The following is a 113,448-nucleotide window of genomic DNA, read 5'->3' as shown; positions in this document are numbered from 1 at the left end:
CTGTCACTAATTTAGCGCAGGGCTGTAAAACATTTTTTACGTCTGGTGAAATTCGTGCGCATACTTTGTTCATAAGAGCTTTACGCCCCGCCCGCGGTGGAAAAAACGTTTACCGCTGGTGAAGATAGCCGGAAAGGCTAAATGCCCTAACCACGCTAAGGAGTTTTTTTATGGCCGTTTGGCTCAATGCTCAGGTACAACAGGTAACCAACTGGACGGACAGCCTGTTCAGCCTGACCGTTACCGCACCGATTGACCCCTTCACCGCCGGCCAGTACGCCAAGCTGGCGCTGATGATCGACGGTGAACGGGTGGTACGTGCCTACTCCTATGTTAACGCGCCGCACAACCCGAACCTGGAGTTCTACCTGGTGACCGTGCCGGAAGGCAAGCTCAGCCCGCGGCTGCACGCCCTGCAACCGGGCGACGAAGTGTTGATCACCAGCGATGCCCAGGGCTTTTTTGTGATTGATGAAGTGCCCGAATGCGACACACTGTGGATGCTGGCCACCGGTACGGCGCTCGGCCCCTATCTCTCCATTCTTGAGGAGGGTAAAGGGCTGGAGCGCTTTAAAAACATCGTGCTGGTGCACGCGGCCCGCCACGCGCAGGATTTAAGCTACCTGCCGCAGATGCAACAGCTGCAGCAGCGCTTTAATGGCCAGCTGCAGATCCAGACCATCGTCAGCCGCGAAGAGAGCAGCGGTTCACTGACCGGCCGCATCCCGGCGCTGATCGCCGACGGCCAGCTGGAGGCGGCGGTCGGGCTGACCATTGATGCCGAACACAGCCACGTAATGCTGTGTGGTAACCCGCAGATGGTGCGCGACACCCAGCAGGTGCTGAAAGAGACCCGCGAGATGCGCAAACACCTGAAACGTAAACCCGGGCACATCACCAGCGAGCATTACTGGTAATCAGGCCGCACGGCGGGGCAGGAACACCACGTACTGCGCCATTTTACCAAAGCGGTTATCCCCCGCCGTGCCGCTAAAACCACCGAGTTCGACCAGCATACTGACCATAATCAAGGCCGGGATAAAATGGCCAACCACCCACTGCGCCTCGCCCGGCAGCATCGCCCAGTTCCCCGCCATCAGCATCCACGCCAGGATCAGCAGCAGCGCCCACTGGCCGCCCTTATTGCGATCGTGCAGACGTTTCACCAGCACCGCGCTGGTGGGCCACAGCAGTGCCACCACGCAGAAGGCCGCGGTCTGGTTGTCCAGCCAGCCATTGGAGGCAAGGGTAAACAGCAGGGTCAGCAGCAGCAGCCAGACGGTTTGCCAGATCCAGAAATCGCGCCGCCGCAGTCGGCCACGAAAAGAGAAACACCAGTGCTGTAAGGTCATTATTTTTTATTCCACACTCCGGGAGCCCTTTGACTTTTCAGGTCGATGTCCGTTTTAATCTTGAGCTGAGTTTACTGGTTAGGGCCGATAACATGAACAACGCGAGACGGGCAGGGATTGCCCTGCTGACCGCACTGACCTTTGCGACAGCGTATGCCGACACCGTTCCGCAGGATCGGGCAGCCCCTCTGCCGTCGGCACCCTATCTGCAGGCCGGCGCGCCGGTCTTTGATATGACTATCGGCCAGTTCCGCGAAAAGTATAATGCTGCCAACGTAACGTTACCGTTAGGTGAATATCGCGCCATTGACACGAATGATGATAAGAGCAATCTGACCCGCGCGGCCAGCAAGATTAATGAAAATCTTTATGCCTCCACCGCGCTGGAGCACGGCACCGGTAAAATCAAAACGTTGCAGATTACCTGGCTGCCGATCCCGGGGCCGGACCAGAAGGCAGCATATGATAAAGCGCTGGCCTATATGGCGGCGTTTGTGCGTTTCTTTGAACCGATGCTCAGCGCCGAACAGAGCCAGAAACGGGTAAGCACGCTGCTGAGCAAAGGAAAAGGCGTTCGCTACTACCAGCAGAGTGAAGGAGCGCTGCGCTACATTGTCGCCGATAACGGCGAAAAAGGGCTGACCTTCGCCGTCGAGCCGCTGAAACTGGCGCTGGCAACCCCTTGAATCGTTTCAGTCAAAGCATGACGAAAAGCAAAGCCTTTCGACTGTTTGATCTCTATACTGTCGGCAGACAACGCTGCCAGCCGGCAGCTTTCATACTCTCTAAGCGTGGAGGATACAATGCGACATCCATTAGTGATGGGTAACTGGAAATTAAACGGCAATAAAAACCTGGTCAACGAGCTGATCGCCGGCCTGCGTACCGAGCTGAGCGGCGTTGACGGTTGTGGCGTGGCGATTGCCCCGCCGACGATCTATCTGGATCAGGCGAAACATGCCATCTCCGGTAGCCATATCGCACTGGGCGCGCAGAACGTTGATGTGAACCTGTCAGGTGCCTTCACCGGTGAAGTCTCCGCTGACATGCTGAAAGACGTTGGCGCACAGTACATCATCATCGGCCACTCTGAGCGCCGCACCTACCACGCTGAGAGCGACGAGTTTATCGCGAAGAAATTCGCCGTGCTGAAAGCGGCGGGTCTGATCCCGGTGCTGTGCATCGGTGAAACCGAAGCGGAAAACGAAGCGGGTAAAACCGAAGAAGTCTGCGCACGTCAGATCGACGCGGTGCTGACCACCCAGGGTGCAGACGCCTTCAACGGCGTGGTGATCGCCTACGAACCTGTCTGGGCGATCGGTACCGGCAAGTCAGCAACCCCGGCCCAGGCCCAGGCGGTGCACAAGTTTATCCGTGACCACATCGCTAAGCAGGATGCAGCCGTGGCCGCTCAGGTGATCATTCAGTACGGCGGTTCTGTTAACGACAAGAACGCCGCCGAGCTGTTTGCTCAGCCGGACATCGACGGCGCGCTGGTTGGCGGCGCCTCGCTGAAGGCCGACGCCTTTGCCGCGATCGTCAAAGCAGCCGCCGCAGCGAAAAACGCCTAAGACTGCTCAGCCCTGCCCCTCCCGGGGCGGGGTGATTTAACCAAACCGCTCCACCAGCTGCTTCAGCCGCAGCGCACTCTCTGCATAGCCCACACGTGGCAGCGTCGTCACGCTGAGCACCAGCCCACTGCGCGGTGCCGGATTTTCCTGATACCACATCGACAGCGGCGACGGTGCCATGCCACAGCTCAGCGCTTCACGGGCAATCAGCGTATCACGGGTGCCCACTGGCAGATCGACCACCACGCTCAGCGCGGCCTGTGACAGCTGTGAAAAATGCGGTGCCAGCGCCTCCAGCATCAGCGCCAGCCGTTCGGCATACAGCCGTTTCATCCGCCGCAGGTGGCGCATAAAATGCCCCTCATGCAGAAATTCCGCCACGGCGCGATGCAGCACCGCTGACGACGCCGGCATCAACAGCGCGGCCACCTCGCCAAAGGTCGCCGCCAGCGCTTCCGGCACCACCAGATAACCCAGCCGCAGCGTCGGGCTGAGGTTCTTGCTGAAGGTGCCGACGTGCAGCACCCGTTCACTATCCAGCGCCGCCAGCGCGGGGGCGGCACGCCCCTGCAGCTGCAGTTCGCCCAGATAATCGTCCTCGATAATCCAGCCCTGCTGCCGGTGCGCCCAGTCCAGCAGCGCGCGGCGGCGGGCGGATGACAGCGTCATGCCCAGCGGCGCGTGCTGGCCTGGCGTCACCAGCGCCACACGAGCCTCGGGTGCCAGCCGCTCCCCTTCCCCGACGCAAATCCCCTGCTCATCGACCGGTACGGGCACCCCCTGCACGCCAGCCAGCGCCAGCGCCCGCCGTGCCAGCAGATAACCCGGATTCTCCAGCCACACCTGCTGCCCGGCCAGCCGCAGCCCCAGCACGATCAGCCCCAGCGCGCCGGCGTAGCCGTTGGTGATAACGATCTGCGCGGGCTGGCAGTGCATGCCGCGGGCGATCGCCAGATAGCTCGCCAGCTGCTGGCGCAGCGCCGGGCTGCCGCGCGGATCGGCGTAGCCCATCGGCTGGCTGGCCATCTGGCGGGCATGGCGGCTGATGATGCGTGACCAGACTTTGGCCGGAAAGGCGTCGCTGGCGGGTGCCCCCATCTGGAAGGTCAGCGGCGGTACGTCGAAGGCATGGACCATCTCCGCCAGCGGGGCGATCGCCTCGGCTGCCGGGGCCACCCGCGCAGGCAGCGACGGCACGCCGCTAACCCAGGTGCCAGCGGCCCCTCTGCTTACCAGCAGCTGGCCGTCCACCAGCCGGTCGTAGGCGGCACGCACCGTGCCACGCGCCACGCCGAGCTGCACCGCCAGGTCGCGGCAGGAGGGCAGCCGTGCGCCAGCCGCCAGTCGGCCGTCGGCAATCGCCTGCTGCATTTCGTTATGGATCTGTTCGGCCAGCGTCAGCCTGCCGCCACGCCGCAGCGTAATCCCCAGCGGCACGGCGTTCGATGGACCACTGTGGTTGTTATTTCCTGGCACTGTTATGGCTCCCCGTACCCGGTGAAAATAGCGCCCATGTCGGAAACGCTTTCCGACAGCCATCCCCTTTTACCGGAGCGAATTATGAGTGAACGCATTGATTTTTATACCTCGTCACCTGCAGGGATGAAAGCGCTGGCCGGCGTACACGACTACGTCAGCAGATGCAACCTGGATCCGAGCCTGGTGGAACTGGTTTATCTGCGCGTGTCTCAGATCAACGGCTGCGCGTACTGTATTGATATGCATACCAAAGCGTTACACAAAGGCGGCATGCCGTGGGACAAAATTGTGCTGACCCAGGTGTGGGCCGAAGCGGGCAACTGGTTCTCCACCGCCGAGCGGGCCGCGCTGGCCTGGGCGGAGTCGCTGACGCTGATTGCACAAACCAACGCGCCGGACGTCATCTTTACGCAAATGCAGGCCGAATTCAGTAACAAAGCGATCACAGACCTGACCGTCGCGATTGGTTTGATGAATGCCTATAACCGCCTGGCGATCAGCCACCGCAAGCTGCCGGACAGTGCACCGCGCGATTAAATTTCGACCACTCAACGACTTACCCATTTTTTACTGTGCCTTTGCCCTAACCCCTGCGGGTCATAACTGTGACCCGTATCAATGTTACTAATTTTCACCCCGCCATCATTCTCATTTTTCATCCTTAAACACTTTTTTAAATACCCTATAACAATGGTATATTTCTAACACCTTTGAACATTGATTAAACAAACAGCACAGCTGTGCGTAGATCTGTGAGCAACCCTGAAAGAACGAAGCAGTGCAACTGGTTCCCCAGAAACCGGATCTGTTTCAACCGCTTAATATGTTGAATTTATTCAGCATTTGGAGATGTCGATTCATGCGCAAGAAGGAAGTACTGGGGGCCGAACGTCAGAACGGTCCTGGCTTTTCCAAAAAAGCCTCAGCGGTCGATGAGAAAAGCGTCGACGTGTTACTGATCGGCGGTGGCGCGATGAGCGCGACCCTCGGAGCCTACCTGCAGGAGCTGGAGCCCAACTGGCGCATCAGCATGGTAGAGCGCCTGGATCGGGTGGCTGAAGAGAGTTCGAACGGCTGGAACAACGCCGGCACCGGGCACTCTGCGCTGATGGAACTGAACTACACGCCGGAGAAGACCGACGGCGCAATCGACATCACCAAAGCGGTAGAAATCAACGAAGCGTTCCAGATTTCACGTCAGTTCTGGGCGCACCAGGTGCAGCGCGGCGTGCTGCGTAACCCGCGCAGCTTTATCACCAGCGTGCCGCACGTCAGCTTTGTCTGGGGTGAGGAGAACGTGGCGTTTCTGAAAAAACGCTACGCCGCCCTGCAAAACAACAGCCTGTTCCGTGGGATGGACTACTCGGAAGATGCCGCAGAGATCCGCGAATGGATCCCGGTGGTGATGGAAGGCCGCGACCAGGGTCAGCGCGTTGCCGCCACCCGCATTCCGATCGGTACCGACGTTAACTTCGGTGAAATCACCCGCCAGCTGATCGCCTCGCTGCAGAAGAGCCCGAACTTTGAGCTGCAGAGCCGCCACGAAGTGCGGGCGATTAAACGCAACGCCGACGGCAGCTGGAACGTCACGCTGGCCGACCTGAACAACGGCAACCGTGAGTCGGTGACCCGCGCGAACAAGGTGTTTATCGGTGCGGGCGGCGCGGCGCTGACCCTGCTACAGCACTCCGGCATTCCGGAAGCGAAAAAATTTGCCGGTTTCCCGGTGGGCGGCGAGTTCCTCGTCACCGACAACCCGGAGGTGGTGAAGCGCCACCAGGCCAAGGTGTACGGTAAAGCCTCGGTTGGCGCGCCGCCGATGTCGGTGCCGCACCTCGACACCCGCACGCTGGACGGCAAACAGGTGCTGCTGTTCGGGCCGTTCGCCACCTTCTCTACCAAGTTCCTGAAGCAGGGGTCGCTGTGGGACATGTTTGGCTCGGTAACCCCGTCTAACGTGCTGCCAATGATACGCGTGGGGCTGGACAACTTTGACCTGGTGAAATACCTGGTCGGCCAGGTGATGCTCAGCGAAGACGACCGCCACAAGGCGCTGTGCGAATACTTCCCGGAAGCGAAGAAAGAGGACTGGCGTCTGGTAAAAGCCGGGCAGCGCGTGCAGATCATTCAGCAGGATCCGCACAAAGGCGGCGTGCTGAAGCTGGGCACCGAAGTGGTGACCTCAGAAGACGGCAGCATGTCTGCCCTGCTGGGTGCGTCACCAGGGGCCTCCACCGCAGCACCGATTATGCTGGAGCTGATGGGTCGGGTATTTAAAGAAGAGATGGCCAGCCCGGCCTGGCAGAGCGCGCTGAAAACCATTATCCCGTCCTGGGGCCAGAAGCTGAACGGCAACGTGGCGGCAACGGAGAAAGTGCTGGCCGATACCAGCCAGATCCTGCAGCTGGACTACGCGCCGCTGAGCGCGGCGAACGACGAGAACTCAGCAGCGGCGGCGGTTGTAGGTAAATAATCTCCGGGCGCAGCGCAAAGACACAAAATGCGTCGTCTGTTGTAACACTGTGCACGGCTCAGGGAGCCTGTACCCTCTGCAAGGGTGAAAAAGGCGTCGTCTGTTGTAACACTGTGCTCGGCTCAGGGAGCCTGTACACTCCGCAAAGACGCAAAAAGCGTCATCCCTGACAGCTCAGCGCGGGCCATCCGTGGCCCGCGATGCTTTGCTCCGTGTACAGGCTCCCATCGCTTCATATTGCTGAGTTGCCTGAAGGAAGAGCAGCCTGTCCGCGTTCCGGATATACCCGATACGCCGGGCACGCGAACCGGCAGCGACCCGCACGTAAAGCGATTACAGCCGTCAGGCCAGCCTTAGCGCATCCACCAGCATCCACAGAGTGGTCGCCAGCAGCGAGAACGCCATCAGGCCGTTAAACAGCTGCAGCTTCCACGCCACCTGCAGGTGCCTGCCCAGCCGATCGCCCAGCGCGGCCCAGATCAGAATGCAGGGCAGGTTGAGCAGCATAAAGCTGAGCATCACCGTCAGAATGGTGCTGTTGACGGTGTACATCAGCGCGACGTTGGTCGCCATCAGCCACGCCTTAGGATTCACCGCCTGAAACAGCGCCCCGCCGATCGCCGTCATCGGCCGCGCCTTCTCGCGCAGTTCCGGCGCGCCGGAGCGGAAGATTTTCCACGTCAGCCACAGCAGATAGCCGCAGCCCAGCAGGGTCAGCGGCAGGCGAATCGCCCCCATCCAGCTCAGCAGCACTTCTAACAGCAGGCCGGCAAATACCGTCTGCAACGCGCAGCCGATCAGAATACCACTGACCATCGGCAGCGTGCGCTTCAGCCCGAAATTCACCCCGGAGGTGGCGAGCAGCAAATTGTTGGGGCCTGGCGTGATCGACATCACGGTGACATAGCTGAAAAAAGAGGGGTCAAGCATGGGTGCGCTCCTGCGGTCTGAGAATGGACTTAGTGTAATCAGCGCCGACAGATGGTAACAGATGCAGAAAATGAGTATTGTTATGGGTACAAACAGGCCTGTCAGAACATTGTACCCATCATTCGTGGAGAGCACTGTGTCCATCAACGATCCCCAGACCACCCGCTACCACCAGCTGGCAGAAACGCTGGCCGCCGCGATTCACCAGGGCACCTTTACGCCCGGCAGCCGCCTGCCCGCCATTCGTCGCTGCGCCGCCAGCCATCAGGTCAGCGTCAACACCGTGCTGACCGCCTACGGCATGCTGGAAGATCGCGGGCTGATCGAAGCCCGCCCGCAGTCCGGCTACTACGTGCGCGACGCGCTGCCCTCGCTGACCCGCCAGGCGCAGCCGCGCAGCCACGTGCGCTCGCCGAGCAGTGAAAAGCTGGATCTGATCGACACGGTGTTTGCCGCGCAAAACCATGCGGAGTTCACCAATATCTCGCTGGCCTGTCCGCAGAACAGTGACTTCTTCCCGACGGCAAAGCTCAGCGGCATCATGCGCACCCTGCTGAAGCACGAGCCGGACCTGATCGCCCGCTACGCCCTGCCCCCCGGCAGCCTGCGGCTGCGGCGGGAGATCGCCCGCCGCTCGCTGGACCTCGGCATCCACGTCAGCAGCGAGGAGGTCACCCTGACCCATGGCTGCATGGAGGCGCTGCAGCTGGCGCTGCGGGCGGTCACCCGCCCCGGCGACTGCGTCGGGGTCGAGACGCCGACCTATTTCTATCTGTTCCCGCTGCTGGCCAGCCTTGGCCTGAAGGTGCTGGAGATCCCGACCGACCCGCAGTACGGGCTGTCGCTGGACGCGCTGGAGCTGGTCCTGCAGGAGCAGCGCATTCAGGCGCTGATTGCCATGCCCAACGTGCAGAACCCGCTGGGCAGCAGCATGACGCTGGAAGCGAAGAAACGGCTGGCGCGACTGGTCAATCACTATCAGGTGCCGCTGCTGGAAGATGGCCTGTACGCCGAGCTGCAGTTCTGCTGGCCGCTGTCGCCGGCGGTAAAGGCGTTTGACGAGCATGGCTGGGTGCTGTACTGCGCCAGCTTTACCAAAACCGTGGCGCCGGATTATCGCGTCGGCTGGATCGCCGCCGGCCGCTTCAGCGACGCGCTGGCGCGGCTGAAGGCGGTGTCGTCGATGTCGGAATCGCGGCTGCTGTCAGAAACCCTCGGCCACTTCCTGGAGTCCGGCGGCTATGACCACCACCTGCGCTCGCTGCGCCGCCGCTACGCCGCGCAGCTGGAGGAGGCACGCGGCATTATCGCCCGCCACTTCCCGCAGGGCACCCGCGCTACCCGGCCGAGCGGCGGCTTCGTGTTCTGGGTGGAGCTGCCCGGCGGGGTGGACTGCGTGGCGCTGTTCCACCGCCTGCTGCAGGAAAAAATTTGCCTGACCCCCGGTGCGCTGTATACCCTCGGTGAGCGCTGCAATAACGCGCTGCGGCTCTCCTGCTGCTACCCGTTTGACCAGCGTTACACCTGGGCGCTGCAGCGCACCGGTGCGCTGGCGTGCGAAATGAGCGGCATCGCCGCCGGCGTAGGCTGACGCCTTTCTCTGAGATCAAGGAGCTGTACCGATGAATTCTGCCTGGCTGCGCGCCACCCCCACCCACGGTGACAACGCCATTCCACTGTTCTGCATTCCCCACGCCGGCGGTAACGCCTCGCTCTATCATCCGTGGCGGGCGCTGCTGCCCGCCGGCATTCGCCTGGTGCAGGTCTGCCTGCCCGGCAGGCTGGAGCGCTTTCGCCACCCGATGCCGGACAGCTTCGACGCGCTGACGCAGCAGCTGGCCGACGCCATGCTGCCGGCGATCGGCGCGCGCTGGGCGATTTTTGGCCACAGCATGGGGGCTACGCTGGCGCATGAGGTGGTACTGGAGCTGTGCCGGCGCGGCGCCAGCGAACCGCAGCTGCTGGCCGTTTCCGGCCGCGGAGCAGCGCAGTTTCACCGGCCGGGGCAGGTGCATCTGCAGGACGATGACGCGCTGTGCGCCGAGCTGATCAGGCTGGACAGCAATAACGCCCAGGTGCTGGCGCAGGCCGAGCTGCGCGAGGTGATCCTGCCCGCCATCCGCGCCGACTACCGGCTGATCGAAACCTACCCGGCACGGCCACAGGGCGTGCTGCACTGCCCGCTGGCCACCTTCAACGGCGACAGCGACCCGGAAGTGGACGACGCGTCGATCGCCGGCTGGCGGCAGTGGAGCCACGGCCCGTTCCACCGCTACGCCTGGCCGGGCGGGCACTTCTATCTGCATCAGCAGCGGGCGGCGATCGTTGAGGCGATCGGTAGCCTGCTACTGCACGATTAAGGCGTGCCGTTGCGGCCCCACAGCGGGCACTTCTGCCAGCATCAGCACCGCGCGGCGATCGCAGAGCCCCCTGGCAGCCCGCGACTCATCGCCTGACGGAACCGGCTCTAAGGTGTGCCGTTGCGGCCCCACAGGGTGTAACCGGGGCGAGCCGTCAGCCGCTCATAATAGGCGCGCACCGCCGGTAGCTCCGCGTGCTCCATCGGCGTTTCGTACCAGCGGTTTACCGACAGGCCGATCGGGATATCGGCCAGTGAGAAGGCGTCGCCGGCGACAAACGCGTTGGTTTTCTCCAGCTGCTGGTTAAGGATACCCATGGTCCAGGTCCAGCCCTTACAGGCGGCCGCCAGCAGCTGCGCATCCTGATGCGCGGGAGAGTTGCGCACCAGCGACATAAAGGCGTAGCGCCAGGCGGTGTTCAGCTCGGTGGCCTGCCAGTCGATCCACTGGTCAACGCGCGCCCGCGCCTGCGGGCTGGCCGGGTAGAGCCATTCGCCGCCGCAGGCATTGGCCAGATAACGGATAATGGTGTTCGACTCCCACAGGGTGAAATCGCCGTCCTGCACCACCGGGATCTGCGCGTTCGGGTTCAGCGCCAGGAATGCGGGCTCCTTCGGCGAGCGGAAGCCATCGCCCCACTCTTCCCGTTCAAAACCGATCTGCAGCTCTTCACACAGCCACAGCACTTTTCGTACATTGATCGATGACGCTCTTCCCAGTATTTTCAGCATTAAATCATCACCTTTCATCAGATATGCATTATTAATAGTCATTATCTCCGGCACTGACAACCGTTGTTTACTTCGCCTGTACAGTCGGGCGTGGCACACTGAAGCAAACTCCTCACTCACAGGACCCGTTATGACGCAGTTACGCCCTTTTAAACAGGTTGACGTCTTTACCTCCACCCCCTGCAATGGCAATCCGCTGGCGGTGGTTATTGATGCCGTCGGCCTGAGCGATGCGCAAATGCAGGCGTTCGCCCGCTGGACTAACCTGTCGGAAACCACCTTTGTGCTGCCCGCCAGCGATGCGGCCGCCGACTACCGGGTGCGCATTTTTACTCCGGATATGGAGCTGCCGTTTGCCGGACACCCGACGCTGGGAACCGCCCACGCCCTGCTGGAGAACGGCGTTACGCCGCATACCCCCGGCCAGATCGTGCAGCAGTGTGAGATTGGCCTGGTGACGGTAAAAATTGCCGACGACGGTGCGCTGGCCTTTGCCGCCCCGGACGCGATTCTGACGCCGTTCAGCGACGCACCGATCGGCAGCGCGCTGAACAGCGACGCGCTGGAAGAGCAGCTGCCGGTAATGGTGGCGGATATGGGCATCCGCTGGCTGCTGGTGCCGATGGCGTCCAGTGATGCGGTGCTGTCGATTAAACCGGATGCGGTGGAGTTTGCCCGGCTGGTGAAAAAAGCGCGGGTGAATGGCGTGATGCCCTTTGCACCGCTGAAAGGCGAGAGCAACTGCTGGGAGGTGCGGGCGCTGCTGATTGAGCAGGGCTCGCTGACGGAAGACCCGGTCACCGGCAGCGCCAACGCCTGCCTGGCGCGCTACTTCCAGGCACGCGGCGTGGAGCTGGATTACCAGGTCCATCAGGGAACGGCGATGCAGCGAGCCGGGCGTCTGAACGTCAGCTACCGCGCTGATGGCATCTGGATCGGCGGCCAGACGGTCACGCTGATCGACGGCAGCGCGCGCCTCTGACACCGCTGCCCGGCGTTTTTGCCCGTCCCCGGATGGGCAGTATTCTGCTGTGCCCCGCTGCCCGGCGGCACTTACAGGAACATGCCGCCGGAAGCCTCGATGCGCTGACCGTTGACCCAGCGGCACTGCTCGCTGAACAGCGCGACCACCGCATGGCCGATATCATCCGGCTGCCCGGCCCGCCCCAGCGCGGTCTGGGCGGCGACAAAGGCGTTCAGCGCCGCATCATCACGCACCCGGCCCCCGCCGAAATCGGTCTCGATCGCCCCCGGTGCCAGCACGTTAACGGTAATGCCGCGCGCGCCCAGCTCCTTCGCCTGATAGCGGGTCAGCACCTCAATCGCCCCTTTTACCGCCGCATAGGCCCCCGCTCCCGGCAGGGTAAAACGCGCCAGCCCGCTGGAAACGTTAACGATGCGTCCGCCGTCCGCCAGCAGCGGCAGCAGCTTCTGGGTCAGGAAGAACGGCCCCTTAAAATGCACCGCCACCAGCTGGTCAAACTGCGCTTCACTGGTTTCCATAAACGGCTGATGCAGGCCGGTGCCGGCGTTGTTTAATAAATAGTCGAAACTGTCGCGTTGCCAAATCAGCGCCAGCTGTTCTTTCACCGCCGCCGCAAAATCATCAAAGCGGCTGCTGTCGGCAACATCCAGCTGCAGCGCCAGCCCGCGCGCTCCCAGCGCCTCAATCTGCCGTACCGCCGCCTGCGCCTGCTGCTGCTGGCTGTGATAGGTCAGGATGACGTCGATGCCTTTTTCAGCCAGTTTTAACGCTGCATTCAGGCCTAAACCGCGGCTGCCGCCGGTAATCAGGGCAATTTTTTCAGACATTTTCTCTCTCCGGGCGTGGGTTGTGGACAAAAAGAAGGTTATTACGTGTCAGACGATCTATAAATAAGGGTAAATACGATTCACTGTTTCATTTGCAACAACAAAAGGCGCAGGCGATGGATAAAATTCAGGCAATGCGGCTGTTCGTGCGGGTGGCTGAAATGCAGAGTTTCACCCGCGCCGCCGAGAGCTGCGGCCTGCCGAAAGGCAGCCTCTCGCGGCAGATCCAGGCGCTGGAGAACCATCTCGGCTCGCGCCTGCTGCACCGCACCACCCGCCGCGTGCAGCTGACCCAGGATGGCATGGTTTACTTTGAGCGCTGCCGCGACGTGCTGGCCACGCTGGAGGAGATGGACTCGCTGTTTCAGCACGACCCGGCCACGCTCAGCGGCCGGATTCGGGTAGATATGCCGGTCAGCCTCGCCAGCCAGTACCTGATGCCGCTGCTGCCGGACTTTATGCGCAACTATCCCGGCATTGAACTGGATCTGAGCAGCAGCGACCGGCGGGTGGACGTGGTGCGCGAAGGGTTTGACTGCGTGGTGCGTGTCGGCATGCTGGAGGACTCCGGGCTGATCGCCCGCCCGCTGGGTACGCTGACCCAGATTAACTGCGCCAGCCCGGACTATCTGGCGCGTTTTGGCACGCCGACCACGCTGGAGTCGCTGTCGCTGCACGCGATGGTGCACTACAGCCAGCAGCCCGGCCTGCAGCCGGAAGGTTTTGAGTACTACGACGGCAAGTTTACCCAGCTGATTAAAACCGGCGGGGTGATCACCGTGAACAGCACCGAAACCTATCGCGCCGCCTGCATCGCCGGGCTGGGGATTATTCAGGTGCCGAAGGTCGGGGTACAGAGCGCGCTGCAGGAGAAGAAGCTGGTGGAGGTACTGCCGCTGTTCCGGGCGCGGCCGATGCCGGTTTCCCTGCTCTGGCCGCACCGCCGCAATCTGGCGAAACGTGTCCACGTGTTTATCGAGTGGTTAAGCCTCGCTCTGAAACGTTACGTCACCTGACCGACAGACTATAATTTCATGTTATCGGTAAATTTCAAGGATATGACCCATGACGGACAGTCAACAACGCGCGCCTCAGCGTCCGGCCAAAGCGGAAAAACCGCTGATCAACATTAAAACCGGCAATCGCACGGTGGATAAGTCCATCACCCGGGTTTCCCGGCTGGTCAGCTGGTTTCAGGCTATTCCGGCGGTGGCCCACTTTCTCCGCGCCGGCGAGCGCTTTAATGACCGCCTCGGCAGCCAGTTTGGTGCTGCCATCACCTACTTTTCGTTCCTGTCGCTGATTCCGATCCTGATGGTGTCTTTTGCCGCCGTCGGCTTTGTGCTGGCCTCCAACCCCGATCTGCTGACCGGGCTGATCGCGAAGATGGTCGGCAGCATCAGCGACCCGGCGCTGGCCGCCACCCTGAAAAGTACGGTGAATACCGCGGTGCAGCAGCGCACCACGGTCGGCCTGACCGGGCTGCTGGTGGCGCTCTACTCGGGGATCAGCTGGATGGGCAACCTGCGTGAAGCCATTCGCGCGCAGTCGCGCGACGTCTGGGAGCGCACGCCACAGGATCAGGAGAAAATCTGGTTTAAATACAGCCGCGATTTTATCTCGCTGACCGGGCTGGTGCTGGCGCTGATTATCACCCTGTCGCTGACCTCGGTCGCCGGCGCGGCGCAGGCGGCGATTGTGCGGGCGCTCGGGCTGGAGGGAATTGAATGGCTGCGCCCGGCGATGACCGTTATCGCGCTGTCGATTTCGATCTTCGCCAACTACCTGCTGTTCCTGTGGATCTTCTGGATCCTGCCCCGTCACAAGCCGCGCAAAAAAGCGCTGCTGCGCGGCACCCTGCTGGCGGCGATCGGCTTCGAGGTGATTAAGTTTATTATGACCCTGACGCTGCCCAAGCTGGCCTCGTCGCCTTCCGGTGCCGCCTTCGGCTCGGTGCTCGGTCTGATGGCGTTTTTCTACTTCTTTGCGCGCCTGACCCTGTTCTGCGCCGCCTGGATCGCCACCGCGCGCTACAAAGACGATCCGCTACCGGAGGAAAAAGCGGCACGTTAAGCGCCGGGCAGCGCGCGATCGTTCAACGCGCTGCCTGCGGTTCAGATACCAGAGGTTCAGATGTCAGGGGTTCAGGTGCCAGGGCTTCAGGTGCCAGGGCTTCAGGTGCCAGGGCTTCAGATGCCAGAGGTTCAGATGCCAGGGCTTCAGACGCCTGATGTTCAGCAGCAGGAAGGATCGATGCCTGAGGCTCGGACGTCCGGGGGTTGGGCAGCGGAACGTTCGATGTATGAGGGTTAACCCGGCTCAACAGCGCACAGCTGTGATCCTGCAGCTCCTCGGCATGGCCGCGGTTGAGCAGCAGCCAGTTGCGTTTCAGCACCATCAGCACGCGTTTGCCGCCGCCCAGCGAAGCGACGGCAATACCGTAGCTGCCCATATCCTCACGCGCGCCGGGCAGCTCGCGGGCCAGTATAATAAACGGGCTGGTGCGTTTGAACTCGTCGCGGGTGAGGATCCGCAACTGGTAGTCGTGCCCGACCAGCTGGTGAGTTTGCCACTGATTGCTGAGCTGGCCGCTCAGGCTGTCGAGCCGCTGGCGGACGTCCGCCCGCAGGCAGGAGATATGAATATGCAGCTGATTCTGGCTGCGTCCCCAGCGCGAGTTGATCGCGAGCGCATAGACGCTCTCGTCAATCGGCGCGCCGCGGCGCTCCTCCATAAAATGCCGCGCGCGCCAGGCTTCGGCAAAGTAGTTGGCGGTGGCAGGATTGAGCAGTTTCTGGCTCTCAATGCCGCTGACTTTTGCCACCGGCAGCAGCAGGAACTGCAGCGGGCCGTTGCGGTCCTTCAGCACCACGTAGTCATCCGGCAAATTAACCAGCCGACAGGGCGCGGGCTGGTTGTTCAGCCGCTGGCCGGGCACGCACTGCTGGCTGACAATCTGCCACAGCGCAACCGCATTGCGTTGAAAATTAAACGCAACAATGCCGCTCGCGGCGGCGATCGCCACCACCACAGCCGCCACGCCCGCCGCCACCCACTTCGTTCCCTGCATCAGCCTCTGCCCCAGTCCGCACGATGCCTGTAATGTAGTTCAGGCCTGCCCGAAGATCATGCGAAATCATCACGCAGGTGAACATTTTTCGGCACTTTTCGTCACCTGCAATGACTTAACGCAAATTAACCGGTGGCGGCATAAAAAAAGGCTGACGGGGTCACCGTCAGCCTTTTTTATCGCCTGCGCAAACTTAGCGCTTCATCACCTGATCGTAGGTGCCGCCTTCGGCGAAGTGGGTTTTCTGTGCGGCGGTCCAGCCGCCAAATTTGCCGTCGATGGTGAACAGGTTCACCGGCGCGAAGGTGCTGGCGAACTGCTTCGCTACCGCCGGATCGCGAGGACGATAGAAGTTCTTCGCCGCGATCTCCTGGCCTTCCGGCGAGTAGAGATACTTCAGGTAGGCATCGGCCACCTGACGGGTATCGCGCTCGTCCACCACTTTATCCACCACCGAGACGGTCGGTTCAGCCAGGATCGACTCGCTCGGCGTGACGATTTCAAACTTATCGGCACCCAGCTTGTTTACCGCCAGGTAGGCTTCGTTTTCCCACGCCAGCAGCACGTCACCGATACCGCGCTCAACGAAGGTATTAGTCGCGCCGCGCGCGCCGGAGTCCTGTACTTCGACGTTCTTAAACAGCGCCTTCACGTACTCCTGCGCCTTCGCCTGGTCGCCTTTGTTCTGATCCAGCGCCCAGCCCCAGGCCGCCAGATAGTTCCAGCGCGCGCCGCCGGAAGTTTTCGGGTTTGGCGTAATCACCGACACGCCCGGCTTGATCAGATCCGGCCAGTCGTGGATCTGTTTCGGGTTGCCTTTGCGTACCAGGAACACGATGGTCGAGGTATAAGGCGCGGAGTTATCCGGCAGGCGTTTAATCCAGTTTTTATCAATGCGGCCGCGCTCGGCAATCGCGTCCACGTCAGAGGCCAGCGCCAGGGTTACCACATCGGCCTTAATGCCGTTGATCACCGAGGTGGCCTGTTTGCCGGATCCGCCGTGTGACTGGCGAATCACCACGTTATCGCCGGTTTCCTGTTTGTAGTGTGCGCTGAACGCTTTGTTATACTGCTCATACAGCTCACGCGTCGGATCGTAAGAGACGTTCAGCAGCTGAACATCCTTCGCCAGCACGCTGGTTGAGGCCAGTAACAGGGTAAATCCCACACTCCACTTATTCATCGCACACACTCCCCAAGGTTTTGTTGAGTGAAGCGTGACATAAAGTAACCAACGATTTAAAGAATTAAAAAACAGCTTTAATAACCATATGGAATATAGCTTTGCATAAAAAAGGCGCTGACCCGCAGCGCCTTGATTTTGCTTAGTAAAGACGTTTCGCCGTTTCCAGCCAGTCGCCCTTAAATGGACGCTTCATATTTTCAATCGCGTCAATGATGTCGTGATGCACCATTTTTTCATTCTGGATACCGACGCAGCGGCCGCCGTAGCCCTGCAGCAGCAGTTCGATCGAGTAGGCACCCATGCGTGAAGCCAGGATACGGTCGTAAGCCACCGGCGCACCGCCGCGCTGAATATGGCCCAGCACCGTGGCGCGCGTTTCACGTTTGGTTTCAGATTCGATATATTTCGCCAGCTCGTCGACGTCGCAGATGTGCTCGGTAATCGCCACAATCGCGTGCTTTTTGCCTTTGGCGATGCCGGCTTTGATCTCATCCACCAGCTCTTCACGGGTGTAAGGCGCTTCCGGCAGGACGATAAACTCGCAGCCGCCGGCGATCGCCGCCGCCAGCGTCAGGTCGCCGCAGTAACGCCCCATCACTTCGACAATCGAAATACGCTGATGTGAAGAGGAGGTGTCGCGCAGGCGGTCAATGGCTTCCACCACCGTTTCCAGTGCGGTGAAATAGCCGATGGTGTAGTCGGTACCGGCTACGTCATTATCGATGGTACCCGGCAGACCGATGCACGGGAAGCCCATCTCGGTCAGGCGCTTGGCACCCATGTAGGAACCATCACCGCCGATCACCACCAGCGCATCAATGCCGCGTTTTTTCATGTTCTCAATCGCAACCGTACGCACCTCATCCTCGCGGAACGCCGGGAAACGGGCAGAGCCGAGGAAGGTGCCGCCGCGGTTGATCATGTCTGAAACGCTGTAGCGGTCGAGGTTGATCATGCGATCTTCGTACAGGCCCAGATAGCCATCATAAATACCACAGACTTCCAGTCCTTCACTCAATGCGGCGCGCACAACGCCACGGATCGCAGCGTTCATACCTGGGGCGTCACCGCCACTTGTCAGTACACCGATTTTTTTGATCATGACAACCTCTGAACTTGTTGATACCAATGATGAATTCTGAACGCCGGAGCGGAACAACCCACGCGACCGAGTAAGCAGAGTCTGATAAGTGCAATAGTATATCAAACACTGTGAGCTGAATTGATTCAGGTCACAGCCTAAATGGCTATTTTTTTTGCGGTAAGTCACGTTTCTTACAGCATCCGGACAGATAAACCACGTTTACTCGCCACAACCGGAAAAATTTCCCTGACGGCCTTCCGGCACCACCGAGCAGGGATCGAGATGAATAATCACGTCCGACCCCGGAAAACGCCGGAGCAGCGCCTGTTCCAGCTGGTCGGCAATATGGTGCGCCTGCAGCAGGGGCAGGTGGTCATCCATTTCCAGATGCAGCTGAATAAAACGTGTCGGCCCGGACTGGCGGGTACGCAGATCGTGCGCGCCCCGCACCCCCGGCCAGCCGGCGACGATCGCCAGCATCGCCTGATGCTCGGTTTCCGGCAACGCGCGATCCAGCAGCGCCTGCACCGCTTCATAGCCCATCCGCAGTGCACTGTAGAGGATCCAGACGCCAATCCCCAGCGCAAACAGCGCATCTGCGCGGTGGAAGCCGTACCAGCTCAGCGCCAGAGAGAGCAAAATGGCCCCGTTCATCACCACGTCGGACTGATAGTGCAGCATGTCGGCACGGATCGCCTGACTGTGGGTATGACGCACCACCCAGCGCTGGAAGGTCACCAGTAATAGCGTAGAAAACAGCGCGATCAGGGTCACGATGATGCCCACCTGCGGCGAGGTCATCGGTTCCGGGGTCACCAGGTGCTGGAAGCCGGTCAGGAACAGGAACAGCGCCGATCCGGAAATAAACATGCTCTGCGCCAGCGCCGCAAGGGACTCGGCCTTACCATGGCCAAAGGTGTGCTCGGCATCGGCGGGCTGCAGCGAATAGCGCACCACCAGCAGGTTGGTCAGCGAGGCGGCAATGTCGACCAGCGAGTCCACCAGCGCCGCCAGCACGCTGACCGACCCGGTATGCCACCAGGCAAAGATTTTGATAATCAGCAACAGTGAAGCCAGTACCGTCGCCGCAAGGGCCGCCGCGTTTACCAGCCGGGCATAGCGTTGATTCATGGCGCACGCTCTCAGAGAATGTGCACTCAGTATATCGGGTTTTGCGCAAAAAAAGCCCGGTTGTGGTGGCCGGTTGGCGATCAAAATGCGGTCGATGGGCCGCTACGGCCGGGAGACAGGGACAAATTTTTGCCAAAAAAAACCCCCTCATCATGAGGGGGAAGACAGGGATGTGTCTATGGCAAGGAAAACAGGGATACTCTGGTACAGGGACTACGTTACTGATGACTCGCTACTGATAACTTACGGGTTACTCCCGGTACTGCTTGCCGCCTGCAGCGGTGAGGAGACCTGCATATTCGTCAGCCGGCGCAATTCTTCAAGGCGCTGCTGGTGTCGTTTCTCTAAAACAGCCTGCTGCTGGGGCGTTAACAGGTGGTACATCTGGTTGCGTATGCGAGCCATCTCGACCTGCCGCGACACTTCCGCCTGCGCTATTTTTTCCGCCTGAGCCTGGTAGGCTGCCTGATCAAATTTTTCTGCAATAATCAATTCATGCATCTGTTCTAAATCGTTAATACTTATGGGAGAACGATCGTGACGTACCTGCTGCATCAGATCGCGCAACTGTTGCCGCTGTTGTTCAGTCAGGTTGATGCCATCAAACATATGGCTTTGCGGAACCTGCTGCAGCGTGCGGTTTGCGCCATCGTTCTGATGCATCTCGTCAGTCGTCGTCACGGCTGCTGCAAAGGCGTTGGAGAGTGTTAATATCAACGCCGGCACCGCAACGACGGCAGTAACATTGCGCATCGTGTACTCCCAGTTTTGTTGCGTATTTCGATTCAACGAGAGCCAGTTTAAAGTGCCCGCTGCAAACATGCGTCAGGGGGTGTAAAACTACGTAAAGTCAGTGATTAGGCGCGTTCGTTCACGGTATTTTGCCTGCGGAGGGCAATAAAAAATGAATAAAATCCTGTTGGTTGACGATGACCGCGAATTGACTTCGCTACTGAAAGAATTGCTGGAAATGGAAGGCTTCGACGTGCTGGTTGCCGGCGACGGCGAACAGGCACTGGCGATACTGGACAGCACGGTTGACCTGTTACTTCTGGACGTAATGATGCCGAAGAAAAACGGCATTGATACCCTGAAAGAGTTGCGTCAGCAGCATCAGACCCCGGTGATTATGCTCACCGCCCGCGGCAGCGAACTGGACCGCGTACTCGGCCTCGAGCTGGGTGCCGACGACTATCTGCCAAAACCCTTTAACGACCGTGAACTGGTGGCGCGCATCCGCGCGATCCTGCGCCGGTCAAACTGGAGCGAGCAGCAGCAACAGCAGCACGACAACAGTTCGCCAACGCTGGAAGTGGATCAGCTGCGCCTCAATCCCGGACGCCAGGAAGCCAGCTTTGAGAGTATCTCACTGGATTTAACCGGCACCGAGTTCACCCTGCTCTACCTGCTGGCGCAGCACCTCGGCCAGGTGGTGTCACGTGAGCACCTCAGCCAGGAAGTGCTGGGCAAACGGCTGACGCCGTTTGACCGCGCCATCGATATGCACATCTCCAACCTGCGGCGGAAACTGCCGGAGCGCAAAGACGGGCATCCGTGGTTTAAAACCCTGCGTGGTCGTGGCTACCTGATGGTGTCTGCCGCATGATCTCCAGCCTGACGACCCGCATCTTTGCCATTTTCTGGCTGACGCTGGCGCTGGTGCTGATGCTGGTGCTGATGCTGCCGAAGCTGGACTCACGCCAGATGACCCCGCTGCTGGACAGTGAACAGCGGCAGGGGTTGATGATCGAGCAGCACGTCGAGGCAGAACTGAGCCAGGATCCGCCTAATGACCTGATGTGGTGGCGCAGGCTGTTCCGCGCCATCGACAAATGGGCACCGCCCGGCCAGCGCCTGTTGCTGGTCACCAGCGAAGGGCGGGTGATTGGCGCCCAGCACAGCGAGATGCAGGTCATCAGGAATTTTATCGGCCAGGCCGATAACGCCGATCAGCCGCAGAAGAAAAAATATGGCCGCGTTGAACTGGTCGGACCGTTTTCGATTCGCGACGGGGAAGATAACTACCAGCTGTATCTGATTCGCCCGGCGGGCAGTTCGCAGCTGGACTTTATCAACCTGCTGTTTGACCGCCCGCTGCTGTTGCTGATGGTCACCATGCTGATCAGCTCGCCGCTGCTGCTGTGGCTGGCGTGGAGCCTGGCAAAACCGGCGCGACGGCTGAAACATGCCGCCGACGACGTCGCCGCCGGCAACCTGCGCCAGCGGCCGGAGCTGGAGTCCGGGCCGCAGGAGTTCCTGGCGGCCGGTGCCAGCTTTAACCAGATGATCAGCGCGCTGGCGCGGATGATGACCACCCAGCAGCGCCTGCTGTCGGATATCTCGCACGAGCTGCGCACCCCGCTGACCCGCCTGCAGCTGGCGACGGCGCTGATGCGCCGCCGTCACGGTGAAGGCAAGGAGCTGGGGCGCATTGAGATGGAGGCGCAGCGGCTGGACGGCATGATTAACGATCTGCTGGTGCTGTCGCGGGCGCAGCACACCAATGCGCTGGTCAGCGAAACCCTGAAGGCCAGCCATTTGTGGTCTGACGTGCTGGAGGATGCGCGCTTTGAAGCCGAGCAGATGGGGAAATCACTGGAAGTCCCTTATCCGCCAGGCCCGTGGCCGCTGTACGGAAACCCGAACGCGCTGGACAGCGCGCTGGAGAACATCGTACGTAACGCCCTGCGCTACTCGCACAGCAAAATTTCGGTCAGCTTTGCGGTGGATAAAAAGGGCATCACCATCCACGTTGATGATGACGGTCCGGGGGTCAGCCCGGAAGATCGTGAACAGATTTTCCGGCCGTTCTACCGCACCGACGAGGCACGCGACCGCGAATCGGGCGGCACCGGGCTGGGGCTGGCGATCGTCGAGAACGCCATTCAGCAGCACCGGGGCTGGGTGAAAGCCGACGACAGCCCGCTGGGTGGCCTGCGCCTGACGCTCTGGCTTCCGTTATATACCACCCAGAGCGAATAATTTGTTATCCTGCGGCCCTCGTTTTTGAGGGCCGTCTTAATGCTTAACATCGTCTTGTTTGAACCTGAAATCCCGCCGAACACCGGCAATATCATCCGCCTGTGCGCCAACACCGGCTTCCGGCTGCACCTGATTAAACCACTGGGGTTTGCCTGGGACGATAAACGGCTGCGCCGCGCCGGGCTGGATTACCACGAATTCACCGCGGTTAAGCATCACGACAGTTATGACGCCTTCCTCGCCAGCGAAGCGCCACAGCGGCTTTTCGCCCTCACCACTAAAGGCACCCCGGCCCACAGCGCCGTCAGCTACCAGCCCGGCGACTTCCTGCTGTTCGGCCCGGAAACCCGCGGCCTGCCAGCCAGTATCCTTGATGCCCTGCCTGCACAGCAGAAGATCCGCATCCCGATGATGGCGGACAGCCGCAGCATGAACCTGTCGAACGCGGTTTCGGTGGTGGTCTACGAAGCGTGGCGCCAGCTGGATTATGCCGGCGCGCTGATTAAGAAGTGAACGTCAGCATGGAGCCCTGGTGCCCCTTGTCAGCGATTACAGGGGCCGTCGGTGTCGCAGCCACTCTGGATTCGGCCAGCGCGGAGAACCCGGAGCGTACTGAAGTACGTGAGGAGTTCGAGCACTGCCCGAATTCAAAATGGCAAGTAAACCAGGCCGATCTCAGATCCCGTCGCCGAATTCGAAGCCGGGTACCGTGCCGTTAAAATGCTGATCCATATCCATCGACGGCTTGTCGCTGTTCGGCTTGCCGACGATGCGTGCCGGCACGCCGGCGGCGGTGGTATGCGGCGGCACCGGCTGCAGCACCACCGAACCGGCACCGATTTTCGCACCGTGGCCGACTTCGATATTGCCGAGGATCTTGGCACCGGCACCAATCATCACCCCTTCACGGATCTTCGGATGGCGATCGCCGGTCGTTTTGCCGGTACCGCCCAGCGTGACGTTCTGCAGGATCGAAACGTCATCTTCAATCACCGCCGTCTCCCCCACCACAATACCGGTAGCGTGGTCGAGCATGATGCCGCGGCCAATTTTTGCCGCCGGATGGATATCGACGGCGAACGAAACCGAGATTTCGTTTTGCAGGTAGATCGCCAGCGCGCGGCGGCCTTCATTCCACAGCCAGTGGCCGATACGGTAAGCCTGCAGCGCATGGAAGCCTTTCAGGTAGAGCAGCGGAGTGGAGTATTTGTCGACCGCCGGGTCGCGCTGGCGCACCGCCTGAATATCACAGGCGGCCGAGACGATCATCGACGGATCCTGACGATAGGCGTCGAGGATCACCTCGCGGATCGCAATCGCCGGCATGATCGGGTTAGACAGCTTGTTGGCCAGCATATAGCTCAGCGCCAGGCCGAGGTCATCATGCTTTAACAGGGTGGCGTGGTAGAAACTGGCCAGCATTGGCTCACAGTCCGCCAGCGCGCGCGCTTCCGTTTTGATGTTATCCCAGATCAGTTCAGGTTCTACGCACGGCATGATTCTCTCCCCATTAAAAATAGCGCCCGGCGGGCGCTAACGACGTTCACGCGACCACTCCGGCTCAGCGACTGCTGTTCTCATCCTTCCTTGTGCGCCCCAGCAGGCTCAGGGCCGCCTCACGCGCATCTTTACCGCTGTACAGCACCTGGAAGATCTGCTCGGTAATCGGCATCTCAACGCCGTAACGTGCCGCCAGGGCCTTCACCTCTTTGGTATTACGGTAGCCTTCCACCACCTGACCAATCGCCTGCTGGGCCCCTTCCACATCGGCACCCTGCCCGAGCATCATACCAAAGCGACGGTTGCGAGACTGGTTATCGGTGCAGGTCAGCACCAGGTCGCCCAGCCCGGCCATGCCCATAAAGGTGGTCGGATCGGCACCTAATGCCGCCCCAAGCCGGCTCATTTCAGCCAGCCCGCGGGTGATCAGCGCGGTGCGGGCATTGGCACCAAAGCCAATACCGTCGGACATGCCGGCACCGATGGCAATGACGTTCTTCACGGCACCGCCGAGCTGAACGCCAATAAAATCGGGGTTGTTATACACGCGGAAGCTTTTGCCACAGTGCAGCAGCTGCTGCAGCTCGTCGGCAAAACGGCTATCGGTTGCCGCCAGCGCGATCGCCGTTGGCAGGCCCGCCGCCAGCTCTTTGGCAAACGTCGGGCCGGAAATCACCGCCAGCGGGATCGACTCGCCAAGGATTTCGCGTGCCACGTCCTGTAACAGACGCCCGGTCTCCTTCTCCAGCCCTTTGGTCGCCCATACCAGGCGCGAGTCCGCCCGCAGGTGCGGCTTAATCTGCTGCAGCACGTCGCCAAACACGTGGCTCGGCACCACCACCAGCAGATCGCGGCTGGSGGCCACGGCGTTTGCCAGGTCGGTTTCCAGCTGCAGGGTATCCGGGAAGGGCACATCGGGAAGGAAAGCGCTGTTGCAGCGGTCGGCCTGCAGCTGCGCCTGGCGCTGCGGGTTATGGCCCCACAGCACCACGTTGTGGCCGTTACGGGCCAGCGTAATCGCCAAAGCGGTGCCGTACGAGCCGGCACCGATGACGCTCATGGAAGCATGAGGGCTACGCATCAGGCATCCTGCTGCGGTGCTTCACCTTCGTTTGACTGCTGCAGGTAGTTCATAAACAGCGCGTCAAAGTTAACCGGTGCCAGGTTCAGCTGCGGGAAGGTGCCACGGGAGACCAGGCTGGTGATGCACTCACGGGCATACGGGAACAGAATGTTCGGGCAGTATGCGCCCAGGCAATGTGCCATCTGGGTGCCTTCGATACCACCGATAGAGAAGATGCCCGCCTGCTGCACTTCGCACAGGAATGCTGCTTCTTCACCCACGGTCGCGGTCACGGTGACGCGCAGCACGACTTCATACACGTCGTCAGCCAGCTGGGTAGAGGCGGTGTCCAGATCCAGTTTAACTTCCGGCTCCCACTCTTTCTGGAAGACCTGTGGCGCGTTAGGCGCTTCGAAGGAGATATCCTTGGTGTAGATACGCTGGATCTGGAAAGACATTTCGGTGTTGTTTTGTTCTGACATGGTACGTAATCCTATGGGTTAATAATCCGTTATTGTGCCGAAGCGCGGGTCAGCAATGGGCGCGTTACATGCGCGCCCGCTGCTAGTTCAGCAGCGGGTCAAGGCCCTGCTGCGCGTCAAGCGCGAACAGGTCATCACAGCCACCGATGTGCCGATCGTCGATAAAAATTTGCGGTACCGTGGTGCGACCGCTGCGGGCGATCATCTTCTCGCGCAGCGGCGCGTCGCCATCGATGGCAATCTCTTTAAACGCCACGCCTTTCTGGCTGAGCAGCGCCTTAGCACGATGGCAGAAAGGGCAGGTTGCTTTGGTATAAATCTCAACGTTAGCCATAGCGGCTCTCCTTCACTGTGTCAGACGGACTGCTATTTACCGCGCACCAGCGGCAGGTTCTCGCTGCTCCAGCCGGATACGCCCTCTTTCAGGACGAACACCTGCGGAAAGCCTGCTGCGATCAGCTGTGCCGCAGAGTCAGACGCAGAGGTGCCGGTGGCACAAACCACGATCAGCGGCTGCGCTTTGTGTTTTTCCAGTTCGCTAAAGCTGCCTTTCTTGATATCCGCAGCCAGCACGTTAATCGCATTAGAGATATGGCCTTTACGGAAGTCATCACGCCCACGCACGTCCACTACCACGGCATCTTCTTTGTTAATTAAACGGGTAGCTTCACCACGGCTAATCACTTTTACTTTGGAGAACATGCCCTTAACGGTGGTCACGATCACCAAAACCAGCAAAACAACCCACGAAAGAGCTAAGATGGTGTGATTGCCTGCGAACTGCATAATATCTTGCATGAGGGGTAACAACTCCCGAAAGGGTTAATAAGCGAAAACAAGGGTTCTGAGTATACCTTTCGGGGCTGTCATGTACAGCCGCGAAGGCCGTCTGAATTGCGTTTTCTGCGGCATAATCCAAAAAAAAGTTGCCTTTAATGAAAAAGGCTATCCTGTGATCGAGGCGTGTCGCAACGGGTGGTGAATTGTTGCGCAGCTGCGCACTTCGCAGGCGATGCGCCACCTGACATTTGGCTTAACGTCATGCCCGCAACCTGCGGTTTAGCGGCTAAAAGGTCACGACTGGTAATAGAAAACCGCGCAGTGGTCGCTGGTAAGCCGCTGTTCATCGTGGAATAATCCGCGGCTATGAGGGAAAAAGCGACAGTGATCATTTCAAGGATTCCGCGTCATACCCCGCCGCGCCGGCGACTGCGCGGCGGCGTGTCCGCCCTGACCATCGGTGCATTGTGCAGCGCGATGCTGCTGTGCCCGCTCACCGCCGCAGCGGCTGACGATAATAAGTCGCAGCTGCAGAGCCTGCAGCAGGATATCGCGGCAAAAGAGAAAAGCGTGCAGCTGCAGAAGCAGCAGCGCAGCCAGCTGCTCAACCAGCTACAGAGCCAGGAAAAGGTGATTGCCCAGGCCAGCCGCCAGCTGCGCGATACCCGGTCGGTCCTTGGCGCGCTCGGCAAAGAGATTACCACCCTGACCGCCTCGATCGCCCGGCTGCAGCAGCAGCAGCAGCAGCAGGAAGCACTGCTGGCCGATCAGCTGGATGCGGCCTTCCGTCAGGGCCAGCATAGCGGCCTGCAGCTGGTGCTGAGCGGCGAAGAGAGCCAGCGCAGCGAGCGGATGCTGGCCTACTTCGGTTATCTCAATGATGCACGACAGAAGTCAATTGCGGAGCTGCAACAGACCCGCACTGACCTCTCGGCGCAGAAAACCAGCCTGGTGGATAAACAGGCGCAGCAAAAAAGCCTGTTAAGCCAGCAGCAGAGCCAGCAGCAGACGCTGGAAGGGGCGCGCCAGGCGCGGCAAAAAACCCTGACCACGCTGGAATCCTCGCTGGAGAAAGACCAGGCGCAGCTGGTTGAGCTGCGGCAGAACGAAAGCCGCCTGCGCGATAAGATCGCCAAAGCCGAGCGGGAGGCCAAAGCCCGCGCGGAGCGCGAAGCGCGTGAGGCGCAACAGGTGCGCGAGCGTGAGGCGCAGGCCAAACGCAAAGGCACCACCTACAAACCGACCGAGAACGAACGCGCGCTGGTCTCACGTACCGGCGGCCTGGGCCGGCCGGCCGGTCAGGCGATCTGGCCGGTACGCGGCCGCGTTGAACACCGCTTTGGCGAACAGCTGCAGGGTGAGCTACGCTGGAAAGGGCTGGTGATTGCGGCGCCGGAAGGCACTGAAGTTAAAGCGATTGCCGATGGCCGGGTGCTGATGGCCGACTGGCTGCAGGGCTACGGCCTGGTGGTGGTGGTTGAGCACGGTAAAGGTGATATGAGCCTGTACGGCTATAATCAGAGCGCGCTGGTCGGCGTCGGCACCCAGGTGAAAGCCGGGCAGCCGATCGCCCTGGTCGGCAACAGCGGCGGCCGCGGCACGCCGTCACTCTATTTTGAAATTCGTCGTCAGGGACAAGCCGTTAACCCGGTTCCGTGGCTAGGGAGATAACTGTGCAACGTCGAAAACTCAGCGCGCTGCTGGCAGCCGTGCTGATGGCCGGGCCGGCTTACGCCGGTAAGCTTTCGATCGTCATCGATGACTTCGGCTACCGGCCCGCGCAGGAGAACCAGGTATTACAGATGCCGGCGGCCATCTCGGTCGCGGTGCTGCCGAATGCCCCGCACGCCCGCGACATGGCGACCAAAGCCCACCAGCGCGGCCACGAGGTATTGATCCATCTGCCGATGGCCCCGCTCAGCAAACAGCCGCTGGAAAAAGATACCCTGCGCCCGGAGATGTCCGCCGACGAAATCGCACGTATCGTGCGTGAGGCCAGCGAAAAGGTGCCGTTTGCGGTGGGGCTGAACAACCATATGGGCAGCGCGATGACCTCCAGCCTGGCCGGGATGCAGAAGGTGATGCAGGTACTCTCGCACTACAACTTCTACTTCCTCGACAGCATGACCATCGGCAGCAGTAAGTCGGTGCAGGCCGCTGCGGGCACCAGCGTGAAGGTGATTAAACGCCGGGTGTTCCTCGACGATACGCAAAATGAAGCGGACATCCGCCGGCAGTTTATGCGGGCGGTGCGGCTGGCGCAGCGTGACGGTTCGGCGATCGCCATCGGCCATCCGCATCCGACTACCGTCCGCGTGCTGCAGCAGATGCTGCCGACCCTGCCCGCCGATATCACCCTGGTGCGCCCGAGCCAGCTGCTGAATGAGCCGCAGCGGGTGAATAACGCGCCGCTGCCGCCGGACAGCAAACCTCAGGCGGTGAAGCCGCGTAATCCGTTCCGCCCGGGCAAGGTCTGCCCGGTAAAAGTCGCCCCGGTGCCGGCCACGCGCGCGCTAAGCATCATCGCCGAAAGTCTGGCGAATGGCCCGCTGATCAAACAGGTGATGGCACAGATCGTCGGTTCGCCGACGACAAACGAACCAGCGACAGACAGGCCAGCAGCAGCCGGGCACTAGCGGCGGCCGGTGCGCTCCGGCCGCAGAACAGCAGGCCGGGCGGGTCGTTCCCCCGGATGTCCGGCGTCATCAGGCGTCGCGCTCCGACGCCCGCCTTCTGCAGCTGCCCGCTCAGTCCCAGTCGAGGATCACCTTACCCGCCTGCCCGGCGCGCATCACATCAAAGCCCTGCTGAAACTCATCGATGTGCAGCCGGTGGGTGATCACCGGGCTGATATCCAGCCCGGACTGCAGCAGCGCCACCATTTTGTACCAGGTTTCAAACATCTCGCGGCCGTAGATACCTTTGATAAACAGCCCCTTGAAGATCACCTGATTCCAGTCAATCGCCATTTCGGCGGAGGGGATGCCCAGCATAGCGATGCGCCCGCCGTGGTTCATCACGCTGAGCATGCCGCGAAACGCCGCCGCGACCCCGGACATCTCCAGCCCGACGTCAAACCCCTCGGTCATACCCAGCTCGCTCATGGTTTGCGTCAGGTTCTGCTGACCCACGTTAACCGCCCGGGTGACGCCGACCTTCTGCGCCAGCGCCAGCCGGTAGTCGTTCACGTCGGTGATCACCACGTGGCGTGCACCCACGTGGCGGCAAATGGCCGCCGCCATAATGCCGATCGGCCCCGCGCCGGCGATCAGCACGTCCTCGCCCACCAGGTCGAACGAGAGCGCGGTGTGCACCGCGTTGCCGAACGGATCGAAGATCGCCGCCAGTTCATCGGAAATATTATCGGGAATTTTGAAGGCGTTAGCCGCCGGGATCGTCAGGTACTCGGCGAAGCTGCCCTGGCGGTTGACGCCGACGCCGATGGCGTTACGGCACAGGTGGGTGCGACCGCCGCGGCAGTTACGACAGTGGCCGCAGGTGATATGCCCCTCGCCAGAGACCCGGTCGCCGGGGGCGAATCCAGCCACCTCCTGGCCAACCGCCACCACCTCGCCGACGTACTCGTGGCCGGTGATCATCGGTACCGGAATGGTGCGCTGCGACCAGCTGTCCCAGTTGTAGATATGCACGTCGGTGCCGCAGATGGCGCTTTTGCGGATTTTAATCAGTACGTCGTTATGGCCCGGCTCCGGCACCGGCGCATCGTCAGTCATCCAGATGCCGGGGCGCGAGTGCAGTTTAGCGAGTGCTTTCATGGTGGGGCTCCTGTCAGGCGATCACGCCAAGCTGGCGGCCGATGTGGCTGAAGGCCGCCACCGCCCTTTCCAGCTGCGGCTGGCCGTGTGCGGCGGAGATCTGGGTGCGGATGCGCGCCTGCCCTTTCGGCACCACCGGATAACAGAAACCGGTGACGTAGATGCCCTCCTGCTGCAGGCGGCTGGCGAAGGTCTGCGCCAGCCGCGCATCGCCGAGCATTACCGGGATAATGGCGTGATCGGCCCCGGCCAGCGTAAAGCCCGCCGCGCTCATCGCGCCGCGGAAGTAGCGCACGTTCTCCCACAGCCGCTGCCGCAGCCCATGACCTTCGCTCAGCAGCTGCAGCGCCTGCTGTGAGGCCGCCACCACCACCGGGGCCAGCGAGTTGGAGAACAGATAAGGACGCGAGCGCTGGCGCAGCCACTCCACCACCTCGCGCTTTGCGGCGGTATAGCCGCCGGAGGCGCCGCCCAGCGCTTTGCCCAGCGTGCCGGTGATAATGTCCACCCGCCCCATCACCTCACAGTATTCATGGCTGCCGCGCCCGCCGGCACCGACAAAGCCGACCGCATGGGAGTCGTCGACCATCACCAGCGCCTGCCAGCGATCGGCAAGGTCACAGATGCCGCGCAGGTTGGCAATCACCCCGTCCATCGAGAACACCCCGTCGGTGGCGATCAGAATATGGCGGGCACCCGCTTCGCGCGCCTGGCGCAGGCAGCTTTCCAGCTCCGCCATATCGTTGTTGGCGTAGCGGTAACGCTGCGCCTTGCACAGACGAATACCGTCAATAATCGAGGCGTGGTTCAGCGCGTCTGAGATCACCGCATCTTCCGGACCAAGCAGCGTCTCAAACAGGCCGCCGTTGGCGTCAAAGCAGGAGGAGTAGAGGATGGCATCGTCCATGCCGAGGAAGCCGGCCAGCTGCTTTTCCAGCGCACGATGGCGATCCTGGGTACCGCAGATAAAACGCACCGAGGCCATGCCAAAACCCTGGCCGTCGAGGCCGGCTTTCGCCGCGGCGATCAGCGACGGGTGGTTGGCCAGCCCGAGGTAGTTATTGGCGCACAGGTTCAGCACCTCGCTGCCGTCCGCCAGTTCAATCGTCGCCTGCTGTGGGCCGACGATCTGCCGTTCCGTTTTGAACAACCCCTCATCTTCCGTTTCGCGCAGCTGCTGCTTAAGCTGTTGATAGAAATCCTGCTTCATGATTATCCTCCGGCTGGTGCATTTGATAATACGGACACCTGAGAATAAAGCAGTTAACCGGATAACCGATCAACGCGATCTGTTTTTTGCCGCACATCTCACGGAAAATAACCGGACGGGTAACGGCACCGGTGACAACTTCAGTTACAGACTCCTCTGGCTGCCTGCACAGCGCTGAAGTGTTATGATAGAAGCATTAGCGCGTCAGCATCCTGCGACGCCCCCACTTAAGGCCAATGCTCATGATTATCGTCACCGGTGGTGCCGGATTTATTGGAAGCAACATCGTCAAGGCACTGAACGCCAAAGGTCACACCGATATTCTGGTGGTCGACAACCTGAAAGACGGCACCAAGTTCGCTAACCTGGTCGACCTGGATATCGCCGACTACATGGACAAGGAAGACTTTCTGATCGCTATCCTCGCCGATGAAGACTTTGGCGATGTGGAAGCGGTGTTCCATGAAGGTGCCTGTTCCTCTACCACCGAGTGGGACGGCAAGTACATGATGGAAAACAACTATCAGTACTCGAAAGAGCTGCTGCACTACTGCCTTGAGCACCAGATCCCGTTCCTTTACGCCTCCTCCGCCGCCACCTACGGCGGTCGCAACGCCGACTTTATCGAAGAGCGCCAGTTTGAAGAGCCGCTGAACGTTTATGGCTACTCCAAGATGCTGTTTGACCACTACGTCCGCAGCATCCTGCCGGAAGCCGAATCGCCGGTGTGTGGCTTCCGCTACTTCAACGTTTACGGCCCGCGCGAAGGCCACAAAGGCAGCATGGCCAGCGTGGCGTTCCACCTCAATACCCAGCTGAACAACGGCGAGAACCCGAAACTGTTTGAAGGCAGCGACGGCTTTAAGCGCGACTTCGTCTACGTGGAAGACGTGGCGGCGGTCAACCTGTGGTTCTGGGAAAACGGCGTTTCCGGCATCTTCAACTGCGGCTCCGGCCGCGCCGAGTCCTTCCAGCAGGTGGCCGATGCCGCGCTGAACTACCACCAGAAAGGGGCGATCGAATACATCCCGTTCCCGGAAAAACTCAAAGGCCGCTACCAGGCCTACACGCTGGCCGACCAGACCAAACTGCGCGCAGCGGGCTACGACAAGCCGTTTAAAACCGTGGCGGAAGGCGTGGCGGAGTATATGGCCTGGCTGAACCGCAACGCGTAACGGGACGATCCGGGTCATGAAAATTCTGGTTATCGGCCCGTCATGGGTCGGCGATATGATGATGTCGCAGAGCCTGTATCGCACGCTGAAAGTGCAGCACCCTGACGCGACGATCGACGTGATGGCGCCAGCCTGGTGCCGTCCGCTGCTGTCGCGCATGCCGGAAGTGAGCAACGCGCTGGCGATGCCGCTGGGGCACGGTGCGCTGGCGATCGGCGAACGTCGCCGGCTTGGGCAGCAGCTGCGCGGTGCCGGCTATGACCGCGCGTACGTGCTGCCGAACTCGTTTAAGTCGGCGCTGGTGCCGTTCTTTGCCGCGATCCCCCGGCGTACAGGCTGGCGCGGAGAGATGCGCTACGGCCTGCTCAACGACCTGCGGGTGCTGGATAAAGCGGCCTTCCCGCTGATGGTGCAGCGCTACGTGGCGCTGGGCTACCCGAAAGGAAACATCACCCGCGCCAGCGATCTGCCGCAGCCGCTGCTGTGGCCAAAGCTGCAGGTGCAGGAGGCGGAGAAGCAGGCCACCGTGGCCGCCTTCAGTCTGAACAGCGGGCGACCGCTGATCGGCTTCTGTCCGGGGGCAGAGTTTGGCCCGGCCAAGCGCTGGCCGCACTACCACTATGCCAGCCTGGCGCAGCAGCTGATCGACCAGGGACACCAGATCGTGCTGTTCGGCTCGGCCAAAGACCATGAAACCGGGCAACAGATTCTGGCCACGCTGAGCGAAGAACGCCGCCAGCACTGCCGCAATCTGGCCGGGGAGACCCAGCTGGAGCAGGCGGTGATCCTGCTGGCGGCCTGCCAGGCGGTGGTCAGCAATGACTCCGGCCTGATGCATATCGCCGCTGCGCTGGAGCGTCCGCTGGTGGCGCTGTACGGGCCAAGCAGCCCGGACTTCACGCCGCCGCTGTCCGAACACGCCCGGGTGATCAGGCTGATCACCGGCTATCACAAAGTCCGCAAAGGGGATGCCGCCGAAGGTTATCACCAGAGCCTGATCGACATCACACCGGAACGGGTGATTGCCGAGCTGGCCACGCTTTGCCCGACGCCAGGAGTTTGAATGCGGGTTCTGATTATTAAAACGTCCTCGATGGGGGACGTGCTGCACACGCTGCCCGCCTTAACCGACGCTATGCAGGCGATACCCGGTATCCGTTTCGACTGGGTGGTGGAAGAGGGCTTCGCACAGATCCCCGCCTGGCATCCGGCGGTGGATAAAGTGCTGCCGGTAGCGATTCGCCGCTGGCGTAAACACTGGTTTGGCAGCCAGGTTCGCGAAGAGCGCGTGGTGTTTAAACGCGAGCTGCAGTCGCGCGAGTACGACCTGGTGATCGATGCCCAGGGGCTGATCAAGAGCGCGGCGCTGGTCACCCGTCTGGCGTACGGCGTCAAACACGGCCCGGACAGCCGCAGCGCGCGTGAGCCGTTTGCCAGCTGGTGGTACGACCGCCGCCATGAGATCGCGAAAGCCAGGCACGCGGTGGAACGCACCCGTGAACTGTTTGCCAAAAGCCTCGGCTACCCGTTACCGGCCACCCCCGGCGACTACGCCATTGCCCGCCACTTCACCGCGGAGTTACCCGCCGACGCCGGTCAGTATCTGGTGTTTCTGCACGCCACCACGCGGGATAACAAACACTGGCCGGAGAGCCACTGGCGTGACCTGATCGCACTGGTACAGCCCACCGGCCTGCGCATCCGGCTGCCCTGGGGTGCCCCGCACGAAGAGCAGCGGGCGCTGCGGCTGGCCGACGGTTTTGACCACGTCGAGGTGCTGCCAAAGCTGACGCTGGAGCAGGTGGCGCTGCAGCTGGCCGGCGCACGCGGCGTGGTCTCGGTCGACACCGGCTTAAGCCACCTCACCGCCGCGTTAGCACGGCCGAACATCACCCTGTACGGCCCGACCGATCCGGGGCTGATTGGCGGCTATGGGGAGAATCAGTATGTTCTCAAATCGCCAGCCTCCGGTGAGATGGCCGCTATTCAGGCGTCTGTCGTATTTGAAAAACTGGAATCTCTGCTGCAGGTATAAAACAGCACATATTCAGGAGCACTGCGACAAAAGCGATGGCACAGTGGCCATCGTTAAAGCGACCTCCCCGAAAATCGGGCTGACCGGCGTGCTGCCCACTCAATAAGCAGATAAATTTCTGTAGTCAGATTGTGTTTGCACCTGAACCAGTAAGGAACTGAGATCGGTTATGGGAACTTTTTTTAAACAAATTTATCGATATACCCGCCCACGCAGCTATCGACATAATGAAAATTTGTGGCCTTATGTCAAAATTACCCGCGCGGCGGAAGGTCATATCCAGTCTTTCAAACTGCGCGGTCACAATATTCCCCTGGTCGATCTCTCAGAGCTCAAGGGAAAATTCAGTGGCGACCTGCTGTTAGTCGCTTCTGGTCCTTCCGTTAACGATACCGACTTCTCGCCACTGGTCACTATGCCAGCGATGGGCGTAAATGGTGCCTGGTTTTTACACAAGGTGCTGGATTTCAGCCTGTATGTCATAGTCGATATGACGTTCATCGATCAGAGACTGTCTTTGGTAAAAGAAATCGTCGGTCGTCCCGAGGTGCTGTTATTTACTACTATCAACGGTATCATGAAAATAGTACATCATTTTGGGATTGATGCCCTACGCTGTCGTCTGGCGGTGGTAGAAGATGCCTGCTTCAGGGTATATCAACCTAAAATTCAAAGCAGTGAAATATATCAGACCTGTCATGATAAAAGCCACATTAGCTTTAGTCCGAAAAACAATAACATTGCCTTCAGCAATGATATCAGAGAAGGTATATTTGATGCCGCCACTGTTGTTTACTGGTCTTTGCAAATCGTGAAATTCATGGGGTTCTCTCGGGTGATCATCGCAGGACTGGATATGAACAATTTCCATCGCCCCAGATTTTATGAGAATGATAAAGACCGCTCCCCAAGCTTTCTTGAAAGTCAATTTTCCGTTCTGATTGAGCCAGCATTCTCCCTCGCCAGTTCAATCTTTAAAGAAGATAAAATTCAGGTTTTAAACCTTTCGCAAAACAGCGCCCTGAGTGATGAAATTTTTAAAAAGGTCACAAGTCATGACATTTGAAAACAACAAATACTTAGTCAAAACCACCATACTGACTTATATGGCATTTGTTTTTTCCCTTCCGCTGTTGAGTGGAGAATTTCGATCGTCTGTTTTATTCTATCTTTCATTCACTCTTCTTCTGGTTACACTTCTCTCCCATAAAATACTCCGGGAAAGAATATTCAGTCAACGAGAATTTAATACCGGAATCATACTGTTAGCGTCCTTTCTTGTCTGGTTTTCATTGAGTAACCTGTGGGGTTCCGATCCCTCCAATATTTTATCAACGTTAAAGCACAGCCTCTATCTTTTAGGTTTCGTTCTGCTCTTTCGACTATCATGTTTGCATGGTCACAAGAACATTGTTTTGTCACTGTTTTTTTTAGCCACTGTCATCCTCTGTGTGCTGATATTTATCTATGTTGATAAAGCCAACATCATCTCCGGCAGGCTGGATAGGGTATTAATTAATCAGCCATCAAATGTGATTGATCTGGGGGGTTACTTTAGCCTTAGCATAATCTGTGGCTTTATTCTTATTCGTGATACGGGAAAAAAATGGATTTTTTTACCAATCGCACTGCTTTTTTTAGGCCTGTTATTTACCCAAAGCCGTGGACCTTTATTCTCCCTGCTGCTGGCCTGCGCACCGTTATTAACGTTGCTCCGCCGTACGCATCTTAGTTACCTGTTAATGGGTGCCTTGACTATCGGAGTACTGGCTCTCATCCTTTTTCTCAGCAACTATGATAATACGCTAACCGCGCGTCTTGCCTCCACATATCAACAAAGTTTCATTCGCATAGGTATCTGGCGGGATGCCTGGGACTTGTTTTTACAAAAGCCGTGGATGGGATGGGGGTTTGATAAGGAACTCGACTTTGTAAATCAGATTGGTGAGCGCGTTCATACCACCCACAGTATCTACTTTGGAACGTTACTGAAAGGTGGGAGCCTTGGCATGGCGTTGATGCTTTCCGTAGTGGGTTACTCGCTGTATATGGGATGGCAACATATCAAGATAAACCAGGCGCTGGAGGCTTCAATGATTGTGTTCTCGCTAATATTTTACACCAGCCAGGGAATGTTTATTCTGGGTAATCCTGGCGAGTCATGGTTTCTGTTCTGGTTCCCGATTGCAGTGGTACTCAGCCTGCCTGTTAAAGGGCAGCCTGCGCCTGACCGCCCCTGATATCATTTCTTCGCCAGTGTTGTTACATGAATGCAGACATCGTCAGCCTCAATGAGTTGCAGAGGCTGACGGATCTCCCCCGGGATATCATCAACCCTGAGCGTTATGTGGCGCTCGCGATCCTGATAAGGCCCCGTATGTTCGGGTTCTGCGCTGGCATACAGACTAACCGTCGACGTTTTTAACGCCACGGCGAGGTGTAAAGGTCCGGTATCTCCTGTTACCAGGACGTCCAGCCCGTCAATGACCGTCAACAGTTCAGTCAGCGAGGTTTTACCGATAAGGATTTCAGTCTGCGCTGCCACACTTTCACTGGCAAGCTCCATAAATTGCCCGGCAAGCGGCATATCTTTCGCACCGCCGATCAGCACTATCCTGTAGCCTGATGCCGTCAGCCGGTTAGCCAGTTCAACAAAGCGTGCTACAGGCCAGCAGCGCATGGATTCTGATGCCCCCATCTGGAAACCAATACGTTTTGATAGGTCCTGCGGAGCCCGGTTAAAATGAACAGGAATGCGCATTGACGGATCCTTTGTTTCGCAACCCAGGATGCTCAGAAGGTTCAGCTTTCGCTGGATCAGGTGCCCGTCAAAAGGTGCTGAATATGCATTTATCCAGCTATTTAACTCTGAGCTGTCGACCAGATAGTTATCGCGAATAATATAGCGACTGCCCGACAACACGGCACATAAAATATCATAGGGCATGTACGAGTGGAGGATCACCGTCAGCTGGGGCCTGAAACGTCTCAGAGAACGGATCAATGCATGGCAATTTCTGACCTTATTATCCCAGTAGAACACCCGATTAAACCACTCACTTCCCTCAACAAGAGGCCGGTTTTTTTCACTGGAAACCAGCGCAAATGATGCGCCGGGATAACGCAGCTTCAGCGCATGGATGGCAGGGGTGTTAAACATCAGATCGCCCAACGCGGTGGTCGAATAAATGACGATGCGTTCAAACTCCAGCGAAGGATCGAGAGCCTTGTGCTTTTCTAATTTACGTGCAAAAAAATGATAGATCGTTAACAGATAACCGATCCATTTTACCTTACTTTTTTTCATGGCTTTCACGTGATTTTTGTTGGTAATAGTCCGTTAACGTCATTCCCACGCAGCGTTCCTGCAGATAACTGAACAATTGCTCAAGATTGTCATAAAGGGCGTCAATGTCCGCTGCGGTTTTAAAGGTCGGGCTGCCGCCGGGCATAAATTCAGAGGAGTGCAGCATAAATTCCACGTAGTCGCTGCCCCCCGCCAGGGTTTTATCCACCACGCCGAGCATCTGCTGCAGATTGCCACGCGACGGGCGCAGCCAGTGCACCGACGGGCTGCGGCGCTTGCCGCGCAGGCGATCCCAGCCCTGCTTTACGCCGTTCATCAGCGATGAATGCTTATACTGGATGCTCATCGGCACCTCCAGCAGCGGCGAGTTACCCGCACGGGAGATATCCTGCGGGTCGATAAACCACGGGCGATCGGGGAAGTGCTGATAGTTGGTGCCCCCCGCCCCCTGCGGTGCCCCCGGCGAAAACTGCCAGTTGATGCGCGGCGTCACCGAGCAGTCCACCTGATACCCCTGTTCGATCAGCAGGCGGGCATAATAGGCGTTAAACGCCCAGCGGCCGGCGCGGTGGCTGCGCATTTTCACCTGCAGCGTCTGCTCCAGCAGGTCGGTCATAAAGCTGACCTTCTCTTTAATGACCGCTTCCGGGTACTCAATCAGGTAGGGTTTGTGCCGCCAGTCATCGCCGGTCAGGTCATGCTGCGGCGGGCTGTTCCACGCGTGCAGGTGCATGCCGATTTCGCCGCTGTCGCGGGCGATCACGTCACGGGCAAACTCAACGTAGGCCGGGTCGATCGCCATCTCGTAGTTGGTCAGCCAGACAGGCTTGAAGGTAAATCGCTCACACAGCTGCTGAAAGCGCGGCAGAAAACGGGTGTTTTCCGTGGCAATCCGATCGTGATTTTGCCAAAGATTATCGCCTTCGGTATCGATTGTGATGATAAACGCGGGCTTTGCCATTTCCATTCCTGTCTGCCGGATAATCAGTGCGCTATGTTACGTAGCGGGCAGTGAAAGCGCAAAGGTAATTGTACCCCGGGCCGGCAGCGGGTCGCGAGGCTGGTCACGCCCCGGTGACTGCTTTAGAATCATCAGCTGGTTTGTCTATTAGCGATAACGCATGAAACCTCTGGATCTGCCGATTTCACTGCCCCAGGCCCCGCGCATCCTGGTGATTAAATTCCGCCATCATGGCGATATGCTGCTGACCACGCCGGTCATCCACTCGCTGAAGGCGGCCTGGCCGGCGGCACACATCGACGTGCTGCTGTATGAAGAGACGCGGCCGATGCTCGCCAGCCACCCGGACATCCGCCACATTTATGCCATCGACCGCCGCTGGAAAAAGCAGGGCGTGCGCTATCAGATCGGCCAGGAGTGGCGGCTGATGAAAACGCTGCGTAACCAGCGGTATGACCTGGTGGTCAACCTCGCCGATCAGTGGCGCAGCGCCGTGATTACCCGCTTTACCGGCGCGGCCGTGCGGCTGGGCTTTGATTTTCCCAAGCGTCGTGGCGCGCTCTGGTCCCGCTGCCATACCCGGCTGGTGCCCACCGAGGGTCACGGCCAGTTACACACCGTCGAACAGAATCTCGCCCTGCTGGCCCCGCTGGCCCTGCCCACCGTTCAGGCGCACGTGGCGATGCATTACGCCCCTGCCGATCGCCAGGCGGTGCGCCAGCTGCTGGGCGACGTACGGGACTATATTGTGGTGCAGCCGACCTCACGCTGGTTCTTCAAATGCTGGAGCGACGACAAGTTCGCCGCCGCCCTGCAGGCGCTGCAGGACGACGGTCACCACCTGGTGCTGACCTCGGGGCCCGATGCGCGCGAGCAGGAGATGGTCGCCTCGATTATTGGCCGCCTGCGCAGCCGCGACGGCGTGACCTCGCTGGCCGGCCAGCTGACGCTGCCGCAGCTGGCGGCAGCGATCGATGATGCCCGGCTGTTTATCGGCGTCGACTCGGTGCCGATGCATATGGCCGCCGCGCTGCAGACGCCGTGCGTGGCGCTGTTTGGCCCCTCTAAGCTGGTATTCTGGCGGCCGTGGCAGGTTAACGGCGAGGTGATCTGGGCCGGAGATTATGCCGCGCTGCCGGATCCGGATGCGGTCAATACCGGCACCGGTGAACGCTATCTGGACGCCATTCCGGTGGATGTGGTGGTGGCTGCGGCACGGAGGGCGCTGGTATGAAGCCGATCAGGCTGGCAATTGTCCGCCAGAAATACCGCCCGGACGGCGGTGCCGAACGTTTTATCTCCCGCGCGCTGCAGGCGCTGGACCAGCACGCGCTCGATCTCAACGTCATCACCCGCGAGTGGCAGGGGGAGCGCCAGCCGGACTGGCATCTGCATATCTGTAACCCGGCCAAATGGGGGCGCATCAGCCGCGAACGCGGCTTTGCCCGCGCGGCGCGGGAGCTGTGGCAGCGCGAGCAGTTTGATATCGTGCAGAGCCATGAACGCATCGCCGGCTGCGACATCTACCGCGCCGGTGACGGCGTGCATCAGCGCTGGCTGGAGCTGCGATCCCAACTGCTTCCCGCATGGCGGCGGGCGTTGCTGCAGAACGATCGCTATCACCGCTACGTGATGGCGGCCGAGCGGGAGATGTATCAGGCCCCCGAGCTGAAAGCGGTGATCTGCAACGCAGAGATGGTCAAACAGGAGATTATCGAGCGCTTTGGCGTCGCCAGCGAACGTATTCACGTGATCTACAACGCCATCAACACCGCACAGTTTACCCCGGCAGACGATGCCACCCGCGCCGCGCTGCGCCAGAGGATGTCGCTGCCGCTGACGGCCAGCGTGCTGATTTACGTCGGCTCCGGCTTCGAGCGCAAGGGGCTTGCCGCGGCGATACGCGCCGTGGCCGGCACCGATCGTTATCTGCTGGTGGTCGGTAAAGATAAGGCCGAAAAACAGTATCGGGCGCTGGCCAGCCAGCTGGGCTGCGCCGACCGCATCCGCTTCGTCGGCATGCAGGCGGACACGCTGCCCTGGTATCAGGCGGCCGACGGCCTGCTGCTGCCGACGCTGTACGACCCGTTCCCTAACGTGATCCTTGAAGCGATGGCCTGCGGCCTGCCGGTGATCACCTCGACCACCTGCGGCGGTGCCGAATTTATTCAGCCCGGCGTCAACGGCTACGTCTGTGGCGCACACGACGTGGCCGCGCTGCGCGAGGCGGTGATGGCGCTACCGCAGCAGGCCACCGACAGCGCAATGGCGCTGGCCGCCCGCGAGCGCGTGCTGGCATCCACCCCGCAGCGGCTCTCTGCACAGCTGGTTGCGCTCTATCAACATATTCTGAGATAACCGATGCGCGTTCTAATGATTATTGACGGCCTGCCCGGCGGCGGCGCGGAGAAAGTGGTGCTGACGCTGTGTGAAGGCATGCAGAAGCTCGGCCATCAGGTGAGCCTGTTCTCGCTGCGTGACGTCTGCAACTACGCCCTGCCACCGGGCATTGACTATCAGGTGGTAGAGGCGCACAGCAGTGCGCCGTGGCGTAAGCTGACCGAGCTTTCCCGCCGCGCTGCCGCGCTCGACAACGCCATCGCCGCCGCTGAAAGCCAGGCGGGCGCCTTCGATCTGATCTTCTCACACCTGCATAAAACCGACCGCATCGTCGCGCGTTGCCGCACCATTGCACCGCAAAAACTGTGGTTCTGCATTCACGGCATCCTGTCGACCTCCTACCTTGGCCACCGCCGGGGGCTGAACCGCTGGTTCAAACGGCAGAAGATCGCGCGTATTTATCAGGGGAAAAATATTGTTGCCGTCTCCGCCGCGGCGGCGGACGATCTGCCCGCACAGCTCGGCATCACCCCTGCCCGGCTGGCGGTGATTAACAACCCGTTTGATATTGCCGCAATCCTGCAGCAGGCGGCCGAGCCGCTGGCGGTGGCCGGGGAAGCGTATCTGGTTCACGTCGGCCGCTTTCATCCGCACAAACGCCATGACCGGCTGCTGGCGGCCTACGCGGCGTCCGGCATTCAGGCCAGCCTGGTGCTGGTCGGTACCGGGGACGAGCAGCGTATCGCCGGGGTGAAAGCGCAGGCGAAAGCGCTGGGTATTGATGACCGGGTGATTTTCGCCGGTTTTCAGGCTAACCCCTATCCGATCATCAAACATGCCCGCCTGCTGATCCTCAGCTCGGACAGCGAAGGCTTCGGTAACGTGCTGGTGGAGGCGCTGCTGTGCGGCACGCCGGTGGTCAGCACCCGTTGTCCGGGTGGGCCGGCGGAGATCCTGCAGCAGGCGGGGCTGAGCCAGGCGCTGGCCGAACTGAACGTGGCGTCGCTGGCGGAGACGATGGCGGCGATCTACGCGTCGCCACCGGTCATCAATAGCCAGCCGCTAATGGCGTACGATATTCAGCCCATCTGTCAGCAGTATCTGGCGCTGGGGCGCTGAAGGACTGCAGCTGTGTCCAGACCTGCTCGACGCTGACGTCGGCACACTCGCCCGAGGCGGTCTGCATTATGCGGTACTCACCTGACCACGGATGCCATGCCTTCGGGTCAGTATCGCCAAACAGCACCACCTGACGACGATTCACCGCGGCGGCCAGATGCATCTGCCCGCCGTCGCTGCACAGCAGCGTATCGCAGTGTTCAAACGCCGCCACCAGCTCACGTACCGACGCGGTCGGGCACAGCGCGACCCGCGTGCTGTCGCAGGCGGCCAGCACCTGCTCCGCCCGGTGCTGGTCACCGACGTCATCCGGTGCCAGCGTGCCCTGTGGCGACCAGAAGATCAGCACCCGGCCCTGGTTCACCGCCAGATGCCGCTGAATAATCGCCACGTAGCGCTCCAGCGGCCAGCGGCGTTTTTCACTGCGGCTGCTGATATGCACGCCGAGCAGCGGCCCGTCGGCCGGAAGGTGGGTAGCCAGGTTGGCCTGTGCCTGCTGACGCTCCTGCGCGGTCAGCCAGATGCGCACCGGCGGAATAGCGGGCGGCATTGTGGTCAGCGCAGAGAGGTAGCTGAAGGTGCGCTCTACCTGATGGAGGCCGTTGAAATTCTCAGCGCGAAACGGCACGTGGATCCCCCGGTCGCCGGTATCCGCGCCGATAATTTTTTTCACACCGACCAGCTTCGCCAGCCGCAGGCTGTACTTACAGGGGGTCGGATTAGCGAGGATGGCGACATCAAACGGGATGCGGCGCAGCTGCAGCAAAATTTTCATGCGTGCCAGATAGACGCTCAGCTTGCTTTCACCCCGGCTGCGGTGCTTCGCCTTACGGTAGACAAAGGTCTGATTGATATGCGGATTGTGGAGGACGACATCCTGACTCACGGTGTTAATTAACAGGCAGATGTGCGCATCGGGAAATGTCGTCTTAATGCCTTCGATCAGCGGTGTGGTACAAACTAAATCACCGATATTGTCACGGCGAATAATCAAAATATTTTTCATCACTGGCCTGCTAACTGGGCATATGTCGGGGTGGTGACAGCATCGCCAGCGTGCCCCGACGGGGCGTGGCGATGAACGATGCTGCTGACACTATGACAGCCAATTCGCACTAATTGCACATTAAAGATAAGAAATTTCTCACCAGACAAAAAACTTAACCCTAACGTCTTGATATGTCATGGTACCTTTCCTCTGCAGGCCAGTCCCCTCACCGCCGCAGCTACCGCCATGCAACCGGGAAGTGGTGCAGTACAAGTTACTTATCTGCTAACATGCCGTATTATTTCTCTTTTTCGGCATTCTTCGGACGCAAGTCTCTGCTCACCTGAAAAAACAATGTGATGACGACCCTTTATACCGTTTTGCTGTATCTCATCCAGCCCCTGATCTGGCTTCGTCTCTGGTTACGCGGCCGGAAAGCACCGGCTTATCGTAAGCGCTGGGCGGAGCGTTACGGCTTCTGCACCGGTAAGGTCAAACCGGATGGGATCCTGCTGCACTCGGTTTCCGTGGGTGAAACGCTGGCGGCTATTCCGCTGGTGCGCGCGCTGCGCCACCGCTACCCGCATCTGCCGATTGTGGTCACCACTATGACCCCCACCGGATCGGAGCGGGCCAGCTCGGCGTTTGGTAAAGACGTGCATCACGTTTATCTGCCCTATGACCTGCCGGGCGCGATGAACCGTTTCCTTGATACCGTCAACCCGCGGCTGGTGATCATTATGGAAACCGAGCTGTGGCCGAATATGATCACCCTGCTGCACGCGCGTAAAATACCGCTGGTGATTGCCAACGCCCGCCTGTCTGAACGCTCGGCGAAGGGTTATCAGAAAATTGGCAAATTCATGAAGCGCCTGCTGCAGCGCATTACCCTGATCGCGGCGCAGAATCAGGAAGACGGTGAGCGCTTTATCGGCCTGGGCCTGAAACGTTCCCAGCTGGCGGTGACCGGCAGCCTGAAGTTTGATATCTCCGTCACCCCGGAACTGGCCGCCCGCGCGGTCACCCTGCGCCGCCAGTGGGCGCCGCACCGTCAGGTGTGGATTGCCACCAGCACCCATGAAGGGGAAGAGAGCATTATTCTGGACGCGCACCGCAAACTGCTGGCACGCTTCCCGACCCTGCTGCTGATCCTGGTGCCGCGCCACCCGGAACGTTTTGCTACCGCCAGCAGCCTGGCGCAGAAAGGCGGCTTCACCTACACGCTGCGCAGCAGCGGGGAGATCCCGTCTGCCACCACCCAGGTGGTGATTGGCGATACCATGGGCGAGCTGATGCTGCTGTACGGCATTGCCGACCTGGCGTTTGTCGGCGGCAGCCTGGTCGAGCGCGGCGGCCACAATCCGCTGGAGCCCGCCGCCCACGCCATTCCGGTGCTGATGGGGCCGCACACCTTCAACTTCAAAGACATCTGCGCCCGCCTGCAGCAGGCGGATGGCCTGATCACCGTCACGGATGCCGACTCGCTGGATAAAGAGATCGGCACCCTGCTGACCGATGAAGATTACCGCCTGTATCACGGCCGCCACGCGGTGGACGTGCTGCATCAGAACCAGGGCGCGCTGCAGCGGCTGCTGCACCTGCTGGAACCTCATCTGCCACAGCGGAACCACTAACATGAGCCAACGTCAGAAACTGTCGGTGGTGCTGATTGCCAAAGATGCGGCTGACCTGCTCCCCGAGTGCCTGGAGTCGGTCAGCTGGGCCGATGAGATCGTGCTGCTGGACTCCGGCAGCCACGACGGCACGCCGGAGATCGCCGCCCGCCACGGCGCCGCGGTGTATCACGCCAGCGAGTGGCACGGTTACGGCAAACAGCGCCAGCTGGCACAGAGCTACGCCAGCCATCCGTGGGTCCTGATGCTCGACTGCGACGAACGGGTGACGCCCGCGCTGCGCGAGGAGATTGAACAGGCGCTGATGCTGCCGGCGGCAGAGACCGTCTACAGCCTGCCGCGCCGCAACCTGTTCCTCGGCCGCTTTATGCGCCACAGCGGCTGGTATCCGGATCGCGTTACGCGTCTCTATCCGCGCCGCTACCAGTACAATGACCACCAGGTGCATGAGTCGCTGGCGACGGCAGGCGCACGGGTGGTGGCACTTAAGGGCGATCTGCTGCACCTCACCTGTCGTGATTTCTCCGCCTTTCAGTGGAAGCAGTTCGCCTACGCCGAGGCCTGGGCAAAGCAGCGCCACCAGCAGGGCAGGCGCTGTGGCATCGCGTCAATTTTCGGCCATACAGCCGGTGCATTTCTGAAAACGCTGGTGCTGCGCGCCGGTTTTCTTGACGGTAAACAGGGCTGGCTGCTGGCGGTAGTCAACGCCCAGTACACCTTTAATAAATACACCGCCCTCTGGGCACTCAATCATGCATCCAGGAACGGCAGACTATGAGCACCAAAGCCATCTACCCCGGCACCTTCGATCCGCTGACTAACGGCCACCTGGATATCGTCACCCGCGCTGCCCTGATGTTCGACCATATCGTGCTGGCGGTCGCCGCCAGCCCGAGCAAGAAGCCGCTGTTTTCGCTGGACGAGCGCGTGGCGCTGGCCACGGAGGTCACCGCCCATCTGGACAACGTGGAAGTGATTGGTTTTAGCGACCTGATGGCCAACTTCGCCCGCGAACAGCAGGCCAACGTGCTGGTGCGCGGGCTGCGGGCGGTGTCTGACTTTGAGTATGAGATGCAGCTGGCGCAGATGAACCGTCACCTGCTGCCGACGCTGGAAAGCGTATTCCTGATGCCCTCCGGACAGTACTCTTTTGTTTCATCAACGCTGATGAAAGAGGTGGCCCGCCACGGCGGCGAGGTGCAGGCGTTTCTGCCCGCACCGGTCTGGCAGGCGCTGATGGCGAAGCTCTGACTGACGCATGTATCAGGCTCGGCCGGCGAAACGCTGACCGGCTCAGGCCCCACGGTTTATCGCGCGTGGCGCGCTAGCGCTGGCACTGCGGGCACCAGAAGGTGCTGCGCTGTGCATGCTTCGCACTGACTATCAGGCTGCCGCACGCGCGGCACGGCTCCCCCGCCCGGCCATACACCTGCAACTCCTGGGCAAAGTAGCCCGGCTTACCGTCGCTCTGCAGGAAGTCGCGCAGCGTGGTGCCGCCCTGCTCGATGGAGCGCAGCAGCACCGCTTTGATGGTGCTGACCAGCAGCCCGCACTCGGCTTCATCCAGCGAACCCGCCTGACGATCGGGCAGGATCCCGGCAACAAACAGCGATTCGCTGGCGTAAATATTCCCCACCCCCACCACCAGCCGGTTATCCATCAGCCAGGGTTTCACCGGCGTACGCTTGCCACGAGACTTATCAAACAGGTAAGAGGCGGTAAAGGCGTCGCTGAGCGGCTCGGGGCCGAGGTGCGACAGCACCGGGCTGACGGCCAGATCGCTGCACCACAGCCAGGCGCCGAAGCGGCGGGGATCGGTGTAACGCAGCACCTTGCCGTTGCTCATCACCAGGTCGACATGGTCATGCTTCGCCGGCGGCTGCTCCTCCGCCAGCACGCGAAGGCTGCCGGACATCCCCAGATGAATGATAATCCAGCCCGCGGGCAGCTCCAGCAGCAGGTACTTCGCCCGACGCTGCACGCTGAGCACCGGCTGGTCGCTGAGCGCATGAATTTCATTCGAGACCGGCCAGCGCAGGCGGCCGTTACGGACCACGGCGTGCAGGATCGTGGCACCCACAAGGTGCGGCTCAATCCCGCGCCGGCTGGTTTCAACCTCAGGTAATTCTGGCATTGTCACCTCCGCGGCGAAGCCCGTCAGGCAGCCCGCTGCTGTATGGAATCTGAAAACAAAAAAACCCGGCCGAAGCCGGGTTTTTTCATCAACTAAGAGTAATTACTTAATCTTAGCTTCTTTGTAGATCACGTGCTGGCGGACAACTGGATCGAATTTCTTCAGTTCCAGTTTTTCCGGCTTAGTACGTTTGTTCTTCGTGGTGGTATAGAAGTGACCTGTACCAGCAGAAGAAACCAGCTTGATCTTCTCACGAATACCTTTAGCCATGTTTCAATTCCTTAACTTAGTACTTCTCACCGCGGGCACGCAGATCGGCCAGGACCGTCTCAATACCCTTCTTATCAATTACGCGCATGCCATTGGCAGATACACGCAGTGTAACGAAGCGCTTCTCGCTCTCGATCCAGAAACGGTGAGAGTGCAGGTTCGGCAGGAAACGGCGTTTCGTCGCGTTCATTGCGTGGGAACGGTTGTTACCGGTCACCGGACGCTTGCCAGTTACTTGGCAGACTCGTGACATGTCTATTCTCCAAAAATCAAATCAGCTCGAGCTTTAAAAATAAGGTTTTGGCCGCCTCGTCAGACTTAAAAGCCCATCCAGGCGAGTTCTATGTGAACCCGCTGAGCAGGCCCAAACGCCAAACCCGAGATTCTCAAAGGTGGCATAGTATACGCCCTGTAGCGCGAGTGCTCAAGTCCCGAACAGATAAAGATCCCTCAGGATCGCGGGAAAATATCCTGTTTGCATGCGAAATGGCCGGTCAGCCCCCGTTTTTCGGCGGTAACCCCCCGCCAGGCAGAGGGGAACTACAGCCAGCCACGTTCGGCAAAGGAGACATACTGACCGTGACCGATCACCATATGGTCCAGCACGCGGATATCCATCAGGGAGCAGGCGCGAACAATCTGCGCGGTGATATCACGGTCGGCCTGGCTGGGTTCAGCCACGCCGGACGGGTGATTATGCGCCAGAATAATCGCCGCCGCATTGCGTTTCAGCGCTTCACGCACGATTTCCCGCGGGTGGACCTCCACGCTGTTGATGGTGCCGCTGAACATCTCACTAACGTGGATCACCCGGTGCTGGTTATCGAAAAACACCACCTGGAAGATTTCACGCTCCTGCTGCGCCAGCGAGCCCTGCAGAAAGTCGAGCAGTTGTCGGGTGCTGGTCACCGAACGCTTCGCGATGGCGTCGCGGCAGCTGAAACAGCGCCGCGCCAGCTCGGCCACCGCATTAAGCTGGGCAAACTTGGCGGCCCCCACGCCGCTGCCCTCGCGGAACTCGGCCCGCGAGGCGTTCATCAGTTGATAGAGTGAGCCGAACTCGGCCATCAGTTGCTGGGCCAGCTTCATCACGTGCCGACCGCGGATCCCGGTACGTAAAAAAATCGCCAACAGCTCACAGTCGCTGAGCGTTTCCACGCCGTGCGCGATCAGTTTTTCGCGCGGTGCCATACCATTCCAGTTGTTATCCATTCGCCACCTCTGCTTCCTCAGTGGTCATTATCATGGCATTATATACAGTAGTTTCAAATCGCACTTTGCCGAGTTTTACGCGGCGGTCGTCAGAACGTTGGTGCAAAATAGCCACGCTGGCGGAGTGTGGTAAAATAGCCAGATTACGGTGCTGACGGCACGGCAACCATTGATAAAGGTGAACGGCAAATGACGGGATTATCGGGAAAGCGGATTGTGCTGGGCGTCAGCGGCGGTATCGCCGCCTATAAAACCCCTGAGCTGGTGCGTCGCCTGCGCGATCGCGGTGCCGAGGTGCGGGTGGTGATGACCGACGCAGCCAAAGCCTTTATTACGCCGCTCAGCCTGCAGGCGGTCTCCGGTTTCCCGGTTTCCGACGATCTGCTCGACCCGGCAGCCGAGGCCGCTATGGGCCATATTGAGCTGGGGAAATGGGCCGAACTGGTGATCCTCGCGCCGGCCACCGCCGACCTGATCGCGCGCGTGGCGGCCGGCATGGCCAATGACCTGGTCACCACCCTGTGCCTGGCGACGGCGGCGCCGATCGCCATTGCCCCGGCGATGAACCAGCAGATGTACCGCGCGGCGGCCACCCAGCACAACCTTATGGTGCTGGCCGAGCGCGGGATCGCCGTCTGGGGGCCGGACAGCGGCAGCCAGGCCTGTGGCGATATCGGCCCCGGCCGGATGCTCGACCCGCTGGCGATCGTCGCGCTGGCCGCAGAACTGACCACGCCGGTCAACGACCTGCAACATCTGCGCATTATGATTACCGCCGGCCCGACGCGGGAAGCGCTGGACCCGGTGCGTTTTATCTCGAACCACAGCTCCGGCAAGATGGGCTTTGCGATTGCAGCCGCCGCCGCCGCACGCGGAGCGCAGGTGACGCTGGTCGCCGGCCCGGTCACGCTGCCCACACCGGCGGGGGTGACGCGCGTTGACGTCACCACCGCGCTGGAGATGCAGCAGTCGGTGATGGATGCCGCCGCGCAGCAGCAGATATTTATCGGCTGTGCGGCGGTAGCCGACTACCGCGCGGCGGCCATTGCCGGGGATAAGATTAAAAAACAGGGGGATGAGATCACCCTGCAGATGGTGAAGAATCCGGATATCGTCGCCGGCGTGGCGGCGCTAACCGAAGCCCGCCCTTACGTGGTCGGATTTGCCGCTGAAACCCGGAATGTGGAAGAATACGCGCAGCAAAAACGCCTGCGTAAGAACCTGGACCTGATCTGCGCCAACGATGTGGCGCAGGCCGGCCAGGGTTTTAACAGTGATGCCAATGCGTTACACCTTTACTGGCAGGATGGCGACAAAGCCTTACCGCTCACCCCCAAGCCCCTGCTGGGCCAACAGTTACTGAATGAGATTATCGGCCTTTATGATGAAAAAAATCGACGTTAAGATCCTCGACCCGCGCGTGGGCAACGACTTCCCGCTGCCGACCTACGCCACATCAGGTTCTGCGGGCCTGGATCTGCGCGCCTGCCTCGACCAGCCGGTTGAACTGCAGCCTGGCGTGACCACGCTGGTGCCGACCGGTCTGGCCATCCACATCGCCGACCCACAGCTGGCGGCGGTGATCCTGCCGCGTTCCGGCCTGGGCCATAAGCACGGCGTGGTGCTGGGTAATCTGGTCGGGCTGATCGACTCCGATTACCAGGGGCAGCTGATGGTCTCCGTCTGGAACCGTGGCCAGCAGACCTTTATCATCGAGCCGGGCGAGCGCATCGCGCAGATGGTGTTTGTCCCCGTGGTGCAGGCTGAATTTAACCTGGTGAACGACTTTGATGCCAGCGTGCGCGGTGAAGGCGGCTTCGGTCATTCAGGCCGCCAGTAACCTTTTCCCGTTTCCGTCACGACGATAGCCTAATCATTTGTCACCGTGAGCCCCCGCTCACGGATATTGCGTGGGCTCTGCCCGTTTATGGTGATGTTTTCAGGGGTCTTTTAAGGCATGACAGAAAAAAAGAGTGCGAAAAGGAATCGTCGCGAGGAGATCCTGCAGGCGCTGGCGCAGATGCTGGAATCCAGCGACGGCAGCCAGCGGATCACCACCGCCAAGCTGGCAGCCAGCGTCGGCGTCTCGGAAGCGGCGCTGTACCGGCATTTTCCCAGCAAAACCCGGATGTTTGACAGCCTGATCGAATTTATTGAAGACAGCCTGATTACGCGCATCAACCTGATCCTGAAAGATGAGAAGGAGACGTTGCCGCGCCTGCGTCTGATCACTCAGCTCATTCTGGGGTTTGGTGAGCGTAATCCGGGTTTAACCCGCATTCTGACCGGACACGCGCTGATGTTCGAACAGGACAGGCTGCAGGGGCGCATCAACCAGCTGTTCGAACGTATCGAAGCCCAGCTGCGTCAGGTAATGCGGGAGAAAAAAATGCGCGAGGGGGAAGGCTTCAGCACCGATGAAACGCTGCTGGCCAGCCAGATCCTCGCCTTCTGCGAAGGGCTGCTGTCGCGCTTTGTACGTTCCGAGTTTCGCTATCGCCCCACTGCGGAATTTGAGGTGCGCTGGCCGCTGTTCGCCGCCCAGCTGGTGTAACGCGGTGGGCCAGTATTACTGGCCCACCGTCGATCAGATCCCGTACTCGCTGCGGTAGGCACGCACGGCAATCAGGTGATCGGTCAGTTCCGGCTTCTCTTCCAGATAGCCGATCAGCTCGTTCAGCGTAATGATCGAAATCACCCTGCAGCCGTAATCGCGCTGCACTTCCTGAATGGCGGACAGTTCGCCGCGCCCGCGCTCCTGGCGGTCCAGCGAGATCAGCACCCCGGCCAGCGTCGCCTTTTCGGCAGAGATAATATCCATCGACTCGCGTATCGCGGTACCGGCGGTAATCACGTCATCCACCAGCATCACTTTGCCCTGCAGCGGGCTGCCGACCAGGCTGCCGCCCTCGCCGTGGGTTTTCGCCTCTTTGCGGTTAAAGCAGTACGGCACGTCGCGGTCGTGGTGATCCGCCAGCGCCACGGCGGTGGTGGTGGCAATCGGAATGCCTTTATAGGCCGGACCAAACAGCAGGTCGAAATCAATCCCGGAGTCAACCAGCGCCTGGGCGTAAAAACGTCCGAGCAGCGCGAGGTCACGCCCGGTGTTAAACAGGCCGGCGTTGAAGAAATAGGGGCTCTTACGCCCTGATTTCAGGGTAAATTCTCCGAACTTCAGAACCTGCTTGTTGATGGCGAATTCAATAAACTGACGCTGCCAGGCTTTCATCATGGGCTTCCTCAAAATTCAGGCAAAAAAAAGGCGACCCTCAGGTCGCCTGCAATAATCAGTCGGTCAGCGCAGCTTTCTGCGCCTGCACCAGGGTGTCGATGCCGCCGCGCGCCAGCGCCAGCAGCGCCAGCAGCTCGTCGTGGGTGAAGGGTTCACCTTCTGCGGTGCCCTGTACCTCAATCATACGGCCATCTTCCATCATCACCACGTTCATATCGGTTTCGGCGTTGGAATCTTCGATATACTCCAGATCGCACAGCGCTTCGCCGTTGACGATGCCGACGGAGATCGCCGCCACCATGCCTTTCATCGGGTTAGCCTTCAGCTTACCGATGCTGACCAGGTGATTCAGCGCGTCGGCCAGCGCCACGCAGGCGCCGGTGATCGACGCGGTACGGGTGCCGCCGTCCGCCTGCAGCACGTCGCAGTCCAGCGTGATGGTGAACTCGCCCAGCGCTTTCAGATCGATAGCGGCGCGCAGCGAGCGGGCGATCAGGCGCTGGATCTCCAGCGTGCGGCCGCCCTGCTTGCCTTTGGCGGCTTCGCGGGCGTTACGGCTGTGGGTCGCGCGCGGCAGCATACCGTATTCTGCGGTGACCCAGCCCTGGCCCTGGCCTTTCAGAAAGCGCGGTACGCCCTCTTCGATGGTAGCGGTGCAGAGAACTTTGGTATCACCGAATTCAACCAGCACAGAGCCTTCTGCATGTTTGGTATAATGACGGGTCAGGGTGACGGGGCGAACCTGTTGTGCGCTACGGCCTGATGGACGCATGATGTATCTCCGGCTGGCTGGTTTAATGGCTGCGCATTATACGGATTTCACTACGGCTTGCCTATCACGCTGGCGCACGCCATCGCGGATGTGGCGACATCTGCCGCATCCGGTTATGCAGGTGACGGAATGCTAATCACTTTTTCTGCAACTGCCGTGGCCAGCGGATGTAAAGTGCGGTGAAATGTGGCTAAATGCCCCTCTTCTCTGACTGACTCGCTGGAACCCGCGAATGACTTCTGTTTTCCATTTTCTGCTCGCCCTGGCCATTATCTTCGGCCTGGCGCTGCTGTTCAGTAACGACCGTAAAAAAATCCGCCCGCGCATCCTGCTGCAGCTGGTGGTGATTGAAGCGGCGCTGGCCTGGTTCTTCCTGCACGCGTCCGGCGGCCTGAGCGTGGTCTCGGCCGTCTCCAGCTTCTTTGAAGTGCTGCTGAAATACGCGGCCCAGGGGACCGACTTTGTGTTTGGCGGCATGAGTTCGCAGGGTCTGGCGTTTATCTTCCTTGGCGTACTGTGCCCGATCGTGTTTATCTCCGCGCTGATCGGTATTCTGCAGCACCTGAAAATCCTGCCGTGGCTGATCCGCTTCTTCGGCACCGTACTGTCGAAAATCAACGGCATGGGCAAGCTGGAGTCGTTTAACGCCGTCAGCACGCTGATCCTCGGCCAGTCGGAGAACTTTATCGCCTATAAAGGTATCCTGGCAGACATCTCCCCGCGCCGCCTCTATTCGATGGCGGCGGCAGCGATGTCCACCGTGTCACTGTCGATCGTCGGTGCCTATATGTCGATGATTGAGCCGCGCTACGTGGTGGCGGCGCTGGTGCTCAACATGTTCAGCACCTTTATCGTTCTGTCGATCATCAACCCGACGCCGGCAGGGGATGAGCCGGAAATCCGTCTTGAGAAGCTGCACGAAGACCAGAGCTTCTTCGAGATGCTGGGTGAGTACATTCTTGCGGGCTTTAAGGTGGCGATGATCATCCTTGCGATGCTGATTGGTTTCATCGCGCTGATCGCCATGGTTAACGCGGTGTTTGCCAGCCTGTTTGGCATCAGCTTCCAGCAGATCCTCGGCTACGTGTTCTGGCCTTTCGCCTGGCTGATCGGCATTCCGACCGCTGACGCGCTGCCGGCGGCCAGCATTATGGCCACCAAGCTGGTGACCAACGAGTTTGTGGCGATGATTGAGCTGAAGAAGGTCGCCGCCGGACTGTCACCACGCGGGCTGGGTATTCTGTCGGTGTTCCTCGTCTCCTTCGCCAACTTTGCTTCGATCGGCATCGTGGCGGGAGCCATTAAGGGACTGAACGAGCAGCAGGGCAACGTGGTGTCGCGCTATGGTCTGAAGCTGATTTACGGCTCGACGCTGGTCAGCCTGCTGTCGGCGGCGTTTGCCGGGCTGGTGCTGTAAACGTCAATCGGTGGCATGGGTGAGCCCGGCGTGTCACCTTCTGCTTCCGGCGGCACTGGCTGGCCTGGCATCCCGCCTGCTGTTCCCGGCGGCGTTAGCCAGCCTGGCTATTGCCTGCTGCGGGCGGCGGTGTTGGCATCCGGCCACGGCTAGCTGGCGTAAACCGGCGGTTTACGCCAGCTAGCCCGTCAGCAGCCGTTGCCGGCTAAGCGTCAGAAGGCCACGCAGACCGGCGCATCCACCCGCATCACCGAGTCCTGCGCAAAGCGCTGCTTATAGACCGCGCGCAGCGCCTCTATCCCCTGCTCGCTGCCCTGGTCCAGCGGGTGGATCAGCATCAGCGCCCGGCTCTCTTCCCGCGCCAGCCTGCCGTCATCGCCCAGCCACTGCCCCTGCGCGGCAAACACCGTCAGCCCCGCCTTGAAACGCGGCGTGACGTCATCATCAACAAATTTCTGCCACTCTGCCGGGGTAATCGCCGCGCCCTGCGGGCGGTTCAGGCCGAAGTAGAGCGTGGTCTGCACCATCGCATCACCGCGGACGCAGGCCGCGGCGGGGGGCGCCTGGCGGGCGGGTGCGCTGCAGCCGGCCAGCGCCAGCAGCAGCACGCCGGAAATAACGCTACGTATCAACATCGGGGCTCCTGATTAATCGGTTAAATAGCGGCGATCGCCACACTAGCAGGCCGCCCGCCGGGAAGCATCTAAAATTCTGTCGCTAAAACAGCGGCGTTTACGGCGGCATTTCACTGAATGCCTGTTAAGCCACCGCCTGCGCCGTTATACTCGCTGCCTGATTCCTTGATACCAACGGGTACGCACAATGATCCGCAGCATGACCGCCTACGCACGGCGAGAAACCAAAGGCGAATGGGGCAGCGCCGCCTGGGAGCTCCGTTCCGTCAACCAGCGCTATCTGGAGACCTATCTGCGCCTGCCGGAACAGTTCCGCGGCCTGGAGCCGGTGGTCCGCGAGCGTATTCGCAACCGCCTGACCCGCGGTAAAATTGAAGTCAGCCTGCGCTTTGACGCCGACCCGCGCGCCCAGAGCGCGCTGGTGCTGAATGAGAAACTGGCCGTTCAGCTGGTTGAGGCCGCTAACTGGGTCAAGCTGCAGAGCGATGAGGGTGAGATCAACCCGCTGGATATTCTGCGCTGGCCGGGCGTGATGTCCGCCGCCGAACAGGATCTGGACGCTATCTCCGCAGAGCTGCTGAGCACGCTGGACGTAGCCATCGACGACTTTATCACCGCACGGGAAACCGAAGGCGCGGCGCTGAAGCAGCTGATCGAACAGCGTCTGCAGGGCGTCAGCGCCGAAGTCACTAAAGTTCGCGCCCATATGCCGGACGTGCTGAAGTGGCAGCGTGAGCGGCTGGTCAGCCGTCTGGAAGAGGCGCAGGTGCAGCTGGAGAATAACCGGCTGGAGCAGGAGCTGGTGATGCTGGCGCAGCGCGTGGACGTGGCGGAAGAGCTGGACCGCCTGGAAGCCCACGTGAAAGAGACCTACAACATTCTGAAGAAGAAGGAGGCCGTCGGCCGCCGCCTCGACTTTATGATGCAGGAGTTCAACCGCGAGTCGAACACCCTGGGCTCCAAGTCGATCAACGCCGAGATCACCACCTCAGCCATTGAGCTGAAGGTGCTGATCGAGCAGATGCGCGAGCAGATTCAGAATATCGAGTAGTGTTACATAAGATCTTAACCTGTCTCACTAAGTCGCAATAGGACAAAAAGACCATTGTAAATAATGGTCTTTTTGTTTTATATAGTCTCATGTCGTATCACTACAGCGCGTGTTTCATGTGTACATAAGCATGTACACAGCAGCAGGTATAAAACACGGTTTATGTACACAAAAATGAGACTGGATGAGCATGGCAAAACTGACAGATATACAAATCAGAACATGGATTAAGTCAGGTGAGCGTTTTGAAGGGCGATCTGATGGAGGTGGGCTGTACTTATGCTTCCCGAAGAACTATGCCATACCGTTTTGGCGTTTTCGCTATCGTTTTGCAGGCAAACAGCGGGCAATGGTTATAGGGACATACTCTGAACTATCAATCGCTAAAGCACGTGAGACAGCCAGAGAGCAGTCAGCTCGTGTCGCTTTGGGTTATGATGTTGCGGAAGAAAAACAAGAACGCAAAGCGAAAGCATTGAAGAAGATGGAGGAAGAAAAACATGCACTACGCGTATCAGAATTAGCTGCCGAATACTTCGAGCGTCAAATCCTCAATCGCTGGAAGCATCCAGACATCCTGCGTCGTCGTATCGACAAGGATATCAATCCGACGATAGGCCATCTCAAAATTGAAGATGTGCGCCCCAGACACATTGACGACATGTTGCAAAAAATTGTCCAGCGTGGCGCGCCTACTGTAGCTAATGATGTTTTGAGATGGACTCGCCGTATTTTCGATTACGGAATAAGACGGCATATGCTGGAAACAAATCCTACGGGCGCATTTGAAATCGATGATGCTGGTGGCCAAGAAAAAAGCCGGGATCGTTGGTTAAGCCGTGAAGAGCTTGTGAAGTTCTTGCAGGCAATGCCAATGACAAAAGGTTTCTCACGTCAGAACGAGCTTACAATGAAACTTCTTCTGGTATTCTGCTGCCGTAAGATGGAGCTATGTGGTGCACGTTGGGAAGAGTTCGATCTTAACGAAGCTGTCTGGCACTTACCGGCTGAGAGGGTTAAGAATGGTGATGCTATCGATATCCCTATTCCAGCACCGGCGCTTGAATGGCTGAAAGAACTACACCAAATGTCATATAATAGTCAGTGGGTGCTTCCTGCAAGAAAAATGCAGCACCGGATGGTCCCCCACATTCAGGAAAGCACATTGCCTGTCGCATTGAGCAAGGTAAAATTTAACCTCCCCGACATACCTAATTTTACAATTCATGATTTTCGACGCACCGCTAGATCGCATCTTGCGGCGCTAGGTGTTGACCCGATAGTTGCAGAGCGCTGCCTTAACCACAGAATTAAAGGGGTTGAAGGGATTTATAATCGTTATCAGTACTACAAAGAGAGGAGGCAAGCATTAGAGAAATGGTGTAACTTCCTGATTAATATAGAAATAAATGAATTTGATAGCACTATGCAGTTGATGATATGTAACGTTTAAAAAATGAGCATATGACCGAGTTAACTGTGAGGTATATGCCAAGCGTTGCTAATATCACCGCATAATCGCTAACAAAGAATAGGTCTGCACTAAGTCACAAGCTCAAAACACCTCCGAATCTGGAAAATTATAGTAAGAAGATTGGTTGAAAATGACTCATGCAATCCCAATATAAGAACCTCCTTTTTACCGCCTGAAGGAGGCTTTTATGGGAGAGCAGTACCGCATGTCAAGACAGCAACGTGTGTCTTTCACTGAAGAAGAATCGAAATTGATCGATGAAGCACGTAACCTTATGACTGCTACTACGGGTAAACCGGTAACTACTAACCGGTTCATCAAAGTAACTACCAACCGACGTGCTGACAAGATCAACAACGGTGATACCAATGGCAGCGCCTAAAAATAAACCTACAAAACCAAACCATTTGTACAAAATCGGTTTTGGTGTCAATCAGACAGAAAAAATCAACAAAGCAGCTAATGCTGTCAATGAGACACCACAGCAATTCATTAAAAACAGTACATTGAACGGAGCGGAGGTCATTAACGCAGCGGCTGGTTTAGTAAAGAAAAAATGATTTAAATCAATGGCATCGCAAATTATGCGGTGCTTTTGATCCTCTTCTAAGAGTGAACTAGCTCCATTAGTTTGTATGGTGATTGTTCTTCTACATAAAATTCATATTGTTCACTATTAGGTCTCTAACGGATTAGTGGAGAGTATGTGTAGGAGATCACATTGCAATGAGGCTTCCTATTAACAAACTGCTTTGATAGATTATATAATCTACACACAGTAAGGATGCCTATCCGTGAAAAGAGATATACGATTATTAAATTTTAACCTCATAAAACTTGACCAAGAAAATGTCAGATTTGGAGGTGATATTGCGAAAAATCAACGTGAAGCTATAGAATTGATGCTTGCAGATCCGGAAGATGCAAAGAAAATTCTAAAGCTTGCTGAGCACATAGCTATCTATGGTCTAGATCCCACAGAATTACAGCTTGTCACTCCTGATGATGAGGGGAACTACATCGTACTTGAAGGGAACAGGAGGCTAACAGCCTTAAAGTTGTTACAGCATCCTGATTTGTGTACACAAGAAAAGTACTACAAAGATTTTTTAACGGCCCACACTGAAATCTTGGGAAACTTCCCTAATGAAATCGAATGCAGCGTGGTAGCTTCTAGAGAGGATGGTGATGTTTGGATTGAACTCAAACACACCGGCCAAAACGGTGGAGCTGGGCGTGTTCCATGGGATAGCGATATCCGTGATGAGCGCAGATCGAGGCAAACAGGTATTGAATCTGTAGGGCGACAAATAAGAGAGGTAGTAAAGAATAACCCTCAAATATTCAATGAAATAGTTATTGGTGATATTTATCAAATTCCAGTTACTACACTCTCTCGTCTGTTTTCTTCAAAGCGTGCTCAGGATGCATTTGCAGTATATATCAAAGATCGTCAAATAAAATTCAAATATGAATTAGTTATTTCCGCACCCTCTATTGAGTTCGCTATACGTATGTTCCGACATGAGGGATACAACGTTAATGATGTACGAAGTGACGAAGACAGAAATAGATTCTTAAGTCATATACCAAAAGAACTAAGTCCAGACTATCTTTATAGAAAATCGACCGAATCAAGCATTGATCCAGATGATTATGCAAATAGTAACGGATCCCATAAAAATAAAACCCCTGAAGAGGAGGATAGACCTAACTCAGAAAAACATGGAGCAGATAATAACAAGGAAGGAGACAGAAAACCGGGCGGCGAAAATGGCATTAAAACAAAGGCAAAAGGATCATCAAAAAGCCGAAAATTCCTTATTCCATGGTCACTTAACATATCTAATAGTAGAATCAATGAAATATATCGAGAACTGCGATTCAAACTCGAAGTAGAACGGGTGCCGAACGCCACAGCAATTACATTTAGAGTCTTCCTTGAATTAAGCTGTGATGATTATAGGAGAAGAGTGGCACATGATAACAATGGAGTTTGTAGACATGATAATAACAAACCACTCACAGAAGATGATAAACTTTCGATAAAAATAGCCTCTATTGCAAAACATTTAGATTCTGCTGGACTTATAACAAAACAAGAATCCAAAGCTATAAGCCGTCGAGCTGCAGGAACTCAAACAGTTGGGTCTGTAGACCATTTGAATCAGTTTGTTCATAGCACTGCAAGTTCTCCGTTGCCATCTGAACTAAAAGATATATCTGAAGAATATCTACCTATGCTTAAAGCAATCTGGCCATAACATACTAGCCAACTTACAGCAGTTAAGCTAAACTGTTCTCTAAGTTGGCATACTAAACAGTTTTTATGATATGAAAAAATCAATTTATTCAACACCACTACGTTATCCTGGCGGTAAAGGCAAGTTTTCTTACTACCTTAAACGACTTATCGAGGCCAATGATCTTAATGATGGGCACTATGTTGAACCCTATGCTGGTGGAGCTGGTGTTGCCTTAGATCTATTATTTAATGAGTTTGTTTCGAGAATACATATCAATGATTTAGATCCTGCCATTTATTCATTTTGGTATGCAGCTGTAAATAATACAGAAGAGCTTTGTTCTGCAATTTCAAAAGTACCTGTTACGATTGAGCAATGGAAATTACAGAAGAATATTATCAATGATATCGACAACAATAATATTGTTGACGTTGCATTATCTACTTTCTTCCTGAATAGAACCAACCGATCTGGAATATTAAAAGCTGGGGTTATCGGTGGTAAAAATCAAAGTGGGAAATGGACCTTAGATGTTAGATTTAATAAATCAGATTTAATATCAAGAATTCAAATGATAGGTGCCTTTGGTTCAAGGATAAATGTACACAACCATGATGCAATTGTATTAATGGATAACGTTGTGAAAAACCTACCCAAAAATACACTTTTATATTTGGACCCCCCTTATTATCACAAGGGATCTGGTCTATATAGAAACTTCTACAACCATGAAGATCATGTTGCTATTTGTAAAAAATTAGATGAAGTTAAACACCCTTGGATTGTATCTTATGATAATGCAGAAGAGATCAAGAATATTTACTCTGCTTATCGACAAGAAGAATATTTTCTTAGCTATACTGCACAAGAAAAACGTGAAGGTTCTGAAGTCATGATTTTCGGACCAGGGGTAATAATCCCTTCAAAGGGTTTAAGAAAATAAGAATATATTTCCTTACTTTAACGGGATGCTATATGTCAACATAAAACGGCAAGTACCTTACATTGTATGGATACTTGCCAAATGACTATTTTTTAATATACTTCCCATTCATAGAATCGAAAGAAGAGTTACCGCAATAGCTATGACAGTTACGAGTTATTACATTAATTGAACCATCTTTCAACTCGCTTATAATCGCTACACACGCACTTGATGAGTCACTATAAACCCAGCGACTTCGCTGCCCATGTGCTGTATCAACAGATTCAGCTAGGGCATCTATATTACAAACACTAGAAGTACTAGCATTTGATGATTTTATATGAAATGCAGCAAACCCATGATCCTGCAAAAAGGTTAGTTCACCATTACTATTAACGTATTCATCTGCATGCGCCATAGAGAAACTAAAATACAACAAAAAAAATACAATCCATTTTTTCACCATACTCTTATTTAACCTTACCTTATAAAGTGAATAAATGTTTACCGACTACAGTTTTGCATTATTCCTATTCAGTACCTGAACGGCATAAACATAGAATGTGTTGGAAAGTTGGTTTGCTTGACCTGCCGTTACTACTTCAATAACATTGTTTCCATTAACTATACCATTTAAATATAATTCATCATCTTCTACTTTGAAAGTGAATCCAGTAGAAGGGCTTCCTGCCACTTTCAATTGAAACCCAAAGTAATCATCATTATCAATCCTAGTGATTGACTTGAGACCCGGCGTATCAAACATTAAAGATAGATATTCTTGCAGAGAGAAGTATCGAACATAACTTGAAGATAAGCTAATATATATTGATGATGATAGTTGTTTTTTTGAAAATCCAAGATTAGAAACCTCAGATGAATATTTGTTAACTAAACTTTGTAATACATCTCTTGATGGAATTCTATTTTCTTGGTCTTCCTGCTTTGCTTGTTCCCGTTCTCTGTTAATCTGTTTACTAATGTCATTAGTAGATATGCAACTTGATTTTTCTGTAAAGGAACCGTATTGCTCACAAATCGCATCTACTCGCCATTCGTATAAACTTCTGATGCACGAATACTCATTGCAAGCGTTTCTTTTATTAAGCCATGCAATTTGATCTTTTTTAAGAAGCTCTTTGATGCGCTGTGAACGGTCAGAATTCATAACTGCACGATAGTTATTTGATAATGCTTCATCCATCCTATTTAGTACATTATCAGAGCAAATGATTTGCTCATAACTCGCACTCGCTTTTGAACAATCGAAAGATGCCGCATAACTTGCAGCACTACTAATAATTAAAGGTAAGATATAAAATGCTTTCTTACGCATGAACTTTTTCATGATAAAACCTCGATTATAGATTTGTGCTATATTGTGAGAAAATTAACTGTTTGCATTGGAAGGTGAACTAATAAGTCTAAATGTCCCTGCACCAACAACATGATTCATTACTTTAACATTATTTGAAAACGAACTTTCTTGTTTTTGCACCCGATGGTAGAACGTAGAATATGCTACCAGACCCTCCCCCCAACTAATATCTCTCGTAGGGGCTACAATCACACTACAAAAAGTTTTGTGCAGAGTAAATAACTCCCCCACTCCTTTTCCAACAGAACAGCTGGAGAAACAAACACATTTCCCTCTTAGTAATGGCCATGCCAACTGATCTAAGTCTTTCCATGTGATAATTACATTATCTGTCAGAATAAACCCTTTATCTAATCCATGAGCACTGATATGGACGTATTTTATTTTTTCTTTTTGTGCTATCTTTAACGCCTTGATAAGCATCTTTTCATTAGTTATCTCTATATTTCGAGCATTAACCCCCTGTAATTTTAGCACCCTATTTAATGTTTCCCCCTCACCTCTTCCATCATAAATATCTTGATCACTACGTGATTCAATAATCAATATTTCCTGTGCTTTCATGATAAATGCCAAAGATGATTTTAATGTATATTTTTGTTATATCTTTACAGGAAGTGCCTCTTATAGAGCAACATAAGAAGGTTGATGTCTGAAAAAGCAGAAAATCTTAACAAACCACCTTTCCTTCCTTCACGTCACCACCATTGATTGTCCATAGATGCGCAAAACACCTTTATAATCCATAGATGATGTTCATACAAGAGAAAAATGGGCACAAACTTCCATCTATAGACATTTTCAAGAAGTGATGTAGATTTATGGCCCAGTTACCCTCTGATAGTGCAGACAAACAGGTAGGTCAACGCATTCAACTGCGTCGTAAAGAGTTAGGTATGACCGCACAGCACTTGGCTGAACTTGTTGACATCTCCCATCAACAGCTTTCACGTTATGAACGCGGGACAAACAAGATAAATGTAGCTCATCTCGTTAATATCGCAGTTAAACTCAACACACCGATTAACTGGTTTTTCATAGATTGCTTCTCGACGTTAGAAAACATCACTCCGAAACAGCAGGATTTTGCTCCAGTAAAAGATTCAGACTTAAAAAGTCGTCTTGACAATATATGGCCTCGCTTAACACATGAGCAAAGACGCATATTGATCATGTTTCTTGATAAATACACCAAGCAATAAAAATAAACAATGGTCTTTTTATCCTATTATATGATGAATAAGTATAAGTTATTCATCTTCTCCATCTAATTCTGACAGTCTTTTCAGAAGAATTTTCTTATCAAGCAACCGCGTTATAGACTTCACCTTCCAATAGCCACCATCACTATCAGCGACTATATTAATTGGTGTTCTAACATTTTCCTCATTAAGCTTTTTCGTTATTTTTTTGTCTTCCAATCCCAAATCATATTTTAAATGACTGACAGTTTTATACAAGCCATATAACTCTTTAGCCGCAGGTGATTTAGGTTGATATAATTTAGAATCTTTTTCTTCACGGATAAGATATTTCATCGCCCCGGATAAGGTTTCTATTATATTACGCATCCCTGGTTGTGGCCGTCGATATCCAATAGTCTCACACAGATCAGCTAACTTCTCATAGTCGGCACCATTAAGCCTGATTGATATTTTGTATTCCCCTAACTCTTCCAGTCGTTCTTTGCGTATATTTTGATACTCGATGTTCTTCTGACGTTGCGCCGCCAGTTCATCTTCTTTCAATCTTTCATCCTCTTTCAAACGTTTTTCCACTCTTAACATAATCCTTATACCTCATGTCTAGACCTGACGATCAGACTACTCATTAGGCGATGGCTGTCAAGATTTCAGTCTGATGATCAGACTAAAAGCCAAGCATAGTCTGATCGTCAGACTTCCATTTTTTCGGGCATTTGGAGCCATTTTAAGTGATTTTGGTGAGTTCTGATGATCAGACTACCTCTTTTAACACAAAAATTTAGCATTTTCGAAAATCTGTAAAGGAGATTCGCATCAATTGGATGCGTAAATCGAATAGGTTTTTACGATGAATGCTTCACGTCTGATCAAACTGAAAACAGTCCTCGAATATTGCGCTTTCTCACGCGCTACTCTCTATCGCCAAATCAAAGCAGGCCATTTCCCTGAGCCTGTTCGTTTAACTGGTGGTTTGGATGATGCTAACGCCGTTTCTCGCTCAGTTGCGTGGAGAGAAGAAGAAGTACTGCAATGGATAGCCAGCCGTCAAAAAGTACCGCTATCAGAATCAAGAATAAATTCAGTACAAAACTCATCGCTCTAATAGCACGTTATATGCACACCTATAGAGATAGTGATTATCTGATTCGATACTCACTATCCCATACCAATAGTTATTGATGTTAAGGATATAAATGAAACTCAACAAACGCAACATAGAATTTTGTTGTTCGCTTGATATTGGCATGAATGCCAGAAATCAAATGTTAAAGATGAGAGCTGATAAACTCAGTATTGTAAGCTGTTTCGAAAACATTGAAGAAAGGAAAAATACATATACCAAACTAAAAAAAATGAGAAACAATTCATTTAAAAAATATCGAGTTCAGTACATCCGAAACAACGACGAAAAACCTTATCGAAAAGCATTACTGATTAGAGAAAAAGAAAGAAACTCCCCCGTACTGTTGCGCATCGATTACTCACCAATAAATCGTTCCACAGGAGGAATACGTTTAGATTTCCGCCCTCAGCACTCTACATCAGAGCAAATAGATCATTTGTTATCGTGGTTAGACCGTCGATTAGGTAGGATCTTTTACACACTACTTGAACGAGCTTGGGTTACGCAAATAGATGTAGCTCTCGATGTCTACAACTGCAAGTTAGATGATTACTTATGGGGCTTAGACCGTGCAGGTAAAACAGCTTACTTCGATAAAGAAAATGGTTTGCCTGGGTTAAGGATTGGTAGTTGTCGTTCCCTGTTACATATCCTTTTTTATGGAAAGGTAAATGCTCGGAGTGATGGAAAACTTGTCTTCATGGAAAGAAGTAAATTCATTAAGATTAATTTTGATGAGCATCAGCAATTCTTGCGTATTGAGGCCCGTTACAGACCAAACGCTACACCCACCAGCAAAAACGGTAATGCTTTGATGCTGGCACATCTTCTAGAGATGAGAAATCCTTTCGAGAGGCTTCGTGTCTACTCCAAAGATTTAAGGGATGAGCTAATGGCAAGAGGGTTTCTTTGTACGTTACCAGACGCTCCCAGCATTGCTGAAATGAAGCGCTACATGGCGGAAAAGATGGAATGCGCACGCTTACCTCGGAAAGTTGAGAGACTCATTGCAGCGCACGAGATAGAGCTGTTCGATAAACACACTGTCTGGATGCAGTGGTCACGCTGCGTTGCTCAATTAAGTGGCATTTTCAGTATAGCGTCTGTTTTCTGTGTACATAAGAGTGTACATACTGAAAAAATTGATTAGATAAAGTTCAATAAAATCAGATACAAAATACAATCACTCAACATTCAGATTCAACTGAGTAAAGGTTCCGGAAGAATACTCAAAGAGTAACGCATTCAGAAACCCGCCTGCCGGGTGGCAAAAACTGGCGATATCATTGTACGGTTGTGGTCATTTAAATATCTCCCGCCCGACATTCTCGCGATACCTTTTCAGGGCCGCTGCGCCAGATACGCCCGCGGTGAACGGCCGGTCATCTTGCTGAAAAAGGCCGAGAAGGCGCTGTCGCTGGCAAACTCCAGCGCGGCGGCGATCTCAGCCTGCGGTTGCCCCGCCACCAGCATCTCCAGCGCTTTTATCAGCCGCCACTGCTGTCGCCACTGCTGATAGCTCAGCCCGGTTTCGCGCAGCAGAATTCGGCTGATGGTTTTTTCGCTGGCCCCGCTGCTGCGCGCCAGGCTATGCAGCGGCGGCGGCAGGATCATCGCGTTCAGCGCCCGCAGGCGGCGGTCGACGGGCAGCCGTAGCGTGGTCAGCTCGCGCGGTGCGGCCTGCAGCTCGTCCAGGCACACCGCCAGCAGGTTTGCCGCCGCCCCCTGCCGCCAGTCGGTGTTAAATTCAGCGAAGGCGATGCGTTCCAGTACCTCGCGCAGCAGCGGGCTGGCGCTGACGATCTCAACGTGACCGGCGAGAGAGGTAAACCGCGACTGCACCAGCCACACCGAGCGGTAGCCGGCCACGCCCTGGATCTGCACGCGGTGCGGCACGCCTCCCGGTATCCACGCCACCCGCCCCGGCGGCAGCAGTGAAAAACTCTGGTTGAGCGTAATGCGCATACAACCCTGCTGGCTGAACAGCAGCTGCCCTTTAGCATGCTGGTGCATGCCCGAGTCGTGCTGCGCCAGCCCGGAGGCGATGCCCAGCACATCGTTGCGGTAATCGTCGGGATCAAAGGGTTCGTCTGCATCTATCCGTGGCATAACATGTCCGATTTCAACAATTTTTTGTCTTTTATATTGTAAAGGGAGAGTGACGGCCGGTGCTATTTTATTCGCTCATTTACCCCTCACTCTCGCAGGAAGACTATGCAACCTAAACTGACGCTCCCCCTGGCGACCTGCCTGATGATGTTCCCACAGGTGGTGGAGACCCTTTACAGCCCGGCGCTGACCGCTATCGCGCAGGGTTTTCAGGTCAGCGCGGAGGCGGCGGCGCAAACCCTGTCGCTTTACTTCTTCGCGTTTGCCTTCGGCGTGGTGGTATGGGGCCGCATGTGTGACCTGATCGGCCGACGCCCGACGATGTTAGCAGGCCTGGTGCTGTATCTGGTCGCCTCGCTGACGGCCGTCTTCAGCGGCAGCTTCACGCTGCTGCTGCTGGCGCGGATGCTGGCGGCCTTTGGCGCTGCGGTGGGGTCAGTAGCGACGCAGACGGCGATCCGCGATCGTTTTGACGGTCACCAGCTGGCGCGGGTGTTCTCCCTGATGGGGATCGCCATGGCCGTCAGCCCGGCGATCGGCGTACTGAGCGGCACCCTGCTGACCCGCTACGGCGGCTATCAGGGAGTATTCACCGGCCTGGCCGTGCTGGCTGCGGTGCTGCTGGCATACACCGCCTGGCAACTGCCGGAAACCCGTCCGGCGCAGTGGACCACCACGCCCTTTTTCGCCACGCTGCGGCGCATGCTGCGGGATTGGGACATCTGGCGCAGCGCGCTGTGGGTGGCGCTGTTCAATATCTGTATGTTCAGCTATTACCAGCTGGCCCCCTTCCGCTTTGCGACGCTGGCCGTGCCGCAGCACTGGTTCGGTTATACCGGGCTGGTGCTGGCGGCGGGCGTGGCCGCCGGTGCCGGTATCAACCGGCGGCTGGTCGCCGCCGGCTGGGGATTACGCCGGCTGCTGACGCTGGCCGGTGGGCTTGCGCTGGCCGGGGGCGCGGGGGTGCTGGCGCTGGAAAACAGCGTCGGCTTTGTGCTGGCGATGGTGCCGGTGGTAATGGCGTACGGTATCGCGATACCCAATGTCCTCGCTTATGCTCTGCGCAGCTATAAGGACTGTGCCGGCACGGCGGGGGCGCTGCTCGGGCTGCTCTACTACCTGCTGCTCGGTACGGGGCTGTCTCTGGCCGGGCTGGCGCAGAACCTCGGCGCCGTGCTGATCCTGTGCAGCCTGCCGATCCTCCTGCTTACCTGGACGCTGAAGGGTAAGCCGCGTCAGGCCGCCACTGAGTAAACCGCCGCCGGGCCGGTGACGGCCCGCCACGCCTCGGACAGCAGCCCTTCCCACCGCTAGGCAGAATCACTGGCAGGGAGTAAACTATGCCCCTTCTTTTATTATGGATTTGACTGAGACCCTATTATGCAAACTTTACCTCCCTGCCCGAAATGTCACTCTGAATACAGCTGGCAGGATGGCGAACAACTGAACTGCCCTGAGTGCGGCCACGTCTGGCAACCGGGTGCCGAGGGCGCGACGGAAGACGCGCTGATCGTTAAGGACGCCAACGGCAACCTGCTGGCCGATGGTGACAGCGTGACGGTGATTAAAGACCTGAAGGTGAAGGGCAGCTCAACGCCGCTGAAGATCGGCACCCGGGTCAAAAGCATCCGGCTGGTCGAGGGTGACCACAATATCGACTGCAAAATCGACGGCTTTGGCCCGATGAAGCTGAAGTCAGAGTTTGTGAAGAAGGGCTGAGCGCCCTCTTTCAGCCCGATACTTTTGTGACGCGCCGGCGGCGCTAGCCCGGCAACTGCGGCGGCGACTGCAGCGCGATAAAACTGTCGGCGTCCAGGCTGTGCGCACGGCCCTGGTCGATGACGATCACCCGGTCGGCGCTGCGAATGGTCTCCGGCCGGTGCGCGATGATAATGCGCGTTACCGGCATCTGGCGGATGGCGGCATTAATCAGCCGCTCACGCTCGATGTCCAGGTGGCTGGAGGCCTCATCCAGCAGCAGGATCTCCGGCTGGCGGTAAAGCGCCCGCGCCAGCAGCACACGCTGGATCTGCCCACCGGAAAGCGACGACCCCATATCCCCGACCAGCGTCTGATAGCCCATCGGCATCGCCACGATATCGTCATGGATCTGCGCCTGCTGCGCGGCCACCTCAACCTGCTGCGGGCTGGGTTCGGCATCAAAGAAGCTGATGTTCTCCGCAATCGATCCGGCAAACAGGATATCGTCCTGCATCACGCAGCCGATGCGGGCGCGGTGAGCCTGCATGCCGGTACGGCGAATATCCACGCCGGCGACCGTAATCTCCCCCTGCTGCGGTTTCAGCAGGCCCAGCAGCAGCTTGGCCAGCGTGGTTTTACCCTGCCCCGAACGTCCGACAATCGCCACGTTTTCACCGGGTGCGATGGAGAAATCACACTGGTGCAGGATCCAGGGTTCGTTTTCCGCATAGCGGAAACTGAGGTCGCGGACGGTTAACCCCGGGCCGCTACACCGCGGCCCGGACGGCCGTTCGATCGCGCCGGCCGGGCGATCCTCCTCCTTCTCGGTCAGCACGATATCGGCAATACGCTCGCCGTGCAGGCGCAGCATGCGGAACTCAAGCAGCGCATCGATTAACCCGGAGGCCCGCGCGATAAACTGATCGGAGAAGCTGATAAACGCCACCAGCATCCCCGCCGAGAAGTTCCCTTCCAGCACCTGCAGCGCGGCCAGCCAGATCAGCACGATGCGCCCGACGCCGGCGATGGTGCCCTGCAGCGTGGTAAAGCTGATGCTCAGCCGCTGAATGGCGATGCCCTTATTGGTCGACTCCACCAGCGCATTGGCATATGCCGCCAGCCGCACCTCCTCTTTATTGTTCAGCTTGACCGCCTGCGCGCCGCGGATCGTCTCCAGCAGCTGGGTTTGCGTGCGGGCCGCGGCGATAATCTGCTCTTCATTGGCCCGGCGGAACGGCCGCCAGGAGACAAAGCGAATCAGCATATAGGTAACAAACAGCCCGATAACCAGTACCGTCAGCTTCGCGTTGTAGGCAAAAATCAGCCCGAGGGTGACAAAGGCCATCACCCCATCCAGCACCGTACTGATAAAACGGGTGGTCAGGGTATTCTGAATGGTTCCGATCGAGCCAAAGCGTGAAACGATGTCGCCCACGTGACGGGCTTCAAAAAACGCCATCGGCAGGCCCAGCAGCCAGGAAAAGACGTTGGCCGACCACTGCACGCTGAGCATGCTGGAAAACCACGCCATTACCCAGGATCGCAGCGCGCTGACCACGTTTTGCAGCAGCAGAACGATGATAAACCCGCTGCCCAGCAGCGTCAGCAACGAGCGGTCGGCGGAGACCAGCACCATATCCATCACCCACTGCATAAAGAACGGCGTCAGGATGCCGAACAGCTCCAGCGCCAGTGACATAATCAGGATCTGCGCAAACACGCTCTTCAGCCCGATAATGCCGCCGACCAGCCGGCGCATTGACACGCTCTGCTTCTCTTCCAGCCGCTGGAAACTGGCCGACGGCAGCAGTTCCAGCGCCACGCCGGTAAAGGATTTAGAGACCTCCTCCATGCTAACTTCACGCAGGCCCCGCGCCGGATCGTGCAGAATGACTTTGTTGCGGGTCACCTTCTTTAACACCACAAAGTGGTTCATCTCCCAGTGCAGGATGCACGGCGTGCTGAGCTGGTCCAGCTCGTCCAGCTCCAGGCGCAGCGCACGGCTCGCCATCCCCAGCCGGTGGGCGATCTGCATGATATCCGCCAGCGTGGCCCCCTTCAGCGAGGTGGAAAAACGGTGCCGCAGGGTGACGAGGTCAAAGTGATGGCCGTAATAGCCGGCTATCATCCCCACGCAGGCCAGCCCGCACTCTGCGGCCTGGGTTTGCTGTAGCATGGGCAGCCGGCGTCGCCAGCCAAACACCAGTGAATCAGTAAAACGCATGTTTTATCCTTAAACGTTATCGTCCGTGAGGCGCACCTGGGTTCCGTCAGTCAACGGTACGGCGGGCCTGCGCAAACAGCGGCTCCAGCACCCACTCAATCAGGCGACGGTGCTCGATCAGGAAATCGGCTTCGACCGCCATACCCGAACGCAGAGGTTCGCTTTTACCGTAGGCGATGATCTGCTGATGATTCAGTGCCACCCGCACCCGGTACTGCTGTTCGTTGACCTTGTTATTGCCGGTAATGCCGGCGATTTCCTGCGGCGTTAGCGCAGTACGCGAGACTTCCAGAACGCGACCATACTGTTGGCCAAATTTTTGATAGGGGAATGCCTGATAACGCAGCACTACCGTCTGGCCTGGGCGGATAAAGCCGATAGCGCGGCTGCTGACCAGCATACGTGCTTCCAGCGGGCTGTTTTCCGGCAGCAGCGAGATCAGCGACTGCCCGGCAGTCACCACCTGGCCAACGTGGCTTAACACCGTCCCGACCGTGCCATCCTGGGGTGCCCGTAGCACCACCGAACGACGCGACTCATTTTCCGCCAGCGACTGCCTGACGCCAGCCAGACGCACCTCCAGTTCATGCTGCTGGTTAGCGGCGGTCATCGGCTGTTCGCCAATCTGCTGTGCCAGCTGTGCCAGCTGCTGCTGCTGCTCCAGCCTCTGACGCTGCAGCTCCTGTACGGCGCTGCCGGCATCCAGCAGCGTGGTTTCCTGCTGATCCACCTGCGTACCGGAGGCATAGCCCTCGCGGTTCATGCGGCGCAGTTTATCCAGCTGGCGCTGTGCCAGCCTGACCTGCTCCAGCCGTTTGGCAATCAGCTGCGACATCTGCGCGATCTGCGCCTGTAAAATGGTCTGGCGTGCCAGCAGCCCCCTCAGCGTTTCGGCGCTCAGCGCGGCGGTTTCGCGCTGCTCATTCTCAAGCCTGGCGCTCTGCAGCTGCAGCTGGGTAATCACCGTGTCCCAGGTCGCGCCCTGTGAAGTCGCCAGTTCGGAGGCGATCTCGATCAGCGGCTGGCCACGACGGATGCGGTCGCCCTCCTTAACCGCAATGCGGGTGACGGTTCCGGCGCTCTGTGGCACCAGGGTGGTCACCCCTTTCACCGGCAGCAGCTCGCCGCTGGCATTTTCTCGTTTGGTATAGCTACCGAAGATAAAGAACAGGGTGATGGTAAGGGTGATAAAGGCAATGACGCTGACCACCAGCCAGCGCCACGGCGGTGAGTACACCGCAACGGTTCCAATGGTTTTCGAAGCGTTATTGCCGGTCGCTTCCGGTCTGAATAGCGGCTCTTCCATGAGGGTTACTTCCTGTCAGAGGACGAAATCTGAGTGGGGTGGCAGCTGAACTGCTGCAGCATGGGGTCGTCAAGTGTGCCCTGCAGAGCCAGCAGCTGAATACCGGCGCTGAGGTACTTATAGCGGGATTCCGCCTCGTTCTGCATGGCGTCGTAATATTTCTGCTCGGCGTTAAGTTCATCAATGGTGGTACGCAGACCGAGTTCACGACCATACCGGGTGGACTTCACCTTGCTGTTGGCGGAGAGCGCCGCTTTCTGGCGCGCTTTCAGCAGCGCGCGGCCGTTAGTGATATTCAGCCAGGCGGTGCGCGTCTGTTGATTAACCTGCCGCCGGGTATTTTCCAGTGCATACTTTGCCTGATTGAGGCGATTCAACGTTTCGCGGGACGCAGAAAGTTGCCCGCCGCCGGCAAACAGCGGCAGCGAGACGTTGACGCCGACCAGCGTATTTTTAGTTTTTGAGGTGGTACCAAAAATATTATCCAGCACGTTTTCATCCTCACCACGGCTCCAGTTGCCGCCATAGCTGGCCTGCAGGTTAACCACCGGCAGGTGGGCGGCAGTAGCGCTGACCACGTTACTGCGCGCCTGAGCGACCTGGGTGCTGGCTTTTCTGATTTCAGCGTTATTGCGCTGTGCCAGCAGCAGCGCTTGTTGCATGTTCTCCTGCTGCGTGAGGCGATAACACTGGCTGGATACCGGCTCAATGCCATCAGCGATTAAACCGGTCAGCCGGGTGTAAGCGGTACCGGCAATCTCCAGATCGTTACGCGCGGCAATCTCCTTCGCCTGCGCGTCATCATAGTTCGCCTGGGCTTCATCGACTTCCGTGCGCGTTCCCTCACCCAGTCTGAGTGCGGCCCGCGCCTGCTCACGCTGCTGGCCATATACGCGGATGGCAGAAACCGCTACCTCAAGCACCTCCCGCTGGTACACCACCCTGAAGAAAGCGTCTGACACGTCGCGAATTAACGTCTGCTGCGCAACGATAAATTCTGCATCGGCCAGATCGGACATGGCGCTGCCACGCTGAAATGCGGCAAATTTTGCCAGGTCAAACAGCGGCTGGTTGAGATTAACACTGTAGTTATGCCGTTTAACGGCCGCTGCATATTTTACATGAGGCTGGTCCTGTTTGGCATAACCTCCTTCCAGATTAATCGATGGCAACAGACCAGCAATCCCCTGGTCAAAGGCTTCATTGCCCGCTTTTTTTTCCTCTAACGCTGCACTAAATCCGGCATCGTAGCGACGTGCAGCATTTACCGCTTCTAAAAGCGTGGTTGCCTGCAACAACGAGGGGAAAAAAAACACAAGTACTAATACTCTTTTCATTTAATCCCTTAAATCCAGTCAATCCTTGTTTATTTAATGGAAGTCTGTTTTCCAAAAAATGAGGAGCTTTGGTATCAAATTAATCCCTGCGCATAGGCGTACCGAATCAACTCTATATTGGTGGAAACGCCTAAGCGGCGCATTGCGTTATACTTCTGTGTCGAGATGGTGCTGATGGTTCTGTTCTGCCGATGGGCAATTTCTGCCAGCGAATACCCGGATGAGAATAAGCGTACCACTTCCAGTTCTTTCGGCGTCAGGGTGTTACCCCGTTCGTTACCTTTTGCCAGCGGGGCTTTAAGATGGCTCAGCGATGAGGAAAAGTAACAGTCCTGCTGACTGACCACATGATGGCAGGCCAGCACCGTTTCCTCCACCGCATCTGATTTACTGACAATCGCCCTGATACCGTAGTCGCAGGCCTTTCTTAAAATTGCCACATTCTTTTGTGACGTCAGCAGGACGATGTGCGTATCCGGATAGCGGGCCGCCAGCGCGCGCAGTTTGGTGAAGCCATCGATGGTGGAACGATCTGAACCCAACGAAAAATCGGTAATAACAATATCGGTGGTTTTCACCGCCAGAACGGACAGCAAGTCCTTACCACATGCAGCTTCATTGGTAATAAGAAAACGGTCACTGGTTGAAAAAAGCATTTTTAAGGAATGCATGATATGTGGATGATCGTCAGAAACGGTTACCGTGTATCTGCTGTACATAACGCCTCCTGCCTGAGAATATCATTTAGGCCGTTCACATTGGTGACTGGAAAAGAGGTTGTATGACCCTACCTTCCCGATCGCGAAAGTTCCTTCCCTGCCATTTAAGAATTAACTTAGTTTTAGAGATGCTGTTTAAAAAGCAAATGAAATATACCCCACACCAGCACCATTAGTAACAAAACAAACCCTCTGCTACGCACAAATAATCAAAACATCAGTCTCAAAATTTTAAAATAAATTAATATTCAAAGGTGTCATTCTATTTTCTGACCTGATTTCTGCTCTCTGCTCATTTTTACCGTATGCCAACGGAATAAAGTGATAGCCGTCTCATATTCAGTACGCCCGCCTTCGCAGATTGTGGCCAGTACCGGGCCAGTCAACCATCCTTTTTTTAATAACTTTATCCGCTAACTAACTCAAGCAGAATCGATCGGGGCAATATCTTCATAATACTAAAAATCAATGTATTACGATTAACATAGCCGTAAAAATAAACAAACAAACCATCAAAAAAACTAATCCCAAGAGGCTATACTGAGAAAATTTCAGTCGCTGCCCGTGCCATTACACCGTAGTCTTGCGGCCTCTAAATCTGGAGTTGATTATGTTACTCACCGTACTCTACATCATCGGCATCACCGCTGAAGCGATGACCGGGGCGCTGGCCGCTGGCCGCCGTAAGATGGATCTGTTTGGCGTGATTATCATTGCATCGGTGACCGCGATTGGCGGCGGTTCGGTTCGCGATATGCTACTCGGACATTATCCACTTGGCTGGGTCAAACACCCGGAGTACATCCTGATTGTGGCGGCGGCGGCGGTAATCACCACCTTCGTGGCACCGCTGATGCCCCATCTGCGCAAGGTCTTTCTGGTGCTGGATGCGTTGGGGCTGGCGGTGTTTTCCATTCTGGGGGCGCAGGTCGCGCTGGATATGGGTCATGCGGGAATTATCGCTGCGATCAGTGCAGTGGTGACCGGAGTATTCGGCGGCGTGTTGCGTGATATGTTTTGCAACCGCATTCCGCTGGTGTTTCAAAAAGAGCTGTATGCCGGTATCGCGTTTGCCTCCGGCTGGCTGTACATCCTGCTGCAGAAAACGGAGCTGAATATGGAAACGGTGATCGTTATTACCCTGCTGTTTGCCTTTATCGCCCGCCTGCTGGCGCTGCGTTTTCGGCTGGGTCTTCCGGTGTTCAACTACGAGCACGGCGATCACTAGACGCTACGCCCCGCTAATACGATGCGGCTGGCCGGAATACTCCGTCATCGTTTACAGCAGGGGCCCCTTACCACCATCAGGGCCATACGTTGAGCTGTTGCAGCCTGCCGATCAGTTGCTGTACGGTTTGATGCTGTAAAAACTGCCTGATGCGCCGGGCGCTTACCGCCCCGGTGCCCGGTAACTGCTGCCACTCCTGTTCGCTGCGCGCCAACAGCTGCTGCCAGCCATTGTCGGTTAAGGTACGCAGCGCAGCTTCGGGAATCGGTACGCCCAGCGCCCTCACCCAGCGTTTAAACGGGCGCTGCTGGCTGAGACGGAACTGCTGCCAGAACAGCTCACCGCGCTGCGGCCCGATCCCCGGCATCGCCCGCAGCTGCCCGGCTGACAGGGTCAACCACGAGAACAGATCGCTTACTCCACCGGCTTCAATCAACTGCTGCCAGCTGGCACGCCCGATGCCGGCCATATGTAACGCTGCGCTACCGCTCAGCCACTCCAGCCGCGCCAGCAGCTGCTGACGGCAGCCGCTGTCGTCGTGAAAACAACGCAGATTACTGGAAGCAGGGGGTGGCTGCGGATAGTCACGCTGGCTAACCCGCCATATCACCTCGTTCAGACGGGGGATCCCCTGCCCGGCCAGGCTGAGGCTGACCCGATCGCCCGGCAGCACATCCCGCTGCCGCCAGCGTGCCACCGACCCGAGGCTGACCCGGCTGACGCGTTTGTCATCCAGCTGCACCGGCTGCAGATCCAGTACCACGCTAATCTGCCCGGTGCGCCCGGTGTTGAAGCGTACCGCCTGCACTTCGCTGCTGCTCTCCGGCGGCGGGTATTTCCACGCCACCGCCCAGTTACCATCGTTGGGCATCCAGTGGCTGCCACGCGGGGTGGGCAGGCTGTGCACCACCACCCCATCGCTGGTGAACGGCAGGGCCTGCTGAAACCAGCGATCGCGCCAGGCAGCAACCTCGCTGACTTCGGTCACCCGACGGCTCCATTCACTGACGTCAGGCAAGCCCGCGCTGCGCAACCCGGCCAGTTGCCCGGCCAGCGACTCCGGCCCGTCTGGCCACGCCCAGATAAACAGCCCGGTACGGGCCAACAGCGGTGATGGTTTTACCGCCATTAACGCGCCGGCCAGCTGCGAACGGGCATTCATCCCACCCTGCAGCGCCTGGCGATGACCGTTCATCATCAGATAGAGTTCGCCCTGAAATACCGTGACGCCGGAAAAAGGTGCGGGCCGCCCTGATTCAGATGATATGGCTGGTGTGGTGCCCGATGTACCTGATGCGGCTGATGTAGCTGATATCCCTGATGTGCCCGACAAGGCTGATTTTCCTGATGTGCCCGAGATACCCGACGCCGGAAGCACCGCGCCGGTCGCCAGCGCGGCCGGTATCGCCGGGATCAGCCGGGCTTTTGCCGTCCAGTCCTCGCCGTGCAGGCCGTCGCCGCGGCTGATCATTTTGTCCAGCCGCCCGTCGCGGTAGACCAGCGTTACCGCCACGCCATCCACCTTCGGCTGCACCCACATCTGTTCCCGGCCCTCCATCCAGCGCGCGACCTGCTGGCCGTTACTCAGCTTCTTTACCCCGACATGAGCGACGGGGTGCAGAATCCTGCCGCCGCTGGCCAGCGCAGGCTGGTGGGTGAGCCCAGGTTTAAAGCAGCTGAGCCAGTGCTGCAGCTGCTGTTGCAGCTGGTCGTAACGCCCATCGCTGACCAGCGCCTGACCCTGCTGATAGTAGGCGCGATCCCAGACGCTAAGCCGGGCGGTCAGCGCCGCGATCTCCTGCTCTGCCCGGTACGGGCTCCATTGCGGGCACTGCGCCTGAACCCAGCCGCAGGCCAGCCAGACCATCACCATCAGATATCGCATTGCACACCTCCTCTCAAGGATCAGGAACAGGCGGCAGTAAAGCGCAGGGCATCAGGTCTGGCGAGCGGCGAATACCGTATCCTGAAGCTGTCACAGGAAATTTTTATGCAACGCAGCAAAAGCGTTAAAAAAATGCGTATTACTGTCAGGTTTCAGAGAAATTACGCGGTGAATCACCCGAAACGCTGCATGACGCGCTGCACCTGTGTATACTGTGCAGGAAGTAGACTCCGCTTTTTTGGCTTATCAAGAATAATCATGGCTCAAGGCACGCTTTATATTGTTTCCGCCCCCAGTGGCGCGGGTAAATCTAGCCTGATTCAGGCACTGTTAAAAACGCAGCCGTTATATGACACCCAAGTGTCAATTTCGCATACGACCCGTGGCATACGGCCGGGTGAGAATCACGGCGAGCACTATTTCTTTGTTAATCACGACGAGTTTCGTTCGATGATTAGCGAAGACGCGTTTCTCGAACATGCTGAAGTCTTTGGCAACTATTACGGCACGTCGCGTAAAGCGATTGAGCAGGTACTGGCCACCGGCGTTGACGTATTCCTGGATATCGACTGGCAGGGTGCGAAACAGATCCGCGAGAGAATGCCCGCTGCCCGCAGCATTTTTGTGCTGCCGCCTTCGACCGAAGAGCTGGACCGTCGCCTGCGTGGCCGCGGCCAGGACAGCGAAGAGGTGATTAGCAAGCGCATGGCGCAAGCCGTGGCCGAGATGAGCCATTATGCGGAGTACGATTATCTGATCGTGAATGATGATTTCGACCTGGCGCTGTCCGATCTGAAAACCATCATTCGCGCCGAGCGTCTGCGTATGGGCCGCCAGAAGGCCCGTCATGATGCTTTAATCAGCAAACTATTGGCAGACTGAGGACAACTCAGTATGATGCCGAGTCTTTTCTTCACCCGTGGAGTATCACACAAATGGCACGCGTAACCGTACAGGACGCAGTAGAGAAAATTGGTAACCGTTTTGACCTGGTTCTGGTCGCCGCACGTCGCGCACGTCAGATGCAGGTGGGTGGTAAAGATCCACTGGTTCCGGAAGAAAACGATAAATCCACGGTGATCGCCCTGCGCGAAATCGAAGAAGGCCTGATTACCAATCAGATCCTCGACGTGCGCGATCGTCAGGAGCAGCAGGAGCAGGAAGCCGCCGAACTGCAGGCGGTTACCGCTATCGCCGAAGGCCGTCGTTAATTCGCATTTAAAGGCTCGCCTTGTATCTGTTCGAAAGTCTCAATCAGCTGATTGAAAAATACTTGCCTGAGGAGCAGATTAAGCGCCTCAAGCAAGCCTACCTTGTCGCACGTGATGCCCACGAGGGACAGACACGCTCCAGCGGTGAGCCCTATATCACCCATCCGGTTGCCGTTGCCTGTATCCTGGCGGAAATGAAGCTCGACCATGAAACGCTGATGGCCGCGCTACTCCATGACGTGATCGAAGACACCCCCGCCACTTATCAGGACATGGAACAGCTGTTTGGCAAGACCGTGGCTGAACTGGTTGAGGGCGTCTCCAAGCTCGATAAGCTGAAATTCCGCGATAAGAAAGAGGCACAGGCCGAAAACTTCCGCAAAATGATCATGGCGATGGTGCAGGATATTCGCGTCATTCTGATCAAGCTGGCCGACCGCACGCACAACATGCGTACGCTCGGCGCGCTGCGCCCGGATAAAAAACGCCGTATCGCGCAGGAAACCCTCGAAATCTACAGTCCGCTGGCGCACCGTCTGGGTATTCATCACCTGAAGACCGAGCTGGAAGAGCTGGGCTTTGAGGCGCTCTACCCCAATCGTTACCGCGTGATTAAAGAAGTGGTGAAGTCCGCCCGCGGCAACCGTAAAGAGATGATCCAAAAAATCCTCTCTGAAATTGACGGTCGCCTGCAGGAAGCGGGGATCCCCTGCCGGGTCAGCGGTCGCGAAAAGCACCTCTATTCAATTTACTGCAAGATGCACCTGAAAGAGCAGCGCTTCCATTCGATTATGGATATCTATGCGTTTCGGGTGATCGTCAAAGATCTGGATACCTGTTACCGGGTGCTGGGGCAGATGCACAGCCTCTACAAGCCACGCCCCGGCCGGATGAAAGACTATATCGCTATCCCCAAGGCCAACGGCTATCAGTCGCTGCACACCTCGATGATCGGGCCGCACGGCGTGCCGGTTGAGGTGCAGATCCGTACCGAAGACATGGATCAGATGGCAGAGATGGGGGTGGCAGCCCACTGGGCATATAAAGAGCAGGGCGAAAGCAGCACCACCGCACAGATCCGCGCCCAGCGCTGGCTGCAAAGTCTGCTGGAGCTGCAGCAGAGCGCCGGTAGCTCGTTTGAATTTATCGAGAGCGTGAAATCCGATCTGTTCCCGGATGAGATTTACGTGTTTACCCCGGAAGGACGCATCGTCGAACTGCCTGCCGGCGCCACGCCGGTCGACTTCGCCTATGCGGTACATACCGATATCGGCCACGCCTGCGTCGGTGCCCGTGTCGATCGTCAGCCTTATCCGCTGTCGCAGTCGCTGACCAGCGGCCAGACCGTCGAAATTATCACCGCACCGGGCGCGCGGCCGAACGCCGCCTGGCTGAACTTCGTGGTCAGCTCGAAAGCACGCGCCAAGATCCGCCAGCTGCTGAAAAACCTCAAGCGTGACGACTCGGTGAGCCTCGGCCGCCGCCTGCTGAACCATGCGCTGGGAGGCAGCCGTAAACTGGCTGAAATCCCGCCGGCCAATCTTCAGCATGAGCTCGAACGCATGAAGCTGGCGACGCTGGACGATCTGCTGGCCGAAATCGGCCTGGGCAACGCGATGAGCGTGGTGGTGGCGAAGAATCTGCAGCAGAGCGATGCTGCGCCGTCAGGCGCCAGCCAGTCCACGCCTTCACGCAGTAAGCTGCCGATCAAGGGCGCCGACGGCGTGCTGATCACCTTTGCCAAATGCTGCCGCCCGATCCCCGGCGACCCGATTGTCGCCCACGTCAGCCCGGGTAAGGGGCTGGTGGTGCACCATGAGTCCTGTCGTAATATCCGCGGCTACCAGAAAGAGCCGGAGAAGTTTATGGCGGTGGAGTGGGACAAAGTCACCGAACAGGAGTTCGTCGCCGAGATTAAGGTGGATATGTTCAATCACCAGGGCGCACTGGCTAACCTGACTGCGGCGATTAATACGGCAGGTTCCAATATTCAGAGCCTGAACACCGAAGAGAAAGACGGACGCGTTTACAGCGCCTTTATCCGTCTGACCGCACGCGACCGCGTCCATCTGGCTAATATTATGCGTAAAATTCGCGTGATGCCGGATGTCATCAAGGTGCACCGTAACCGCAACTAAAGTTGCCCCTCCAGGCTGCGGCCGCCGGCGCTCTCACGCCGCGCGGTCCGCACCCGCCGTGCTTTCGCATCCGGCGGCATACCACCATTTTTTAAGGGAGTTTTCCTGCGCATGAACGCTCAACGCTACGCCCGCATTCGCGAAATGCTCGCCGCCCGTCAGCACGATCTGACGGTGTGCATGGAGCAGGTCCACAAGCCGCACAACGTTTCTGCGGTGATCCGTACGGCGGACGCCGTTGGCGTGCATGAAGTCCACGCCGTGTGGCCGGGCAGCCGGATGCGCACCATGGTCTCCTCGGCTGCGGGCAGCAACAGCTGGGTGCAGGTGAAGACCCACCGCACCATTGCCGAAGCGGTCAGCCACCTGAAAGGGCAGAAGATGCAGATCCTCGCCACCCATCTCTCCGCCAAGGCGGTGGATTTTCGTGAAATCGACTACACCCGCCCGACCTGTATTCTGATGGGGCAGGAGAAAACCGGCATCACCCAGGAAGCGCTCGACCTGGCCGACCAGGACATCATTATTCCGATGATCGGTATGGTGCAGTCGCTGAACGTCTCCGTCGCCTCCGCGCTGATCCTCTACGAAGCACAGCGTCAGCGGCAGAACGCAGGTATGTACCAGCGCACGGAGAGCACGCTGGACTACGCCGAGCAGCAGCGCCTGCTGTTCGAAGGCGGCTACCCGGTGCTGGCGCGCGTGGCGAAACACAAAGGGCTGCCCTACCCGGTGATTGATGACCAGGGCCAGGTGGTCGCCGATGCGGACTGGTGGGCCACCATGCAGTCGCGAGCGGTGAAATAATGCAGGGCCGCCTGCTGGATGCGGTTCCGCTCACTACCCTGACCGGCGTCGGTGCCAGCCAGGCGGCAAAGCTGGCCAGAATCGGTCTGGTCACCCTTCAGGATCTGCTGCTGCACCTGCCGCTGCGCTACGAAGACCGCACTCAGCTGTACACCATTAACGACCTGCTGCCGGGGATTTACGCCACTATTGAGGGCGAAGTGCTGCACAGCGACATCAGCTTTGGCCGCCGTCGTATGCTCACCTGTCAGGTGAGCGACGGCAGCGGCGTGATCACCCTGCGCTTCTTTAACTTTAATGCCGGCATGAAAAACAGTCTCGCGCCCGGCCGTCGCGTCACCGCCTACGGTGAGATCAAACGCGGCCAGCGCGGTGCCGAGATCGTCCACCCGGAGTACCGCGTGCAGGGCGATCACGGCGTTACCGAGCTGCAGGAGACGCTGACCCCGGTTTACTCCACCACCGAAGGCATCCGTCAGGCGACGTTGCGTAACCTGACCGATCAGGCGCTGACCCTGCTGGAGACCTGCGCGATCGCCGAGCTGCTGCCGCCGGAACTGAGCCAGGGGCTGATCGGCCTGCCGCAGGCGCTGCGCACGCTGCACCGCCCGCCGCCGGATATGGCGCTGGCAGACCTTGCCAGCGGCACCCATCCGGCCCAGCGGCGGCTGATTATGGAAGAGCTGCTGGCGCATAATCTGAGCATGCTGGCGGTCCGCGCCGGTGCCCAGCGCCATCACGCGCTGCCGATGGCCGCCAGCCACCGGCTAAGCAACCCACTGCTGGCGGCGCTGCCGTTTAAGCCGACGGGCGCACAGCAGCGGGTGGTCAAAGAGATTGAAGCAGATCTGGCCAAAGACTATCCGATGATGCGGCTGGTGCAGGGCGACGTCGGCTCCGGTAAAACGCTGGTTGCCGCTCTGGCGGCGCTTAACGTTATCGCGCACGGTAAGCAGGTGGCGCTGATGGCCCCAACCGAGCTACTGGCCGAGCAGCACGCCAGTAATTTTCGCCAGTGGTTTGCGCCGCTGGGGATTGAGGTGGGCTGGCTGGCTGGCAAGCAGAAAGGCAAAGCGCGGCTCGCCCAGCAGGAGGCGATTGCCAGCGGTCAGGTGTCGATGGTGGTCGGCACCCATGCTATCTTCCAGGAACAGGTGCAGTTTAACGGCCTGGCGCTGGTGATCATCGATGAACAGCACCGCTTTGGCGTTCACCAGCGGCTGGCACTGTGGGAAAAAGGCGTGGAGCAGGGCTTCCACCCGCACCAGCTGATTATGACCGCCACGCCGATCCCGCGCACGCTGGCGATGACCGCCTATGCCGACCTCGATACTTCGACCATCGACGAGCTGCCGCCGGGGCGCACCCCGGTGACCACCGTGGCGATCCCCGATACCCGCCGGGCTGACATTATCGCCCGGGTGAAAAGCGCCTGCGGCAGCGAAGGTCGCCAGGCCTACTGGGTCTGTACGCTGATCGAAGAGTCCGAGCTGCTGGAAGCCCAGGCGGCGGAAGCCACCTGGGAAGAGCTGAAAGTGGCGTTGCCGGAGCTGAACGTCGGCCTGGTGCACGGCCGGATGAAGCCGTCCGAAAAGCAGGCGGTGATGCAGGCGTTTAAGCAGGGCGAACTGCATCTGCTGATCGCTACCACGGTGATTGAGGTCGGGGTCGACGTGCCGAACGCCAGCCTGATGATTATTGAAAACCCGGAGCGGCTGGGGCTGGCGCAGCTGCATCAGCTGCGCGGCCGGGTCGGCCGCGGCGCGGTAGCCTCGCACTGCGTGCTGCTGTATAAGGCACCGCTGAGCAAAACCGCCCAGAAGCGTTTGCAGGTGCTGCGTGACAGCAACGACGGTTTTGTCATTGCCCAGTGTGACCTGGAGATCCGCGGCCCCGGTGAGCTGCTCGGCACCCGCCAGACCGGTAACGCAGAGTTTAAGGTGGCCGACCTGCTGCGCGACCAGGCGATGATCCCCGAAGTGCAGCGCGTGGCGCGGCATATCCACCAGCACTATCCGCAGCAGGCACAGGCGCTGATTGAGCGCTGGCTGCCGGAAACCGAACGCTATACTAACGCCTGACGGCTACGCTGGCGAAGTCCGGCCGGCCAGGATAAATGAAAGTTTCGCAAACGATTGCTTTTCACACCATTCGGTTTAAAATCGCCACCTTTATTGCCGCTGGAAGCCCCAAATGTCCGTTGAAACCTCCGTTGACGCTGCCGATCGTACCCCGGTTCCGGCCAGCAACAGTGAGCTGATCTACCGCCTGGAAGACCGCCCGCCGCTGCCGCAAACGCTGTTTGCCGCCTGCCAGCACCTGCTGGCGATGTTTGTGGCGGTAATCACCCCGGCCCTGCTGATCTGCCAGGCGCTGGGCCTGCCGGCGCAGGATACCCAGCACATCATTAGTATGTCGCTGTTTGCCTCCGGCGTGGCGTCGATCCTGCAGATCAAAACCTGGGGTCCGATCGGTTCCGGGCTGCTGTCGATTCAGGGCACCAGCTTTAACTTTGTCTCACCGCTGATTATGGGTGGGCTGGCGCTGAAGAACGGCGGTGCCGACGTACCGACGATGATGGCGGCGCTGTTTGGCACGCTGATGCTGGCCTCCTGCACCGAGATGGCGCTGTCGCGCGTGCTGCACCTCGCGCGCCGGGTGATCACCCCGCTGGTCTCCGGCATCGTGGTGATGATTATCGGCCTGTCGCTGATTCAGGTTGGCCTGACCTCAATCGGCGGTGGTTTTGCTGCGCTCAACGATCATACCTTCGGCGCGCCGAAAAACCTGCTGCTGGCCGGCGCGGTACTGCTGGTGATTATTCTGCTTAACCGCCAGCGTAACCCCTACCTGCGAGTGGCTTCGCTGGTGATTGCCATGGCGGTGGGCTATCTGCTTGCGTGGGCGATGGGCATGCTGCCAGCGACCTCCGCACCGGCCAGTGAGGCGCTTATCACCATCCCGACGCCGTTCTATTATGGCCTGGGCATCGACTGGAGCCTGCTGATCCCCCTGATGCTGGTGTTTATGATCACCTCGCTGGAGACCATCGGCGATATCACCGCCACCTCTGACGTCTCCGAGCAGCCGGTCAGCGGCCCGTTGTACATGAAACGCCTGAAGGGGGGTGTACTGGCCAACGGCCTCAACTCCTGCGTCTCGGCGCTGTTCAACACCTTCCCGAACTCCTGCTTCGGCCAGAACAACGGCGTGATCCAGCTGACCGGCGTCGCCAGCCGCTATGTCGGCTTCTTTGTGGCGCTGATGCTGATCGTGCTCGGCCTGTTCCCGGCGGTCAGCGGCTTCGTGCAGCACATTCCTGAGCCGGTGCTCGGCGGTGCCACGCTGGTGATGTTCGGCACCATCGCCGCCTCCGGCGTGCGCATCGTCTCCCGCGAGCCGCTGAACCGCCGGGCGATTATGATTATCGCGCTGTCGCTGGCGGTGGGGCTGGGCGTCTCCCAACAGCCGTTGATCCTGCAGTTTGCACCGGAGTGGCTGAAGATGCTGCTCTCCTCCGGCATTGCCGCCGGCGGTATTACCGCCATTGTGCTGAACCTGCTGTTCCCGCAGGAGAAGTAAGCGCCGGGCGCTGCCGGGCGGAGCAATCTGCCCGGCAATCTGTTCTGATGATGGTCACCCTTACCTCCTTGTTTCCCTCACCTTCTACCTTCTGCCTCATCCCTGACCTTCTCCTTACCGCTTTCTGCACAAATTTCAGCCTTGTCAGGGCTTCCCGGTTGAGATACGCCGTTAAATCAGGCATAACAAGCCATTAGCGGAAATCGATAGGGTGGTTGCGATGAAGTATCCCGGCAAAATTTTGCTTACGCTGTTGCTGATCCTGCTGCTGGCGCTGGTGGCCTGCTACGTGCTGTTGCAGACCCGCTGGGGCGCAGCGTGGGCAAGCCGCCAGCTGAGTGACGCGCAGTATCAGCTGAACATCGGCAAGATTGAGCATAACTTCTCGGCCCCCGGACTGCTGCGGCTGGACGACGTGACGCTGACGGCACCAGGGCAGCCGCCGCTGCTGACCTCGCGGCGGGTGGACCTCGGTTTACGCCTGGCGCAACTGACTAATCCGCAGCACTTCGCCTCAATTCGTCTCAACGAAGGTACGCTTAACCTGACCGATAACGCGATGCCGGGGCGCCTGCAGGCTGACCGCCTGCTGCTGAGCCGGATGACGGTCAACGGCAGCGCGGGCGACTTGACGGTGCAGGGGCAGAAAGTTGACGGCGGCGTCACGCCGTGGCTGCCGGAAAAAGGGGCCCTGCTCGGCCAACAGGCGCGCTTTCAGCTGAGCGCCGGGTCGCTGGCGCTGGGCGACCTGACCGCCAGCAACGCGCTGCTGGAAGGCAGCATCAAAGGGCGCGAGTGGCTGTTCAGCAACGTGGGCGCGGACGTGGCGCTGGGTTCGATTACCGCTAATGCGCGGCGCGACGCCAGCGGTGGCTGGCAGGTTCAGAGCCTGCGGCTGAACAGTATCCGCCTGCAGAGCGATAAAACGCTGGCCGACTTCCTGCAGCCGCTGCTCAGTCTGCCGGATATCAGTTTTAACCGGGTGGACGTCACCGATGCGCGGCTGGAGGGGCTGGACTGGGCGGTAACCGACCTGGATCTGCTGCTGAAAAATATTACCTTCAGCCACGGCGACTGGCAGAGCGATAACGGCACGCTGGCGCTCAACGCCAGCAGCTTTGTTAACGGCAGCCTGCAGCTCAACGATCCGATTGCCAGCCTGGAATTTTCACCGGCGGGCGTGGCGCTGACCCAGTTCAGCTCGCGCTGGGTCAACGGCATGATCCGCACCGGCGGCAACTGGAGCCGCCGTGATAAAAAGCTGACGCTGGATGAGCTGGTGGTCGCCGGGCTGGAATATACGCTGCCGGCCAACTGGCGTGAGCGCTGGTTGCAAACGCTGCCGGGCTGGCTGGACAGCGTGCAGGTTAGCCGCTTCACCGCCAACCGGAACCTGATTATCGATATTAACCCGGACTTCCCGTTCCAGATGACGGCGCTGGACGCCAGCGGCAGCAACCTGCTACTGGCGCAAAATCACCGCTGGGGCATCTGGTCCGGTAGCCTGAGCGCCAACGCCGCCGAGTCCACCTTTAACCGTGTTGACCTGCGCCACCCGTCGCTGGCGCTGAACGCCGACGGCAACAGCATTAACGTCACCGAACTGAGCGCTTTTAGCGGCAGCGGCATGCTGGAGGGAGTGGCCAACGTCAGCCAGGCTCCGCAGCGGGCCCTTTCGCTGTCGCTAACCGGTCGCCAGGTGAATGCGGCGGTGCTGGCGAACTGGGGCTGGCCGGGGCAATCTCTGCCGGCCGGCAGCAACCTGAAGCTTAGTCTTTCCGGTAATTTGCAGGCGGACAAGCCGCTGAAGCCGACGGTGAATGCTACGCTGGAGCTGAACGGCGGTGCGCAGCAGCAGAAACTGGTTAACGGCCAGCTGCAGTAAGTCGCGGGCGGCGAAGCAGACCTGCAACACCGCAGAGTATTGGCACCTGCCGCTCTGCGCACGTCGACGTTACTGATAGTTCAGGGTATAGCTGGCGGTCGAGGTAAACGGGCCGAGCTGCAGGTTATGCTGCTGCAGCGCCTCCGGTTCGCCGCGTACCAGCGCCTGAAAGCCTAACTGCATGCTGCCACGGGTCAGGTCCGTGGCTGGAGTGGGCTGGTCCAGCGTCAGGGGATTACCGTTATCCTGACGCAGATCGATGGCGATCCCGGCGGTACCGCCTGAAGCATTGCTGTGCACCCGCAGAGATTCGGGCAGCGCCTGGCTGCGTTCGCCGGAAAAGGTCACCGTAACGGTTTTATACACCGTAGTGCTGCAGTTGATCAGATGCAGGGTAAACCCTACCGGACGGCTCTGCCTGTTCAGATAGAGATCCTCAGTGGAGAGTTGTTTAAAATCCACCTGCAGCGTCTCATCACCCGGAGCGATGCTGCACGGCAGCGCCACGACACGGCCGTGAAAGCGAATTTCACCACCAATCAGAATCGCTTCGTTAGCCCGCACTGCTAAGGTGAGTAACAGCGCCCAGATGCAGCATACTACGGAGAAAATCTTCATTGCCTCTCCTACTGAAACTCAGCAACAATGCTGCCACTGGCATCGAATTCACCCTCAGGTATTTCACTACCGGGTTTGGCTATCGGTGCCGCCGTCAAATTCCACGAACCACTGTTGTTGTTGAAGGTTTTCAGATTATAAAATTTTCCCGGAATGACCGGCGAGTTGTCTGCTTTATCTTTCAGCACAATGCCCAGGTTTTTACGGTCGGTGCTACCGGTGGTACCGAGATAGTCCGGGCTGAAGCTGGCCAGGCCGGATCCTGAGGGCTGTACGCCTAATTTGATATTCAGCTTACTCATATCGAAGCTCCCTCCCTTGCAGGCTATTTTAATGGGAACATCTTTCTTAAAATTGTTACCGTTGAGCTGACTACTGTTGCCGGGAATGTCGCCAAAATTGACCACAATCGCATTACCGGCGTTAACTACGCATTTATCCGGTACGGTAATGATCGCTGATTTAAGGGTAACGGTCGTCAGTGGCGTATTGAGTAATACCGGTGTTAGCTCTTGTCGGCCATACAGCTTAACCAGTTCATAGCTGTTAAGTGAGACGCCATTAATGACGGGTTTGGTGATTTTGAACGTAACCTGCCCCTTCGATCCTGACTCAATGCGAGTATCAGTCGTAGGATTTTTACGACAACTTTTTTTATCCTGATTTGAAACGTCGTAAAAGGGTACGTCATAGCCAGGGGTAGGACCATTGACAATAAACACCTGAATTTTTACATCAAAATAGTCATTCAGGCGAAAATAACCCGGATTTATTGCTGAGGGTGTCATACCAGTGGTAGCAGTATAATATCGTGGTTTCTCCTTAATCCTTCCATCCGGGCAGTGAATATACCCTGTATAGACAGCACCGCTGTTATTCCAGGGGGGGGGCATAATGACAGCGCCGGCCACATTATTTTTTATATCCAGCGTCGTCAAACTGACATCATAATTATGCGGCACCTGCGGCGTCACTTCGCCCTGTTCATATGCCAGGGCAGAGTGTCCTGTCAGCATGGCTGCAAACGCTAGTGCCCCCCGAACCGTTAAACATTTTTTACAGCACGCAGTCATTGGGCTCATAAATACTCCACTCGTATATGCAGTGTTCCGAGATAGCTGCCACCGCTGACCCAGCTATCAGTCGCCTCTAAAGCGGCCATCAACGTCAGGCTGTGATTACCCGGCGACAGCAGATAGGGCGTCTGCGCCTGGTTAAGCGACAGCGGCTCACCTCGCGCGTCGAACAGCCGCAGTCCCAGGCCATGTACGTTACCTTCCAGCTGTAGCAGATCGTGGTTAGCGCCGTCAGGCTCGCCGCTAAAGAACAGGGAGACCACCCGCTCTGAACTGCTGAGCAGATGTGCATCGCGGCCGATAGTATGCCCGGGAAAATCCTCGTGTACCTGGCGGGCACCCGCCAGACAGTCCTGTAATTTCAGCACAAAGGTTACTTTTCGAGAACGGTCACCGGCATGATGAAACTCGCGTGCGGTAGCCGTTTTCATCTCCACCAGCTGCTCCTGCGACTGGCTGGCCAGAATGCACGGCGAGACCAGCACGTCACCGCGAAAGTGCACCGTACCGTACTGCCCATCGACGTTGTGCAGATCGCTGCGTGCATGCTTCAGCGCGGCAGCGGCTGGCCGATCGGCCAGCAGTATCGCCAGACTCAGCAGCAGCCAGCGCAAGCGTGGTGGCCTGGGGTTAATCTTATCCATCGCTTACCCTCCGCTCATCCGGCCCTGACCGCGCTACATTGCGCGCCGTTGCAGCGGTAATGAATTTCCGGGTGGCCGCCGTAGTCATTGACGTACATCACCATAAAGTCGCTCACGCTGCTGTCGGTTACCGGGATATCGAGCGTCGATTTCGGCGCAATCATCACCCCGGGAAAAGTGGTGATCGGTTCACCGCCCTTCTCCACCGGCTTACGGCTCAGGCCAATGATGGTGATAAAGTAGGGGGTTGGGTTCGTAGCGATGAAGGTTTTACCCTGCTTGTGAAAACTGACCTGATCCTGCCACACCGCGTCACGGCTGGCCGGAATCGCCGCCGTCGGACGATAGAACAGCTTGATGCGCGACTGCATGGAGAGCTGCAGCACGTTGGCCTTTTTCGGCTTCGGTGGGATCTCACGCACGTTAAGGTAGAACAGCGTTTCACGATCCTGCGGCAGCGCATTGATACCGGCGGTTTTGGTCACGCGGATCACCCCTTTCTGGCCGCCGTTAATGCGCTGCAGCGCGGGCAGCACCAGCAACGGTGAGGTGATATGTTTACCGCTGGCATCTTCTACCCACGCCTGGGCAAGGAACGGCACGTCCGGGCTGGTATTACTCAGATTGGCGCTGGCTGACTCACTGCTACCGGTGATAATCATCCGCGTGCGGTCCAGTGAAATGCCGGCCTGCGCCGCCCCGATGCCGCCGCTGACAACCAGTGTTAACGCCAGCAGCCTGCTGCTGACTCTCCATATATTCATATTCAGGTTCCTGTTAACTAAGTTCATTACTTTCCCTCTTACTGGCACGGCAGCAGTAGTTGCGCCTGGCCGTGCGGAATCATCTTCGGCACCGTCAGCGCACAGTGAGTTTTACCGTCCCACTGCACGTCCAACTGCTCTCCGGGCTTGATGCCCACCAGCCACGCCAGGCCGTCATCCATCACCATCGCCACGTTAACGCCATCGCCGTTGAGCACGTCGGCACCGAACGGCGGGGCGCTGCCACCCTGCAGACGCAGCTGTGCCATCATTTTCTCGCCCTGGGTAACGGAGAATTTCTGGTAGCCTATCGCCCCTTCGGTCAGCGTACTGGTGGCGATAGCATGGCTGGCGTCAACGTCCTGCTTCAGCGCGTCGACGTCAATGCGGGTATCAAAGCTGCTGTAGCTGACCACATCAGATACCACGCCGAGGCCCCAGCGGTTGGTGACTGCCTGTTTATCGTTAAGGGGTACACCCGCCACGCCGCCGGTATCGACCATCACCCGTGCCGTGTCCTGGGTACCGCTGCTGCTGTTAAGCGCCACACCGTAGCGGGTAGCGGTGATGCCGCCGGTCGCCGTACCGCCCAGCGAGAGATAGCGGTCCTGCTGGTAGTTGAGGTTGGCATTAATATCAGCCACCTCGGCGCGGTGCTCGTAGAAGCCATCAAGCGCCACCTTGCCATCCTGGTCTGCGCCGGCACGCAGGCGCCAGTTGTTGTTGATGTCCCGGTTATCGCTGTATGAGGCCATCTGGGTGCTTTTTTTGCCGTGCACTTGCAGGTCATACCCTGACCAGCGGCTGTCGCCAATCGGTATCGAAACAGAAAGTGACAGGCTGTCGTCGCGCAACCCCTGATAGAGCGAACGGAACAGCGACAGGTTAGCGCTGATGTTCTTCACGCCGGCAATACGGAACGCGCGGCTAACCGACAGGCCGTAGCGGTCCTGGCTGCTGCGATCCCAGTAGTTCTGGTGGGAATAGGTGAGGAACAGCGTTGTGCGCCAGTCCGGGTTATCCACCCAGAAGGTTTTATTACCGGTGATGGTGTACATCTCTTTTTCGTGGCCAGGGTAACGGTTATCGCTATAGCGCTCATCGAGGTATTGCGCCTGGGTGCGAAATTTTTTCTGCGAGAAGCGATAACCAGCAAAAGTAATGCTGCTGTTATATTCGTCAAAGGTCTTGGCGTAACTGAGCTTAAAGGACATCCCCTGCTGCATGCTTTCATGCGGCAGCTGGCTCAGCGACTGGGTGACGTCCGCCGACAGCGCGCCAAAGACATTCAGATCGCGCCCGGCACCGAGGTTCCAGGCGTTATAACTTTTGCCGGACAGGATCGCCCCGCCGTATATCGACCATGCGTTGCTCAGGCCCCATGAGAAGTCACCGGTGTAAAAGGCGGGCCCCTGAATTTTATGGCTGAACTGTGAAGGCGCACCGATAGAGGTGTTGTAACGAATATAGCCGGGTCGGGTCAGATAAGGGATCGAGGCGGTATTGACCTCAAATGTACTGACGCTGCCGTCCTGCTCCTCAACGCGAACGTCAAGCTTGCCGCGCACCGCGTTGCTCAGATCCTGAATATTAAACGGCCCGGCAGGTACGGTGGTTTCATAGATGGTGCGCCCACTCTGGCTGACGGTTACTTTGGCGTTACTTTTAGCGATACCATGAACCTCCGGCGCATAGCCCTGCAGGTTCGGCGGCAGCATACGCTCGTCGCTGGCAAGATTGATACCGGTAAAGCGCACCGTGTCGAACACCTGCGAGTTGGAGTAGATTTCGCCCAGCGTCAGTTTCGCCGCCTGCAGCGGTAGCGGCAGGTAAGCATAGATCTGGTTCCAGTCAAAACGGTGCCGGTGGTCACGGGCCGAGTAGTCGCCCTGATACTGAGCACGTAACCGCCAGCCACCGAGGTTGATCCCGGCCTGGCCATAAGCGGAAAAATCGGTGCTGGAACCACCACCGCCCTTGATCTGGCGGGTGGTCTGCCCACTGACGCTGTAGTCAAGCAACAGCCCGGGGATCCCTCTGTCCCAGCGTTCAGGTGGTACCCAATCCGGATCGCTGTACTTCATCCACGCCTGTGGAATAGAGATATCCAGGCTGCCCTGTTGATTGTTCAGGGAGGCACTGGGGATTGAGCGGATGTCATAACAGCTGTCACTTATTCTACGCACGTGGTTCAGCGCCTCCTCTTTCAGGGCCAGCGCCTGAACAACGTCAACCGGAAGGCAAGCCAGGCTCTGTTTCACGTTATCCGGCGAAACGATATAGGTAATCTTCTGCCGCTTAAAAAAGTTGCCGTTGATTTTCAGATCGAGCAAGTAGGTCGCGGGTGCGACGAAATTATTTTCAGCAAAGCGGCTGAGATCGACATTTTTACGATCGCCCGCATCCAGTGCGTCGGTGCTGAATTCCACCGGGTCATCGGCGGCACTTGACGTCTCCGCACTGGCCAGCAGCAGTAGCAGTTCAAACAACAGCAACCCGATGTTTTTTCTCGTTATGCACTTCATCTGCAACGCATCCTTGCCACCCCGAAACGTTTATGGCTTCGCCGCCGGTTGAGTAGTCACAAGTAATCCATAAAAAAATGTACGCTGGCATAAAAACTGCCAGCGGTAATATTTTTTCTCAGTGGCACTATGCTGGCTTTAAAATTCAGCACATTATTGCCGTCAACTAATTCAATCCCGTTCGTGGGCTGGCCAAATATAATCGGCTCACCGTTAATTGCGCTCAGACGTATGGCAAAACCTTTTGCTTCGCCCACCACGCTGACCAGGCGATCGCTGCTGCCAGGTGTATCGCTAAGAAAAGTCACCTGGGCGTGATGCCAGTTCAGACCCGAGGTGAAACGGCTGAGCAGCGTGCAGCCCACCAGCCTGACGTGAAACACGTACTGCAGGTTACTGTCCGACTGCTGCAGGATCTCCCTGACCGTTAACGGGCCAAAGTCCAGCCACTGGTCGCGATCCGGGTAGTCAATGCGGCATGGGGCTTCGACAATTTCTCCGCTGATCCGCATTTCACCCGGTGTACTGGCTTTATCACCCGCTGCTGCAGCAGCCTGCCCGGACAGGGCTAACAGCAGCAGCACGCAAATCCCTTTGCTTAGGATCATCTTCTCTCCGACTCAGGTTGCCCATTTGGCAGCACAATCCCGACTACGGCCCTGCGCTACCAGGCCACCTGCATTACTGATAGTCAATCTGGAAGTTGATAGCCGACTGGAAGGCACCCGGTACCACGACGCTGCTGGCGCTGGCGGAGTCCGCCTGAACAAAGGCGACAAACGGGATTTTTGTCACGCCGTTCACCAGGTTGACCTTGGCTGAGGCCGTACCCCAGACCACATCCTTGTTGCCGTTATCCTTCAGACCCACGCCGGCACCGCTGGCGGTGCCGGAAGTGAAGGCTGCCAGTTTGGCGTTAGCCGGATCGACAGTGTTCGGCGTGTAGGTCACAGTGGCGGTTTTCGCCACTGTCGTATCGCAGCCCTGCAGTTCGATATCCTTCCGCACATTGCCGGCACGCTTATTGTCCTTCAGTGATGCGGTCGTGATCTGGCCAAATTCAACCTGCACCGGGCTGGAGTTCGGTGCCAGGCCGCAGGCTGAGTTCACCAGCTCTCCGGTAAGCAGAATCTGCCCCTGCGTCGGTGTACCTTTATAGGTCGGATCCGGGGGGGTGACCTCTTCCGCAGCCAGCACATAACCGGTGAAGGTCGCTAGTGTCACGAATCCCAATGCCTGCAATAACTTGTTTAGCTTCATATTTAACATCCTTGAAATCGAATTAATTAAGTAAAATGAAACACGCTCTCGCTCTCACGATGCGAATAATAAAATACCACCAAAGGGTAAATATTAAAGTTATTATCTAAGGGAAGTTAAAATGCGACATTTTGATTCACAGAGAGTAAAAACAGAGGTATTTGATAAAATTAAACATGATAAAAAAACAGCACAAAAAAACAAAAACATCATAAAAAACCCCAGCTATTAAAAAATTACATAACAGAATCACTTAATAAATAAATTTTGCTGATGGAATGTTTTTTAATTAATAACAACAACATTAAATAGCCCGGAGAAAAAATCACCACTATGCGTTTTAATGTAATCGTAATTTAGCCAAATATTACAGGGGAGCGTAGATTAGTATAATCTGCTGGCAAAGCGTCAAACCGCCCTTAGTGGGGCGGTTAATAACAGCAGCGCGGTGGGTATCCGGGTTACCCGACCGAGCCCCCTTCCTCCAGCGGACCGTCCGGATCGGCAGGCAGGACGATAAAGGTGCCTTCAAACACCGCACCCACCTCATCATTGCCAAACAGCTCCACCTGCAACTGTACCCGCGCCTTACGCCCGCGCGCCAGGCGGTCGAGATCGCCGCTCAGCGAGCCGAGGTCGGCGCTGGCCATCGGCTTGCCGGTGACCGGTTTACTGTAGCGAATATGGGCATCGGCGAGGATGATGGTGCCGCCGAGGTGGCGTTCGCGCAGCAGCAGCCAGATCAGCCCCCAGCCGGTCAGAGTGGCCAGTGAGAACAGGCTGCCGGCAAACAGCGTGTGGTGCAGGTTCTGGTTGCCGGTTTCCGGCATGGTAGTAATAAATTTCTGCCCGGTGTACTGCTGAATACGCACGCCCATCTTTTCACTGAGCGGGATATGTTCGTACCAGGCCTGCTGCAGCTGCCCGCACCAGTCGGCGCGGTGCAGGATATCATCCAGCGTCACCACCGGTTTGATCATCAGGAAGTGGCGAACCGGCGTGGTTTGCGGGGCGGTGATCTCCCCTTCGTTGAGGTAGCCGAGCTTGGCAAAGAAGTCGACAGCGTCTTCACGGGCGCTGCACACCACCCGCTTAACCCCCTCCTGACGCGCCACCGACTCCAGCGTCATCGCCACCAGCGTGCCCAGCCCTTTGCCCTGCACGGAAGGGTGCACGGCCATAAAGCGGATCGCCGCTTCGTTATCGGCGTTGATGTACAGCCGCCCGGTGGCGACGATATTACCCTGTTCATCCACCACCATCTGGTGGTGCGCCAGCGCATCCCAGGCATCGCGCTCGGAGCCCATCGGCTGATGCAGCGGCTTGCGCAGCATCTCCCAGCGGAACTGGTAGTAGGCGTCTAACTCTTCAGCTGTTTCAGGTACGCGCAGGTGATACATAAAGTGGTTCTCTCTGTCAGAGTCTGTCCGGCTGTTCCCTGGCCGCTCCGTCAGCGGCATCAAACCTGTAGCCAGAAGGTCACGGGGCCATCATTGACCAGCGAGACCTGCATATCGGCGGCAAAACGCCCGGTTTCAGTGGCAATGCCTTTTTCACGACAGCAGGCGGTAAAGTACTGATAGAGGCGGTCGGCTTCGTCCGGGGCGGCACCGCCGGAGAAGCTCGGCCGCATACCCTTTTTGGTATCGGCCGCCAGGGTAAACTGGGAGACCACCAGCAGGCTGCCCCCGGCCTGCTGCACGTTGAGATTCATCCTGTCATTGTCATCGCCGAAGATGCGGTAGCCCAGCACCTTCCCGGCCAGCTTTTCGGCGTGCGCGGGGGTGTCCCCTTTCTCCACGCCAAGCAAAATCAACAGCCCCGGGCCAATCTCCCCGACGGTCTCCCCGGCAACGGCGACGCTGGCGGACAGCGCACGCTGAATTAATGCAATCATACTTCCTCGTTTTCTCGTTCTTGTTCTTCTTGTTTCAGGCGACGGTAGTCGCCAAGGGTGGCGGTGATTTCAGCCCCCAGTAAGACAATACACCAGGTCCAGTAAACCCATAGAAAAAGGATGGGTATCACCGCCAGTACGCCATAAATCAGCTGATAAGACGGGAACATCGTAACATACAGCGCAAAGGCTTTTTTGCCGAGTTCGAACAGCGCCCCGGCCACCAGCGCGCCGATCAGCGCATCGCGCCCCGCCACCTGCGCGGTAGGCACAATGCTGTACAGCAGCCAGAAGGCCATGCAGGAGAGCAGCAGCGGGAACAGCCGCAGCAGCATATCCAGCGCGCCGCTGACGCCGCTGACCGTGGCCCAGTGTAATGAGAGCACGTAAGAGCTGATCGCCAGGCTGGCCCCAGCCAGCAGCGGCCCCAGCGTCAGGATCATCCAGTAAATGGCAAACGAGTAGACCAGCGGCCGCTTGCGCGCGCTGCGCCAGATGGCATTCAGCGCCGAGTCTATTGAGTACATCAGCAGCAGCGCGGTGAAGATCAGGCCGCCGATACCGACCGCGGTCATTTTATTAACGTTGGCGACAAACTGCTCCAGATAGCTCTGAATGACGTTGCCGGCGGCCGGCACAAAGTTATTGAAGACAAAGCTCTTCAGCTGAACGCTGACCTCCGAGAACATCGGAAAAGCCGCAAACAGCGCAAACACCACCGCAATCAGCGGCACCAGCGACAGCAGCGACACGTAAGCGAGGTTACCCGCCAGCGTGGTCATGCCGTCGTCATCAATTCGCTGCCACAGCAGCTTCATCCACGACCAGAAAGCGCGCAGGCGGTGGCGATAGTGGTTAACCCGGCCGGTCATTATTTACGATCGGCAAAAAAGGTGGGCACCACATGCTTATCGGTGACGTGTACGCTGTGGATCCCCAGCGCGCGCGCGGCCTCAACGTTCTCGAGGTTATCGTCGAAGAAGATCGCCTCTTCCGCAGAGACATCCTCTTCATTCAGCAGCCGCTGGTAGATCGCCGCTTCCGGCTTACGCACACCCATATCCTGCGACTGATAGATTTTATCGGCGGCCTGTAGCACTTCCGGATACTGCGATGGCCAGAAGCTGTAGTGCAGACGGTTGGTATTGGAGAGGATCACCACCCGGTCGCCCTGCTCGCGAAGTTTATGCATGATGGCAATTACTTCCGGACGCACGCCGACAAATACCGCCTGCCAGCCTGCCGCAAACTGCTCAAAGCTCAGCGCGATATCCAGCTGTTCAGACATTTTTTCCGCGAACAGCGCGTCGCTAATCTCACCGCGCTCATGCTGGTGGAAGCTGTCGTCCATTTTAAAATGGCTTTGCAGCGTGGCTAACGGCACCCGCCCGAGATCGCTCCAGACCCCAAGCACCCGGTTGAAATCAATATCAACAATGACGTTACCTAAATCAAAGATATACAGCATGGTCGGCTCCTTTTGCTCCGGTGAGTTATTCACTCTAGCGGGAAAATGGCAGGCTGAACAGGTGAGGCGCAGGAAAAGCGGGGCGAAAAAAAAGGCCGGAGATTATCCGGCCTTATCGACGTTGTTACCCGGGAAAGAACTTACTCTTTCGGGCCGCGGCCAGCGCGTTTACGGTCGTTTTCAGTCAGGTGACGTTTACGGATACGTACGGAAGCCGGGGTCACTTCTACCAGTTCGTCATCATCGATGAACTCAAGCGCCTGCTCGAGGGTCATCTTCTGTGGCGGAACCAGGGTGGTGGCTTCGTCAGTACCGGACGCACGCATGTTGGTCAGCTTCTTACCGGTCAGGCAGTTCACGGTCAGGTCGTTAGAACGTGAGTGAATACCGATGATCTGGCCTTCATACACTTCCGCACCGTGGCCGAGGAACAGCTTACCGCGATCCTGCAGGCTGAACAGGGCGAACGCAACCGCTTTACCCTGGCCGTTAGAGATCAGCACGCCGTTCTGGCGCTGGCCCACTTCGCCCGGACGCACGTCGTCGTAGTGGCTGAAGGTGGAGTACAGCAGGCCGGTACCGGAAGTCATGGTCATGAATTCGTTACGGAAGCCGATCAGGCCACGGCTTGGGATTTCGTAGTCGAGACGTACGCGGCCCTTGCCATCCGGATCCATGTTTTTCATGTCGCCTTTACGCTCGCCCATCGCCTGCATCACAGAACCCTGATGCTGCTCTTCGATGTCGAGGGTCACGTTTTCGAACGGCTCCTGCTTGCGGCCTTCGTGCTCACGGAAGATAACTTTCGGACGGGATACCGCCAGCTCGAAACCTTCACGACGCATGTTTTCGATCAGAACTGACAGGTGAAGTTCACCACGACCTGACACGCGGAAGGCATCAGCATCCGGGGTTTCTTCAACACGCAGTGCCACGTTGTGCACCAGCTCTTTGTTCAGACGGTCGAGGATCTGACGTGAAGTCACGTACTTACCTTCTTTACCACAGAACGGAGAGGTGTTAACGCAGAAGAACATGGTTACGGTTGGTTCATCAACGCTCAGGGCCGGCAGCGCTTCCACGTTCTGCGTGTCGCAGATGGTGTCAGAGATGTTCAGCTCACCCAGACCGGTGATGGCGATGATGTCGCCCGCTTCCGCTTCGCTCGCTTCGATACGCTCCAGGCCCATATGGGTCAGAACTTTACCGACTTTCGCGTTGCGGGTTTTGCCTTCGCTGTTGATCACGGTGATCTGCTGGTTAGGCTTCACTTTACCGCGCTTGATACGGCCGATACCGATCACGCCCAGGTAGTTGTTGTAGTCCAGCTGGGAGATTTGCATCTGCAGCGGCGCTTCCAGCTCAACCTGTGGTGGAGAAACGTGTTTCACGATCGCTTCGTACAGCGGAGTCATGTCTTCCGCCATATCTTCATGATCCAGGCCGGCGATGCCGTTCAGGGCAGAAGCATAGATGATCGGGAAGTCGAGCTGTTCGTCGGTCGCGTCCAGGTTCACGAACAGGTCGAAGACCTGGTCAACAACCCAGTCAGGACGCGCGCCAGGGCGGTCAACTTTGTTAATTACCACGATCGGCTTCAGACCATTAGCAAATGCTTTTTTGGTCACGAAGCGGGTTTGCGGCATCGGGCCATCCATTGCATCCACAACCAGCAGCACCGAGTCGACCATAGACATCACACGCTCTACCTCACCGCCGAAGTCGGCGTGTCCTGGGGTATCAACGATGTTGATGCGGTAGTCGTTCCATTTAATGGCGGTGTTTTTTGCGAGGATGGTAATCCCACGCTCTTTCTCCAAATCGTTGGAGTCCATTACGCGTTCGGTTGCTTCGGTGCGGGCGTCAAAGGTCCCGGACTGCTGCAGCAACTTATCAACCAGGGTAGTTTTACCGTGGTCAACGTGGGCAATAATGGCGATGTTACGCAAATTTTCGATCACAGCTTTGCCTCAGGCATTTAGAAATAGCGCGCTATTGTACACGGATTAATCGAAGGACTGAACAGGATCACAAATTTCATCTAAAGATAACTGTCCGGATTGCTTTTGCAGCCATTTTCAGTGCAAACATTGCACTGAGTCGAAAAATTGCACCAAAACAGTGCCCATTTATCACTCAATGGCACCAAAATGGTGCGCGATTTCCATCGTGGTGCAGTCCTCGTCTTACGAGAGGGCGCATCATAGCGCTTTTTAGGCGTAATTAGAAAGTTGGCATAGATTTCGCTTTAGTTCATACAAGCGAAAAATGCCAGTTTCCACAACGGTTGATAGCTTGTCAGAGATCTTTATTATCGGAGTCAGCGCGGTCATGAGCCATGCGCACCCGTGAAGGTCTCTAAACACGACGACAACAAAATCCAGGAGAGTTAAGTATGTCCGCTGAACACGTTCTGTCGATGATGAATGAGCACGAAGTCAAATTTGTTGACCTGCGTTTTACCGATACTAAAGGTAAAGAGCAGCACGTTACCATTCCTGCACATCAGGTTAACGCTGACTTCTTCGAAGAAGGCAAAATGTTTGACGGTTCTTCTATTGGTGGCTGGAAAGGCATCAATGAATCCGACATGGTTCTGTGGCCAGACGCGACCACAGCAATGATCGACCCGTTCTTCGCGGACACTACCCTGATCATCCGTTGTGACATTCTTGAGCCAGGCACGCTGCAGGGCTACGACCGTGACCCACGTTCCATCTCCAAGCGTGCAGAGGACTTCCTGCGCTCTTCCGGCATCGCAGACACCGTTCTGTTCGGACCTGAGCCAGAGTTCTTCCTGTTCGACGACATCCGTTTCGGCAGCAGCACCTCCGGTTCTCACGTGGCTATCGACGATATCGAAGCCTGCTGGAACACCGGTAAAGAGTACGAAGGCGGCAACAAAGGCCACCGTCCGGGTCTGAAAGGCGGCTACTTCCCGGTACCACCGGTCGACTCTTCACAGGACATCCGTTCTGCCATGTGTCTGACCATGGAGCAGATGGGCCTGGTGGTTGAAGCTCACCACCACGAAGTGGCAACCGCAGGTCAGAACGAAGTGGCCACCCGCTTCAATACCATGACCAAAAAAGCCGACGAAATTCAGATCTACAAATACGTTGTCCACAACGTAGCGCACGCCTACGGCAAAACTGCGACCTTTATGCCAAAACCAATGTTTGGTGATAACGGTTCCGGTATGCACTGCCATATGTCTCTGTCTAAAGGCGGCACCAACCTGTTCTCTGGCGACAAATACGGCGGCCTGTCTGAAATGGCGCTGCATTACATCGGCGGTGTTATCAAGCACGCTAAAGCGATCAACGCCCTGGCTAACCCGACCACCAACTCATACAAGCGTCTGGTCCCAGGCTACGAAGCTCCGGTAATGCTGGCTTACTCAGCCCGTAACCGTTCTGCTTCTATCCGTATCCCGGTGGTTTCCAACCCGAAAGCGGTGCGTATCGAAGCACGCTTCCCGGATCCAGCGGCTAACCCGTACCTGTGCTTCGCGGCACTGCTGATGGCAGGCCTGGACGGCATCATCAACAAGATCCACCCTGGCGATGCGATGGACAAAAACCTGTACGATCTGCCGCCGGAAGAAGAAGCTGAGATTCCAAAAGTGGCCGGTTCTCTGGACGAAGCGCTGGCTGCACTGAACGAAGACCGCGAGTTCCTGACCCGTGGTGGCGTGTTCACTGATGACACCATCGATGCCTACATCGCACTGCGTCAGGAAGAGATGGACCGCGTGCGTATGACTCCGCACCCGGTTGAGTTCGAACTGTACTACAGCGTTTAATTTTACGTAGTTCACCCGGTGACGTTGCGACAGTGGTTGATCTGCCGCCGCAACGGAGCCCGGGATTTTGTTGCCGTGGAAACTTCAGCCCATCTCCGGATGGGCTTTTTTCTCCGCCCGGCGTCGTCAAACGCGACGAAAAACGGGCTGTGAGACTATAATGCACCAACATGGTGCAAATAATTCACGCAGGAGAACGCTGTATGGCAGCTGGCACGCAGCCCGATGCTGGGCAGATTCTCAATTCTCTGATCAACAGTATTTTACTGGTTGATAGCGATCTGGCGGTTCATTACGCCAATCCCGCCGCTCAGCAGTTGCTGGCGCAAAGTTCCCGTAAGCTGTACGGCACGCCGCTGCCGGAGCTGATGGGCTATTTTTCCCTGAATATTGCGGTAATGCTTGAGAACCTGGATGCAGGTCAGGGCTTTACCGACAGTGAAGTGACGCTGGTGGTCGACAGTCGGGCACACATTATGTCGCTGACCGCCCAGCGCCAGCAGGATGGATTGATCCTGCTGGAGATGGCGCCGATGGACAACCAGCGCCGTCTCAGCCAGGAACAGCTGCAACACGCTCAGCAGGTGGCCGCGCGCGATCTGGTTCGCGGGCTGGCCCATGAGATCAAAAACCCGCTCGGTGGCCTGCGCGGGGCCGCACAGCTGCTGGCGAAAGCGCTGCCCGATCCATCGTTAACCGAATACACCAAAGTGATCATTGAGCAGGCCGATCGCCTGCGCAACCTGGTGGACCGGCTGCTGGGCCCGCAACAACCCGGCATGCACGTCACCCAGAGCATTCACCAGGTCGCCGAACGGGTGGTCAATCTGGTGTCGATGGAGCTGCCGGACAACGTGTCGCTGGTACGTGACTACGATCCGAGCCTGCCCGAACTGCCCCACGATCCGGACCAGATCGAGCAGGTGCTGCTGAACGTGGTGCGTAACGCACTGCAGGCGTTAGGCGACGCCGGCGGCACCATCACCCTGCGCACCCGTACCGCCTTTCAGCTGACGCTGCACGGTACCCGCTACCGCCTGGTGGCGCGTATTGATGTTGAAGATGATGGCCCGGGTATTCCTGCGCAGCTGCAGGACACGCTGTTTTACCCGATGGTCAGCGGCCGCGAAGGCGGCACCGGGCTGGGTTTATCTATTGCCCGCAGCCTGATTGACCAGCACTCCGGCAAGATCGAATTTAAGAGCTGGCCGGGCCACACTGAATTTTCTGTTTACTTGCCTATTCGCCAGTGAGGTTTCTATGCAACGAGGGATAGTCTGGGTCGTCGATGACGATAGCTCCATCCGCTGGGTGCTTGAACGTGCGCTCACTGGAGCCGGTTTAAGCTGTACCACCTTTGACAGCGCCAGCGAGGTGCTTGATGCCCTCGCCAGTAAAACCCCGGACGTTTTGTTATCAGACATTCGTATGCCGGGGATGGACGGGCTGGCGCTGCTGAAGCAGATCAAACAGCGCCACCCGATGCTGCCGGTGATTATTATGACCGCCCACTCCGATCTGGAGGCCGCGGTCAGCGCCTACCAGCAGGGGGCGTTTGATTATCTGCCCAAGCCGTTTGATATTGATGAAGCGGTGGCGCTGGTCGAGCGCGCCATCAGCCATTATCAGGAGCAGCAGCAGCCGCGTAACCAGCCGGTCAGCGGCCCGACCGCCGATATCATCGGTGAAGCACCGGCGATGCAGGACGTGTTTCGCATTATCGGCCGCCTGTCACGTTCGTCGATCAGCGTGCTGATCAACGGCGAGTCAGGTACCGGTAAAGAGCTGGTGGCGCATGCCCTGCACCGCCACAGCCCGCGGGCGAAATCCCCGTTTATCGCGCTGAATATGGCGGCAATCCCGAAAGACCTGATCGAGTCCGAGCTGTTTGGTCATGAGAAAGGCGCATTTACCGGTGCCAATCAGATCCGTCAGGGCCGCTTTGAGCAGGCCGACGGCGGCACGCTGTTCCTTGATGAGATCGGTGATATGCCGCTGGACGTGCAGACGCGCCTGCTGCGCGTGCTGGCCGACGGGCAGTTCTACCGGGTGGGTGGCTACGCGGCGGTGAAAGTGGACGTGCGCATTATTGCCGCCACCCACCAGAACCTGGAGCTGCGCGTGCAGGAGGGCAAGTTCCGTGAGGATCTGTTCCACCGCCTGAACGTGATCCGCGTACATCTGCCGCCGCTGCGCGAGCGCCGTGAGGATATTCCACGGCTGGCGCGCTACTTCCTGCAGGTGGCAGCACGGGAGCTGGGCGTGGAGGCGAAAATTCTGCACCCGGAGACCGAAACCGCGCTGACGCGCCTGCACTGGTCCGGCAACGTGCGCCAGCTGGAGAATACCTGCCGCTGGCTGACGGTGATGGCCGCCGGTCAGGAGGTGCTGATCCAGGACCTGCCGCCGGAGCTGTTTGAAACCGCCACGCCGGACAGCCCGACGCAGTCGCTGCCGGACAGCTGGGCCACGCTGCTGGCGCAGTGGGCCGACCGCGCGCTGCGTTCCGGTCATCAAAACCTGCTTTCCGAAGCACAGCCGGAGATGGAACGCACGCTGCTGACCACCGCCCTGCGCCACACCCATGGGCACAAGCAGGAAGCGGCTCGGCTGCTGGGCTGGGGGCGTAATACGCTGACCCGTAAGCTGAAAGAGCTGGGGATGGAGTAAGCCACGGCGGCAAACCGGGGATAAAGTACGTCCTCACCGCCGGCGACTGAAGAGGTGGAGAAACGCGCCGCTGGATCAGAGAAGCCGTGAGAGAGGCGGGACGCGCAGGCGCCCGTCTTTTTTTGTCAGATCACCCGCGAAAATCGCGTCTCTGCGGCGTTCTGCCGCAGGTAACTGTCAAAGCACATGCAGACATGACGAACCAGCATGCGGCCCTTAGCGGTCACCTGTAGCCCCTCTGCGTGCTGCTCTACCAGCCCGTCAGCCACCAGCGGAGCCAGCTGCCGTAGCTCGTCGGCAAAATAGCGCCGGAAATCGATGCCATACCCGGCTTCAATCGCGTTGAACGACAGTGAGAAATTGCAGATCAGGCTTTTGATCACCTCACCGCGCAGGCGGTCGTCATCGCTCAGCTGCAGCCCGCGCCAAAGCGCGCTGTGCCCGGCGTGGATCTGCCCGTAATACGCCTTCAGCTCTTTATGATTCTGCGCATAGCTGTCGCCGAGGTAGCTGATAGCCGACACGCCCATTCCCAGCAGGTCGCTGCCGGCGTGCGTGGTATAGCCCTGGAAATTACGGTGCAGCTGGCCGCTGCGCTGGGCGAGCGCCAGCTCATCGTCGTGGCGGGCAAAATGGTCCATGCCGATAAACTGATAGCCCTGCGCGGTCAGCGTGCTGATAGTGTGCTGCAGGATCTCCAGCTTCTGCTGTGCTCCCGGCAGGTCCCGTTCGTGAATTTTACGCTGGGCGGCAAACAGGCTGGGCATGTGCGCGTAGCTGAACACGCTGAGGCGATCGGGGTTAAGCGCCACCACCTTTTCGAGGGTGAAGGCGAAGCTCTGCGGGGTCTGTGCCGGCAGGCCGTAGATCAGGTCGATGCTGGTGGAGGCGAAGCCCAGCTGACGCGCGCGCGCCACCAGCGCAAAGATAAACGCCTCATCCTGTACCCGGTTAACCTTCTCCTGCACCTGCTTGTTAAAATCCTGCACCCCCATACTCAGCCGGTTAAAGCCTTCGGCGCGCAGGTGGTCCAGCATATCAAGTGCTATCTCGCGCGGGTCAATCTCAATCGAGATCTCCGCGTCGGCGTTGATGATGAAGTGCTGACGCAGGCAGTGCATCAGCCGGCTAATCTGCGCCGGGTTAAGGAAGGTTGGCGTACCGCCGCCCCAGTGGATCTGGCTGACCTGACGCCGCGCGAACAGCGGTGCACGGTCGCTGATTTCACGCACCAGTGCATCCAGATAGCTGTCGGCCTTGTGCTGCTGGCGGGTCACCTGCTTGTTACAGCCGCAAAAATAGCAGAGACGGTGGCAGAACGGGATATGCAGATAGAGCGACAATGGGCGATCGGGGTAACGCTGAACGGCCAGCCGGAACATCCGGTCATCATAATCCTGATGAAACTCCAGCGCGGTAGGATAAGAGGTGTAACGTGGGCCGGAGGTGTTGTATTTCTGGATCAGCGGGAGATCCCACTCAATATCTTGCCTGTTCATGGTGACTCACCGTTTTCGCCCCGGAGGTGGTCGCCGTACAGCGGGGAGCTGCCGGCTAACCAACCTGCGGCGCAAACGGGCTTTCTTGTGCGCCAGCCGTTGTAGTTTAACCAACAGCCAACCCAGCCAGCTCAGCAGAATTAACGCAATAATTGATCCAGGCCAAATCATGGTCAGAGATATCTTACTGAGGAGGCAGCGCAGATTGCGCTGCCGCAAGGTTGACGTCGGAAAACCAGACGGAGGAACTGACGTCCTCCGGGTGGGCAAGGCGCTGACGGGCTTACTGGCCGCCCTTCAGCAGACGGTACATATCTTCTTCTGCCTGCTCATCTTTCGCTTCTTCATCATCATCCAGCGCGATACCCAGCTGCTCCATCAGCACGTCGATACGGTCCAGCGACTGATCCAGCCAGGCCTGATCTTCCGCAGACAGCGTTTCGCCGTTCTCCAGACGATCCAGCAGCGTATCCAGACGCGGATCGCTTTCCAGCGCCGTCAGCTCTTCTTCCGGTGACAGGCGTTTCTTTTCAGGTGCTGGTTTCGCAGCTTTTGCCGGCTTCAGCGGTTTGCTGGCCGGCACGTCAGCACCGAGGGCGATCGGCTTTTTGCTGCCGATGCGCGGGTCTTTTGCCGCACTGCTGCTGCCGCTTTTCGGTTTCTCAGCAACCGGATTAGCCCGGCTGCCGGAGACGTTACCACTGCCTTTTTTATTACGCTTGCGATCGCGCGCTTCCTGATTAAGTTCTTCGCGGGACTTGCGTTTTACCCGTGCTGGTTTTTTACCCTGGGGTGCGTGTGCTGGTTGCTTCATGGTTTCTGATCTCAGACGTTTATCTTCAGTATAGAATTGCGCCGGAATCTAGCAGAAAGCGCAGCAAGAAAAAAGGCGGCAGGTCACCCTGTCGCCTTTTTTCGCACCTTCTACAGAAGGATTTACAGTATCAATGTCCTTTTTAGCAGCCAACGTCCCTGTTTTCCTTTGCCTCTGCCCACTCCTGTACCGCCCGCCATCATCCTGATGTTCCCTGAGCGCTTCATCCTGAAGGAAAACATCCTGTTTCCGGTATCTACTTTAGACGACGGAGCCAGTCTCACAAGGTGACTGCCTGATAATTTACTATTTCACTTATCAGGTCATAATTAACTGACTGAAAAATATAACAATAAAGTTTTATAATTTTTTTAAAATCAGAGAGTACTGTCAATACTGATGGCAAATCTCTTACAGCAGCAATGCTGGCCTGTCTCTTACCGGGCGCTTTAGCGTCATACAGGGTATAATCAACGCAATTGCCCTTTTTTCTGGAGTATCTATTTTGTCTGGCTGGAATTATCACCTTACTCATTTTGTTACCAGCGCCCCCGATATTCGCCACCTGCCCTCCGATACCGGTATTGAGGTGGCGTTCGCCGGGCGTTCCAATGCGGGAAAATCCAGCGCGCTGAATACGCTGACCAATCAGAAAAGCCTGGCGCGTACCAGTAAAACGCCTGGACGCACCCAGCTGATTAACCTGTTCCAGGTGGCCGAAGGTTATCGCCTCGTCGACCTGCCTGGCTATGGTTATGCCGAAGTGCCGGAAGAGATGAAGCTGAAATGGCAGCGCGCGCTGGCAGAGTATCTGCAGGAGCGGCAGTGCCTGAAGGGGCTGGTGGTGCTGATGGATATTCGCCATCCGCTAAAAGATCTCGATCAGCAGATGATCAAATGGGCGGTACAGAGCGGGATCGAAGTGCTGGTGCTGCTGACGAAGGCCGATAAGCTGGCTTCTGGCGCACGCAAAGCGCAGCTAAACGCCGTACGCGAAACCGCGAAAGGGTTTGTCGGCAACGTGCAGGTGGAGATGTTTTCATCGCTGAAGAAGATTGGCGTGGATAAGCTCAGCCAGAAGCTGGACAGCTGGTATCGCGAGATCCCACCGGCGGTGGAAGAAGACGCAGAAGAAACACAATAAAAAACGCCCCAGTCACAGCGTGACTGGGGCGGCTAAATATTCAGCCAAATCCGATTACGTGAAGTAAAAGGTCTGAAAGATAGAACATCTTACCTCTGTACCCTACGCGACGAACTTTACCTGATTTTTTGAGCGGTCAAAAGGGTTTTCTGTAGTAAATTTTCAGAAAACGACCGGATTAATCCAACATAAGTCACATAACGACAGCAATCCTGTAGCTTAATTACTAAAAAAATGCTTTTGCTTGAAACGCTTAGCTGCATTTTTCTCCACAGGTCCATTGTGGCCGTTGCTGAACCGATTAATCCGTACGATTTTCTTATGACCGATCGGGCCATCCGGCCTGAAGAACAGACCGGAGCATGGCCCGTGTTAGCAGCGCCTTAGTGCGCTTCATCCCAGTTATTACCTACGCCGACCTCAACGCGCAGCGGCACGTCCAGCGTCATGCTGCTCTCCATCAGCTGACGAATTTTTGCCGTCGCCGCCTCAACCGCGTCAGCACGGACTTCAAACACCAGTTCATCGTGTACCTGCATAATCATGGTGACGTCTGAATCCGGCGTGGAGCTCAGCCAGTCATCCACCGCAATCATCGCCCGTTTGATAATGTCCGCGGCGGTACCCTGCATCGGTGCGTTGATCGCGGCACGTTCCGCCGCTTTGCGACGGATGGCATTGCTGGCGTTGATGTCCGGCAGGTAGAGACGACGGCCGTCCAGCGTCTCAACGTAGCCTTTCTCCGCGGCCTGCTCGCGGGTGCGCTCCATATACTGCAGCACGCCCGGATAGCGCTGGAAGTAGAGGTCCATATACTTCTTCGCTTCACCGGCCGGAATATTGAGCTGGCGCGACAGGCCAAAGGCGCTCATACCGTAAATCAGGCCAAAGTTAATCGCTTTCGCGCTACGGCGCTGCTCACCACTTACCTTGTCCAGCGCGACGCCAAACACTTCGGCGGCGGTGGCGCGGTGAATGTCCTGCTCGCTGGCAAATGCAGTAAGCAGTCCCTTATCCTGCGACAGGTGCGCCATGATACGTAGCTCAATCTGCGAGTAGTCCGCCGCCAGGATCACGTGCCCCTGAGGAGCGATAAAGGCCTGCCGGATGCGCCGACCCTCATCGTTGCGCACCGGGATATTCTGCAGGTTCGGATCGCTGGAGGAGAGGCGCCCGGTGGCCGTTACCGTCTGGTGATAGGAGGTGTGCACCCGCTTGCTGACCGGGTTGATCATCTGCGGCAGCTTGTCGGTGTAGGTCGACTTCAGCTTCGACAGCCCGCGATGCTCCAGAATCACCTTCGGCAGCGGATAGTCGAGCGCCAGCTCCGCCAGCACCTCCTCACTGGTAGACGGCGCGCCGCCCGGGGTTTTTTTGGTCGGCTTGATGCCCTGCTTTTCAAACAGAATGGTCTGCAGCTGCTTAGGCGATGAGAGGTTAAACGGTTCGCCGGCCAGATCGTGCGCCTGTTTTTCCAGCTCGGCCAGACGGTTGCCCAGCTCCTGCGAGTGCGCCGCAAGAATCGCCTGGTCGATCAGCACGCCGTTACGCTCAATACGTGAGATCACCGGCACCAGCGGCATCTCAACCTGCTCGAACACCTGCTTCGGTCCGGTTTCTGCCGCCAGCAGCGGCCACATTTTCAGATGCAGCTGCAGGGTGACGTCGGCGTCTTCCGCCGCATAATGGCTGGCCTGCTCGAGCGCGATCTGATTAAAGGTCAGCTGGTTCTTCCCTTTACCGGCAATCTCCTCAAAGGTGACCGTCTTATGGTTCAGCCAGCGTGCCGCCAGCGTATCCATATCGTGGCGGCCGGCGACGCTGTTCAGCGCGTAGGATTCAAGCATGGTATCGAAACGGATGCCGCGCAGCTCAATGTCATAGCGCTGCAGCACGCCGCGGTCGTACTTGAGGTTCTGCCCGACCTTCAACGCACCCGCGTCTTCCAGCAGCGGCTTCAGCCGTGCCAGCACCTCGCTGCGGTCCAGCTGCTCCGGCGCATCAAGATAGTCGTGTGCCACCGGCAGATAGGCAGCCTCTCCCGGCGCTACCGCAAAAGAGAGTCCGACGATGTTGGCGCTGAGGGTATCGAGCGAGTCGGTTTCCAGATCAAAGGCAAACAGCTCGCTGTTCTGCAACTTCTGCAGCCAGCTGTCGAACGTCGCCTGATCCAGAATGGTGACATAGCCGTCAGCGGAGAGCGTACTCACCGATTCGGCTGGCTCAGAGGCGGTATCTGTCTGCTGCTCCACTGCGGCAACTTTTTTCGCTGACGCGTTGCCACGATTGCCCTGCAGCCATTTACCCTCTTCCAGATCGACGATCCAGCGCTTAAATTCGTAGTGTTTAAACAGCTCCAGCAGCGCTTCCACCGCCGGTTCAGTCACCGTCAACTGCTCGCAGGTTAACTCCAGCTCAACGTCGGTTTTGATGGTCGCCAGCTGGTACGAGAGGAAGGCCATCTCCCTGCTCTGTTCCAGTTTGGCGGCCATGGTTTTTGCCCCACGGAAGGTCAGCGTGGCCACCTTGTCCAGATTAGCGTAAATCTCTTTAATGCCGCCTAATCCCTGCAACAGCGCCTGCGCCGTTTTCTCCCCCACGCCGGCCACACCCGGAATGTTATCGGAGGAGTCGCCCATCAGCGCGAGGAAATCGATGATCAGTGACGGTGGGATACCGTATTTGGCTTCCACCTCGTCCGGGCCAAGAATGGCGTTGTTCATGGTATTGATCAGCGTGACGTCCGGCGATACCAGCTGGGCCATATCTTTGTCACCGGTGCTAATCAGCACCGGTTTACCCATTTTTTCCGCCGCCAGCGCCAGCGTGCCGATCACATCATCGGCCTCGACGCCCGGCACGGCCAGCAGCGGCAGCCCCATCGCTTTCACCATCGCGTGCAGCGGTTCAATCTGCGCGCGCAGGTCGTCAGGCATCGGCGGGCGATGGGATTTATAGGCCTCAAATAATTCGTCGCGGAACGTTTTACCCTTAGCGTCAAACACCACGGCGACGTGGCTTGGCTTATATTGCAGCAGCAGGCTGCGCAGCATGTTCAGCACACCATACATGGCGCCGGTCGGTTCCCCGGCTGCGTTGGTTAGCGGGGGGAAAGCATGATAAGCGCGGTACAGGTAGGAGGATCCATCTACCAGGATCAGCGGGTTTTCTGCAATTTCAGCCATAGGGGGTCACGTTCTTCCGGGTTGCTTCGATGGGTGTAAGGATGCCACAGCCGGGCATAAAACAGGAAATCGCAACGGCGATTATTCAGGATGTGATGCAATTACTGCGGCATGGCGCGCAATGAGGTTCTGTGGATAAGTTTGTGTGTAATTTTTCTGATCGGATGGCAGGAACCGATAACAGCATCAGCAATTATCACTATTTATTCTAATAATCATAAGGTTAATTTAATTCTGAATAAGACAATCTGACTTTTTCGACATTTTTCATTTGTGGATATAAGTCAAAGATATAAAGCGGTATAACGCGATATATGGCTGGAGAAAGCACAATTTCACCACGTTCATTCCATAACGATAAAAAAACGCCGGCTCATGGCCGGCGATAATCTGACCGTTGAGCTTACTTCTGGCTGACCAGGAACTTCACCACGTTCGCAAAGCCCTGCACATAGTTGTCCATTGAGCTGGTGTCGAGACCGCCGTTGTTAACCATATATTTTCCGTTAACGAACATCGCCGGCACGCCGCGCAAATCCAGATCGGCTGCAGCTTTCTCCTGCTGAGCAACCAGTGATTTAACGACAAAGCTGTTCCAGGCCGCGTCGTAATCTTCTGGTTTGATGCCGGCAGCTTTCACAAAGGCCGCCTTCAGGCTGGCCGCATCGGTGATGGTCTGGCTTTTCTGAATACCGTCAAACAGCGGTGCCGTAACTTTATCTTCCACGCCCAGCGCCATTGCTACCGCCCAGGCCTGGGTCACGGTTTTACCCAGATCGCCGCCGAGGAATTCAACGTGATATTTGGCGACCTTAACGTCCGCAGGCAGGTTTTTCTTTACCGCATCACTCACGTGCCAGACTTCTTCAAACTCAAAGCAGTGTGGACAGAAGAATGAGAAGAACTCCAGCACCTGAGGTTCACCGGTAGCTGGTTTATCCAGCGTCACATACTCTTTGCCATCGGTAAATTGTGCAGCGGAAGCGCTGAAAGCCAGAACCATGCCGACCAGCGCAAACAAAATCTTTTTCATTGTGAAACTCTCTCCTCGTAACGGATCAGTAGGTGAACAAAAGGACTATCACAGCGGGTAACCTGGCATTAACTGCAGCGGAGGTTCCTGCAAAATCCGGTCCTGTTCAGTAAAAATGGAAATCTGACGACGCCAGAAATCTTCATCCGTCATCCACGGGAAACTGCCCGGGAAAGCCGGATCGTGCCAACGGCGTACCACCCATGCCAGATAATAAACCATCCGCATAGCACGTAAAGGTTCAATCAGTGACAATTCATGTTCGTCAAAGTCGCTGAATTCACGGTAGGCCTCCAGCAGAATATCCCACTGCAGACGCTGTTCCTGGCGATCGCCGTTGATCAGCATCCACAGATCCTGCACTGCCGGGCCATTGCGCGCGTCGTCCAGATCGACAAACAGCGGGCCATCACGCCAGAGAATATTGCCAGGGTGACAGTCACCGTGCAGACGCAGCGGCTGCCACTGAGTATGCCAGCTGTTTTGTAAAGTTGTGCGCAGGCGCTCCACGCTGGTCAGTAAATTATCTTTCAGCCCGGCAGGCACCAGATCGCTGGCGGCCAGCGTGGCTAAGGGCTGGTCGATATACTCCTGTAATCCCATCGTCGGCCGATCGGTGAAGATTTTTTTACGGCCGGTCTGATGAATGCGCCCGAGATAACGTCCAACCCACTCCAGCTGATCGTAGTTATCCGTTTCATACTGGCGGCCGCCGAGGCTGGGAAAGACCGCAAACCAGAACCCCTGATGCTGTTGCAAGGTGGTGCCGCCCAGCGTCAGCGGGGCTGCGACAGGCACCTCATCGGCGAACAGCTCGGCGGTGAACTGATGCTCCTCGGCGATTTGCGCCTGTGACCAGCGCTGTGGTCGATAAAATTTGGCGACATAGCGCCGTTTATCTTCATCGGCGAACTGGTAGACGCGGTTTTCGTAGCTGTTCAGCGCCGTCAGGCCGGATTCCACGCGGATCCCGCTATCCCACAGCGCATCGAGAATGGCGTCTGGCGTCAGCGTGTCAAAGTTAAAGGCAGGTTCTTTCATCCGGCATGCTCTTACGGGAAATGTGCCTGCAAGAATATCATTAAACGCCGGTCGTCATGCCGGCTACGGCCGATTTACTCCTTAATTATGCCGCGAGCCCGCAGTAAGGCGGTCTTAAAATCATCCTCATAGTCTTTGGCTAAACCGGGGATAACCGCCGTATCAGCCGCGCTGCGCATTTTAAGATGATAGATCAGCGCGTCATCGCTCAGCGTGGCCAGCGGCTGCGTAAAGCCGGCGTCATCGGCCATCTGCTGTAAAAACTCCAGCAGGTTCAGGTCGGGCTGCTCCTGCCACGCGGGCTGTAACAGGGTAATAAGCTCATTGAGTCGGTGATATTTCATAGTATTCTTCCTCTGTCAGCCCCTGCCCGATTGCCGGCAGGGAACTCTTTTCATCAGCTAAGGACAGTGATCATGAGTCTGTTTTCCGCTGCGGATAAAGCCACAATCACCGGTGTGATCCTTGCCGGCGGGCGTGGCAGCAGAATGGGCGGCAACGATAAAGGGCTGCTGCTGTATCGTAACCAGCCGTTGTATCAACACGTGTTGTACCGCTTACGGCCCCAGGTAGACAGGGTATGGATTAATGCCAACCGCAATATTGCGTTATATCAACAGAGTGGCCTGCCGGTGATACGCGATACGCTGGCGGACTTTCCCGGTCCGCTGGCCGGCATGCTGAGCGCACTGCTACAGGCAGAAACAGAGTGGCTGGCCTTCAGTTCCTGCGATACGCCGCATCTGCCGGACAATCTGGTGGAACATCTGTGGCGGCATAAGGGACTGGCGAAGGCGGTTTGGGCACGTGCGGAACAGCGCGATCACCCCACGCTGGCGCTACTGCACCGGGATCTGGCGGGTTTACTGGCGCAGTATCTGGCACGGGGAGAGCGTAAACTGCTGCTCTTCTTACAGCAGGCGGGCGGGCACAGCGTGGAATTTAGCCTCACCGGACGGGCTTTTGACAATATTAACCAGCCAGAAGATTTAATTGACAGATAATCGCCGGAAACAGACCTCTTTACTCCATATCTGACACGCTTCAGGGGGTATTTTAGCCTTTATAACAGGATGAGAATCTCTGCCTGAGCCATTTATCTCACTAATTTTATGAGAAATTAATTATCTAACAGGTGATTAAGAGGGTTAATGATTCAATGCCTGCAGAAAATAGCTTAAAGACCCTCTTTCAGACGCGCACCATCCGCCATTTTCCGCCGGTTTTTATAGCCGGAGCACAATAAAGCGCCATCACTTTTTATTCGGACCACGGATGAGTCATCAGCCCGGTCCGGAGCGGCGGGTTTTGCGTTTAAAATCTGATTTTTTGACCAGTGAAGAGGGAAAACGGAGGGGAATGAGCCGTTACGGCAGGGGNCTCCGGCTCGGCCGGTGCTGCGGCAGGGGCGGAAGCGCTGCCGGGTACGCGCCATCACTTTTTATTCGGACCACGGATGAGTCATCAGCCCGGTCCGGAGCGGCGGGTTTTGCGTTTAAAATCTGATTTTTTGACCAGTGAAGAGGGAAAACGGAGGGGAATGAGCCGTTACGGCAGGGGTTTTTTATCGTGTTTTTTGCAAAAGAAAAAACCCCGGCCTTTCGGTCGGGGTTATTCTTTGTTTGATGCCTGGCAGTTTATGGCCCACATCCCTGTGGGCCACCCTTCGGGCCGGCGCTGAGCGCCGTTCAAAATGGCTCCCGGCCATTTTGTCCTGCTCTCGCATGGGGAGGCCCCACACTACCCTCGGCGCTACGGCGTTTCACTTCTGAGTCCGGCATGGGGTCAGGCGGGACCACCGGGCTGAAGACGCAAAAAAGCCCCATGCTTTCGCATGAGGCTTATTGCTTAATTTGATGCCTGGCAGTTCCCTACTCTCGCATGGGGAGGCCCCACACTACCATCGGCGCTACGGCGTTTCACTTCTGAGTTCGGCATGGGGTCAGGTGGGACCACCGCGCTAAAGCCGCCAGGCAAATCTTGGTGTCTGAAACGAATCTTTTGTGCTGATGCCGCGTTGGCTGCGCTCGTCAGTTCAGTCACATACCAACGTATGCTCCTTCTCTGCCTTCGCTTGCCGCCTTGCCTCAGCGCAAAATCTTCCGTTTCCTACAAATTTGTTATCCGGTAAAACAAGCTGAAAATCTTTGCGTCTCTCGAACGCYACCAGAACGCTTCTGGCGTTGTAAGGTTAAGCCTCACGGGTCATTAGTACCGGTTAGCTCAACGCATCGCTGCGCTTACACACCCGGCCTATCAACGTCGTAG

At 57.3% G+C, this 113,448-nt stretch carries 108 protein-coding genes, 3 rRNA genes and 1 pseudogene; 54 read left to right on the top strand and 58 right to left on the bottom strand.

The window, feature by feature from the left end:
- Positions 1-170 precede the first annotated feature (170 nt).
- Entirely contained in the window at positions 171-917 is a 747-nt protein-coding gene (fpr, locus tag ASF13_RS06170) for a ferredoxin--NADP(+) reductase (protein WP_056233675.1), read from the top strand.
- On the opposite strand, the gene ASF13_RS06165 is transcribed toward fpr, so the two are convergent.
- Positions 918-1,352, bottom strand: a complete 435-nt coding sequence (locus tag ASF13_RS06165) for a DUF805 domain-containing protein (RefSeq protein WP_056233673.1) — start codon at positions 1,350-1,352, stop codon at positions 918-920. It lies immediately after the preceding gene.
- 92 nt (positions 1,353-1,444) lie between these two features.
- On the opposite strand from ASF13_RS06165, the gene ASF13_RS06160 reads away from it, so the two are divergent.
- Both ASF13_RS06160 and tpiA read left to right on the top strand, forming a co-directional pair.
- Positions 1,445-2,038, top strand: a complete 594-nt coding sequence (locus tag ASF13_RS06160) for a DUF1454 family protein (RefSeq protein ID WP_056233672.1) — start codon at positions 1,445-1,447, stop codon at positions 2,036-2,038.
- Between the two features lie 117 nt (positions 2,039-2,155).
- Entirely contained in the window at positions 2,156-2,923 is a 768-nt protein-coding gene (gene tpiA, locus ASF13_RS06155) for a triose-phosphate isomerase (protein ID WP_056233670.1), read from the top strand.
- 36 nt (positions 2,924-2,959) lie between these two features.
- Here tpiA and ASF13_RS06150 read toward each other — a convergent pair whose 3' ends face one another.
- Positions 2,960-4,399 carry a PLP-dependent aminotransferase family protein gene (locus tag ASF13_RS06150; RefSeq protein WP_056233667.1) on the bottom strand — a complete coding sequence of 480 codons (1,440 nt, stop codon included), beginning with the start codon at positions 4,397-4,399 and terminating at the stop codon, positions 2,960-2,962.
- 84 nt (positions 4,400-4,483) lie between these two features.
- Between ASF13_RS06150 and ASF13_RS06145 the strand changes: the two genes are divergently transcribed.
- Together ASF13_RS06145 and mqo are read left to right on the top strand one after the other, a co-directional pair.
- A complete protein-coding gene (locus tag ASF13_RS06145) occupies positions 4,484-4,939 on the top strand; it encodes a carboxymuconolactone decarboxylase family protein (protein WP_056233665.1) in 456 nt (151 codons plus the stop codon).
- A 322-nt stretch (positions 4,940-5,261) separates the two neighbouring features.
- A complete protein-coding gene (mqo, locus tag ASF13_RS06140; protein ID WP_056233662.1) occupies positions 5,262-6,875 on the top strand; it encodes a malate dehydrogenase (quinone) in 1,614 nt (537 codons plus the stop codon).
- A gap of 342 nt (positions 6,876-7,217) precedes the next feature.
- Here the strand turns inward: mqo and ASF13_RS06135 are convergent, their stop codons facing one another.
- Entirely contained in the window at positions 7,218-7,805 is a 588-nt protein-coding gene (locus ASF13_RS06135) for a LysE family translocator (RefSeq protein ID WP_056233660.1), read from the bottom strand.
- Positions 7,806-7,941: 136 nt separating this feature from the next.
- On the opposite strand from ASF13_RS06135, the gene ASF13_RS06130 reads away from it, so the two are divergent.
- Together ASF13_RS06130 and ASF13_RS06125 are read left to right on the top strand one after the other, a co-directional pair.
- Complete coding sequence (locus ASF13_RS06130) at positions 7,942-9,396, top strand: PLP-dependent aminotransferase family protein (protein WP_056233657.1); 1,455 nt, start codon at positions 7,942-7,944, stop codon at positions 9,394-9,396.
- A 31-nt stretch (positions 9,397-9,427) separates the two neighbouring features.
- Positions 9,428-10,165, top strand: coding sequence for a thioesterase II family protein (locus tag ASF13_RS06125; RefSeq protein WP_056233654.1), 738 nt, complete (start codon positions 9,428-9,430; stop codon positions 10,163-10,165).
- A gap of 107 nt (positions 10,166-10,272) precedes the next feature.
- Here ASF13_RS06125 and ASF13_RS06120 read toward each other — a convergent pair whose 3' ends face one another.
- Positions 10,273-10,896: a glutathione S-transferase family protein gene (locus ASF13_RS06120; RefSeq protein WP_056233749.1), complete on the bottom strand. Its 624-nt coding sequence runs from the start codon at positions 10,894-10,896 to the stop codon at positions 10,273-10,275.
- Between the two features lie 130 nt (positions 10,897-11,026).
- On the opposite strand from ASF13_RS06120, the gene ASF13_RS06115 reads away from it, so the two are divergent.
- Positions 11,027-11,878: a PhzF family phenazine biosynthesis protein gene (locus tag ASF13_RS06115; protein WP_056233652.1), complete on the top strand. Its 852-nt coding sequence runs from the start codon at positions 11,027-11,029 to the stop codon at positions 11,876-11,878.
- Between the two features lie 71 nt (positions 11,879-11,949).
- Here the strand turns inward: ASF13_RS06115 and ASF13_RS06110 are convergent, their stop codons facing one another.
- Positions 11,950-12,708 (bottom strand): SDR family NAD(P)-dependent oxidoreductase, encoded by a 759-nt coding sequence (locus tag ASF13_RS06110; protein ID WP_056233649.1) that lies wholly within the window; start codon positions 12,706-12,708, stop codon positions 11,950-11,952.
- 116 nt (positions 12,709-12,824) lie between these two features.
- Between ASF13_RS06110 and ASF13_RS06105 the strand changes: the two genes are divergently transcribed.
- Positions 12,825-13,724, top strand: coding sequence for a LysR family transcriptional regulator (locus tag ASF13_RS06105; RefSeq protein WP_056233648.1), 900 nt, complete (start codon positions 12,825-12,827; stop codon positions 13,722-13,724).
- Positions 13,725-13,773: 49 nt separating this feature from the next.
- Positions 13,774-14,781 (top strand): inner membrane protein YhjD, encoded by a 1,008-nt coding sequence (gene yhjD, locus ASF13_RS06100; protein ID WP_056233646.1) that lies wholly within the window; start codon positions 13,774-13,776, stop codon positions 14,779-14,781.
- 244 nt (positions 14,782-15,025) lie between these two features.
- Here yhjD and ASF13_RS06095 read toward each other — a convergent pair.
- The 5 genes and pseudogenes from ASF13_RS06095 to cpxP all read right to left on the bottom strand — a co-directional run.
- Positions 15,026-15,778, bottom strand: a pseudogene (locus ASF13_RS06095) (CDP-diacylglycerol diphosphatase); the annotation flags it as partial.
- 193 nt (positions 15,779-15,971) lie between these two features.
- A complete protein-coding gene (locus tag ASF13_RS06090) occupies positions 15,972-16,961 on the bottom strand; it encodes a sulfate ABC transporter substrate-binding protein (protein ID WP_056233645.1) in 990 nt (329 codons plus the stop codon).
- A 142-nt stretch (positions 16,962-17,103) separates the two neighbouring features.
- Entirely contained in the window at positions 17,104-18,066 is a 963-nt protein-coding gene (gene pfkA / locus ASF13_RS06085; RefSeq protein ID WP_056233642.1) for a 6-phosphofructokinase, read from the bottom strand.
- Between the two features lie 201 nt (positions 18,067-18,267).
- On the bottom strand, positions 18,268-19,179 hold the full coding sequence (gene fieF, locus ASF13_RS06080; RefSeq protein WP_056233640.1) for a CDF family cation-efflux transporter FieF: 912 nt from the start codon (positions 19,177-19,179) through the stop codon (positions 18,268-18,270).
- 243 nt (positions 19,180-19,422) lie between these two features.
- Positions 19,423-19,932, bottom strand: a complete 510-nt coding sequence (cpxP, locus tag ASF13_RS06075) for a cell-envelope stress modulator CpxP (RefSeq protein WP_056233638.1) — start codon at positions 19,930-19,932, stop codon at positions 19,423-19,425.
- A gap of 151 nt (positions 19,933-20,083) precedes the next feature.
- Between cpxP and cpxR the strand changes: the two genes are divergently transcribed.
- From cpxR to trmL, 3 genes are read left to right on the top strand one after another with little or no spacing between them, the layout of a single operon-like run.
- A complete protein-coding gene (gene cpxR / locus ASF13_RS06070) occupies positions 20,084-20,785 on the top strand; it encodes an envelope stress response regulator transcription factor CpxR (RefSeq protein ID WP_056233637.1) in 702 nt (233 codons plus the stop codon).
- A complete protein-coding gene (cpxA, locus tag ASF13_RS06065; RefSeq protein ID WP_056233634.1) occupies positions 20,782-22,161 on the top strand; it encodes an envelope stress sensor histidine kinase CpxA in 1,380 nt (459 codons plus the stop codon). The genes cpxR and cpxA overlap by 4 nt, the downstream gene beginning before the upstream one ends.
- 39 nt (positions 22,162-22,200) lie before the next feature.
- Positions 22,201-22,674: a tRNA (uridine(34)/cytosine(34)/5-carboxymethylaminomethyluridine(34)-2'-O)-methyltransferase TrmL gene (gene trmL / locus ASF13_RS06060; protein ID WP_056233631.1), complete on the top strand. Its 474-nt coding sequence runs from the start codon at positions 22,201-22,203 to the stop codon at positions 22,672-22,674.
- A 162-nt stretch (positions 22,675-22,836) separates the two neighbouring features.
- On the opposite strand, the gene cysE is transcribed toward trmL, so the two are convergent.
- The 5 genes from cysE to ASF13_RS06035 form a co-directional block, all read right to left on the bottom strand.
- Positions 22,837-23,658: a serine O-acetyltransferase gene (gene cysE / locus ASF13_RS06055; RefSeq protein WP_056233629.1), complete on the bottom strand. Its 822-nt coding sequence runs from the start codon at positions 23,656-23,658 to the stop codon at positions 22,837-22,839.
- 64 nt (positions 23,659-23,722) lie between these two features.
- The gene (gene gpsA / locus ASF13_RS06050) at positions 23,723-24,742 is read right to left on the bottom strand and encodes an NAD(P)H-dependent glycerol-3-phosphate dehydrogenase (RefSeq protein WP_056233626.1); all 1,020 of its coding nucleotides are present in this window, start codon (positions 24,740-24,742) and stop codon (positions 23,723-23,725) included.
- The gene (gene secB / locus ASF13_RS06045; RefSeq protein WP_056233624.1) at positions 24,742-25,206 is read right to left on the bottom strand and encodes a protein-export chaperone SecB; all 465 of its coding nucleotides are present in this window, start codon (positions 25,204-25,206) and stop codon (positions 24,742-24,744) included. Before secB ends, gpsA begins: the two co-directional genes overlap by 1 nt.
- An 82-nt stretch (positions 25,207-25,288) precedes the next feature.
- The gene (gene grxC / locus ASF13_RS06040) at positions 25,289-25,540 is read right to left on the bottom strand and encodes a glutaredoxin 3 (protein WP_056233621.1); all 252 of its coding nucleotides are present in this window, start codon (positions 25,538-25,540) and stop codon (positions 25,289-25,291) included.
- Between the two features lie 32 nt (positions 25,541-25,572).
- Entirely contained in the window at positions 25,573-26,004 is a 432-nt protein-coding gene (locus ASF13_RS06035) for a rhodanese-like domain-containing protein (RefSeq protein ID WP_056233619.1), read from the bottom strand.
- 348 nt (positions 26,005-26,352) lie between these two features.
- Here ASF13_RS06035 and envC point away from each other — a divergent pair, with 348 nt between their 5' ends.
- Together envC and ASF13_RS06025 are read left to right on the top strand one after the other, a co-directional pair.
- Positions 26,353-27,657, top strand: a complete 1,305-nt coding sequence (gene envC, locus ASF13_RS06030; RefSeq protein ID WP_082502301.1) for a murein hydrolase activator EnvC — start codon at positions 26,353-26,355, stop codon at positions 27,655-27,657.
- Between the two features lie 44 nt (positions 27,658-27,701).
- The gene (locus ASF13_RS06025) at positions 27,702-28,622 is read left to right on the top strand and encodes a divergent polysaccharide deacetylase family protein (RefSeq protein WP_056233747.1); all 921 of its coding nucleotides are present in this window, start codon (positions 27,702-27,704) and stop codon (positions 28,620-28,622) included.
- 111 nt (positions 28,623-28,733) lie between these two features.
- Here the strand turns inward: ASF13_RS06025 and tdh are convergent, their stop codons facing one another.
- Both tdh and ASF13_RS06015 read right to left on the bottom strand, forming a co-directional pair.
- Positions 28,734-29,762: an L-threonine 3-dehydrogenase gene (gene tdh, locus ASF13_RS06020; protein WP_056233615.1), complete on the bottom strand. Its 1,029-nt coding sequence runs from the start codon at positions 29,760-29,762 to the stop codon at positions 28,734-28,736.
- A gap of 13 nt (positions 29,763-29,775) precedes the next feature.
- A complete protein-coding gene (locus ASF13_RS06015) occupies positions 29,776-30,972 on the bottom strand; it encodes a glycine C-acetyltransferase (protein ID WP_056233613.1) in 1,197 nt (398 codons plus the stop codon).
- Between the two features lie 242 nt (positions 30,973-31,214).
- Between ASF13_RS06015 and rfaD the strand changes: the two genes are divergently transcribed.
- From rfaD to ASF13_RS05990, 5 genes are all read left to right on the top strand, one after another.
- On the top strand, positions 31,215-32,147 hold the full coding sequence (gene rfaD / locus ASF13_RS06010; RefSeq protein ID WP_056233745.1) for an ADP-glyceromanno-heptose 6-epimerase: 933 nt from the start codon (positions 31,215-31,217) through the stop codon (positions 32,145-32,147).
- A gap of 16 nt (positions 32,148-32,163) precedes the next feature.
- Positions 32,164-33,210: an ADP-heptose--LPS heptosyltransferase RfaF gene (gene rfaF, locus ASF13_RS06005; protein ID WP_056233611.1), complete on the top strand. Its 1,047-nt coding sequence runs from the start codon at positions 32,164-32,166 to the stop codon at positions 33,208-33,210.
- Positions 33,211-34,182 carry a lipopolysaccharide heptosyltransferase RfaC gene (gene rfaC, locus ASF13_RS06000; RefSeq protein WP_056233609.1) on the top strand — a complete coding sequence of 324 codons (972 nt, stop codon included), beginning with the start codon at positions 33,211-33,213 and terminating at the stop codon, positions 34,180-34,182.
- Positions 34,183-34,351: 169 nt separating this feature from the next.
- On the top strand, positions 34,352-35,248 hold the full coding sequence (locus ASF13_RS05995) for a hypothetical protein (RefSeq protein WP_056233607.1): 897 nt from the start codon (positions 34,352-34,354) through the stop codon (positions 35,246-35,248).
- Entirely contained in the window at positions 35,238-36,422 is a 1,185-nt protein-coding gene (locus tag ASF13_RS05990) for an O-antigen ligase (protein WP_056233606.1), read from the top strand. Before ASF13_RS05995 ends, ASF13_RS05990 begins: the two co-directional genes overlap by 11 nt.
- A gap of 2 nt (positions 36,423-36,424) precedes the next feature.
- Here ASF13_RS05990 and ASF13_RS05985 read toward each other — a convergent pair whose 3' ends face one another.
- Both ASF13_RS05985 and ASF13_RS05980 read right to left on the bottom strand, forming a co-directional pair.
- Positions 36,425-37,489, bottom strand: a complete 1,065-nt coding sequence (locus ASF13_RS05985; protein ID WP_056233604.1) for a glycosyltransferase family 9 protein — start codon at positions 37,487-37,489, stop codon at positions 36,425-36,427.
- Positions 37,476-38,450 carry a polysaccharide deacetylase family protein gene (locus tag ASF13_RS05980; protein WP_056233602.1) on the bottom strand — a complete coding sequence of 325 codons (975 nt, stop codon included), beginning with the start codon at positions 38,448-38,450 and terminating at the stop codon, positions 37,476-37,478. The genes ASF13_RS05985 and ASF13_RS05980 overlap by 14 nt, the downstream gene beginning before the upstream one ends.
- Positions 38,451-38,610: 160 nt before the next feature.
- Here ASF13_RS05980 and rfaQ point away from each other — a divergent pair, with 160 nt between their 5' ends.
- The 3 genes from rfaQ to ASF13_RS05965 are packed head-to-tail and all read left to right on the top strand — an operon-like array spanning position 38,611 to position 41,909.
- A complete protein-coding gene (rfaQ, locus tag ASF13_RS05975) occupies positions 38,611-39,684 on the top strand; it encodes a putative lipopolysaccharide heptosyltransferase III (RefSeq protein ID WP_056233600.1) in 1,074 nt (357 codons plus the stop codon).
- Entirely contained in the window at positions 39,681-40,808 is a 1,128-nt protein-coding gene (locus tag ASF13_RS05970; protein WP_056233599.1) for a glycosyltransferase family 4 protein, read from the top strand. The genes rfaQ and ASF13_RS05970 overlap by 4 nt, the downstream gene beginning before the upstream one ends.
- Positions 40,809-40,811: 3 nt before the next feature.
- Positions 40,812-41,909, top strand: a complete 1,098-nt coding sequence (locus ASF13_RS05965; protein WP_056233597.1) for a glycosyltransferase — start codon at positions 40,812-40,814, stop codon at positions 41,907-41,909.
- On the opposite strand, the gene ASF13_RS05960 is transcribed toward ASF13_RS05965, so the two are convergent.
- Positions 41,839-42,915 carry a glycosyltransferase family 9 protein gene (locus tag ASF13_RS05960; protein WP_082502300.1) on the bottom strand — a complete coding sequence of 359 codons (1,077 nt, stop codon included), beginning with the start codon at positions 42,913-42,915 and terminating at the stop codon, positions 41,839-41,841. The genes ASF13_RS05965 and ASF13_RS05960 overlap by 71 nt on opposite strands.
- Before the next feature lie 341 nt (positions 42,916-43,256).
- Between ASF13_RS05960 and waaA the strand changes: the two genes are divergently transcribed.
- From waaA to coaD, 3 genes are read left to right on the top strand one after another with little or no spacing between them, the layout of a single operon-like run.
- Positions 43,257-44,531 carry a lipid IV(A) 3-deoxy-D-manno-octulosonic acid transferase gene (waaA, locus tag ASF13_RS05955; RefSeq protein WP_056233596.1) on the top strand — a complete coding sequence of 425 codons (1,275 nt, stop codon included), beginning with the start codon at positions 43,257-43,259 and terminating at the stop codon, positions 44,529-44,531.
- A 1-nt stretch (position 44,532) separates the two neighbouring features.
- Entirely contained in the window at positions 44,533-45,309 is a 777-nt protein-coding gene (locus tag ASF13_RS05950; RefSeq protein WP_056233594.1) for a glycosyltransferase family 2 protein, read from the top strand.
- The gene (gene coaD / locus ASF13_RS05945) at positions 45,306-45,782 is read left to right on the top strand and encodes a pantetheine-phosphate adenylyltransferase (protein ID WP_056233592.1); all 477 of its coding nucleotides are present in this window, start codon (positions 45,306-45,308) and stop codon (positions 45,780-45,782) included. The genes ASF13_RS05950 and coaD overlap by 4 nt, the downstream gene beginning before the upstream one ends.
- A 73-nt stretch (positions 45,783-45,855) precedes the next feature.
- On the opposite strand, the gene mutM is transcribed toward coaD, so the two are convergent.
- From mutM to radC, 4 genes are all read right to left on the bottom strand, one after another.
- The gene (gene mutM, locus ASF13_RS05940; RefSeq protein ID WP_056233590.1) at positions 45,856-46,665 is read right to left on the bottom strand and encodes a bifunctional DNA-formamidopyrimidine glycosylase/DNA-(apurinic or apyrimidinic site) lyase; all 810 of its coding nucleotides are present in this window, start codon (positions 46,663-46,665) and stop codon (positions 45,856-45,858) included.
- Positions 46,666-46,767: 102 nt separating this feature from the next.
- Complete coding sequence (gene rpmG, locus ASF13_RS05935) at positions 46,768-46,935, bottom strand: 50S ribosomal protein L33 (protein WP_001051798.1); 168 nt, start codon at positions 46,933-46,935, stop codon at positions 46,768-46,770.
- A 16-nt stretch (positions 46,936-46,951) separates the two neighbouring features.
- Positions 46,952-47,188, bottom strand: a complete 237-nt coding sequence (gene rpmB, locus ASF13_RS05930) for a 50S ribosomal protein L28 (RefSeq protein WP_056233588.1) — start codon at positions 47,186-47,188, stop codon at positions 46,952-46,954.
- Positions 47,189-47,475: 287 nt separating this feature from the next.
- On the bottom strand, positions 47,476-48,147 hold the full coding sequence (gene radC / locus ASF13_RS05925) for a DNA repair protein RadC (protein ID WP_056233586.1): 672 nt from the start codon (positions 48,145-48,147) through the stop codon (positions 47,476-47,478).
- Between the two features lie 189 nt (positions 48,148-48,336).
- On the opposite strand from radC, the gene coaBC reads away from it, so the two are divergent.
- The 3 genes from coaBC to slmA all read left to right on the top strand — a co-directional run bounded on the left by coaBC (position 48,337) and on the right by slmA (position 50,701).
- Positions 48,337-49,551 (top strand): bifunctional phosphopantothenoylcysteine decarboxylase/phosphopantothenate--cysteine ligase CoaBC, encoded by a 1,215-nt coding sequence (gene coaBC / locus ASF13_RS05920; RefSeq protein WP_056233584.1) that lies wholly within the window; start codon positions 48,337-48,339, stop codon positions 49,549-49,551.
- Complete coding sequence (dut, locus tag ASF13_RS05915) at positions 49,529-49,987, top strand: dUTP diphosphatase (protein ID WP_056233583.1); 459 nt, start codon at positions 49,529-49,531, stop codon at positions 49,985-49,987. The genes coaBC and dut overlap by 23 nt, the downstream gene beginning before the upstream one ends.
- A gap of 117 nt (positions 49,988-50,104) precedes the next feature.
- Positions 50,105-50,701, top strand: a complete 597-nt coding sequence (gene slmA / locus ASF13_RS05910) for a nucleoid occlusion factor SlmA (RefSeq protein ID WP_056233581.1) — start codon at positions 50,105-50,107, stop codon at positions 50,699-50,701.
- Positions 50,702-50,734: 33 nt separating this feature from the next.
- On the opposite strand, the gene pyrE is transcribed toward slmA, so the two are convergent.
- Together pyrE and rph are read right to left on the bottom strand one after the other, a co-directional pair.
- The gene (pyrE, locus tag ASF13_RS05905) at positions 50,735-51,376 is read right to left on the bottom strand and encodes an orotate phosphoribosyltransferase (RefSeq protein WP_056233743.1); all 642 of its coding nucleotides are present in this window, start codon (positions 51,374-51,376) and stop codon (positions 50,735-50,737) included.
- Between the two features lie 58 nt (positions 51,377-51,434).
- Positions 51,435-52,151 carry a ribonuclease PH gene (gene rph / locus ASF13_RS05900; RefSeq protein WP_056233579.1) on the bottom strand — a complete coding sequence of 239 codons (717 nt, stop codon included), beginning with the start codon at positions 52,149-52,151 and terminating at the stop codon, positions 51,435-51,437.
- A 232-nt stretch (positions 52,152-52,383) separates the two neighbouring features.
- Between rph and ASF13_RS05895 the strand changes: the two genes are divergently transcribed.
- Positions 52,384-53,568, top strand: a complete 1,185-nt coding sequence (locus ASF13_RS05895) for a NupC/NupG family nucleoside CNT transporter (protein WP_056233576.1) — start codon at positions 52,384-52,386, stop codon at positions 53,566-53,568.
- Between the two features lie 212 nt (positions 53,569-53,780).
- On the opposite strand, the gene ASF13_RS05890 is transcribed toward ASF13_RS05895, so the two are convergent.
- Entirely contained in the window at positions 53,781-54,203 is a 423-nt protein-coding gene (locus tag ASF13_RS05890; RefSeq protein WP_056233574.1) for a DUF3574 domain-containing protein, read from the bottom strand.
- 187 nt (positions 54,204-54,390) lie between these two features.
- On the opposite strand from ASF13_RS05890, the gene ASF13_RS05885 reads away from it, so the two are divergent.
- The 6 genes from ASF13_RS05885 to ASF13_RS23325 all read left to right on the top strand — a co-directional run bounded on the left by ASF13_RS05885 (position 54,391) and on the right by ASF13_RS23325 (position 59,917).
- Positions 54,391-55,254 carry a YicC/YloC family endoribonuclease gene (locus ASF13_RS05885; protein WP_056233572.1) on the top strand — a complete coding sequence of 288 codons (864 nt, stop codon included), beginning with the start codon at positions 54,391-54,393 and terminating at the stop codon, positions 55,252-55,254.
- Positions 55,255-55,444: 190 nt separating this feature from the next.
- Complete coding sequence (locus tag ASF13_RS05880) at positions 55,445-56,707, top strand: site-specific integrase (RefSeq protein WP_056233741.1); 1,263 nt, start codon at positions 55,445-55,447, stop codon at positions 56,705-56,707.
- 208 nt (positions 56,708-56,915) lie between these two features.
- Positions 56,916-57,110, top strand: coding sequence for a hypothetical protein (locus tag ASF13_RS05875; RefSeq protein WP_056233570.1), 195 nt, complete (start codon positions 56,916-56,918; stop codon positions 57,108-57,110).
- Entirely contained in the window at positions 57,097-57,288 is a 192-nt protein-coding gene (locus ASF13_RS23335; RefSeq protein WP_072166309.1) for a hypothetical protein, read from the top strand. Before ASF13_RS05875 ends, ASF13_RS23335 begins: the two co-directional genes overlap by 14 nt.
- 234 nt (positions 57,289-57,522) lie before the next feature.
- The gene (locus ASF13_RS23330; protein ID WP_072166308.1) at positions 57,523-58,992 is read left to right on the top strand and encodes a hypothetical protein; all 1,470 of its coding nucleotides are present in this window, start codon (positions 57,523-57,525) and stop codon (positions 58,990-58,992) included.
- Between the two features lie 70 nt (positions 58,993-59,062).
- Positions 59,063-59,917, top strand: coding sequence for a DNA adenine methylase (locus ASF13_RS23325; protein ID WP_072166307.1), 855 nt, complete (start codon positions 59,063-59,065; stop codon positions 59,915-59,917).
- An 85-nt stretch (positions 59,918-60,002) separates the two neighbouring features.
- Here ASF13_RS23325 and ASF13_RS23320 read toward each other — a convergent pair whose 3' ends face one another.
- From ASF13_RS23320 to ASF13_RS23310, 3 genes are read right to left on the bottom strand one after another with little or no spacing between them, the layout of a single operon-like run.
- Positions 60,003-60,365, bottom strand: coding sequence for an acyl-CoA dehydrogenase (locus tag ASF13_RS23320; protein ID WP_235514953.1), 363 nt, complete (start codon positions 60,363-60,365; stop codon positions 60,003-60,005).
- Positions 60,366-60,410: 45 nt separating this feature from the next.
- Complete coding sequence (locus ASF13_RS23315) at positions 60,411-61,247, bottom strand: lysozyme inhibitor LprI family protein (protein ID WP_082502299.1); 837 nt, start codon at positions 61,245-61,247, stop codon at positions 60,411-60,413.
- Positions 61,248-61,289: 42 nt separating this feature from the next.
- Entirely contained in the window at positions 61,290-61,841 is a 552-nt protein-coding gene (locus ASF13_RS23310) for a hypothetical protein (protein ID WP_072166305.1), read from the bottom strand.
- A gap of 257 nt (positions 61,842-62,098) precedes the next feature.
- On the opposite strand from ASF13_RS23310, the gene ASF13_RS05865 reads away from it, so the two are divergent.
- Positions 62,099-62,479, top strand: coding sequence for a helix-turn-helix domain-containing protein (locus ASF13_RS05865; RefSeq protein WP_056233566.1), 381 nt, complete (start codon positions 62,099-62,101; stop codon positions 62,477-62,479).
- 48 nt (positions 62,480-62,527) lie between these two features.
- Here the strand turns inward: ASF13_RS05865 and ASF13_RS05860 are convergent, their stop codons facing one another.
- Positions 62,528-63,055 carry a hypothetical protein gene (locus ASF13_RS05860; protein ID WP_235514952.1) on the bottom strand — a complete coding sequence of 176 codons (528 nt, stop codon included), beginning with the start codon at positions 63,053-63,055 and terminating at the stop codon, positions 62,528-62,530.
- 274 nt (positions 63,056-63,329) lie between these two features.
- Between ASF13_RS05860 and ASF13_RS23305 the strand changes: the two genes are divergently transcribed.
- Both ASF13_RS23305 and ASF13_RS05855 read left to right on the top strand, forming a co-directional pair.
- The gene (locus tag ASF13_RS23305) at positions 63,330-63,584 is read left to right on the top strand and encodes an AlpA family transcriptional regulator (protein ID WP_072166304.1); all 255 of its coding nucleotides are present in this window, start codon (positions 63,330-63,332) and stop codon (positions 63,582-63,584) included.
- Positions 63,585-63,675: 91 nt separating this feature from the next.
- Positions 63,676-64,755 carry a hypothetical protein gene (locus ASF13_RS05855; protein ID WP_056233562.1) on the top strand — a complete coding sequence of 360 codons (1,080 nt, stop codon included), beginning with the start codon at positions 63,676-63,678 and terminating at the stop codon, positions 64,753-64,755.
- A gap of 191 nt (positions 64,756-64,946) precedes the next feature.
- Here the strand turns inward: ASF13_RS05855 and ASF13_RS05850 are convergent, their stop codons facing one another.
- Complete coding sequence (locus ASF13_RS05850; protein WP_056233560.1) at positions 64,947-65,714, bottom strand: helix-turn-helix transcriptional regulator; 768 nt, start codon at positions 65,712-65,714, stop codon at positions 64,947-64,949.
- A gap of 105 nt (positions 65,715-65,819) precedes the next feature.
- On the opposite strand from ASF13_RS05850, the gene ASF13_RS05845 reads away from it, so the two are divergent.
- Together ASF13_RS05845 and ASF13_RS05840 are read left to right on the top strand one after the other, a co-directional pair.
- Positions 65,820-66,968: an MFS transporter gene (locus ASF13_RS05845; protein ID WP_056233557.1), complete on the top strand. Its 1,149-nt coding sequence runs from the start codon at positions 65,820-65,822 to the stop codon at positions 66,966-66,968.
- A 126-nt stretch (positions 66,969-67,094) separates the two neighbouring features.
- Positions 67,095-67,433: a zinc ribbon domain-containing protein YjdM gene (locus ASF13_RS05840; protein ID WP_056233556.1), complete on the top strand. Its 339-nt coding sequence runs from the start codon at positions 67,095-67,097 to the stop codon at positions 67,431-67,433.
- A 43-nt stretch (positions 67,434-67,476) separates the two neighbouring features.
- On the opposite strand, the gene ASF13_RS05835 is transcribed toward ASF13_RS05840, so the two are convergent.
- The 4 genes from ASF13_RS05835 to ASF13_RS05820 form a co-directional block, all read right to left on the bottom strand.
- Positions 67,477-69,639 (bottom strand): peptidase domain-containing ABC transporter, encoded by a 2,163-nt coding sequence (locus tag ASF13_RS05835; RefSeq protein WP_056233554.1) that lies wholly within the window; start codon positions 69,637-69,639, stop codon positions 67,477-67,479.
- 46 nt (positions 69,640-69,685) lie between these two features.
- A complete protein-coding gene (locus tag ASF13_RS05830; RefSeq protein ID WP_056233552.1) occupies positions 69,686-70,945 on the bottom strand; it encodes an HlyD family secretion protein in 1,260 nt (419 codons plus the stop codon).
- 5 nt (positions 70,946-70,950) lie between these two features.
- Positions 70,951-72,282, bottom strand: a complete 1,332-nt coding sequence (locus ASF13_RS05825) for a TolC family outer membrane protein (RefSeq protein ID WP_056233551.1) — start codon at positions 72,280-72,282, stop codon at positions 70,951-70,953.
- A 74-nt stretch (positions 72,283-72,356) separates the two neighbouring features.
- A complete protein-coding gene (locus ASF13_RS05820) occupies positions 72,357-73,001 on the bottom strand; it encodes a response regulator transcription factor (protein ID WP_056233549.1) in 645 nt (214 codons plus the stop codon).
- Between the two features lie 610 nt (positions 73,002-73,611).
- Here ASF13_RS05820 and ASF13_RS05815 point away from each other — a divergent pair.
- On the top strand, positions 73,612-74,229 hold the full coding sequence (locus tag ASF13_RS05815) for a trimeric intracellular cation channel family protein (protein ID WP_056233547.1): 618 nt from the start codon (positions 73,612-73,614) through the stop codon (positions 74,227-74,229).
- 76 nt (positions 74,230-74,305) lie between these two features.
- On the opposite strand, the gene ligB is transcribed toward ASF13_RS05815, so the two are convergent.
- Complete coding sequence (gene ligB, locus ASF13_RS24240) at positions 74,306-76,114, bottom strand: NAD-dependent DNA ligase LigB (protein WP_056233545.1); 1,809 nt, start codon at positions 76,112-76,114, stop codon at positions 74,306-74,308.
- A gap of 258 nt (positions 76,115-76,372) precedes the next feature.
- Here ligB and gmk point away from each other — a divergent pair, with 258 nt between their 5' ends.
- The 7 genes from gmk (at position 76,373) to ASF13_RS05775 (ending at position 85,737) form a co-directional block, all read left to right on the top strand.
- Positions 76,373-76,996 carry a guanylate kinase gene (gmk, locus tag ASF13_RS05805; protein ID WP_056233543.1) on the top strand — a complete coding sequence of 208 codons (624 nt, stop codon included), beginning with the start codon at positions 76,373-76,375 and terminating at the stop codon, positions 76,994-76,996.
- A gap of 53 nt (positions 76,997-77,049) precedes the next feature.
- Positions 77,050-77,325: a DNA-directed RNA polymerase subunit omega gene (rpoZ, locus tag ASF13_RS05800; protein ID WP_016191359.1), complete on the top strand. Its 276-nt coding sequence runs from the start codon at positions 77,050-77,052 to the stop codon at positions 77,323-77,325.
- Between the two features lie 20 nt (positions 77,326-77,345).
- Positions 77,346-79,463: a bifunctional GTP diphosphokinase/guanosine-3',5'-bis pyrophosphate 3'-pyrophosphohydrolase gene (gene spoT / locus ASF13_RS05795; protein ID WP_056233540.1), complete on the top strand. Its 2,118-nt coding sequence runs from the start codon at positions 77,346-77,348 to the stop codon at positions 79,461-79,463.
- A gap of 111 nt (positions 79,464-79,574) precedes the next feature.
- Positions 79,575-80,270 carry a tRNA (guanosine(18)-2'-O)-methyltransferase TrmH gene (trmH, locus tag ASF13_RS05790; protein ID WP_056233538.1) on the top strand — a complete coding sequence of 232 codons (696 nt, stop codon included), beginning with the start codon at positions 79,575-79,577 and terminating at the stop codon, positions 80,268-80,270.
- A complete protein-coding gene (gene recG, locus ASF13_RS05785) occupies positions 80,270-82,351 on the top strand; it encodes an ATP-dependent DNA helicase RecG (protein ID WP_056233537.1) in 2,082 nt (693 codons plus the stop codon). The genes trmH and recG overlap by 1 nt, the downstream gene beginning before the upstream one ends.
- A gap of 112 nt (positions 82,352-82,463) precedes the next feature.
- Positions 82,464-83,852 carry an NCS2 family protein gene (locus tag ASF13_RS05780; protein WP_056233535.1) on the top strand — a complete coding sequence of 463 codons (1,389 nt, stop codon included), beginning with the start codon at positions 82,464-82,466 and terminating at the stop codon, positions 83,850-83,852.
- Positions 83,853-84,072: 220 nt separating this feature from the next.
- On the top strand, positions 84,073-85,737 hold the full coding sequence (locus ASF13_RS05775; RefSeq protein ID WP_056233739.1) for an AsmA family protein: 1,665 nt from the start codon (positions 84,073-84,075) through the stop codon (positions 85,735-85,737).
- A 69-nt stretch (positions 85,738-85,806) separates the two neighbouring features.
- Here ASF13_RS05775 and ASF13_RS05770 read toward each other — a convergent pair whose 3' ends face one another.
- The 12 genes from ASF13_RS05770 to typA form a co-directional block, all read right to left on the bottom strand.
- The gene (locus ASF13_RS05770) at positions 85,807-86,355 is read right to left on the bottom strand and encodes a fimbrial protein (protein WP_056233533.1); all 549 of its coding nucleotides are present in this window, start codon (positions 86,353-86,355) and stop codon (positions 85,807-85,809) included.
- Positions 86,356-86,363: 8 nt separating this feature from the next.
- Positions 86,364-87,437, bottom strand: coding sequence for a fimbrial protein (locus ASF13_RS05765; RefSeq protein ID WP_056233531.1), 1,074 nt, complete (start codon positions 87,435-87,437; stop codon positions 86,364-86,366).
- Positions 87,434-88,075 (bottom strand): fimbrial protein, encoded by a 642-nt coding sequence (locus tag ASF13_RS05760; RefSeq protein ID WP_056233529.1) that lies wholly within the window; start codon positions 88,073-88,075, stop codon positions 87,434-87,436. Before ASF13_RS05760 ends, ASF13_RS05765 begins: the two co-directional genes overlap by 4 nt.
- A gap of 14 nt (positions 88,076-88,089) precedes the next feature.
- A complete protein-coding gene (locus ASF13_RS05755) occupies positions 88,090-88,839 on the bottom strand; it encodes a molecular chaperone (protein ID WP_056233527.1) in 750 nt (249 codons plus the stop codon).
- Positions 88,840-88,877: 38 nt separating this feature from the next.
- Positions 88,878-91,364 (bottom strand): fimbria/pilus outer membrane usher protein, encoded by a 2,487-nt coding sequence (locus ASF13_RS05750; protein WP_056233525.1) that lies wholly within the window; start codon positions 91,362-91,364, stop codon positions 88,878-88,880.
- A 56-nt stretch (positions 91,365-91,420) separates the two neighbouring features.
- Positions 91,421-91,972, bottom strand: a complete 552-nt coding sequence (locus tag ASF13_RS05745; protein WP_082502298.1) for a fimbrial protein — start codon at positions 91,970-91,972, stop codon at positions 91,421-91,423.
- Positions 91,973-92,045: 73 nt separating this feature from the next.
- Positions 92,046-92,624: a fimbrial protein gene (locus ASF13_RS05740; protein WP_056233522.1), complete on the bottom strand. Its 579-nt coding sequence runs from the start codon at positions 92,622-92,624 to the stop codon at positions 92,046-92,048.
- Between the two features lie 461 nt (positions 92,625-93,085).
- On the bottom strand, positions 93,086-94,024 hold the full coding sequence (gene fabY, locus ASF13_RS05735) for a fatty acid biosynthesis protein FabY (protein WP_056233521.1): 939 nt from the start codon (positions 94,022-94,024) through the stop codon (positions 93,086-93,088).
- A gap of 59 nt (positions 94,025-94,083) precedes the next feature.
- Positions 94,084-94,521 carry a D-aminoacyl-tRNA deacylase gene (dtd, locus tag ASF13_RS05730; RefSeq protein ID WP_056233519.1) on the bottom strand — a complete coding sequence of 146 codons (438 nt, stop codon included), beginning with the start codon at positions 94,519-94,521 and terminating at the stop codon, positions 94,084-94,086.
- Entirely contained in the window at positions 94,518-95,393 is an 876-nt protein-coding gene (locus tag ASF13_RS05725; protein ID WP_056233517.1) for a virulence factor BrkB family protein, read from the bottom strand. Before ASF13_RS05725 ends, dtd begins: the two co-directional genes overlap by 4 nt.
- Complete coding sequence (yihX, locus tag ASF13_RS05720) at positions 95,393-95,989, bottom strand: glucose-1-phosphatase (protein WP_056233516.1); 597 nt, start codon at positions 95,987-95,989, stop codon at positions 95,393-95,395. Before yihX ends, ASF13_RS05725 begins: the two co-directional genes overlap by 1 nt.
- Positions 95,990-96,129: 140 nt before the next feature.
- Positions 96,130-97,950 carry a ribosome-dependent GTPase TypA gene (gene typA, locus ASF13_RS05715; protein ID WP_056233514.1) on the bottom strand — a complete coding sequence of 607 codons (1,821 nt, stop codon included), beginning with the start codon at positions 97,948-97,950 and terminating at the stop codon, positions 96,130-96,132.
- Between the two features lie 434 nt (positions 97,951-98,384).
- On the opposite strand from typA, the gene glnA reads away from it, so the two are divergent.
- The 3 genes from glnA to glnG all read left to right on the top strand — a co-directional run bounded on the left by glnA (position 98,385) and on the right by glnG (position 102,464).
- Entirely contained in the window at positions 98,385-99,794 is a 1,410-nt protein-coding gene (gene glnA, locus ASF13_RS05710) for a glutamate--ammonia ligase (RefSeq protein WP_056233513.1), read from the top strand.
- Between the two features lie 203 nt (positions 99,795-99,997).
- On the top strand, positions 99,998-101,047 hold the full coding sequence (glnL, locus tag ASF13_RS05705; RefSeq protein ID WP_056233511.1) for a nitrogen regulation protein NR(II): 1,050 nt from the start codon (positions 99,998-100,000) through the stop codon (positions 101,045-101,047).
- 7 nt (positions 101,048-101,054) lie between these two features.
- Complete coding sequence (gene glnG, locus ASF13_RS05700) at positions 101,055-102,464, top strand: nitrogen regulation protein NR(I) (protein ID WP_056233510.1); 1,410 nt, start codon at positions 101,055-101,057, stop codon at positions 102,462-102,464.
- Positions 102,465-102,589: 125 nt separating this feature from the next.
- Here glnG and hemN read toward each other — a convergent pair whose 3' ends face one another.
- Both hemN and yihI read right to left on the bottom strand, forming a co-directional pair.
- Positions 102,590-103,963: an oxygen-independent coproporphyrinogen III oxidase gene (hemN, locus tag ASF13_RS05695; RefSeq protein WP_056233508.1), complete on the bottom strand. Its 1,374-nt coding sequence runs from the start codon at positions 103,961-103,963 to the stop codon at positions 102,590-102,592.
- Positions 103,964-104,246: 283 nt separating this feature from the next.
- A complete protein-coding gene (yihI, locus tag ASF13_RS05690; RefSeq protein ID WP_056233506.1) occupies positions 104,247-104,777 on the bottom strand; it encodes a Der GTPase-activating protein YihI in 531 nt (176 codons plus the stop codon).
- Between the two features lie 505 nt (positions 104,778-105,282).
- Between yihI and yihA the strand changes: the two genes are divergently transcribed.
- Complete coding sequence (yihA, locus tag ASF13_RS05685; RefSeq protein WP_056233504.1) at positions 105,283-105,921, top strand: ribosome biogenesis GTP-binding protein YihA/YsxC; 639 nt, start codon at positions 105,283-105,285, stop codon at positions 105,919-105,921.
- 383 nt (positions 105,922-106,304) lie between these two features.
- Here the strand turns inward: yihA and polA are convergent, their stop codons facing one another.
- From polA to ASF13_RS05665, 4 genes are all read right to left on the bottom strand, one after another.
- Entirely contained in the window at positions 106,305-109,106 is a 2,802-nt protein-coding gene (gene polA, locus ASF13_RS05680; RefSeq protein ID WP_056233503.1) for a DNA polymerase I, read from the bottom strand.
- A gap of 403 nt (positions 109,107-109,509) precedes the next feature.
- A complete protein-coding gene (gene dsbA, locus ASF13_RS05675) occupies positions 109,510-110,139 on the bottom strand; it encodes a thiol:disulfide interchange protein DsbA (protein WP_056233500.1) in 630 nt (209 codons plus the stop codon).
- A gap of 48 nt (positions 110,140-110,187) precedes the next feature.
- The gene (locus ASF13_RS05670; protein WP_056233498.1) at positions 110,188-111,180 is read right to left on the bottom strand and encodes a serine/threonine protein kinase; all 993 of its coding nucleotides are present in this window, start codon (positions 111,178-111,180) and stop codon (positions 110,188-110,190) included.
- A gap of 74 nt (positions 111,181-111,254) precedes the next feature.
- Positions 111,255-111,524, bottom strand: coding sequence for a YihD family protein (locus ASF13_RS05665; protein WP_056233495.1), 270 nt, complete (start codon positions 111,522-111,524; stop codon positions 111,255-111,257).
- A 72-nt stretch (positions 111,525-111,596) separates the two neighbouring features.
- On the opposite strand from ASF13_RS05665, the gene mobA reads away from it, so the two are divergent.
- A complete protein-coding gene (gene mobA / locus ASF13_RS05660; protein WP_056233493.1) occupies positions 111,597-112,184 on the top strand; it encodes a molybdenum cofactor guanylyltransferase MobA in 588 nt (195 codons plus the stop codon).
- A gap of 702 nt (positions 112,185-112,886) precedes the next feature.
- Here the strand turns inward: mobA and rrf (ASF13_RS05655) are convergent.
- The 3 genes from rrf (ASF13_RS05655) to ASF13_RS05645 form a co-directional block, all read right to left on the bottom strand.
- Positions 112,887-112,997: ribosomal RNA gene (gene rrf / locus ASF13_RS05655) — 5S ribosomal RNA — on the bottom strand.
- Between the two features lie 41 nt (positions 112,998-113,038).
- Positions 113,039-113,154: ribosomal RNA gene (gene rrf, locus ASF13_RS05650) — 5S ribosomal RNA — on the bottom strand.
- Between the two features lie 213 nt (positions 113,155-113,367).
- Positions 113,368-113,448: ribosomal RNA gene (locus tag ASF13_RS05645) — 23S ribosomal RNA — on the bottom strand; the annotation flags it as partial.

The sequence above is a fragment of the Erwinia sp. Leaf53 genome (genome assembly GCF_001422605.1).
Lineage (GTDB): Bacteria > Pseudomonadota > Gammaproteobacteria > Enterobacterales > Enterobacteriaceae > Erwinia.
This window is presented reverse-complemented; position numbering and strand designations above follow the sequence as displayed.

Coding starts and splice junctions, on each gene's coding strand:
- fpr (WP_056233675.1), top strand. CDS start 171: ATGGCCGTTTGGCTCAATGCTCAGGTACAACAGGTAACCAACTGGACG.
- ASF13_RS06165 (WP_056233673.1), bottom strand. CDS start 1,352: ATGACCTTACAGCACTGGTGTTTCTCTTTTCGTGGCCGACTGCGGCGG.
- ASF13_RS06160 (WP_056233672.1), top strand. CDS start 1,445: ATGAACAACGCGAGACGGGCAGGGATTGCCCTGCTGACCGCACTGACC.
- tpiA (WP_056233670.1), top strand. CDS start 2,156: ATGCGACATCCATTAGTGATGGGTAACTGGAAATTAAACGGCAATAAA.
- ASF13_RS06145 (WP_056233665.1), top strand. CDS start 4,484: ATGAGTGAACGCATTGATTTTTATACCTCGTCACCTGCAGGGATGAAA.
- mqo (WP_056233662.1), top strand. CDS start 5,262: ATGCGCAAGAAGGAAGTACTGGGGGCCGAACGTCAGAACGGTCCTGGC.
- ASF13_RS06135 (WP_056233660.1), bottom strand. CDS start 7,805: ATGCTTGACCCCTCTTTTTTCAGCTATGTCACCGTGATGTCGATCACG.
- ASF13_RS06125 (WP_056233654.1), top strand. CDS start 9,428: ATGAATTCTGCCTGGCTGCGCGCCACCCCCACCCACGGTGACAACGCC.
- ASF13_RS06120 (WP_056233749.1), bottom strand. CDS start 10,896: ATGCTGAAAATACTGGGAAGAGCGTCATCGATCAATGTACGAAAAGTG.
- ASF13_RS06115 (WP_056233652.1), top strand. CDS start 11,027: ATGACGCAGTTACGCCCTTTTAAACAGGTTGACGTCTTTACCTCCACC.
- ASF13_RS06110 (WP_056233649.1), bottom strand. CDS start 12,708: ATGTCTGAAAAAATTGCCCTGATTACCGGCGGCAGCCGCGGTTTAGGC.
- ASF13_RS06105 (WP_056233648.1), top strand. CDS start 12,825: ATGGATAAAATTCAGGCAATGCGGCTGTTCGTGCGGGTGGCTGAAATG.
- yhjD (WP_056233646.1), top strand. CDS start 13,774: ATGACGGACAGTCAACAACGCGCGCCTCAGCGTCCGGCCAAAGCGGAA.
- ASF13_RS06090 (WP_056233645.1), bottom strand. CDS start 16,961: ATGAATAAGTGGAGTGTGGGATTTACCCTGTTACTGGCCTCAACCAGC.
- pfkA (WP_056233642.1), bottom strand. CDS start 18,066: ATGATCAAAAAAATCGGTGTACTGACAAGTGGCGGTGACGCCCCAGGT.
- fieF (WP_056233640.1), bottom strand. CDS start 19,179: ATGAATCAACGCTATGCCCGGCTGGTAAACGCGGCGGCCCTTGCGGCG.
- cpxP (WP_056233638.1), bottom strand. CDS start 19,932: ATGCGCAATGTTACTGCCGTCGTTGCGGTGCCGGCGTTGATATTAACA.
- cpxR (WP_056233637.1), top strand. CDS start 20,084: ATGAATAAAATCCTGTTGGTTGACGATGACCGCGAATTGACTTCGCTA.
- cpxA (WP_056233634.1), top strand. CDS start 20,782: ATGATCTCCAGCCTGACGACCCGCATCTTTGCCATTTTCTGGCTGACG.
- trmL (WP_056233631.1), top strand. CDS start 22,201: ATGCTTAACATCGTCTTGTTTGAACCTGAAATCCCGCCGAACACCGGC.
- cysE (WP_056233629.1), bottom strand. CDS start 23,658: ATGCCGTGCGTAGAACCTGAACTGATCTGGGATAACATCAAAACGGAA.
- secB (WP_056233624.1), bottom strand. CDS start 25,206: ATGTCAGAACAAAACAACACCGAAATGTCTTTCCAGATCCAGCGTATC.
- grxC (WP_056233621.1), bottom strand. CDS start 25,540: ATGGCTAACGTTGAGATTTATACCAAAGCAACCTGCCCTTTCTGCCAT.
- ASF13_RS06035 (WP_056233619.1), bottom strand. CDS start 26,004: ATGCAAGATATTATGCAGTTCGCAGGCAATCACACCATCTTAGCTCTT.
- envC (WP_082502301.1), top strand. CDS start 26,353: ATGAGGGAAAAAGCGACAGTGATCATTTCAAGGATTCCGCGTCATACC.
- ASF13_RS06025 (WP_056233747.1), top strand. CDS start 27,702: ATGGCCGGGCCGGCTTACGCCGGTAAGCTTTCGATCGTCATCGATGAC.
- tdh (WP_056233615.1), bottom strand. CDS start 29,762: ATGAAAGCACTCGCTAAACTGCACTCGCGCCCCGGCATCTGGATGACT.
- ASF13_RS06015 (WP_056233613.1), bottom strand. CDS start 30,972: ATGAAGCAGGATTTCTATCAACAGCTTAAGCAGCAGCTGCGCGAAACG.
- rfaD (WP_056233745.1), top strand. CDS start 31,215: ATGATTATCGTCACCGGTGGTGCCGGATTTATTGGAAGCAACATCGTC.
- rfaF (WP_056233611.1), top strand. CDS start 32,164: ATGAAAATTCTGGTTATCGGCCCGTCATGGGTCGGCGATATGATGATG.
- rfaC (WP_056233609.1), top strand. CDS start 33,211: ATGCGGGTTCTGATTATTAAAACGTCCTCGATGGGGGACGTGCTGCAC.
- ASF13_RS05995 (WP_056233607.1), top strand. CDS start 34,352: ATGGGAACTTTTTTTAAACAAATTTATCGATATACCCGCCCACGCAGC.
- ASF13_RS05990 (WP_056233606.1), top strand. CDS start 35,238: ATGACATTTGAAAACAACAAATACTTAGTCAAAACCACCATACTGACT.
- ASF13_RS05985 (WP_056233604.1), bottom strand. CDS start 37,489: ATGAAAAAAAGTAAGGTAAAATGGATCGGTTATCTGTTAACGATCTAT.
- ASF13_RS05980 (WP_056233602.1), bottom strand. CDS start 38,450: ATGGCAAAGCCCGCGTTTATCATCACAATCGATACCGAAGGCGATAAT.
- rfaQ (WP_056233600.1), top strand. CDS start 38,611: ATGAAACCTCTGGATCTGCCGATTTCACTGCCCCAGGCCCCGCGCATC.
- ASF13_RS05970 (WP_056233599.1), top strand. CDS start 39,681: ATGAAGCCGATCAGGCTGGCAATTGTCCGCCAGAAATACCGCCCGGAC.
- ASF13_RS05965 (WP_056233597.1), top strand. CDS start 40,812: ATGCGCGTTCTAATGATTATTGACGGCCTGCCCGGCGGCGGCGCGGAG.
- ASF13_RS05960 (WP_082502300.1), bottom strand. CDS start 42,915: ATGAAAAATATTTTGATTATTCGCCGTGACAATATCGGTGATTTAGTT.
- waaA (WP_056233596.1), top strand. CDS start 43,257: ATGACGACCCTTTATACCGTTTTGCTGTATCTCATCCAGCCCCTGATC.
- ASF13_RS05950 (WP_056233594.1), top strand. CDS start 44,533: ATGAGCCAACGTCAGAAACTGTCGGTGGTGCTGATTGCCAAAGATGCG.
- coaD (WP_056233592.1), top strand. CDS start 45,306: ATGAGCACCAAAGCCATCTACCCCGGCACCTTCGATCCGCTGACTAAC.
- mutM (WP_056233590.1), bottom strand. CDS start 46,665: ATGCCAGAATTACCTGAGGTTGAAACCAGCCGGCGCGGGATTGAGCCG.
- rpmG (WP_001051798.1), bottom strand. CDS start 46,935: ATGGCTAAAGGTATTCGTGAGAAGATCAAGCTGGTTTCTTCTGCTGGT.
- rpmB (WP_056233588.1), bottom strand. CDS start 47,188: ATGTCACGAGTCTGCCAAGTAACTGGCAAGCGTCCGGTGACCGGTAAC.
- radC (WP_056233586.1), bottom strand. CDS start 48,147: ATGGATAACAACTGGAATGGTATGGCACCGCGCGAAAAACTGATCGCG.
- coaBC (WP_056233584.1), top strand. CDS start 48,337: ATGACGGGATTATCGGGAAAGCGGATTGTGCTGGGCGTCAGCGGCGGT.
- dut (WP_056233583.1), top strand. CDS start 49,529: ATGATGAAAAAAATCGACGTTAAGATCCTCGACCCGCGCGTGGGCAAC.
- slmA (WP_056233581.1), top strand. CDS start 50,105: ATGACAGAAAAAAAGAGTGCGAAAAGGAATCGTCGCGAGGAGATCCTG.
- pyrE (WP_056233743.1), bottom strand. CDS start 51,376: ATGAAAGCCTGGCAGCGTCAGTTTATTGAATTCGCCATCAACAAGCAG.
- rph (WP_056233579.1), bottom strand. CDS start 52,151: ATGCGTCCATCAGGCCGTAGCGCACAACAGGTTCGCCCCGTCACCCTG.
- ASF13_RS05895 (WP_056233576.1), top strand. CDS start 52,384: ATGACTTCTGTTTTCCATTTTCTGCTCGCCCTGGCCATTATCTTCGGC.
- ASF13_RS05890 (WP_056233574.1), bottom strand. CDS start 54,203: ATGTTGATACGTAGCGTTATTTCCGGCGTGCTGCTGCTGGCGCTGGCC.
- ASF13_RS05885 (WP_056233572.1), top strand. CDS start 54,391: ATGATCCGCAGCATGACCGCCTACGCACGGCGAGAAACCAAAGGCGAA.
- ASF13_RS05880 (WP_056233741.1), top strand. CDS start 55,445: ATGGCAAAACTGACAGATATACAAATCAGAACATGGATTAAGTCAGGT.
- ASF13_RS05875 (WP_056233570.1), top strand. CDS start 56,916: ATGGGAGAGCAGTACCGCATGTCAAGACAGCAACGTGTGTCTTTCACT.
- ASF13_RS23335 (WP_072166309.1), top strand. CDS start 57,097: ATGGCAGCGCCTAAAAATAAACCTACAAAACCAAACCATTTGTACAAA.
- ASF13_RS23325 (WP_072166307.1), top strand. CDS start 59,063: ATGAAAAAATCAATTTATTCAACACCACTACGTTATCCTGGCGGTAAA.
- ASF13_RS23320 (WP_235514953.1), bottom strand. CDS start 60,365: ATGGTGAAAAAATGGATTGTATTTTTTTTGTTGTATTTTAGTTTCTCT.
- ASF13_RS23315 (WP_082502299.1), bottom strand. CDS start 61,247: ATGAAAAAGTTCATGCGTAAGAAAGCATTTTATATCTTACCTTTAATT.
- ASF13_RS23310 (WP_072166305.1), bottom strand. CDS start 61,841: ATGAAAGCACAGGAAATATTGATTATTGAATCACGTAGTGATCAAGAT.
- ASF13_RS05865 (WP_056233566.1), top strand. CDS start 62,099: ATGGCCCAGTTACCCTCTGATAGTGCAGACAAACAGGTAGGTCAACGC.
- ASF13_RS23305 (WP_072166304.1), top strand. CDS start 63,330: ATGAATGCTTCACGTCTGATCAAACTGAAAACAGTCCTCGAATATTGC.
- ASF13_RS05855 (WP_056233562.1), top strand. CDS start 63,676: ATGAAACTCAACAAACGCAACATAGAATTTTGTTGTTCGCTTGATATT.
- ASF13_RS05850 (WP_056233560.1), bottom strand. CDS start 65,714: ATGCCACGGATAGATGCAGACGAACCCTTTGATCCCGACGATTACCGC.
- ASF13_RS05845 (WP_056233557.1), top strand. CDS start 65,820: ATGCAACCTAAACTGACGCTCCCCCTGGCGACCTGCCTGATGATGTTC.
- ASF13_RS05840 (WP_056233556.1), top strand. CDS start 67,095: ATGCAAACTTTACCTCCCTGCCCGAAATGTCACTCTGAATACAGCTGG.
- ASF13_RS05835 (WP_056233554.1), bottom strand. CDS start 69,639: ATGCGTTTTACTGATTCACTGGTGTTTGGCTGGCGACGCCGGCTGCCC.
- ASF13_RS05830 (WP_056233552.1), bottom strand. CDS start 70,945: ATGGAAGAGCCGCTATTCAGACCGGAAGCGACCGGCAATAACGCTTCG.
- ASF13_RS05825 (WP_056233551.1), bottom strand. CDS start 72,282: ATGAAAAGAGTATTAGTACTTGTGTTTTTTTTCCCCTCGTTGTTGCAG.
- ASF13_RS05820 (WP_056233549.1), bottom strand. CDS start 73,001: ATGTACAGCAGATACACGGTAACCGTTTCTGACGATCATCCACATATC.
- ASF13_RS05815 (WP_056233547.1), top strand. CDS start 73,612: ATGTTACTCACCGTACTCTACATCATCGGCATCACCGCTGAAGCGATG.
- ligB (WP_056233545.1), bottom strand. CDS start 76,114: ATGCGATATCTGATGGTGATGGTCTGGCTGGCCTGCGGCTGGGTTCAG.
- gmk (WP_056233543.1), top strand. CDS start 76,373: ATGGCTCAAGGCACGCTTTATATTGTTTCCGCCCCCAGTGGCGCGGGT.
- rpoZ (WP_016191359.1), top strand. CDS start 77,050: ATGGCACGCGTAACCGTACAGGACGCAGTAGAGAAAATTGGTAACCGT.
- trmH (WP_056233538.1), top strand. CDS start 79,575: ATGAACGCTCAACGCTACGCCCGCATTCGCGAAATGCTCGCCGCCCGT.
- recG (WP_056233537.1), top strand. CDS start 80,270: ATGCAGGGCCGCCTGCTGGATGCGGTTCCGCTCACTACCCTGACCGGC.
- ASF13_RS05780 (WP_056233535.1), top strand. CDS start 82,464: ATGTCCGTTGAAACCTCCGTTGACGCTGCCGATCGTACCCCGGTTCCG.
- ASF13_RS05775 (WP_056233739.1), top strand. CDS start 84,073: ATGAAGTATCCCGGCAAAATTTTGCTTACGCTGTTGCTGATCCTGCTG.
- ASF13_RS05770 (WP_056233533.1), bottom strand. CDS start 86,355: ATGAAGATTTTCTCCGTAGTATGCTGCATCTGGGCGCTGTTACTCACC.
- ASF13_RS05765 (WP_056233531.1), bottom strand. CDS start 87,437: ATGAGCCCAATGACTGCGTGCTGTAAAAAATGTTTAACGGTTCGGGGG.
- ASF13_RS05760 (WP_056233529.1), bottom strand. CDS start 88,075: ATGGATAAGATTAACCCCAGGCCACCACGCTTGCGCTGGCTGCTGCTG.
- ASF13_RS05755 (WP_056233527.1), bottom strand. CDS start 88,839: ATGAATATATGGAGAGTCAGCAGCAGGCTGCTGGCGTTAACACTGGTT.
- ASF13_RS05750 (WP_056233525.1), bottom strand. CDS start 91,364: ATGAAGTGCATAACGAGAAAAAACATCGGGTTGCTGTTGTTTGAACTG.
- ASF13_RS05745 (WP_082502298.1), bottom strand. CDS start 91,972: ATGATCCTAAGCAAAGGGATTTGCGTGCTGCTGCTGTTAGCCCTGTCC.
- ASF13_RS05740 (WP_056233522.1), bottom strand. CDS start 92,624: ATGAAGCTAAACAAGTTATTGCAGGCATTGGGATTCGTGACACTAGCG.
- fabY (WP_056233521.1), bottom strand. CDS start 94,024: ATGTATCACCTGCGCGTACCTGAAACAGCTGAAGAGTTAGACGCCTAC.
- dtd (WP_056233519.1), bottom strand. CDS start 94,521: ATGATTGCATTAATTCAGCGTGCGCTGTCCGCCAGCGTCGCCGTTGCC.
- ASF13_RS05725 (WP_056233517.1), bottom strand. CDS start 95,393: ATGACCGGCCGGGTTAACCACTATCGCCACCGCCTGCGCGCTTTCTGG.
- yihX (WP_056233516.1), bottom strand. CDS start 95,989: ATGCTGTATATCTTTGATTTAGGTAACGTCATTGTTGATATTGATTTC.
- glnA (WP_056233513.1), top strand. CDS start 98,385: ATGTCCGCTGAACACGTTCTGTCGATGATGAATGAGCACGAAGTCAAA.
- glnL (WP_056233511.1), top strand. CDS start 99,998: ATGGCAGCTGGCACGCAGCCCGATGCTGGGCAGATTCTCAATTCTCTG.
- glnG (WP_056233510.1), top strand. CDS start 101,055: ATGCAACGAGGGATAGTCTGGGTCGTCGATGACGATAGCTCCATCCGC.
- hemN (WP_056233508.1), bottom strand. CDS start 103,963: ATGAACAGGCAAGATATTGAGTGGGATCTCCCGCTGATCCAGAAATAC.
- yihI (WP_056233506.1), bottom strand. CDS start 104,777: ATGAAGCAACCAGCACACGCACCCCAGGGTAAAAAACCAGCACGGGTA.
- polA (WP_056233503.1), bottom strand. CDS start 109,106: ATGGCTGAAATTGCAGAAAACCCGCTGATCCTGGTAGATGGATCCTCC.
- dsbA (WP_056233500.1), bottom strand. CDS start 110,139: ATGAAAAAGATTTTGTTTGCGCTGGTCGGCATGGTTCTGGCTTTCAGC.
- ASF13_RS05670 (WP_056233498.1), bottom strand. CDS start 111,180: ATGAAAGAACCTGCCTTTAACTTTGACACGCTGACGCCAGACGCCATT.
- ASF13_RS05665 (WP_056233495.1), bottom strand. CDS start 111,524: ATGAAATATCACCGACTCAATGAGCTTATTACCCTGTTACAGCCCGCG.
- mobA (WP_056233493.1), top strand. CDS start 111,597: ATGAGTCTGTTTTCCGCTGCGGATAAAGCCACAATCACCGGTGTGATC.